We start from the raw sequence: 85,045 nt of genomic DNA, 5'->3' as shown, positions 1-85,045 counted from the left end.
AGCACGGCAGGACTCCCCGATCAGCCCCGATACGCCTGTGCCACACGTTCCAGCGACAACAAACGCGGCACTACGTCACATACCGCCCTCTCAGGGCAAGAGAGCGCGCTGTGCACGAGAATGCACGCACCCGTCGACCCGGGCCCGCTTATAGGTCATCACGTTGTGTGGTGGCTACACCCTATGGAGTCGGAGAGGGCGATCCAGGCGGGCATGGTGATCGCTGGCGGTCGCCGGACCGCTCGCCTCGCCTGCAGCGCACCTCCGTGGTGCGATGGAAAGGGGTGTCGGAGGGAAAGAGCGATGACCCCACCAGCAGCGGAGCGCAAGAGCGGCGCGGCCCCGGTATCAGTCCGCCCGCTGGGTGAGGCGGACCTGGATCGGGCTGATGAGATCTGCAGGGTCGCTTTCGGCACGTTCCTGGGTGCCCCTGATCCTTTCGGGACCGTCGACTATGTCCGTACGCGTTGGGCGGCCGATCCGCGGGCGGCATTCGCGGCGACGGTCGAGGGCGAAGTAGTCGGATCGAACTTCGCCTCCAACTGGGGCAGCGTCGGGTTTTTCGGACCGCTGACAGTGCGTCCGGATCTGTGGGACAAGGGCATCGGCAGGCGTCTGATGGAGCCGGTCATCGACTGCTTCGACGCCTGGGGGAACCGCCACCTCGGCCTGTTCACCTTCGCGCACAGTCCCAAGCATCTTGAGCTCTACCGCCGGTACGGTTTCTGGCCTCGATTCCTCACAGCCATCATGAAGAAGCAGGTCACAGACGGTGCCGCAGTCCCCGGCCGGGTGCTCTATGGCGAACTGGCCGCTGCCGAGCGGCCTGACGCGCTGAGTCTCTGTCGCGCGCTGACCGAAGCCGTGTATGAGGGTCTGAGCCTGGAACGCGAGATCGTGGCCGCGCATGCGCAGGGACTCGGTGACACCATCCTGCTCCATGGCGCTGCCTCCGAGCTCGATGGCCTGGCCGTCTGCCACCGCGGAGCCGGGTCGGAGGCTGGCGCGGACGTGTGCTTCGTCAAATTCGGCGCCGTACGTCCTGGTCCGGAGGCCGCCGACCGGTTCGAGCGACTGCTCGACGCGTGCGAGCTGCTGGCGGCCGAGCGCGGGCTGGGGCAACTGGACGCCGGCATGAACCTGGGCCGCCCGGATGCCTACCGGCGCATGATCGACCGCGGTTTCCGCACCTGGTTGCAGGGCGTGACCATGCACAGGCCCAACGAACCCGGGTACAGCCACCCCGACGCGTATGTGATCGACGACTGGCGCTGAGACCACCGCCGCGCTCGGCTGGGTAGCAAGGCCCGGTGCTGTCAGAAGCCGTGAACAGCAAGCCGCGAAGGAGCGGGCAAAGGACCTCTGGGCGGAACCAGACCTGGTCTTCACCACTTGCTACGGCACCTGCGCGTCGCTCCTGGCCGCCCTGGACGCAGAAGAAGGAAAAGAAGGGGAAGCGCAAGCAGCAAAGGGGGCGGAAGAGCCGTCGGACAAGGACCGCCGGCAAGGGTCATGGCGGTTGCTGTACTCCGCTGCCGTACGCACGACAGAGGCCCATTCACGATCACGTGAATGGGCCTCTGACCTGTGTCGGGGTGGCGGGATTTGAACCCACGACCTCTTCGTCCCGAACGAAGCGCGCTGCCAAGCTGCGCTACACCCCGATGTCGCTGCTGTCCTGCTTGTCGCGGCGACGTCGTTTACTTTAGCCCACTGGTGGCTGGAGACGAAATCCGGTTTTGGCGCGGTGGCGGATCGGGTTGGGGCGGACGTGGTCGAGGGCCACGAGGAGGACCGCGAGGGCGTAGAAGGCGAGGCCGAGGAGGAGGGCGTTGGCCAGGGTGTGCCTGAAGCCGTGGGCCTCGGCATCGAGGAAGGGGTAGAGGTAGCGGGCCGGGGTGCCGGGGGTGATCAGCTGGGCTCGGAGCAGGGAGAAGAGCAGGTAGGCCGTGGGGTAGAGCATCCATGTCACCGCCTGGCGCAGACGGAGGCGGGCCGGTGGGGTCAGGAGCAGCCAGTCGAGGACGGCGGCCGCCGGGGTGACCGTGTGGAGGAGGAGGTTGGCCGGCCATGCCCAGCCGGTCGGGGCGGTTGTCGTGTCCGTCACCGAGAACGGGGGTGCCGTGTCCGCCAGGAGCAGGTGGTACACCAGGCCGGTGATCGTGATGTAGAGCAGCGCTGCGCCGGTCAGGGCGGAGGGGAGAGGGGCGCGGGCCGACCAGGCGCGGCGGGCCGAGGCCAGGGCGACCAGGGCCAGCAGCGCGTTGCTCTGGAGGGAGAAGTGGCTCAGCGTCCGGAGGGGGTCGCCGTTCGCCAGCAGCGCGAGGATCACGCCGGCGGCTGCCGTGCCGGCCAGTAGCAGGCGGAAGGCGGCTGCCAGGCGGCGGCGTACGGGCGGTACCACCGCGGAGGCGGGGACGGAGGAGGACAGGAGCGCGTGGGTCCGCGGAATCGCGGGCAGGTCCGGGATGTCCCTGGGTATCGGCGCGGTCATGCCATCAAACTAGGCAAATGGTGACGAAGTGGGCGATACGGGTGGGCCGGATGGGGGATCTTTCTCCGGGATCTTTCCCCCATCTTTCACTCCCTTTTCTCTACTCCCTCCCCACCAACGTCAGCAACGTCACCTCCGGCGGGCAGGCGAACCTCACCGGGGTGTAGCGGTTCGTCCCGCAGCCCGCTGATACGTGCAGGTAGGACGTCCGTCCCTCCGCCGTGTGCGTGGACAGGCCCTTCACCCGGTCCGCGTCGAGGTCGCAGTTGGTGACGAGGGCGCCGTAGAAGGGGATGCAGAGCTGGCCGCCATGGGTGTGGCCGGCGAGGATCAGGGGGTAGTCGTCCGCCGTGTACGCGTCGAGGACGCGGAGATACGGCGCGTGCACCACGCCCATCGAGAAGTCGGCGGAGGCCGAGGGGCCGCCGGCCACCTGGGCGTACCGGTCCCGCTTGATGTGCGGGTCGTCCAGGCCGGTCAGCTCGATCGACATGCCGTCGATCTTGAGGATGCCGCGCGTGTTCGTCAGGTTCAGCCAGCCCGCTCCGTCGAAACCGTCCCGCAGGTCCTCCCACGGGTTGTGGATGACGTTGACGGCGGGCGCGTTGCCGTTCAGGCCGTGGCGGCCCTGGACCTTCTCCAGCAGGTAGCGGGCGGGGTTGCGCGGCATGGGGCCGTAGTAGTCGTTCGAGCCGAAGACGTACGCGCCCGGGAACTCCATCAGGGGGCCGAGGGCGTCCAGGGTCTCCGGGATGCCCTCCGTGTCGGAGAGGTTGTCGCCCGTGTTGATCACGAAGTCGGGGCGCAGGCCGGCCAGCGAGCGCAGCCAGCGCTGCTTCTTGCGCTGGCCGCCGACCATGTGGATGTCGGAGACCTGCAGCACGCGCAGGGGGCGCATTCCGGAGGGGAGGACGGGGACCGTCACCCTTCGGAGGCGGAAGGAGCGGGCTTCGAAACCCGCCGCGTACACCAGACCGGCGGCGCCAGCCGCCGCGATGGACAGAGGTACTCCGTATCGCGCGCGCATGCCTCCATCGTGTCAGACCCGTTGGGCCCGGCTGACATCCCGTCGGGCGTCGCCCCTGAAATGACGGGCGTCGGGCCTGCCGCACCTGCGACAATCACACACATGACCACGCTCAAGTCGAAGCTGCAGGAAGACCTCAACGCCGCGATCAAGGGGCGCGACGAGCTCCGCTCCTCGACGCTCCGGCTGACGCTCGCCGCGATCACCAAGGAGGAGGTCGCGGGCAAGGAGAAGCGCGAGCTCTCCGACGACGAGGTGCAGAAGGTGATCACCCGTGAGGCGAAGAAGCGCCGCGAGGCGGCCGAGGCCTTCGCGCAGGGTGGTCGCGCCGAGTCCGCCGAGCGGGAGAAGGCGGAGGGCGAGGTGCTCGCCGAGTACCTGCCGAAGCAGCTCAGCGACGAGGAGCTGAACGACATCGTCGCCCAGGCCGTCGAGGAGGCGAAGGCGGCGGGCGCCGAGGGGCCGCGGGCCATGGGCGCCGTCATGAAGATCGTGAACCCGAAGGTGGCGGGACTGGCGGAGGGCGGCCGCGTCGCCGCGCTCGTGAAGAAGCTGCTCGCCGGCTGAGCCCGGTCCCGCTGAGCCCAGCCCCCAAGGCCGCCCCAGGGCGTCGTACGAACGAAACGGCCCCTGCTTCTCGTACCCCGCACATTGCGGTACGAGAAGCAGGGGCCGTCCCTTGTGTGTGGAGCCCGCGCTCAGCCCCGGCCGCCCCCGTTCCCGTTTCCGTTGCTGTTCCCCTGGAACAGGTTGCCGAAGTTCGTCGAGGTGTCGCCGCCGGTCGAGGAGGAGCCGCCGTCGGACGTGCCGCCGTCGGTGAGGCCGCCGATGAAGCCGTCGTCGTTCCCGTTGTTGTTGTCGTCCCCGTCGTCGTTGTCGTCGTCCCGGTCCTTGTTGCTGCTCGGGATGTAGACGAGGTTGAAGTTCGGGGCGTCCTTGCCCTCCAGGGCGCCGTTCATCGCGTCGCGCCAGATCGGGCCGGGGGTGTCACCGCCGTAGACCTGGGAGTGGTAGACGCCGCCGATGTAGATGTTGGTCATCTGGACCTTCTGGGTGGCGCTGCCGACCCAGACCGCGCCCGAGAGGTTCGGGGTGTAGCCGACGAACCAGGCGTTCTTGCGGGAGTCCGTCGTACCGGTCTTACCGGCGTTGGCGCGGCCGGAGAGGCCGGCCTGCTGGCCCGTACCGGAGTCGATCACGCCGCTGAGCAGGGTGTTGATGGTGTCCGCGGTCTTCTCGCTCATCGCCCGCGAGCAGGTCGACTTCGGGACCTCCAGCGACTTCTTCTTGCCGTTGGCGGTCTGCGTGATCGACTCGATGGCGACCGGGGTGCAGTACATGCCCCGGCTGGCGAAGGCCGCGTACGCGCTCGCCATGGTGAGAGGGGAGAGACCGGTCGAACCGAGGGTCATCGAGGACGGCACCTCGGGGACCTTGTCGCCGTTGCCCTGGACCACGCCGAGCGAGTCGGTCATCTTCACCACGGGGCACATGCCGATGTCCTCGAGCATCTGCACGAAGTAGGTGTTGACCGACTTCGCCATGGCGGTCTGCAGGTCGTACGGGCCCTTCTCGGACTCGCTCTCGTTCTCCAGCTTGTAGTTGCCGTCGTTCTGCCAGGGCTTGCCGCTGCAGGTCTGGACCGTGGCCGGGTACTGCATCTCGTACGGCGCCGCGTACGTCTGGTTGGCCGGGCGGCCCTCCTCGATCGCGGCCGCGGCCACGAACGGCTTGAACGTCGAACCCGTCGGGAAGCCGAAGTTCGAGCCGCCCATGGAGGCGTTCACCGAGTAGTTGTACTCGGTCTCGTTCTTGCCGTAGCCGTACGGCTTGGACTGGCCCATTCCGAGGATCTTGCCGGTGCCGGGCTCGACGAGCGTGGCGGCGGCGGCGACCTTGTCCGACTTGTAGACGTGGTCCTTCAGGCTGTCCTGCACGGACTTCTGGGCCTGCGGGTCGAGCGTGGTCCGGATCGTCAGACCGCCCTGGTTCCAGAGCTTGGCCCGCGCCTCCTTCGTCTTGCCGAAGACCGGGTCGCTAAGGAAGACCCGCTCGACGTACTTGCAGAAGAAGCTGGCGCCCCGGACGGCGGTGATGCAGCCGTTCTTCGGTTGGGTGACCTTCAGGCCCAGCGGGGCCTTCTGCGCCTTGGCGGCCTCGGCCTCCGAGATGTCGCCGACCTCGGCCATGCGCTGCAGGACGGTGTTACGGCGCTTGGTGGCCTCGGTCTCGTCGTTGACCGGGTCGTAGCGGCTCGGGGACTGGACGATGCCGGCCAGCAGGGCCGCCTGGGGGAGGGTGAGGTCCTTGGCGTGCGTGGAGAAGTAGCGCTGGGAGGCCGCCTCGACGCCGTAGGCCTGCTCGCCGAAGAACGTGATGTTCAGGTAGTTCTCGAGGATCTTCTTCTTGCCGAGCTCCTCCTCCACCTGGATCGCGTACTTCAGCTCCTTGATCTTGCGGCCGATGGTCTGCTGGGTGGCCTGCGCGACCTTCGTCGGGTCGTCGCCGGCCTCCTCGATGAAGACGTTCTTCACGTACTGCTGGGTGAGCGTCGAGGCGCCCTCGGCGACCCCGCTGCTCTGCACGTTCTTGTTGAGCGCGCGCAGGACGCCCTTCAGGTCGATCGCGCCGTGCTGGTAGAAGCGTGAGTCCTCGATCGCGACGATCGCCTTCTGCATGTACGGCGAGATGTCCTTGAGGTCGACCACCGTGCGGTCACGGGAGTAGACCGTGGCGATCTGGGAGCCCTTGGCGTCCAGGATCGTGGTGCGCTGGCTCAGCGGCGGTGTCTTCAGGTTGGCCGGGAGTTCGTCGAACGACTCGACCGACCCCTTGGCTGCCAGGCCCAGCGCGCCGAACGCGGGCAGCGCGATGCCCGCCAGCACGGCTCCGGAGAGCACACTGACACCGAGGAACTTGGCGGCCTGCTGCGTGGCGGACAGACCACCGCCCGAGCGCTTGTTTGGCATGAGGGCAGCCTACGTTCTCATTCGCCGGACACGCGTATATGCCTTGGCCTAAGCTGCTCTCAACTGTCACAGCAGTAGGGCCACGTATCAATACGTCCGGCGACCCCGAATCGTTCCGGAGGTTCCCCAACTTTTTTGGTGGGGGCGTGCCCGAATCCGCCTTGTGTGTCATCCGGCGCCCGTTGTGACCCAGGAGAACTGTCCCGTTTGCCGGGAAACTCATGTATGTCGCAGGCTCACTCCCCCGGGTGATCTGCCGCTTACCCATAGTCCGTTCGGGCCATTCAAGATTGGGCCCGAAGGGGGTGTTGCGCTGTGCCCACCTTCCGTAACGTCCTCAACTGGCGGCGGTGAATATGCCGCTGCCGCCGTGGGGGAGCCTCGATTCGGGAGAGGACGGCGCCGGTATGGGCTGGGTTACCGACTGGAGTGCGCAGGCCGCCTGCCGCACTACCGATCCGGATGAACTGTTCGTTCAGGGAGCAGCGCAGAACAGGGCCAAGGCGGTGTGCACCGGATGCCCGGTACGCACCGAATGTCTGGCCGACGCGCTCGACAACCGCGTCGAGTTCGGCGTGTGGGGAGGCATGACGGAGCGCGAGCGCCGCGCCCTGCTGCGCAGGCGGCCGACCGTCACCTCGTGGCGCCGGCTGCTGGAGACCGCACGCTCTGAGTACGAGCGCGGCGCGGGCATCGTGTCGCTCGACGACGACGAGATGTACGAGAACTACGCGGCGGTGAGCTGAGGAGACCCTTCCGCTCGGACCCCTCACCGCTCAGAGGGCCCACGCGACTTCGGGGACCGTCTCCACACAGGGGACCGGCACCCGGGTGAACCGCCCGCGGTTCAGGGGGCGCTGCCGTTCAGAGGACCGTTCGGCTCGAGTCGCTCGCTCGGTCGGCGAGTGCTGGTCAGTTGTCGGCAGTCTCGGGCAACTCCGGTCGATTGGCCGCGAGCCGACTGCCGATGTCCCGCAGTCCCGCGAGGTCGTGTACGTCGCCGGGCAGCGCCGCCACTTCGGCCACCGCCACCTCCGGGTGGAGCGCGGTGAAGCGGTCACGCGTGCGCTGCTCCCGGGAGAGCAGATGCATCCGCTCGGCGTGCAGCCGTAGCAGGCCTGCGGTCAGCTGATCGGCGCTGGGGGAGCCGGACCCGGGTTCGGTTGCTGGAGGTTCTGAACTGCCGTACGTGTCGGGAGAGTTACGAAGACCAGCTTTCCCGCCGTCCTGATCCACAATGCGGGGCTCTTCAAGATTTTCCGCCGCGGGGGAATCGGCAGCGGTGCCAGAGGGGCCGTCGGCGCTCGCGTCGCCGCCGACGTCGGCCAGGTCGAGGTTCTCCGCGGCCGCCAGTGCCCGCTCGGCGGACAGCTGGGCCGCGCCGCTGCCATGGACCCGGTTGAGCACCAGACCGGCCAGCGGCATGCGCTCGGCGGCCAGCCGCTCCACGAAGTACGCGGCCTCCCGCAGCGCGTCCCGCTCGGGGGCCGCCACCACCAGGAACGCCGTCCCGGGCGCCTGGAGCAGCTTGTACGTGGCGTCCGCGCGCGTACGGAACCCGCCGAACATCGAGTCCATCGCCGCCACGAACGTCTGCACGTCCTTCAGCAACTGCCCGCCCAGCAGCTTGCCTAGCGCGCCGGTCATCATCGACATCCCGACGTTCAGAAACATCATCCCCGCCCGGCCGCCGACCTTCGCCGGCGCCAGCAGCACACGGATCAGCTTGCCGTCGAGGAACGAACCGAGCCGCTTCGGCGCGTCCAGGAAGTCCAGCGCGGAGCGGGACGGGGGCGTGTCGACGACGATCAGGTCCCACTCGTCCCGGGCGCGCAACTGCCCCAGCTTCTCCATCGCCATGTACTCCTGCGTGCCGGCGAAACCGGCGGAGAGCGACTGGTAGAAGGGGTTCGACAGGATCGCGGCCGCCCGCTCCGGATCCGCGTGCGCCTCGACGATCTCGTCGAACGTGCGCTTCATGTCGAGCATCATCGCGTGCAACTCGCCGTCGCCCTCCACGCCCTTGACCCGGCGTGGAGTGTTGTCGAGCGAGTCGATGCCCATGGACTGGGCGAGCCGGCGCGCCGGGTCGATGGTGAGCACCACCACCTTGCGGCCCCGCTCGGCCGCCCTGAGGCCCAGCGCCGCCGCCGTCGTCGTCTTGCCGACCCCGCCCGAACCGCAGCACACCACGATCCGGGTCGCCGGGTCGTCCAGCAGCGGGTCGAGATCGAGCACGGGCGCGGGGGAGAGCCGGTGCTGCGCCTGGCCCTGGTCCCGACTCATACGGTCCCTCTCATGCGATCTGCTGCTCGCGCAGCTCGGTGGCGAGTTCGTACAGGCCCGCCAGGTCCATTCCCTCGGCGAGCAGCGGCAGTTCGTGCAGCGGCAGGCCCAGCTCGCCCAGGACCGCGCGCTGCTCCTGCTCCAGCGCGTGCCGCTCGGCGTACTCCTCGGCCTGCTGCAGGAGCGGGTCCACCAGGCGCTCGGCGTGTCCGCCGCGCCGTGCCCCGCCCAGCCCGGCCGCGGACAGTGACCGCGCAATGGAGGAACGTGTCACGGTTCGTCCGAGTTCCAGCCCTTCCGCGTCCAACACCTCGGGCCGCACCATGTTGACGATGACCCGGCCCACCGGCAGCTTCGCCGCCCGCAGTTCCGCGATGCCGTCCGCGGTCTCCTGGACCGGCATCTCCTCGAGCAGCGTCACCAGGTGCACGGCCGTCTCCGGCGACTTCAGCACCCGCATCACGGCCTGCGCCTGATTGTGTATCGGGCCGATCTTGGCCAGTCCCGCGACCTCGTCGTTGACGTTCAGGAAGCGGGTGACCCGACCCGTGGGCGGGGCGTCCATGACGACGTAGTCGTAGACGAACCGTCCGCTCTTGTCCTTGCGCCGGACCGCCTCGCACGCTTTGCCGGTGAGGAGGACGTCCCTCAGACCGGGTGCGATGGTGGTGGCGAAGTCGATGGCGCCCAGCTTCTTCAGGGCCCGTCCGGCGCCCCCCAGTTTGTAGAACATCTGGAGGTAGTCCAGAAGGGCCAGTTCGGGATCGATGGCGAGGGCGTACACCTCACCACCGCCCGGCGCGACGGCGATCTTGCGTTCCTCATAGGGCAACGCCTCCGTCTCGAAGAGCTGCGCGATGCCCTGCCGGCCCTCCACCTCGACGAGAAGCGTCCGCTTCCCTGCCGTGGCGAGGGCCAGCGCGAGGGCGGCGGCGACCGTCGTCTTTCCGGTCCCGCCCTTGCCGCTGACGACCTGGAGCCTGCTCACGTCTTCGAGCGTAACCAGTCCGTGCCCGAGCCAATCGGGAGGCTGTGGACAACGGGGAGCGGTATCGGCCACATGGCCTGTGGACAACCGGACGGGAACCGGCCACCTGGCCTGTGCGGGAGCCCCCCGGACGACAGCGGATACAGTCGCCCCATGACCAAGTGGGAATACGCAACCGTGCCGCTGCTCGTCCATGCCACGAAGCAGATTCTGGACACCTGGGGCGAGGACGGCTGGGAGCTCGTCCAGGTCGTGCCCGGGCCGAACAACCCCGAGCAGCTGGTGGCCTACCTGAAGCGAGAGAAGGCGTGAGCGCGGTCGAGGCTCGCCTCGCCGAGCTGGGCCTGACCCTGCCGGCCGTGGTGCCGCCCCTCGCGGCCTACCAGCCCGCCGTGCAGTCGGGGCCGTACGTGTTCACCTCCGGCCAGCTGCCCATGGTGGACGGCAAGCTGCCGGTCACCGGCAAGGTCGGCGCCGAGGTCACCCCCGAGGAGGCCAAGGAGCTGGCCCGCACGTGCGCACTGAACGCCCTGGCCGCCGTGAAGTCGGTCGCGGGCGATCTGGACCGCATCGCGCGTGTGGTGAAGGTCGTCGGCTTCGTGGCCTCGGCTTCCGACTTCACCGGCCAGCCCGCTGTCCTCAACGGCGCGAGCGAGCTGCTCGGCGAGGTCCTCGGCGACAAGGGCGTGCACGCGCGCAGCGCGGTCGGTGTCGCGGTGCTGCCGCTGGACTCCCCGGTCGAGGTCGAGATCCAGGTCGAGCTCGTTCCGTAGGGCCGTCACAGCCGTCACAGCCGTCACGACCGGCACGGTCGTCAATGGGCCGCCGTCACCCCGTGCGGGAGCAGTCGGGGGTGCCCTGACCTCGGGCACCTCTCGAACATTCACCCACCAGGAGATAGCCTCGCGCCCATGGCGAATGGGCAGTGGTTTCCCTCGGACTGGCCGGAACGCATCCGCGCGCTGGCGGACGGGACGCTCACGCCCGTCACGCCCAGGCGCGCGGCCACCGTCATGCTCGTGAAGGACGGTCCGGCCGGCACCTTCGTCCACATGCTGCGCAGACGCGCCTCCATGGCCTTCGCCGGAGGCGCGTACGCCTACCCCGGCGGCGGGGTCGACCCGCGCGACGACGAGCGCCCGGTGCGCTGGGCGGGCCCCACGCGCGCGTGGTGGGCCGAGCGGCTCGGCGTCGACGAGGCGGTGGCGCAGGCGATCGTCTGCGCGGCCGTACGGGAGACGTACGAGGAGGCAGGCGTCCTGCTCGCGGGGCCGGACCCCGATGCGGTCGTCGGCGACACGACCGGCGCCGACTGGGAGGCGGACCGCGCGGCCGTGGCCGCCCGTGAGCTGTCCTTCGCGGAGTTCCTGGACCGCCGCGGGCTGGTCCTGCGCTCCGACCTGCTCGGCGCCTGGACCCGCTGGATCACCCCGGAGTTCGAGTCCCGCCGCTACGACACCTGGTTCTTCGTGGCCGCCCTTCCCGAGGGCCAGCGCACCCGCAACGCCTCCACGGAGGCGGACCGCACGGTGTGGATCCGCCCGCGGGAGGCCGCCTCCGGGTACGACAAGGGCGAGCTGATGATGATGCCGCCCACGATCGCGACCCTGCGTCAGCTGACCCCGTACGCCACCGCCGCCGAGGCGCTCGCCGCCGCCCCCGGCCGCGATCTGACCCCCGTCCTGGCCGAGGCCCGTCTCACGGACGACGAGATCGTCCTGACCTGGCCGGGCCACGGCGAGTTCACCAAGCACATCCCGATCGCCGCCGGTGGAGGCCCCGCATGACCGACGCAGCAGCCCTCCCCGGCCAGCCCCGCGGCGGCGTCCTGACCGGACCGGCCACCCCGCGCGCGGTCAACGTCCTCGCGCCCAACGCCTCCGCGATGACCCTGGACGGCACCAACACCTGGATCGTCTCCGAACCCGGCTCCGAGCTGGCGGTCGTGATCGACCCGGGCCCGCTGGACGACGGCCATCTGCGGGCCGTCGTCGACACCGCCGAGCAGGCCGGCAAGCGCGTCGCCCTGACCCTGCTGACCCACGGCCACCCGGACCACGCCGAGGGCGCCGTCCGCTTCGCCGAACTGACCGGCACGCGCGTGCGTGCCCTGGATCCGGCGCTGAGGCTGGGCGACGAGGGACTGGGCGCCGGTGACGTGATCACGCTGGACGGCCTGGAGCTGCGGGTGGTGCCGACGCCCGGCCACACCGCCGACTCGCTCTGCTTCCACCTCCCGGCCGACGGGGCCGTCCTGACCGGCGACACGATCCTGGGCCGCGGCACGACGGTCGTGGCGCACCCCGACGGTCGTCTGGGCGACTATCTGGACTCCCTGCGGCGCCTGAGGTCCCTCACGGTCGACGACGGCGTCCACACGGTCCTGCCGGGCCACGGCCCCGTCCTGGAGGACGCCCAGGGCGCCGTCGAGTTCTACCTCGCCCACCGCGCCCACCGCCTCGCCCAGGTCGAGACGGCCGTCGAGGACGGCTTCCGCACCGCCGCCGACGTCGTCACCCACGTGTACGCCGACGTCGACCGCTCCCTGTGGCCGGCGGCGGAACTCTCCGTACGGGCGCAGATGGAGTACCTGGAGGAGCACGGGCTCATCTAGGGCCTGGCGCTATGCACCGTCCTCGGGTCTGGGGGCTTTGACGCCGTGCACGCGCGCGTACTCGGCCGCGAGCCACGGGCCGAGGTCGTCGACGTACGACGTGAGGACGGCCGCGTCCCCCGTCGGCTCGTAGCCGTGGGTCGCCGCCGCGCGCACCTGGCCGGCCCGCTCGGGGTAGTGGATCGCGAACGCCTCGGCCATTTCGTGCAGATCGCTGGTCCAGCCGTTCCAGCGGGGCATGACCAGGGTGAACGCGGTGCGCACGAGGCGGCGTGACATGACTCGGACAAGGGGCCGAAGGGCCTCCTCCGTATCGGCCGTCTCCGCGATCCGCGCACGCCAGCGAGGCAGCACCAGGGCCAGGTCGCCGTTCGTCTCGCGCGCGAGGAGCGAGTCGGGGCGGTAGCGGGGCAGGTACTCGGCGAGGTCCTCGCCGAGGAGCGGGGTGCACAGACAGGCGACGAAGAACCCCAGGTCGTACCGCTCCAGGTCGCTCAGAACGCGTGTGCGATCGGAGAGCAGCACTCCACCGCCGTCGATCTGTGGGAACCCCTGGTCGAGGGCCTCGAGCAGCCCCTGCCCGCCGGACCGGTCGGCCTCGGTCGGCTCGTCGTACAGGACGACCAGCACGTCCAGATCGCTGCGCCCCACGCGCGCGGTGCCGCGCGGAATCGACCCATAGAGGTACGCGCTGTGCAGCCGCGTGCCGAAGAGATCGAGGATCCCGTCCCGGGCGGCCGCGACGACCGGCCGGAAGTCCTGTGGCACGCGCGCGAGGGAGCCCTCACGGGCGATGTAGCCCTGAGGGTCGAGCCCTCGCGGGGGAACCGTTTCAGCCATGGGGCCACTGTGCCCGGAGCGGGGTTGGGGGCGGCAGCCCCCGTTGCCCGCTCCCGCTGCCCTTACCGCGACCGCTTGGCGAGCCGCTCCACGTCCAGCAGGATGACCGCCCGCGCCTCCAGGCGCAGCCACCCGCGCTGGGCGAAGTCGGCGAGCGCCTTGTTGACCGTCTCGCGCGAGGCGCCGACGAGCTGGGCCAGCTCCTCCTGCGTGAGGTCGTGGACGACGTGGATGCCCTCCTCGGACTGCACGCCGAAGCGGCGGGAGAGGTCCAGCAGGGCGCGCGCCACGCGGCCGGGGACGTCCGAGAAGACCAGGTCGGACATGGCGTCGTTGGTCTTGCGCAGACGCCGGGCGACGGCGCGCAGCAGCGCGGCGGCCACCTCGGGGCGTGCGTTCAGCCAGGGCTGGAGGTCGCCGTGGCCGAGGCCGAGCAGCTTGACCTCGGTGAGGGCGGTCGCCGTCGCCGTACGCGGGCCCGGGTCGAAGAGCGACAGCTCGCCGATCAGCTCACCGGGGCCGACCACGGCCAGCATGTTCTCGCGGCCGTCGGGGGACGTGCGGTGGAGCTTGACCTTGCCCTCGGTGACGACATACAGCCGGTCGCCCGGGTCGCCCTCGTGGAACAGGGAGTCGCCACGGGCGAGCGTCACCTCACTCATGGAGGCGCGCAGCTCCGCGGCCTGCTCGTCGTCGAGAGCCGCGAAGAGCGGGTTGCGCCGCAGAACGTCGTCCACGAGTTCTCTCCTTGTCGACCTGCTCAGGGGATCTTGTCCCCCGCTTACCAGGGGACCTGGTTCCCCATTTTGCCGGACGGTCCAAACAGTGTGATCTGTCACAAGGATGCCGCACACATGTCCCGAGGTAAGCGGCAGGGGTCCAATTGGGGGCCGATCTTCGGGGTCCGGGGCGGATGTCGGTGCCGGGCTTTAGGCTGGCCGGGTGTCCAAAACGCCGGTGAGAGCACAGGCCAAGGGGGCTGGGCGGGTGGTTGTACGTCGCGATTCCGCTGTGGGCGAACAAGAGTCCGGCGAGGGTAGGAAAACGGAAGAAATGGCAAAAAAGGCCACTGCTCGCAAATCGGCCGCAAAGCCGGCTGTGAAACCCGTGACGGTAGGGAAAGCGGCTGCCGCAGCCGGGAAAGCGGCTGCCGCGGCCGGGAAGCCCGTTACCCCGGCCGGGAAGCCCGAGTCGCGGACCGCGCTCGTCCGCCGTGCCCGCCGTATCAACCGCGAGCTCGCCGAGGTCTACCCCTACGCCCACCCCGAGCTGGACTTCGTGAACCCCTTCCAGCTCCTGGTCGCCACGGTCCTGTCCGCCCAGACCACCGACCTCAGGGTCAACCAGACGACCCCCGGCCTCTTCGCCAAGTACCCCACCCCCGAGGACCTGGCCGCGGCCAACCCGGAGGAGGTCGAGGAGATCCTCCGCCCCTGCGGGTTCTTCCGCGCCAAGACCAGATCGGTCATAGGACTCTCCAAGGGCCTGGTGGAGCAGTTCGACGGCGAGGTCCCCGGCCGTCTGGAGGACCTGGTCAAGCTGCCCGGCGTGGGCCGCAAGACCGCCTTCGTCGTCCTGGGCAACGCCTTCGGGCGCCCGGGCATCACCGTGGACACCCACTTCCAGCGGCTCGTACGGCGCTGGCAGTGGACCGAGGAGACCGACCCCGACAGGATCGAGGCGGCGATCGGCGCGCTGTTCCCGAAGAGCGACTGGACGGACCTCTCCCATCACGTCATCTGGCACGGCCGCCGCATCTGCCACGCCCGCAAGCCCGCCTGCGGCGCCTGCCCCATCGCCCCGCTCTGCCCGGCGTACGGCGAGGGCGAGACGGACCCCGAGAAGGCGAAGAAGCTCCTGAAATACGAGAAGGGCGGCTTCCCCGGCCAGCGGCTGAACCCGCCGCAGGCCTACCTCGACGCGGGCGGCCGGCCGGCTCCGCCGCTGGGGACCGGGGCCGGATGAGCGGGCGGCGACGCAGGCACGGCCGACGGGCGACCGAGGCCCGTCCGGCGGAACGATCTACGGGTCCTCGCGCGTTGGACCCGGCAGAACGGGGGGTGGTGCGGTGATGGCACGGGCGAGTGGCACAGCTAGCGACAGCGACACGGCGAGTGACGCGGCTGGGGGTACGGCCCGGGATGCGGCCGGGGATGTGGCAGGTGCCAGGGCGGGCGGCACCCCCGGCACCGCGGTGCCGCTGCGCAAGCAGGGGCTGCCCGGCTGGCTGGACCCGGTCGTGCATGCCGTGGAGACGGTCCAGCCGCGCCAGCTCAGCCGCTTCCTGCCGCCGGAGGACGGCGCGGGACGACCGTCGGCGGTCCTCGTCCTGTTCGGCGAGGGCGAGCGGGGCCCCGAGCTGCTGCTGATGGAGCGGGCCGGCTCCCTGCGCTCGCACGCGGGACAGCCCTCCTTCCCCGGCGGCGCCCTCGATCCCGAGGACGGCGATCCGCAGGGCGACGGACCCCTGCGGGCCGCGCTGCGCGAGGCCGAGGAGGAGACCGGACTCGACCCCTCGGGCGTCCAGCTCTTCGGTGTCCTGCCCAGGCTGTACATCCCGGTCAGCGGTTTCGTCGTGTCGCCCGTCCTGGGCTGGTGGCGCGAGCCGAGCCCGGTGGGGGTCGTCGACCCGAACGAGACGGCCAGGGTCTTCACGGTCCCCGTGGCCGATCTCACGGACCCGGCCAACCGCGCGACCACCGTCCACCCGAGCGGCCACCGAGGTCCGGCATTCCTGGTCGAATCGGCCCTCGTCTGGGGCTTCACGGCCGGGATCATCGACCGACTGCTCCACTTCGCGGGCTGGGAGCGGCCCTGGGACAGGGAGAAGCAGGTCCCGCTCGACTGGCGGTCATGACAGGGTGAACCCCGTGAACGTGCTGGACATCTTGTTGCTGGTCGCGGCCGTCTGGTTCGCGGTGGTCGGCTTCCGCCAGGGCTTCGTCGTCGGCATCCTGTCGGTGATCGGCTTCCTGGGCGGCGGCCTGGTCGCCGTCTACCTGCTGCCGCTGATCTGGGACTGGCTCACCGACAACGCCGAGGTCAGCACCACGGCCGCCGTCGTCGCCGTGGTCGTCGTGATCGTCTGCGCCTCGGTCGGACAGGCCCTGACCACCCATCTCGGCAACAAACTGCGCCGGTACATCACCTGGTCCCCGGCCCGCGCCCTGGACGCCACGGGCGGCGCCCTGGTGAACGTCGTCGCGATGCTGCTGGTGGCCTGGCTGATCGGCTCGGCCCTGGCCGGCACCACACTGCCCACCCTCGGCAAGGAGGTCCGTAGCTCCACGGTTCTTCACGGGGTGTCCCGGGCACTGCCCGACCAGGCCGACACCTGGTTCGCCAACTTCTCCAACGTCCTCACGCAGAACGGCTTCCCGGAGGTCTTCAGCCCGTTCGCCAACGAGCCGATCACCGACGTCCAGCCGCCCGACCCGGCCCTGGCGGGCAGCCCCGTCGCCACGCGCGCGCAGCGCTCCATCGTCAAGGTGATGGGCACCGCCGAGAGCTGCGGCAAGGTCCTGGAGGGCACCGGCTTCGTCTTCGGCGAGCGCCGCGTCATGACCAACGCGCATGTCGTGGGCGGCGTCGACGAGCCGACCGTGGAGATCGGCGGTGAGGGCCGCAAGTACGACGCGACGGTCGTGCTGTACGACTGGAAGCGCGACATCGCCGTGCTCGACGTACCGGACCTTGACGCGCCCGTGCTGAAGTTCACCACCGACGACGCGACCACCGGCGCCGACGCGATCGTCGCCGGCTTCCCGGAGAACGGGGCGTACGACGTCCGTGCCGCGCGCGTGCGCGGCCGCATCAAGGCCAACGGCCCGGACATCTACCACCGCGGCACCGTGCGCCGTGATGTGTACTCGCTCTACACGACCGTCCGCCAGGGCAACTCCGGCGGCCCGCTGCTCACCCCCGACGGCCGGGTGTACGGCGTGGTCTTCGCGAAGTCGCTCGACGACGCCTCCACCGGGTACGCGCTCACCGCCGACGAGATCCAGCAGGACATCCTCGACGGACGCAGCGCCGGACAGCAGGTGGACAGCGACAGCTGCGCCCTCTAGGGCCTCAAACGGGGCGGGAGCCCTTCAGGAGGGGGCGGGCGCGGGAGTCCGGCCGGGCGACACGGTCGTGGGCGTCAGCCTCGCGGGTGACGCAGGCGTACCGAGACCCAGCGGGCCCGGCGGCGCAGGATGCGCGGAATGCCCACCCGGAGGTCGGAGCCCGTCAGCTGCGGGTCGCTGCCTCGTTGGTGGGGGCTCAGGCCAGCGGCCGAGCGGCGGTTGCGTGCTGCGTCACTGTAGTCGTGCGTCCAGCCCATACCCCGACGTCTGCCCCCGCCCCAAGGTCGATAACCGCCCCGAGGCCTGCCAATTGGCCTATGCGTCGGGCAATTGGCCGCTTGTCGTACAGGCGTTTCATGCGTCGTTCCGCACGGCACGCCGACGGCACACCGTACGCCGCTCCGTATCGCGCTCGTACGGCGCTTCGCGCAGCCCGCAGGCCCGGGCACCGGGTGCGATCGACCGGTCACCGATCGGGTTCGGGGTCCTTCAGCCAATTGACCAGTTCGGTGGAGAAAGCGACCGGATCCTCCTCGTGCGGGAAGTGGCCCAGCCCGTCGAACAGCCGCCAGCGGTACGGCGCCTCGACGTACTCGCCGGATCCCGCCGCGCTGCGGGTGCGCATCACCGGGTCGAGGGACCCGTGCAGGTGGAGCGTGGGGACGCGCACGGGCCGCTTCATGCGCCGGTAGAACTGGACACCGTCCGGCCGGGCCATCGAGCGCACCAGCCACCGGTACGGCTCGACCGAGCAGTGCGCGGTGGAGGGGATGCACATCGCGCGCCGGTACGTCTCCAGCGTCTCGTCCTCCGGCGGCCGCGGCCCGGACCACTCCCGGATCAGCCGGGCCACCAGTTCCCCGTCGTCGGCGGTGAGCTGCCGCTCGGGGATCCACGGGCGCTGGAACCCCCAGATGTGGGAGCTCGCGGTCGACTGCCGGACGTCGGCGAGCATCGCCGAACGCCAGCGCCTCGGGTGCGGCATCGAGGCCACCGCGAGCCGCCGGACCAGCTTGGGGCGCATCACGGCCGCCGTCCACGCCAGATAGCCGCCCAGATCATGGCCGACGAGCGCGGCGTCCGGCTCGCCGAGGGAGCGGATCACGCCGGTGATGTCGAGGGCGAGGTTGGCCGGGTCGTAGCCCCGGGGCGTACGGTCGCTGCCGCCCACGCCCCGCAGGTCCATGGCGACGGCCCGGAAGCCCGCGTCGGCGAGCGCGCCGAGCTGGTGCCGCCAGGTCCACCAGAACTGCGGGAAGCCGTGGACCAGCATGACCAGCGGCCCGTCGCCGGCCTCCGCGATGTGGAAGCGGGCGCCGTTCGCGGCCACCTCGCGATGGGTCACCTTGGTGCCGTCGGCGTAGTCCGGCCGTACGACCGAGGTGGGTTGCGCCGAAGGGGTGGCGGGGTCCGTCATGACGTCGAGCGTGCCACAGCCTCGATGGCCTCCGGGACCCGGTCCTGCGACAGCTCCGGCCGCGGGTGCGGCTTGGCGTTCTGCAGGACGCCCGCGCTCTCCTTCATCGAGGCGGCCACCTTCTGCGGGCCCTGGCTCTTCTTGGCCTTCTTCGCGAAGGCCACGCCGATCAGCACCAGGACGAGCGCGACGAGCACGTTCGCCGCGAAGGACAGCAGGAAGCAGATCGCGAGATTCCAGTCGCTCCAGGTCCGAATGCCGTACGCCAGCGCGAAGTTCAGCATCGGCAGGGAGAACACCAGGACCGCGCCGGCCACCGTGAACGCCCCGCCGCTCGCCGCGCCGCGCTTGACGTCCTGCTTGAGCTGCGCCTTCGCCAGCGCGATCTCGTCGTGCACCAGCGCCGACATCTCGGTCGTCGCCGAGGCGAACAGCTGGCCGATGCTGGCTTCGGCGCCGACCGGGCTGCCGTCGGGTGCGCTCATCGCGGTCTCCCTCTTCTGCTGCTCTGTGTTGCTGGTCCGTCTGACTGGTTCGTCCGACTGGTTCGTCCGACTGGTCTGTCGGATGGCGTGTCCGACCGGCGTGTCCGACTTCGTTTGTACCGTCCCGTCAGATCATGCCGGACCGTCGCCGTCCTCGCCCGCCCCGCCCGGTACTTCGGCGGCCATGCGGGGCGCGGGACCCGACTCCACGGCCGTCTGCTCGCCGCCTTCCTCGCTCCTCTCGCGGGCGATCTCCGCGGCGACACGGCGGTGCTCGGCCGCCTTGCGGTCGTGGATCTCGGCCATCCGCAGGTGGTACGCCGGGTCGTCCTGCTCGTAGACGTCCGGGATGCCGTCGCTGTCCTCGTCGCGCTCCTCGGCCTCGTAGATCCGGCGGTAGCGGGCGTTGCGCAGCTTCAGCAGGACGGTCGCGAGCGTCGCCGCGATCAGTGAGCCTGTCAGCACGGCCGCTTTGACCTCGTCGGTCAGGGTCCGGTCGCCCTCGAAGGCCAGTTCGCCGATGAGCAGGGAGACCGTGAAGCCGATGCCGGCGAGCGTGGCGACGGCGAAGACGTCCGCCCAGGTCAGGTCCTCGCTGAGGGAGGCCCGGGTGAAGCGGGCGGTCAGCCAGGTCCCGCCGAAGATGCCGACCGTCTTGCCGACGACGAGCCCGAGGACGACGCCGAGCGTCTCCGGCCTGGTGAACACCTCGCCCAGCGCTCCGCCCGAGATCGTCACCCCCGCGCTGAACAGCGCGAACAGCGGCACGGCGAGGCCCGCGGAGAGGGGACGTACGAGGTGCTCGATGTGCTCGCCGGGGGAGTGCTCCTCGCCCTCGCGGGTGGTGCAGCGCAGCATGAGGCCCATGGCGACGCCGGCGATGGTCGCGTGGACGCCGCTGTTGTACATCAGCGCCCAGACCACCAGCGCGAGCGGCACGTACACGTACCAGCCGCGTACGCCCGTGCGCAGCAGTACCCAGAAGACGGCGAGGCCGACGATCGCGCCGCCCAGCGCGGCGAAGTGGATCGTGTCGGTGAAGAAGACCGCGATGATCAGGATCGCGAACAGGTCGTCGACGACGGCGAGGGTGAGCAGGAAGGCGCGCAGCGCGCTCGGCAGCGACGTACCGATGACGGCGAGCACGGCGAGCGCGAAGGCGATGTCGGTGGCGGTGGGCACGGCCCAGCCGCCCTCGTCGCCGCCTCCGGTGAGGCTGGTGAGGGTGTAGACGAGCGCCGGTACGGCCATTCCGCACAGCGCGGCAGCGACGGGCAGCGCGGCGGCGCGGGGGTCGCGCAGTTCACCGGCGACCAGTTCGCGCTTGAGTTCGATGCCGGCGACGAAGAAGAAGACCGCGAGGAGGCCGTCGGCCGCCCAGTGCTCGACCGACAGGTTCAGTCCCAGGGCCTCGGGGCCCAGGTGGAAATGGCTGACGGTCTCGTAGCTGCCGTGCAGCGCGGGGACGTTCGCCCAGACCAGTGCGGCCACGGCCGCGACGAGCAGCAGCACACCGCCGACGGTCTCGGTCCGCAGCGCGTCCGTGACGTAGGTCCGCTCGGGGAGGGAGAGCCGTCCGAAGACCTTGCGGGCGGTGGTGCGGGGCGCGGACACGGTGGAGACCTCCGGGCGGTGGGCATGGCGGAACGCATGCCGACCAGACTTCCCGGCGCACCTGTTTTGTTTAGCTTACCTAAGGTGCATGGGGTGCGGTCGGGGCCTGTGGTCAGGTGATCCCCACGATAGGTGCGAAACGGGCACCCGGCGCGGTCCTTCGCGTCGCCGGATGCCCGTTCCCCGAGGGTGCTCGGCTCGGAGCCGTACCTCAGTCCTCGCTGGGCGCCGCCGGGAGCTTCGCCTGGATGAGGTCCATGACCGTGGAGTCGGTCAGGGTGGTCACGTCGCCCAGCTGGCGGTTCTCGGCGATGTCCCGCAGCAGACGGCGCATGATCTTGCCGGAACGGGTCTTCGGCAGCTCCTGCACCGGCAGGATCCGCTTCGGCTTGGCGATCGGGCCGAGGGTCGCGCCGACGTGGTTGCGCAACTCGGTGACCAGGTCCTCGGATTCGGCCGCGGTCCCGCGCAGGATGACGAACGCGACGATCGCCTGCCCTGTCGTCTCGTCGGTCGCGCCGACCACCGCCGCCTCCGCGACGGACGGGTGCGACACGAGCGCCGACTCGACCTCGGTGGTCGAGATGTTGTGCCCGGAGACGAGCATGACGTCGTCGACCCGGCCCAGCAGCCAGATGTCCCCGTCGTCGTCCCTCTTCGCGCCGTCGCCCGCGAAGTACTTGCCGTCGAACCGCGACCAGTACGTGTCGAGGAAGCGCTGGTCGTCGCCCCAGATGGTGCGCAGCATCGACGGCCACGGCTCGGTCAGGACCAGATAGCCACCGCCGCCGTTCGACACCTCGCCCGCCTCGTCGTCGACGACGGTCGCGGAGATGCCCGGCAGCGGTCGCTGGGCCGAGCCCGGCTTGGTCTCGGTGACACCTGGCAGCGGCGAGATCATCATCGCGCCGGTCTCGGTCTGCCACCAGGTGTCCACGATCGGCGTCCGGTCGGCACCGATGTGCTTGCGGTACCAGATCCAGGCCTCGGGGTTGATGGGCTCACCGACCGAGCCGAGGACGCGCAGGGAGGACAGGTCGAACTTCGCGGGGATGTCGTCGCCCCACTTCATGAACGTACGGATCGCGGTCGGCGCCGTGTACAGGATCGTCACCCCGTACTTCTGCACGATCTCCCAGAAGCGGCCCTGGTGCGGGGTGTCCGGCGTGCCCTCGTACATCACCTGCGTCGCGCCGTTCGCCAGCGGCCCGTAGACGATGTACGAGTGCCCGGTGACCCAGCCGACGTCGGCCGTGCACCAGAACACGTCGGTCTCCGGCTTGAGGTCGAAGACCGCGTGGTGCGTGTACGCCGCCTGCGTGAGGTAGCCGCCGGAGGTGTGCAGGATGCCCTTCGGCTTGCCCGTCGTACCGGACGTGTAGAGGATGAACAGCGGCTGCTCGGCGCCGAACGCCTCGGGCGTGTGCTCGGCGGACTGCCGCTCGACGATCTCGTCCCACCACACGTCCCGGCCGGCGGCCCAGGCGACCTCCTGGCCGGTACGGCGGACCACCAGCACATGCTCGACGTTGTCGACCTTGCCGATCGCCTCGTCGACGGCCGGCTTGAGTGCGGACGGCTTGCCGCGCCGGTACCCGCCGTCGGCCGTGATGACGACCTTGGCGTCGGCGTCCTGGATCCGGGTCGCCAGCGCGTCCGCGCTGAACCCGCCGAAGACGACGGAGTGCGCGGCGCCGATCCGGGCGCACGCCAGCATCGCGACCGCCGTCTCCGGGATCATCGGCATGTAGACCGCGACCCGGTCGCCCTTGCGGACGCCCAGCTCCAGCAGCGCGTTGGCGGCCTTCGACACCTCGTCCTTGAGTTCGGCGTAGGTGAGGGCGCGGCTGTCGCCCGGCTCACCCTCGAAGTGGATCGCGACCCGGTCGCCGTGTCCGGCCTCCACATGCCGGTCGACGCAGTTGTACGCGACGTTGAGTTCGCCGTCCTCGAACCACTTCGCGAACGGCGGGTTCGACCAGTCCAGCGTCTGTGTCGGCTCCTTGGCCCAGGTCAGCCGACGGGCCTGCTCGGCCCAGAAGCCGAGCCTGTCAGCCTTGGCCTGTTCGTACGCCTCCGCCGTGACGTTGGCGTTCGCGGCCAGGTCGGCGGGCGGCGCGAACCTGCGCTCTTCCTTGAGCAGGTTGGCCAGGCTCTCGTTGCTCACGACATCTCCCTCTCGAAGGGTGTCCGTTGTGTCCCAGGCCACAGCTCATCAGAACCGGGGGGCCGGTGACAAGGGCCGACGGAAAATTGGTTTAGACCTGTTGGGTCTTGGTGTGTCGCCGGGTCACCCGTACCCACGGACCGGGGCCGGACGGAGTTCAGCCGGTGTAACGCCTTTCACACTCTTTGACCCACATGATCGAACAAATCGCTCCCGTCGCTCCCGGTGAGCAGATACGTCTGTGCCTCGCCGACGTGGAAGTACAGCCCGTGCAGCTCCAGCGTCCCGGCCCGCAGGGCGCGCGCCACCGACCCGTGCGCCCGCAGATGATCCAACTGCTGGAGCACGTTCGTCAGACAGAGCTGCTCGACCGCGTCCGCCGGCGCCCGCCCGGCCAGCCGGGCCCAGGGGCGGCTGTTGTCGGCCATCCGCTCCAGACTCGGCAGCCCGTGCCGCAGCCACCGCTTCAACGGGGTCTCCTCACCGCCGGGTTCGGAGCCGAGCAGCGCCTGCATGGCCCCGCATCCGGAGTGCCCGCACACGGTGATGGACCGCACGCTCAGCACGTCCACCGCGTACTCGATCGCCGCCCCCACCGAGTCGTCCCCGCTCTCCTCACCCGGCGGCGGCACCAGGTTGCCCACGTTCCGCACCACGAACAGGTCGCCCGGACCACTGGAGGTGATCATCGAGGTGACCAGCCGTGAGTCGGCGCAGGTGAGGAACAGCTGCGTCGGCTGCTGGCCCTCCCGGGCCAGCCGCGCCAGCTCCCCGCGCACCAGCGGCGCGGTGTTCCGCTGGAACGCGCTGATGCCGCGGACCAGTGGGTGGCTGCCGGAGTCGAGGGCGTCGGTGTCGGGGGCGTCCGGACCAGCGCCGTCGGAACCCCGGCGGCCGGCCCTCGCTCCCGCCGACCCGGCCGTTTCGCTCGGCTCATTCGGGTTCGTCGGCTTGTTCGGCTTGTTCGGTGCCTCGGAACCCTTGGCGCCTGCGGAGCGCGGGAGTTCGCACTGGTGGTTGCGCCAGGGGGTCCAGGGCCGGCAGCGGCAGTCGGTGTTGGTACCGGCGTGGGCCGGAGCCGCGGCTCCCGCGCCGAGTCTGCGGCCGGCCAGTTCGACGGTGCCGCCCTGTGCGGTGTGTGTCTTCTGCCAGTCCTGCAGGGCCTCGTAGGCCGCGTGGTCCATGAAGGAGCCGTCCAACTCGACCACGACAGGCGTGCCCTGGGGCACGAGGTGCAGGGCCCGGCTGAGCCGTGGCACCGCGAGGAACGTCAACTGGCCTCGTACATGGACGTGATGGACTCCTTCCTGCTCGTCGTGGGTGATGCGGGTGTGGGTGAGACGGTTGAGGGCGACGGCGACGGCCACCGCGATCCCCAGCGTCACGCCCTCCAGGACGCCGAGGAACACCACGCCGAGGGCGGTGACGGCGTACACCAGCACCTCTCGGTGGCGGGTCACCGTGCGGATGTGGTGCAGGGACACCATCTGGATGCCGACGGCCATCACCAGGGCGGCGAGCGAGGCGAGCGGGATGAGCTCCAGGATCGGGACCATCAGCAGCGCGGCGATCACTACGAGAACGCCTTGGAGCACCGTGGAGTTCCGGCTCACGGCTCCTGATTGGACATTCGCCGAACTACGCACGGCCACCCCCGCGACCGGCAGCCCGCCGAGCGTGCCGGAAACGATGTTGGCGGCACCCTGACCGAGCAGTTCGCGGTCGAGGTCGGAGCGGCCGACGCGCGGCGCGCGGCCGGTGGGGGAGGAGATGAGGTCCTGGCGGGAGGCGATGAGCTTGTCGACGGCGACCGCGCCGAGCAATGACTGCACGCTGCACACCAGGGTGGTGGTGAGGACGGCGGCGGCGACGCCGAGCGCCGGACCCTCGGGCAGCCCGGCCAGGGCGTGGCTGCGCCAGGAGGGCAGGTCGACCTTGGGCAGGGTGAGGCCGGCGAGGGAAGCGGCGGCCGTGGCCCCGGCGACGGCGACGAGCGCGGCGGGCACCTTGCGCAGCAGTCGGCCCGGTCGGCCGGGGATGCGGGGCCAGAGCAGCAGCAGGCTCAGGGTCAGGGTGCTCACGGCGACCGCGGCGGGTTGCAGTCCGGCCAGTTGGGTGGGCAGGGCGCGGAGGTTGTCCAGGACGGAACTCTGCGGGGTGCCGCCGAGGACGATGTGCAGTTGGGCGACGGCGATGGTGACGCCGATGCCGGCGAGCATGCCGTGCACGATGGCGGGGCTGACGGCGAGCGCGGTGCGCGCCACGCGCAGGCAGCCGAGGCCGAGTTGGGCGAGTCCGGCGAGGACGGTGATGGCACAGGTCGTCCGCCAGCCGTAGCGCTGGATCAGGTCGGCGGTGACCACGGTGAGCCCGGCGGCGGGGCCGCTGACCTGGAGCGGGGAGCCGCCGACCCGGCCTGCGACGATCCCGCCGACGGCGGCGGCGACGAGGCCGGCCTGGAGGGGGGATCCGGTGGCCAGGGCGATGCCCAGCGACAGGGGGAGGGCGATCAGGAAGACCGCGATCGCGGCGGACACGTCGGCGCCCGCGATGCGGAATCGGCGGTGCGGGCCCGATGGGGGGCTGTGGGGCGGGTGGACGCGCTGGGTGCGCGACGAGTCGGACGTACGGGTGGGGACGCAGGCTGACATGTTTCCCGTCTCCTCCGGGGCAGCGCGGTCGCGGGACTGGTGGTCCCCCGTCGATGGCGGGGGCGGTCGCGGCCGTGGGTCACGGCGTACAGCGGCGGGATGAAGAATCAACGCTCGGTAAAACGATCGTAATGCAGAGTAAAGGCCAGGCATGAATTTATGCGGCAAATAGGGCAATGAATCACTCTCTTGGGTGAAGTGGGCATTTTATCGGCTTGTCGTATTAATTCCTTCTCGGTCCCGTGCGACCTTGACCGCGCTGCCGGCTCGCCCCGGCACGCCACCGACAGGACGCCCTCGTCGGCGTGGGCCGAGAGAAGGAAGAAGGTGGGCGGAACATGACCGCCACCCAGAGAATCGCCGCGGCCGTCGTGGCCGCCGCGACGGCCGCCGTGTCACTTGCCGGTTGTGCGACGGAAACCGACGCTTCGAAGACGGGAACGCAGGCTCCGCGCAAGGGCGCCCCGGCGCCCGAGAGCGGGCTCCGGCTGATCGGCGACGGCTCCACCGCGTACACCGGACCGCAGCCGCACCAGCCCAGACCGCAGCGTCTGAAGCCCGGTCAGAAGCCCCCGCAGTTCGTGGTGTTCTCCTGGGACGGCGCCGGCGAGGACAGCCAGAAGCTGTTCTCCCACTTCCGCAAGGTGTCCAAGGCCAACCACGCGACCATGACGTACTTCCTCAGCGGCGTGTACATGCTGCCGGAGGAGAAGGCCGACCTGTACAGGCCTCCGCAGCACTCGCCGGGCCGCTCCGACATCGGCTTCAACGACGAGCAGGGCATCGCCGACACCGTCGAGCAGCTGCGGCTGGCGTGGCTGGAGGGCAACGAGATCGGCACCCACTTCAACGGCCACTTCTGCGGCAGGAACGGCGGCGTCGGCGAGTGGTCGCCGGCGGAGTGGACGGACGAGATCGCCCAGGCCAAGCGGTTCGTGAAGACCTGGAAGACCAACACCGGCATGACGGAGGCGGCCCCGCTGCCCTTCGACTACGACAAGGAGCTGATCGGCGCCCGCACTCCCTGCCTCGAGGGGCAGAAGAACTTCATGCGAGCCGCGGGCCAGTTGGGCTTCCGCTACGACACCAGCGGTGTCAACAACCAGATCTGGCCGAGCAGGCGGATGGGTTTGTGGGACCTCTCCATGCAACTCGTGCCCTTTCCGGGGCACAACTACGAGCAGCTCACCATGGACTACAACTTCATGGTCAACCAGTCCGGCACCAGGACCCAGGGCGACCCCGCCAAGCACGCGTACTGGGGCGAGCAGATGCGCGACGGGCTGCTCCGGGGTTTCCACCGCGCCTACAACGGCAACCGCGCACCGCTGATCATCGGCAACCACTTCGAGTCCTGGAACGGCGGAACGTACATGCGCGCCGTCGAGGAGGTCGTCGAGACCGTCTGCAACCAGCCGGACGTGCGCTGTGTGTCCTTCCGGCAGTTGGCGGACTGGCTCGACGCCCAGGACCCGATGACGCTGGCCAAGCTGCGCTCGCTGGGCGTCGGCGAGCCCCCGAAGCAGGGCTGGGCGTCCTTCCTGTCGGGCCGGCCCGCCCCGGCCCCCAAGGGCGCGCCGGGCGCGCCGGCGGCCAGGCGGTAGGCCGCCGCCAAGGTCGTCTAGACGGCGGTGGCCACGCTTTCGCCCAGGACGAAGTCGGGGTCGACCTGCGCCGCCAGGTCGGCCCCGGTGCGCTCGTCGCCCCAGGACCGGGCGTTCTTCAGGTGGAAGTGCACCATCTGGCGCGTGTAGCGCTCCCAGTCGCGCCGCTCGTAGGCGGTGTCGACGGTCGTCCGCAACAGGCGCAGGGCGTCACGGTCGGCCGGGTCCAGGAGGTCGAACCGGGGCGGCCGGCCCTTCTCCATGGCGCGCACCCAGTCCGAGTGCCCGACCGTGACGAGCAGGTCGTCGCCGACTTCGGCGCGGAGGAAGTCGATGTCGTCCTGGCCTTGCACCTTGTTGCCGACGACCTTCAGTTCGACGCCGAAGTCGCGGGCGTACTCCTTGTACTGGCGGTAGACGGAGACCCCCTTCCGGGTCGGCTCGGCGACGAGGAACGTGATGTCGAAGCGGGTGAACATGCCGGAGGCGAAGGAGTCCGAGCCCGCCGTCATGTCGACCACGACGTATTCGTCACGGCCGTCCACCAGGTGGTTCAGGCACAGCTCCACCGCTCCCGTCTTGGAGTGGTAGCAGGCGACCCCCAGGTCGGCGTCGGTGAAGGGGCCGGTGACCATCAAACGGACGGCGCCGCCGTCGAGTTCCACCGGCCGGGCGCAGGCGTCGTAGACCGGATTGTCCTCGCGTACCCGCAGCAGCCGGGAGCCCCGGCCGGGCGGGGTCGTCTTGATCATCGTCTCGGAGGAGGCGATGCGCGGGTTGGAGCCGCGCAGATGGTCCTTGATCAACGGCAGGTGCTCGCCCAGCGCGGGCAGTGCGGCGGCCTCTGTCTCGTCGAGGCCGAGAGCGGGGCCCAGATGCTGGTTGATGTCCGCGTCCACGGCGATGACAGGGGTGCCGAGGGTGGCGAGATGGCGGATGAACAGGGAGGACAGCGTGGTCTTGCCGCTGCCGCCCTTCCCGACGAAAGCAATTTTCATGTTCACCAAGAGTAGTGTGACGATAGCGGTGCGTGGCGGCGATGCGTGAAGAAGACCACTCCTTCGAGGGGTGCGGGCCCTGGTTGCGTAATGTCGTACTCATGAGTACGACAGGCGCGTCCGCCGATCCGCTCGCGGCCCTGGGCTCGTTGCCCGGTGTGGCCGAGTCCGTGGAGTCCGTGCGCAAGGCCGTGGACCGGGTCTACGGACACCGGGTCATGCGGCGCCGCAGCAACGAGATCACCTCCGAGGCCGCCCTGCGCGGCGCCCGCGGTTCGGCGGCGCTGTCCGGCGCGGACTGGGCCCTGGAGGAGGTGCGCCGACGCAGCGACTTCGGTGTCGACGACGAGGCGCGGATCATGGGTGCCGCGCTGCGGCTGACCGCGGAGGCGGGGCAGCTGCTGTCCATCTGGCGGCAGTCGCCGCTGCGGGTGCTGGCCCGGCTGCATCTGGTGGCCGCGGCGGGCGGCGGTGACGAGATCGGGCGGCCGAGGCAGGCCGGGGAGCCGGTCGACGAACCGCTCGTCGAGCTGCCGCTGCCCGGCGCCGACGAACTGGCCGGCCGACTGGAGGGGCTCTCCCGGTTGATCATCGCGGGGAGCTCGGCGCCCGCCCTGGTGACGGCCGCCGTGGTGCACGGCGAGCTCCTCGCCCTGCGCCCCTTCACCTCGTGCAACGGCCTGGTCGCGCGCGCGGCCGAGCGCATCGTGCTGATCGGCAGCGGCCTCGACCCGAAGTCGGTCTGCCCGGCCGAGGTGGGCCATGCCGAGCTGGGCCGGGCGGCCTATCTGGCGGCCCTGGACGGCTATGCGTCGGGCACTCCGGAGGGTGTGGCGGCGTGGATCGCCCACTGCGGCAGGGCGGTCGAACTGGGTGCACGTGAGTCGACGGCGGTGTGCGAGGCGCTGCAGCGAGGGGCGGCATAGGGTGCAAGACGCCGCGGGGGGCGTGGAGGCGGCTGCGGCGCGGCGGCCGGTAAGGCGCGAAAGTCCCCTTGTACGGGTTGCGGCGGTACGAGAATTCGTACCGCCGCTGGCATGTTCACCGGGTTACCAAGCGTCCTCGATATGTTGCCCACCAGGCCGGGATCTTTGCCCGTGACCTGGTGCGGCTGGCCCGTAATCGACGGGTCGACGTCGCGTGGGTGCTCGATGTCCATGCATCGGTCCGTGGGCCAAATGCGTTGTTTAAGGTGATCCTTTCGGATGTCCTTGGTCTCGCGGGCCGTTGAGTCCTTTCTACTCCAGGACCCGGGCAAGCGGAACCCCCGCCGTCAGTTCTTTACTTTTGCAGCCAAATAGGTTTGAAACGGTCTTCGCAGCTCAGGCGGTCGCCGCCCGGCGCCGGCTCGCGTACCAGACCAGCCCCGCGGTCGCCGCCGCCGCGCCTATGGCCGCCGCCGCGACGAGTGCCGGACGGGGCGGTACGGAGAACGAGGGGATCCGCTGCTTGAGCCGTACGGGCCGGTGGAAGTCGAGAATCGGCCACCCGCGCGCGACAGCCTCGCGCCGCAGCGCCCGGTCCGGGTTCACGGCGTGCGGACGGCCCACCGCCTGCAGCATCGGCAGATCGGTCGCCGAGTCGCTGTAGGCGAAGCAGCGCTCCAGGTCGTACCCCTCCGAAGCGGCCAGCTCCTTGATCGCCTCCGCCTTCGTCGGGCCGTAGGCGTAGTACTCCACCTCGCCCGTGTAACAGCCGTCCTCGCCCACCACCATCCGGGTGGCCACCACGCGGTCCGCGCCCAGCAGCTCGCCGATCGGCTCGACCACCTCGGTGCCTGACGTGGACACGATCACGACATCGCGCCCGGCCGTGTGGTGCTCCTCGATGAGGGAGGCCGCCTCGTCGTAGATGAGCGGGTCGATCAGGTCGTGGAGGGTCTCGGCGACGATCTCCTTCACCTGCTGGACGTTCCAGCCGCGCACCATCCCGGACAGGTACTCGCGGGTCCGTTCCATCTGGTCGTGGTCCATACCGCCCACGAGGAAGACGAACTGGGCATATGCGGTCCGCAAGGCGGCCCTGCGGTTGATCAGCCCGCCTTGGTAGAAGGACTTGCTGAAGGTGAGCGTGCTCGACTTCGCAATGACCGTCTTGTCCAGGTCGAAGAAGGCGGCTGTGCGGGGCAAGGAGTGGTTTTCCACAACCAAGAGCATAGGGGCAGCCCATTCGGCGTAAGGTGGGCGCGTGGGTTTGCCTGAGAGGGCTCTCGGGTACACCATGGAAGTCACGGATCGTTCGCGACCGTGCTAACCCGGTCCGGCTCCTCCCCCCCCCCGAGTCGGCCGTGGAGACGACCCCCGCTCTCCCCCCCGGCGGGGGTCGTCGCATGTCCGGGTGGGTTTTCCCGTTCTGAGCGCGGCTGGGCCGTGTCTGCGAGGCGGCCGAGGCCGCCTCTTCGTCATGCCCGTGATCCGTCACGATGGGTAGTCGTCGGACTGCTCTGTGGGAGTCGCACAGGAGATGGTGCGGCCGTCACCGGTATGGGTGACGGCGATATTCACAACCGGCCGCCCGTCCACAGTTTTCCACCAAGATCCACAAGATTTCCGGGTTCGCTGCACCGTGATTCCGACGCGTCCGCTCGGGCCGGGAGTTCCTGGCCGGTTCCGTTTGCCGGGTGCGCGCGGCCGGTTTCTGTCGGCCGTTCATATGGAGGCCGGTTGTCCGGTTCTTCACACGTTTGGGAATCGCCGGGCCGCAGAGGCTGCGCGACCCACGACAAAGGGGGACGAAAACCATGGCCGGAGCTGTTATGCAAGACCCGCCGCCCGCCGCCTCCGACCGGCAGGGCAAACCGCTGATCGTCACGGAGGACGCAGACCTCCTCGACGACCTGCTGCGCCTGTGCGCCGCGGCGGGCGCCACACCCGAGGTGCACCACTCGGTGCCGGAGCGCCGCGGCAGCTGGGAGGCCGCACCGCTCGTCCTCGTCGGCGACGATGCCGTGCGCCGGGTGCGCGGGGCCGCCCGCAGACGCGGGGTGGTCCTCGTCGGACGTGACCAGGACGACCCGGGGGTCTGGCAGCGCGCCGTCGAGATCGGCGCCGACCACGTCCTGATGCTGCCCGACGGCGAACAGTGGCTGGTCGACCGCATCGCCGACGTCGCCGAGGGCGTCGGCCGGCCCGCCCTCACCGTCGGCGTCATCGGCGGCCGCGGCGGCGCCGGAGCGTCCACGCTCGCGTGCGCCCTCGCCGTCACCTCCGCGCGCGAAGGTCTGCGCACCCTCCTGGTGGACGCCGATCCGCTCGGCGGCGGACTCGACGTACTGCTCGGCGGGGAGACGACGGAAGGACTGCGCTGGCCCGCGTTCGCCGCCTCGCGCGGCCGGGTCGGCGGCGGTGCTCTGGAGGAGTCGCTGCCCGAACTGCACTCGCTGCGCGTGCTCAGCTGGGACCGCGGCGACTGCGTCACCGTCCCGCCGCAGGCCGTGCGGGCCGTCCTCGCTGCGGCCCGTCGCCGGGGTGGCACGGTCGTGGTGGACCTGCCACGCCGCATCGACGACGGTGTCGCCGAGGCCCTTGCCCAGGTCGACCTCGGGCTCCTCGTCGTCCCCGCCGAACTGCGCGCCGTCGCAGCAGCCGGCCGGGTGGCCGCCGCGGTCGGCATGGTCCTGCGCGACCTCAGGGTGGCGGTACGAGGCCCGTACACACCGGGCCTCGACGACCGCGAGGTGGCCGGGCTGCTCCGGCTGCCCCTGGCCGGCGAGTTGCCCGTCGAACACGCACTGCTGCGCCCGGACGGCGGCAAGGCACCCCCGGGCGCCGCCGCGCGCGGGCCCCTCGCCCGCTTCTGCAAGCAGTTCTGGGAGCGGGCGCTCACCGAGGCGGGTGGCTCATGAGCACGCCACCGGCGCCGCCGGAAGGCGCGCTGCTGGACGGCGTACGGCAGTGGCTCGCCGCGCGCGGGGCCGAGCCGACGCCCGCGCGCGTGGCGCAGGCCCTGCGGGAGCAGGGGCGGGTCCTCGGGGACGCCGAGATCCTCGGGGCGGCGCAGCAACTGCGGTCCGAGCTGATCGGCAGCGGGCCGCTGGAGCCGCTCCTCGCCGACCCCTCGGTGACCGACGTCCTGGTGTCCGCCCCGGACCGGGTCTGGGTCGACCGGGGCGGCGGCCTGGAGCTGACCGCCGTCTCCTTCCCGGACGCCGCGGCCGTACGGCGCCTCGCGCAGCGCCTGGCCTCGGTGGCCGGACGGCGCCTGGATGACGCCCGGCCCTGGGCCGACGCCCGGCTGCCCGACGGAACCCGGCTGCACGCGGTGCTGCCCCCGGTGGCCGTCGGCTGCACCAACCTGTCGCTGCGGGTCGTACGGCCGCGTGCGTTCACGCTCGGCGAACTGGTGGCCGCGGGAACCGTGCCGCCGGGCGGGGACCGGGTGCTGCGAGCGCTGCTGCGGGCACGGCTGTCCTTCCTGGTCAGCGGAGGCACCGGCAGCGGCAACCCCAATCTATGACTAAGACGCCACTCAAAGGATCATGTCTTCACCTTGCTCGCGAACGTGCAGATTAGCGCTCTGACCTGCAAGGATGTCGCCAGATTTCCGGGCGTCGGCCTGAGCCTTCGAATCCAAGGTGAGCGCAGAAAGCGGCCCCGGTCGGCGACGGGGGCGCCGGCCGGGGCCGCTCTGGCACTACTTCAGGCGCGGGCTACAAGGCGGGCTGCCCACTGCCCGGGCACGTCTCCGTGCCGGTGCCGTTCCGCTGGTGCATGGTCGTCGGGGTCCCGGGCGCCGAGCCGACGCCCGCACCGCAGACGGGGCAGTTCCCCGCCACCAGGCCGGGGTCGAATCGGTGGTTGCTCTGGTGCTCACACATGATCAGTTCTCCCTTGCTCACTGGGATGGTGCCGATGTGTGGTGCACTCCGCCGCGCACCCTGCGAGGGGTGGCGTGGAGGTCTCAGAACTTGCGGACGAAGGCGCGCTCGCCGTTGTGGAAGAACACGGTCAGTCCTTCGCTCGTCTTGCCTTCCCGGGTCGACCAGACGTCGATGCGCTTGGTGCCCGGCGAGTCCGCCGTGCCGATGACGCCGGCCAGCCACGCGTCCGGCGCACCGCCGACGGGCGCGGCCTGCCACGCGGCGGGCTGGCCGTGTACGGCCGGGGTGGGGATGTCGTGCTTGGCACCCTCGGCGAGCTGCCCGATGATCTGCCACCGCTGCTCGCTGCCGGCAGCGGTCACGGTCAGGGCGTAGGGGTGCGGGCCGCCTTCAATGGTGTCGACGCGCTGCACGTCGGGGGTGTTTTTCAGCAGGTCAACGAGGTAGTCACGGTATTCCAGGGGGCGCATTTATGATCATTTCCTCTCGTGGCAGCCCGGTCAGTCTATGAGCCATCCGAGCCGGAGGAGCCTGATGTTGCATGCTGGAAATCCCTACGGGTGGCATGCCGTGGGGCTACCTGCATTCCAGGGCAAGCGCGTGCAGGGCGTGGCTGTCGGGGCAGTAGTCGCGGTGCGTACAGCGGGCGCACGTGGTCGTGTGCCGCCGGTACACCTGGACTGCCTTGCGGCCGGTGCAGGGCTGGCAGGCGGACGGGAACCAGCGCTTCACCATCCCGGCGCGGGGGCTGATGCGTGGGCCGAGGACGATGCGGTCGTCGGGTGAGCAGCCGCACCAGACGCAGGCCTTCCCGGCGATCTGCTCCCGGCTCAGGCCGCCCAGCCGGGGAACGGGCAGCATCTCCGGCGCGCAGACGAATCCGGGGTTCACGGCTGGTCCGCGATCGGGACGAGCTCGTAGATGTCGCGGCACGACTGGCACGCGAAGAGCCGCGCCCCGCTGGAGTCCCGGACAGGGCGAGCCGTGTTGCTGTACGACTCGTGCCACGCACACCAGGCGATAGCGGTGCGGGGGATGGCGGGCGGATCCGTCGTCGGCTTGCGGCTGGGCATGGTCGGCTCCATGTACAGACGGTGTGGGTACCGTCACATCGTGCCGACCGGGCAAGGGGGTGGCGTTGACAGGTTGGCAACACCCAACCCCTTGACCCGCGCAGGTCCGGGCGCTACACGCCGCACCAGCTCGCGAACTCCAGCAGATCCCCCGGCGCCCGTGTCCGCGCCCGCAGCAGCGTCGCCACCGTCTCGTGCACGCCCGGGTGATACCGGGTCTGCTGCGGCGCCGCCTTCCGCGCCTGCCCCAGCGACTTGAACGCGTCCTCGTGCTTCGCGGTCCACGTCTCCGCCCGGGCCCGGTCCACCCAGTAGTGCCCCGCCCGAGCCTCCGGATAGTCGTCCGGCAGACGCACCTTGCGGGCCTTCTCCAACGCCCGCGCGTGCTTGTCACGGTCGCTGGACGCGGACATGGCATGGATCACCACGTTGACGGGGCCGAACACGAGCCCATAGTCGCGGGTCTCGCCCGTCTCCTCGGCGATCTCCCCGGCCGCCGTCAGCCACTCGTCCGCGCCGGCGCTGTCCCCGCGCCGGCTGGAGAGGATCGCGGCCTTAAGGTGCAGCGCGCCGCGGACTGCTTTCGTCGCCTGATGCCCGTCGTCATCGAGATCCCTCAGCGCCTGCTGGACAAGGAGGATCCCCCGGTCGTGGCGCGCAGCGTCCGCCATCAACTGCGCACGGTCCCACCGTTCGATGGCCACCTGCCGTGGGTCGCCGGACTGCGGGGCCGAGACCCCCATGCGGGAGAGCGCGAGGCGGGCCAGGTCCATGAACCCGATCTGACGGCCGACCACGTAGACGGTGCGGCACAGTTCGGCTTGCAGCCACGCCGCCTGTTCGAGTGCGTGGCCGGGGCGCTGGGTGAGGACGTGGGCGTTGACCTCGGCGAGGAGGGAGGGAAGCTCGCGGGCGATCTCGATGTACTCGGCCCTGGCGCGCATCCGTTCCAACTCGGCCACTGCGGCCCGCAGGTCGCCCAACAGCCGGGGCGGAGGGTCGCCCTCACCGAGGGGGATGTCCCAGTCGTCCAGGGCCATGCTGATGGGTGTTATCAGCCGGTCGAGCTGGTCGGCCTGGAGCTGGTGAATGTAGGGCTGGCCGTGCAGGACTGAGATGCTCACCGACAGGGCGCGGGCGACGGCGGAGACGATGGAGGGGCTGGCTTGGCGCTGGCCGTTGATGATGCGGGAGAGCATGGCTGGGGAGACGTTGGCGCGGCGGCCGAGTTCTCTGAGTGAGTAGCCGCGCAGGGCGGCGACTTCTTGGATTCGGATCCCGATTCCGCCGGTGCTGGCGCGCGTTGGGTGTGGCATGCTGGCTCCGTTCTGACCTCGACACTCAGAACGCTACTCCCGGTCGGCTCCGGGAACATACGGCCTCCGTGAAGCTACACACGGGGGCCGTAGACCGTTCGCCCCCGGACGCACGAATGCGGCCCCTCCCGCCCGTAGGCGAGAGGGGCCGCAGTCATCGTGCGAAGAGGGAGAGCGCGCCCGTCGCGGCGCCTGCCAGACCGGCGAGGACGCCGATCGTGGGCAGCGGCCACCGTGCACGTTCCAAGGTGCGGAGGCGGGTCTCGTGGTCGGCGACATCCTTACCGAGGTCTGTGAGCCCCTGGCCGATTCCGTCCAGTTTGGTCTCCACCCGGGTCAGGCCGTCGCTCAGGGATCTCAGCTCCTGGTACATCTGAGCCGGGCTGATGTAGACGCCCGGGTCGGGGACCGGGGCCGTCACTCGCGGCCGCCGTCGTCAGTGCGCAGCCACGACGGCAGCAGCGCCTGGACGCCGGGCACGGCCATCACGCGGGCGAAGCCGCCCGCCACAGCGAGCGCCCCGGCGACCCACGGCAGGGCGGCCGGGATGCCGGAGGCGTCGACGACCGCAGGCAGGACGACCGCGATACCAAGCGCGGTCTGCAGCACCGTGCGGACGGTGCGCTTCGTGGACTCCTTGGCCATGGTCAGGCCCCCTTCTTCTCCAGCGCGGTGACACGCTTCTCCAGAGCCGTCAGCCGCTCCTCGGTGGTCGGCGCCGGGGTCGGCGTCGTGGTGCCGGGCGACCAGGACGCGGCGTGCTTGAGCCGCTCGGCGACCCGCTTGCGGACGTCGGGCATGGTGATGCCCGGCCCCTTCGGGTCGACCTTGGTGTTCGTCCACTCCTTGTGGCCGATGACGGAGGTGTCGCCGTCCTTGCCCCAGCCGTGCGCGCGGAGCAGGGCGGCCGACGCGCGGACGATCGCCTCGACCTGGACGGCGGGCCACGGGTCCTTGCCGTCGCCGAGGTTGACGCACTCGAAGCCGTAGAAGTGGACGTTGCCGTCGGTGTCGTTCTCGTTCGGCGCGGGCAGCGCCTTCTCCGCGACGACCGCGGCCAGGACGTCGCCGTCGCCCTTCCCGGCGTGGTTGGTGCGGCCCCAGCCGACGAGGTGCACCACGCCCTTCTTGTCGATGACGCCGTGGCACAGCGGCCCGGGCAGCGCGGCGTAGCCGTCGCGGCAGATCGCCACGGAGGCGTCGGTGCCGGACGTGACGGTGTGGTGGATGACCACACCGTTGACCGGGCCCCAGGCGCCCTTGTGGTTGCGGTTGTGGGTGCGCCAGTTGCCGACCTCGACAACGGTGACGCCCTCGGCCTTCAGCGCGGCAAGCGCCGTGGCGGCGGTGAGAGGTGTGGCCATCTGGGCTCCAGACATGCGAAAGGCCCCGGCCTACAGCGCGGGGCGGCGGGGTGGGACGGTCAGGCGGCGGGCCGGTAGCGGCGGAGGGTCAGTTGCCCGTACTCCTTGTCCACCGTGATCGACTGGCCATCCGCCAGCGTCGACATCGCATCCCCCCGCAGCACCACCGTCATCCGGTGAGGGATGCCCGTGTCCGGGTTGACCGGCCAGTCCGCGGGCACGGTGTACACGGTGTCGACGAGGAGCGGCATGTGGTGGCGGTCGCGGGAGACGTTGTCGCCGCACAGGCTGCTGATCCGCGTCCAAGAGCCAGCCGATCCAAGCCCGTTGTCGGCGTCGTACATCCACAGGTGGTAGCCGACACCGACCGTGTAGCCGGGGCTCGTGTCGTTGGTGACCCGCGCCCGGCCGGACACGTCGAGGACGTCGCCTGCCGTGACGGGGACGACGATGCGCAGCAGAGTCCGAAACCCGAGCCCAGACGACAGGCCGATCGGCAGCGTGCTGGCCGGGACTTCGTCGGTCGCGTGGATGCCGAGCAGGGTCGGCTCGGCGACGACTGTGAGGATGGTCACGTGGCTCCTTACGCGGCAGCTTCGTAGGCGATGGACCCGCGCAGGACGTGGCCGGAGGCCAGCGTCACGGGGGTGGTGGGGCTCATGTTGGTGCCGGTCGCGGGGGTGGCGGCGGTCGGGAAGGTGGCGGCCATGGACGATCCGCCGCTGGCCAGTGAGCACTGGCCGATGTAGGTGGACCCGGCGGTGAGCCGGGTTGTGCCGAGCATGTCCTGGCTCGCGGAGGCGGCCGCCGTCGGCACCCCGAACGAGTAGTTCCCGGAGCCGTAGGTGGTGGTGCTGCCGGTGGTGAGGGTGAACCCGGCCAGCACCGTGCGGCCGACCTTCATGTACCGGCCGGTGATCGTCCCGTTGCCCAGGACCGGGTTGGTGGTGGCCGCGGTCCAGGTCGGGGTGTACGAGGTCCAGGCGGCGAAGATCGAGTTGAACTGATCCCTCACCTCTTGGTTGAGCAGGGCGGCGGTGACGACCTCACCGACCACCCACGTGCGCGGCGCGAACGTCACTGCGAGGCCTCCTCAACGACGGGGGCGAGCGAGGGACGCCGGGCCGTGGCGAGCAGCCCGGCGGCGGCCGCGGTCTCGGCGGCCATGCCGTCCAGGGCGGGATCGGAGGACTCGGCCGGGCGGGTCCATGACGGGTCGTCGGGGTGCCACCAGTTCCGCTCGTGCGGGAGCTCGTGGGCGACGGACGCCTCCGCCTCTGCAGGGTCCTCGGGGAAGACCAGCCGGATCCAGCCGAGGCCGCACTCGGTGCACGCCATGCGCGGGTCGGCCGGAGTGACGACCTGCGCGGAACCGCACGGGCAGTCGGCCACCCACCGGCCGTGGTTGATCCGGGCGTAGGCCAGCTGCCCGATGATGAACCCCGCTGGCGGGACGAGGCGGCGCTGCTGCCGGTGCTCCGCCCACCGGAACACGCGCTCGGCCGGGGCGACCTGGTCCCATGCGGTGGGGTGGCGGGGCGGCGGCTGGTAGAACGTCTCGGCGCGCTGGACGGCGATGGCCACGGCGCCCCCTTTCAGTACGCGAGGCGGGTCGTGGACCCAAGGACCGAGTAGGTGGTGTCGTCCAGCACCCACACGGAGTCCGTGAACGACGCCGACGTGTGGAACTGGATGCGGTGGCCGTTGTACTTCAGCGTTTCCTGGTAGCCCTCGACGGTGACGCGCAGCGTGGACGACGGTGCTTCCTCCGGCAGGCTGGTGACGGAGAAGTAGCTGGAGATGCCGGCGTCGAGGATGTCGAGGTAGTTGGACATCGTGAACGCCTCGATCGGCACCTCGCGCAGCTCGGGGCCCGGGTCGGCGTACCGGGACACCAGCCAGTTCGCCGCGTCCAGCACGGCGTTGTCCGTCGTCTTCAGGATGTTCAGCGGCTTCGGGTAGGTGCCGTTGGCGAGGATGCTGGAGGGTGACGTCACGCGCTGTGTCGCGCCGCCCGGGCGCGTCGCTTCAACGTCGTTGACCTGCTTCTGGTCGTCGTCGGCGAGGGAGACGCTGTCCGTCTCCGTGTCGGCGTAGGCGATGGTGAACGTCTCGCTGGCGGAGTCCGGGTTGTAGCGGACGTCGCGGGACTGGTAGGTGAGCCCGAACGTGTCGCGCGACGCGAAGAGCTTGCCGGACTCGGTGGCTTCGACCTCCCGCGTCCGGGCGACGACCTGGCTGCCGCCGGGTCCCTGCGAGGCGATCGGGTCGTGGGTGGTGCCCTCGATGTTCACCTCGATGATGGACGCGTACCCGGCGAGCCGGCCGATGCGGGCGTCAGCGTCCTCGCCCGCGAAGCCGGTCGCGCCGGCGTCGTAGTGCAGGGCCATGGCGGAGCCGACGGAGGCGGAGGATCCGAACACGGCGACGTGGGCGAGGGATCCGTCCCACAGGCGGGTGCCCCGGTAGCCGCCGATGTTGAGCAGGCGCTGGTCCTGGCCGACGGTGACGGCGGCGAGGCTGGCGTCGACCTGGACGCCGTCGACCCACACGCTGCCGGAGAGGTGCATGTCGTAGACGACGTGGTGCCATGCCCCGTCGTTGAGGCCGCTGGTGGAGGCGACGGTCTCCACCGTGAGGGTGGAGGCGCCGGTGGCGGTCCACTCCACCTGCATCGCGCCGCTCGCCGAGAGGGACAGCACGTGCACGTACTGCAGGTCGGCGGAATACAGGCCGACGATCGCCCTGCTGGCGACCGTGGTCTTGAACCAGGCCTCGAACGCCACCCGGTTGGTGGTCAGCTGATCCTGGGCGTAGGGGCCCATGTCGACCAGCAAGTATTTGCCGTTCGTCGAGCTGGACGGGGTGAACACCGGGGTGCTGTCGCCGGTCTCGGCCGGGCCGCTGTCGGCGGCCAGGGTGAGGGTGCCGCCGCTGCCGGCCTGGGTGATGGCCATGGACGGAAGGCCGTTGCCGGACAGGTCGCCGACGGTGGTGGAGGTGGCGGGCTCGGTCAGCGGGTAGAAGGCGACCGGGCCGAGCGGGATGATCTCCTCCGCGACCATGCTGCGCAGCACCGGCAGTTTGTTCAGCCGCTTGAACAGGTCGGTGCACGTGATCGTGACGCTGGACAGCAGGCCCTTCCAGTCGACCGGGAATTCGTTGACCAGCCCGTAGAACCTGGGCCTCACCTCAGCGCCGACCAGGTCCCACTCGATGTACCCGGACGTGCCGCCGGTGCGGGTGGTGGGGAAGTCGAGGGCGTGCTGCTGCGAGGTGACCCAGGCCGGGGTGGCCAGCGTCCGCTCCTCGACCCAGAGGTAGCCGTCACTGCTGGTCTCCCAGTACACGGTGCCGCTGGCCTCCCGGACCCGCAGCCACGCGTGATCGATGGCGCTGTAGGTCAAGTTGGTCGGTGTGCCGTCGGAGAACCCGACCTGCGACATGGCGGCGAGGACACCGGTGGACGCGTCGTACCTCCACCCGATCCTGGTCCCCGAGGTGGTCGACAGAACCCACAGCGATGCCGCGCAGTTCGACGATCCGTTGAGTGAGGGCACGGCGCACAGCTTCGCGGTGACCTTGCTGCTGGCCAGCGACCACTGACGGACCGACGTGAAGTTCGTGTCCACGCCGGGGGCCACGGTGATGCGCAGGCGGCCCTCACTCGTCTCGACGCCGGCGCCCCCGGTGTTCGTGGTCCACACCGCGGTGTTAACCCGGCCGTCGTCGAAATCATCGCCCAGCTGCGCGAGCGGGTAGGGCGCCGACCCGGACAGCGTGGGCATGACCGCCATCGAGATCCGGATCGGCGCGTTGCGCCGCACGTACGGGTAGTACGGCGACGCCGAGTTGCCCGGCGTGAACCTCCCGTCCTCGTTGTCGAGGCGGAGGGTGGCCGTCCCCGGCTGGGTCTCCGACAGCTCGTCGGACGCCCCCCGGGTGATCGTCACCCCCGTCACCTGGTCGTCGACGTAGGTGGTGATGTCCGTCCACGCGATGGTGGCCGGCTCCAGCACCTGGCCGCCCCAGCCCATCTCGACGAGCAGCGGCACGGCGTTCCTCCTTCGGTCAGAAGCCGTATGCGGCGCCGCCCCGGCCCCGCTTCACCTTGTTCAGGACCCGCTCCAGCTCCCGAGCGGTGGCCACCGGGTCGATGGCGCCGGTGATGGTGACGTTGATCTGCACCGGCGCCCGCCCGGCTCCGGCGACGGCCCCGCGCCCCAGGACGGGCGACGTGGCGGCCCGCCCGGTGATCCGTCCGGAGAGTGTGTCCATGGCCCGGTCGACGTGGGGCAGGCCGGCCAGGACACCGACGGCCACACCGCGCGCGGTGTCGATGCCGTCGGGGATGAGCTTGCGCGCGGGCGAGGCGATACCGAGGGCCTTGCGCAGCGCCTTCTGCATGCCCTTGGCGATGTCGACCATCAGGTTCTCGATGGCCTTCTTCTGCGACTCCAGCCCCGTCAGGAAGCCCTTGGACGCGTTCTTGCCGGAGTCGTACATCGCGTCCGCGCCCAGCGTGCCCAGCCGTGCGCTGCCCTTGTTGATCTGCGTCTCGAGGCTGTTGATCGACGCGAAGGTCGCCTTGTCCGCGCCGACCAGCGCCGAGGCGTAGGCGTAGCCGTCGACGGGCCCCATGTTGAGGATCTGCCGGAGCAGGCTCTTGTTGAGGCCCTTCTTGGCGAGGATCCCGATGTACCTCGTGAAGTGCTGGATCTGGGCCAGCTTCTGGGCCAGGCCGGCCTTGATGCCGCCCGCGGTCACCTCCTCCGGCGACATGCCGAGGTTGCCCAGGCTCGCGCTGTCGCGGGCGGAGGAGGTGAGGTCGGCCGCGAACTTCTTGGCGTCCGCGATCCGGGCAGCGATCTTGTCCCGCTTGGCGGCGGCGTCCAGCAGCCGCTTCGTCTGCCGGTCGACCATCGCCAGCAGCGACGACTCCTTCTTGCCGGAGAACGCCGACTTGATGTCGTTCGCGAGGTCCTTGGCCGTGGCCTTGATCTTGTCGCGGGTTCCGGTCAGGCCGATGACCATGCCCTTGCCGACATCGGCCATCAGGGCCTTCATCTTCTTCGACGGCGAGGAGATCTCCAGCTCGGCGCGCACGCCGGCGGTCACGGCGGCCGCCATCGTGCGGGCCGCGTTGAACACGCCGTCCGTCGACCCCATCCCGGCGGCCAGACCGGCGGCGGCCGCGCGTCCGGCGCCGAGCGTGCCGCCGAGCAGGTTCTTGGTGCGGCCCGCGTCGATGACCCGCGCGGCCTCACCGAACAGGACGAGTTCGGGGCCCTGCTCGCCAACCATGGCCATCTCGCCCGCCTTGGGCGTACCGCCCCCGGCGTACTTGGACACGCCGCCCTCGCCGGAGGTGGGGCGTCCGGCGGTGCTGTTGACGGCGCGGGTCTCACGGATGGTGAGGATCTTGGTGGTGGCCACCTTGCCGTCGAGGCTGTTCAGCTGCCGGGTGGCTGCGGCGACCTTCGCGGTGAGGTCGGCGATGTTCGCCTTCAGCGCGGACTGCTTCGACGGGGGCACCGTCTTCAGCTTGTCCTTGGCCACCTCGATCTGAGCTTTCCAGCTGTTGATGTCGAGGTTGAGGCGGCCTGCGTTCAGCTTGGGCTTGGACGACACCGCGAAGTCACTGGCGGCTTGCTCCGCGTCTTTCAGCCCGCCGAGGAAGCCTTCCTTGAAGTCGTGGAACTTCTTGCCGGCTTCCTGCAGCTTGTCGCCGATGCCGGGGATGAAGCTGAACATTCCGGTGAAGCTGTTGATGAGAACGTCCGCCAGGCCGAGCGCGGCCGTCGACATCAGCCGGAAGCCCTTCATGACGACGGGGACCATCTGCAGGGCAATCTCAGCGAAGTCGAGAAACGCGTGCCCCGCGATGCGGGAGAACTCCATGATGCCGATCTTGTTCTCGGCGATCGCCTGGTTCAGCCGCTGCAGCGGGCCCCTGGCCTGGTCGACGCTCGTCCCGAGCGGCGTGAACGTCGACGCCAGCGCGGTCCCGACGTCGCCGAGGGTCGGGGCGATGATGCTGCCGAAGTCCAGGATGTCCTTGAAGCCGTAGGTGAGGTCCTTGATGACGGGCCGCAGCAGCACGATCGCGCCGCGGATCGCATCGAACGCCCCGGAGACGTACTTACCGCCCAGCTGGAACGCCTGGCCGAACGCGGGGCCGAGGGTGCGGCCCATCTCGCCGGAGAGGCGGCCGATCGCGGGCAGGATGTCGTTGACGGCGGAGAAGATTCCGTCGAGCATCTTCGCCGCGCCGGGGATGCCGGTCTTGAGGCCCTCGAAGAAGCCGGGCAGGCCTTTGGTCAGCAGTCCGCTGATGCCGTCACTGAATGCCTTCAGGGACGGCCCCGACGCGGCACCGAAGTCCAGCAGCGACTTGGTGAACGGGCCGAGCGCGCTGGTCATGTCGCGGACGAAACCGGACCCGAGCTTGAGGTTGGTCTTGAGGTCGGCTTGGAACCCGGAGTCCTTCAGCAGCTTGCCGACGCCCTCGGCGGCGTCCCCGAACGCGCCGCCCATGTCGGTCATCGCGTCGCCCAGGATGTCCACCACGGGCTTGGCGTCCTTCAGCGCCTTGGTGAAGCCGGGCAGCATCGCCTTCTGGATGTCCTTGCCGATCCCGCCGAACTCCTTCTTCAGCGACACCAGCTCGCGCGTGAACTCGCGGGCGGGCTTCGGCAGCTTGGCCAGCGCCTCACCGAACTTCTTCTCGTCGCCCGCCACCGCCATGGCCTCGCTGACACCGGAGAACCCGAGCTTGAGCGTGCCCAGGGCGAGCCCGGCCCCGGCGGCCATCGGCACGACCGCGCCGAGCGCAGGCAGCAGCGAGGCCCCGGCAACGACCGCAACGCCCTTCATCGCCGCGCCAAGACCGAGGCCCCCGCCTCCGGCGCCGCCGAGCGCTGCCGCGGCACCGCCGCCGGCGTTGGAGACGTCGCCCAGGCGGCGGGTGAGGTCGGGCAGACCGCCGGCCATCGAGCGCTGGGCGTCCGCGACCGACACGAACCGGCCCTGCAGGTCGCGCAGCCGCCCGTTGGCGTCCGTCGTGAAACGGCGCACCGCAGCGGAGTTGCCGTCCATGTCGTCGTTGAGACGGCGGTGCAGCCGCGCAGAGGAGTCCCCGGCGCGGTTGAGGACCGGGGTGAGGTCGTCGTCTCCGTCGAGGACGAACCGCAGGCGCTGGGTCATCACTCACCCCCTTGCCTGAGCGTTGCTTCGTGGCGGTCGATCCAGGCGGCGAGGTACTCGAAGCGCTCCTCGGTGAGCGCGTCGACGTCGTCCGGGCCGTAGTGCAGGTACATCCCGAACAGGGGCAGGTAGCTCAGGACGCGGTCGGTGAAGGAGCCGTCTCCTGCGGGGCCGTCTCCGGCAGGGGCTCGGCGGGGGCCGGGGCTTTTGGGGCCGTCACGTCGGCAATGGCTGCGTCGGCGGCCGCGCGGTTGAAGGCGACGTCGCGCAGCTCGTCAAACGCCTCGTCCAGTTCGGCGGGGTCGTGCCGGTACTTCTCGAACAGGCCCCGGGCGTAGGCGCGCACTTCGCTGTCGTCGAGCCGGGAGTACAGCTCCCCCTCGAACGGATCGAACTCGGCGAACCGCAGGGCCGCGTGCTCGCGCCGCTTGAGAGCCCACACCACGGTGCGCATGGCGCCCAGGTCACCGTTGCCGACCTCTTCCTTGATGTCCTTCCAGCGGGCATCCGCCGTGCGCTCGATGAGCTGGATCTCCGAGGCGCGCAGCTTCCCGCGCGCGACCTCAAAGGCCTCCTCCGTGCCGCCCTCGGGCGCGTAAACGATGATCACGTGCTGCTCCTATTCGATGCGGCGCCGCACGTCGTCGAGGATGCGGGCCGTCTCCTGCTCCATGCGGGGGATGTGCCGGCGGACGGTGTTGTCCCACCAGAAAGGCGTCACGTACTGGTTGGACCAGCGGCGCTTGTTGCCGAACACGGGGTGGCGGATCCGCCCGGGCGGCGGCCCGGAGTTGATGACTTCCGGCATGCGCTTGAGGTCGGCAGGCAGGCGGCCCTTGTCGACCCACACCGTGGCGCCCGGGTTGCCGCCCATGCGGACGCTGATACGGATCGCGTCGGCGATCGTCGACCGCAAAGCGCGGGTCGTGGGTGACGGGCCGCCGCGCTTGCCGGTGCTGCGGCCCGGGGAGCGGATCTCCAGGCCCCGGATCGTGGACTGCAGGTCATCCCGCAGGGGCTCGGCAGCGCGGCGGATGCGGCGGTTCATGGACTGGCGGATGTTCTCGCCACCGGCAGCGCGCAGGCGCCGCGACAGCTCCAGCAGGCTGCCGGTGCCCAGGATCCGCACGGCACGGGTCATGGCCCGCTCACACCGTCGTGTCGGTGCTGATGATTTCGATCAGCGGCTGGTTAGTTCCGTCGAACAGGCCGGTGTAGTTGAACGTGGGCTTGACGACACCGAACCCGTCCACGGTCGGAGGGCCCTCGTCCAGCTTGATCGCGGGCAGGGTGATCCGGAACGTCTCGAAGAACGTCGAGGCGATGAGCGGGCCGACGAACTCCCACACCAGGCTGGTCGCGCCGTCCGAGGTGTGGAGGTCGTCCAGCGTCGTCGCGACGTAGTCCGTCTCGATGTTGCCGCTGATCTTGACCTGGTCGTTCTCGATCGGCTCCTTCTTCAGCCCGGCCTGCCCGGCGTAGAAACGCTCGACGTCCTGCGGGCGCTCGATCTTGCAGGACACCTTGCGGATCCCGTCGAGCGCCGTCTCCGCGCCGAACGTGCCCGTCTTAACCGCCATCTGCCCGAAGTGGAACGGGCTCATGTTGCTGTAGCTGGCGGCGGCCAGGGTCTGCGACTCGTCGCACGTCTTCGCGTCGATCTCGTAGCTGGCGGTGAGCATCTCGCCCACACCGCAGGCGAACTCCCCCGACGTGATCCGGCAGCCGAGGAACGTCTTGTCCGTGACGGTGCCGGTGGTCAGCGGGACACCCATCTGGATCGTCAGGGACTTGCCCGCCACCGAGGCGAGTGTGTGGGTCTGCAGGTACGCCGTGGTCGCGCCCTGCTGGACGGGGGTGACCGTGGTGCCCATCAGGCCCTGAACCCACAGCCCCATCCCCTTGTTCGCGACCTCCATGTCCACCGAGCCGGCCGCCTCCTGGCGGGTCACCACGCGGCGGGAGGACAGCGGCAGCAGACGGCCCGCAGCGATGCCAGCGGACTGCGCGGTCGTCTTCTTGAGGGCGAGGCTCTGCTTGGTGAACTCCGTGAACCGCGTGGAGGCGGTGAACGTGCCGTAGCTGCTCTCGGCTGCGACGCCGAGCTGGGCGCCGAGCCCGGATCCGATCGCCATGGATCAGCCCTCCTTCTGCAGCGTCTTGGCCGCGGTCTTCTTCAGCGGCGCCGGGGGCGCCGTCTCCTTGGGCTCCTCGATGACCTCCCAGTTCGAGGGCTGGCACGCGTAGCCCTCGAACCGTGCGTCGGGAACTTCGACGATCTCGTCGGGCTCGACGGTCCGGCCCAGCTCGGGCACGGTGACCTGCTCGGGCCCCAGGTAGCGCACACGCGCCATGACGGAACTCCTCGGGTGGGGAAGGGATCAGATACGGGCGCGGCAGGCGACCGTGAAGTTCAGGCCCGCGTTCGCGCCCTCGGACTGCCACTGCGACAGGTCGCCGGTGGTCAGCTCGCACCACAGCACGGTGCCGTTCAGCGTCGGGGCCTCGGGCGCCGCGGTCGTGGCGCGCAGCGCCTGTTCGACGGCCGCGACCATGGCGAATAGGCGCTGACGGCGCACGGCCATGTCCGTGTCGCCGCTGCGGGATTCGGCGTAGCAGGCGATGGCGAACATCTCGTCGCGGGTGCGGGCGCCGGCCGCGTTCCACTGCTGCTGCAGCGAGACGGCGGACTCGGCGCCCGGCTGCCAGCCGACGTGGATGCGGTCGGGGTCGGTCAGGTTGACGGTCGGCGGCCCGTCGACGATGCGTACACCGGCCAGGGCGGGCAGCGCCTGGACAATGGCGAGCAGTGCATCGACGGCGGCGGGTACGCGGGAGGTGGTGGCCATCAGAGCACCGCCGGGGGCAGCTTGTACGGCTCCAGCAGCTGCAGCACCCGGTTGGGGATCGCATAGCCCCACCCGGCGACGGGCTCGTTGACGGAGAAGTCATCCCCGCCGCCGATGCTGGACAGCCCCCGCGACGCCCCGTACTGGGTGCGCCACAGGTGCTGCACCATGATCCGTGCCGCCAGGTTCAGCGTGGCCGGCACCGTGCCCCGCCCGGCGACGTAGACGAACCGCAGCGGCCCGTACAGCCGCCACCCGTTCAGGCGCCGCACGGTTCCGGTCTCCCCATCCAGGTCGAGGTCGGCGACGGCGTAGCCGCTGCCGCCGGTAAGGACGGCCGCCACGCTCGTGAGGGAGACGGCCGGAGTCTGACGCAGCACCAGCGTCCGCGCCCCGCACGACGGAAGGTCGTGGACCTCGGTCACCGACCGGTTCTCCACCGGCCCCACATGCGCCTCGATGGCGGCCGTGACGCCGTCGACATACGCCTGCAGCTCGGTGTCGGACGAGGTGCCGGTGATGTCGAGCTGGGTCTTGGCCTCGGCCAGAGTCAGCAGCGCCACGCCCGCCCCCTCACGTCCGCGAGACGGGCAGGACCGTGGGGAACCCGAGCAGGATCGTCGCCCCGTACACGCCGCCCGTCGTGGTGCCCGTGGGGGTGGTGACGGCGCGCAGGTAGCGCTTGGTGCCCGTGTAGCCGACCTCGTACACCGTGTCGTCGTTGGACGACCCGATCGACGGCAGCGAACCCTGGACGTCGCCCGAGGCGGCCGCCTCCCAGCTGGAGTTGTCGTCGGACACTTCGAGGGTGATGGCGTGGGTTCCGTCGGTGATGGCGCCGGTGTGGACCACCAGCATCGCCGAGCCGTACCACTCGTTTGTGCCCGACGCCCCGGACAGCTGCCTGTCCACGGCCGTGCCGTTGGCGGCCGCGGTACGGGCGGCGATCGCCAGCGTGGCCTTGGCACGGACGTGGTTATAGACGGTGCGCCTCATGCCTGGTCACCTCCGTCGCCGTCGCCCTGGTCCTGCGTGCCCTCGTCGGCGCCGTCGCCCGGGGCGGGCGGCTTGGACGCGGTGGTCTTCTTCGCCGCGGTCTTCTTCGCGGCCGGCTTGGCGGCAGGCGCCACCGCCTGCGGGATGACGACCTCCTCGAACAGCTCCTCGCGGCCTTCGAGGACGGGGTCGTGCGGGGCGACCAGGTCGCCCTTCTCGATGCGCCGGTTGTCCGGCGCCCAGAACGTGTCCTTCGCGCGGTACATCGCAGCTCCTGGAACGAGACGGGCGCGGCCAGCAGGAAGCCGACCGCGCCCGTAGGGGTGGTTGGGGATCAGGTGATGTTCAGGAGCCGGAAGGCGTCGGCGTTGACGACGTCCGAGCCGACCCGCCAGTAGGCGAACCAGCCGGCCTCGCCGGTCGGGCGGCCGTTGGCGCCCTTGACGAGGGGCTCGTAGACCATGGTCATGCCGACCCGGTCGACGATGTAGAAGTTGCGGAAGTCACCGAGCAGCAGGCTGTAGTTCTCCGCGCCCGCGTTGATGACGCCGTCCATCGCGGAGGCCTCGTAGATGGGCGCGCCGAGCAGCTGCTCGGGCTGGCCCATGCCGAGGTTGGCCCAGAAGCTGGAGCCGCCGGCGGTGTCGAACTGACGGGTCTTGTTGATGATCGCCTTGTTCGCCATCCACGACGGGTTCGCGGTCTGCCGGTGCCGCGGGGGCAGGGCCTGCTCGACGGCGTACACGTCGGCGACGGCGTAGGTGTCGGTCGTCGCCGACGCCACGACCGAGCCGCCGACCGCCGAGACGGCGGTGATGACGCCCTTGGGCTGGGTGGTGCCGTTGCCCGTGGCGAACGCGGTGGCCTCCAGGCGGTCCTTGGCGTCCGCCAGGAGCGGCCCGACCTCGGCGCCGAACCCGGAGTCGGCCAGGACCTCGAAGGAGCCCTGAACCCAGGCCGCGGCCTTCTTCGGCGTGATGGACGGCTGCGCGAACGACGGGGACGCGTCGGCCGCCTGGCTGGCCTCGGCGAGCCACTCCGCGGTCACACCGGCGGAGCTGACACCGTTCCACGTGTCCGTGGTGATCGTCTTAATCGTCGACACCTGACGGAACGGGTTCGCGCTGCCCGCGTTCGTCAGGATGATCGTCGGGTCGAGGGTGAACGGCACCAGGAAGCCACCCGCCGAGTCGGTCAGGGTCATCGCCCGCCGGTGCGCCTCGGCCAGCTTGTACGCGGCCGCCTCGTCGTCCTCCAGCAGCGCCGGGTTCCCGCCGTTGGACAGCAGCGACTCGAACGCCCGCATGTACTCGTCCGAGCCGGTCAGCAGCAGGTGCTGCGCGATCCGGCCACGCCGGTCCGCCCGCACCAGCTTCTCGGCCCGCTCCTGCTGGTCCCCGGCCATCAGCTCGCCCGCCAGCTCCACCGCGTACAGGGCACGGTTGCGCAGGTCGGCGACGGCGGTCCGGTCGTGGACGTTCGCACCGCGCACGCGGTCGAGGTCCTCATACGGGTTGCCGCGGTGGCGCAGGAAGCCGGGGCCGTCGCCGGCGTCGCGCTCCTGGCCGCCCGGGGTGAGCGCCGCCGCGCGGACGGCGTCGACGCGCCGCTCATGCTCCAGCTGCTCGGTGTACGCCTGCTGGGTGGTGTCGAACTCGCCGAGCAGCTCGGTCGCGCGGGCGGCCTGCTCGTCGGTCGGCTCCTCGACCTCCTCCAGCTCCAGCAGCTCGGAACGGATCGCCTCGACCTGCTCCTTGAGCTTGTCGCTCTTCTTCTTCCGCGTGGCGGTCACTGGGCCCTCCTGGCCATGATCTCGGCACGGACCTTGGCCCATGCGATCTTCTGCCGAGCGGAGTGCCCTGCGGGCGAGTCCTCGGCGGCGGGGCCCGGGGTGGGGTCGCCGACGGCCGGCGGGCCCGCCGGAGGCTCGCCCGGGGGCGTCTCCAGCGGGGTGCCAGTCCGAAGCATCTCGACGAGGCGCTCGCGCTCGTCGGAGGGAAGTTCAGCGAGCAGGCGCGCGGCCTGCTCGGCGCGGACACCGACAACGGCGGCGTCCGGGTAGGCGGGGAACGGGGTAGGCCCGTACTCCTTCAGCGCGATCTCCTGACGGCGCACGGTGCGCAGCTTGCCGCCGCTGTCCGCCCGGTAGCCGCCGCGCGGCGTCCGGCCCGGGTCGGAGCGCAGGAAGCCGCCCGTGAAGGACTGGCCGGTGATGGCGCCCTCGCGGATGTTCTCAAGGACCTCGTCAGCGAGCTCGGTGCGGTTGTAGCGGGTCACCGTCAGCAGGCCCCGGGTATCGGCCTTCACCTCGACCGGCGTGCCGATCGGCATCGAGCCGCGCTCCGACGGGGTGCCCCACAGGGTGCGCCCGTGGTTGTAGAACACGCCCACCCTCCACGACGTCCGGGACCCGGCCGGGGCAAGCTGCTGCAGTGTGCGGTCGAACGCCCGGCGGTCGATGACCTCCATGTAGTGGCCGTCCTGGTCGTGGATCTCCGTCGGGGTGTCGAACACCGCGGCGTAGGCCTCGACCGTGCGGCCATCCCCGCCGGCGCGGACACGGATGTCCTCCAGCGGGAAGCTGCGAATGAATGCGTCCATCACGGCTCCTCCGTGGGCTGTGGGGCGGGTTGGGGCTGGCCGGCGCCGGGCTCCTGCAGCTGCACGGAGTACAGGCCGGTATGGCGCAGCAGGGCGAAGTCGTCGGCCTCAACGGCGGCGATCACGGTCTTCGGTTCGAACCCTGCGTCGGTCAGCTGACGGATCGTGCGGGACTTAATGCCGGCGATCTCGGCGGCGTCCTTGCTGTCCTCGCGCAGGAACGCCACGTCCCGCTCGTCGTACCAGAGCTCAGCGCCCTCAGGGACGTCGATCAGGGTCGACAGGGCGCCCGCGGCCTCCCGCCACAGCGGGCGCATCGTGGCGTCAGCGAACCGGCGCCGGGCGGCGATGTAGTTGCCCGCGTTCAGCGAGGAACCGGCCAGGCCCTCGGAGAAGCCGACGATGGACGGAGGCACCCCGGCCGCAGCCGCGAGACGGGACTCCCCGGCACCCTGCGTGACTTTGAAGTCCAGCTGGCGCAGATCCTTGCCCGCGATCGTCACATCCGCGCCACCGCCCAGGAACAGCGTCCGATAGGCGTTGTCGACGCCCACGTGGGAGGCGTCCATGACGGCCTTGAGCTTCGCGAACTTCTCGGGCGTCACCGACGCGTCATAGGACACGATGACCTGCGGCATCGCCCCGTTCTCGAAGAACTTCAGCTTGTGCGACGTCGCCGCCGAGTCGGCGATGACCTCCCGCACCACCGGCGTCAGCCACGACATGCCCCGGAAGTGGAACTCCGGATCCGGGATCGGAGCGAAGTGCGCGACCTGCTCGGGCAGCAGGAACACCGGGTTGTCCCAGTTGCCCTGCGGGGCGTAGCCGTAGCCGACCAGATCGGAATCGATGGCGTCCCCGGCCAGGTGCGGTTCCTCCTCGGAGCCGGTGACGATGATGACCCAGTCCGGGCGCAGCCTCTTCAGCCGGCCGGGGTTGTAGTTGGTGACGAACCCGTTTCCGTTCAGGTCGCCGTCCTGGATGAACCGCGACAGCAGCTTGCCCGTCGTCCCGCCCGCCCACGGCTTCTCCAGCGGCGTCAGGGCCTGCGTGCCGAACAGTTCGCCCGGCCGGCCGTTGCGGATCTGCCGGAACTGGAACCGGGCCTCGGAGAACACCAGCTGACGCACCAGCATGAGCGCGAACACGGGCCCGTTGCGCTTGTACGCGAAGCGGACCGCAGCCTCGAAGTCCCAGGCCGAGGAACGCTCCTCGCCGCCGGACGGCCGCCCCAGACCGAAGTAGGTGTTGCCTCCGGTCGACCAGGACGCGTCATCGAGCGCCGACGCCAGGTCGAACCGCTGGAACGCCCTCTGCAGCAGGTTCACAGGTCATCACCGCCCTTAGGGGGTCGCTTCTCTCCGACGTCGACCAGCAGCAGGCACGAGGCCGCCCCGATGACGCCCGCGACCATCAGCCCCCACCCCACCCCGGTCTCGATGCCCACACCCGCCGCAGCGGCCAGGCAGCCGGCCGTGTAGCCGATCCGGGACCACGCCAGCGCTGGCACCCGCTTCAGCCGGCTCATCCGTACTCCGCCCACGGCTCCGACTCCTCCTCCGGCTCCTCAAGCTCCGCCGAGAGCCCCCACCTCGCGAGCGTCGCCGCCACCAGCGGGCTGATGTCCACCGACACGATCCGCCGGGCCCACGCCCACGCATCACCCAGCGGCCGCTTCTGCGCGCCCGCCAGCGCCGACGCCATCTGCGCGTCGTCACGGTGCGTCAAAGTCCCCTCGATCACCGCGTCGTAGAACTGGGACGTGGCGTGGACGACGTCCCGCGTCTTGGTCTGCACAATCGGGGCCAGGAGCCGGGGCTCCTCCTCCTCGTCGTCGGGGTCGACCTTCAGCGCGTCCGTCAGATCGCCGATGAGCGAGCCGGCCGGACTGCCCGGGTCGACGACCCAGCACCGCGGCCCCCACTTCTCCGTGAGCTCCCGCGCCCGCTGCCTCACCCAGCCCGTACCGGGCCGATGCTCAACCACCTCGACATGCGTCCCGCCCTCCCAGCGGAACGCCGCCACGATCGCCGTGTGCGACCGCTCAGGCGTCGTGTCGAGGGCGAACGCCACCGCGTCCTCGGGATTCGCATTGAAGGCCGTCAGGGCCCGCCACACGTCCTCTGCGATGACCTGCCAGGTGTCCGCCTCGTCCGACGGGTATTCGCCCTCACCGAGCCGCTCACGGGCGTAGCCGTCCTTGCTCAGCGTCGACCGCTCGTTGGCCACCTTCTCCAGCGTCAGCCGGTACCCAATGGCCGGGTTGGACTTCAGCACCGCCTCGTCGGAGGCTGCGTCGTCGTGCTCGGTGCAGCCCGGCGCGCACTCGACGACGTGCAGGTTGGCGGACCACTCGAAGTAGGCCAGCGACGGATCCGGCACCCCGGCCTCGAGCGCGGCCATAGCCCGGCGCCGCAGACGCCCCAGCTGTACGGACGGCGCACCGATGCCGGCTGATCCGAGGTACCAGATCTGCGGGTTCTCCACCGCGGCCATCGTGGGCAGCAGGGCGTCCATCGCCTCGTCACCGAGGATCATGTCCTCGTCGAGGATGTTGCAGTCGCCGGTGAAACCGCGGCCGCTGCCCTTCGAGCGAGCAATGAACCGCAGCACCTGCCCGCTGTGCAGCTCGATCGATTCCTCACCGACTGTGTACCGGTACGCCTTGACGCGTTTGTGCAGGTCAGGGCACCCGCGGATCAGGCGCTCGATCCGCTTGAACGCGTTCTTCGCCGTCTTGAACTCGTGCGCGGACAGCAGGATCAGCCGCTCGCCACCGATGAACAGACCCCACAGGACCCGGGCCTCGATGACCGCGCCCTTGCCGTTCTGCCGGGGCACGTTGACGCAGCACTCGAACGCCGCCCACGACCCGTCCGGCTTCTCGCCCATTCCGACCCGCAGCACGTGCTGCTGCCACGGGTCCAGCTTCAGCCCGGCCTTGCGCGCGAGGTCGATCGCTTCCTGGCCCGCGGTCGACACCGAGGGCGGGGCGATCTGGATAGGGGGCTCCTGCCAGCCGCACAGCGGGGCGTCACTCACCGGCAGCGGGGAGCGCACGGAGTCTGGCCCGGCGCTCTTCTCGGTCACGAGTGATGTCATCGACCGCGTCCCCCTTCGACTGGACGGGCGCGAGCTTGCGCAGGTCGGCCATGATCGACCGGAGTTCGCGGGCGGCGACCGCCTTGGCCGTCGGGGCATCGGTGCCGTCGATCGCCTTGGCGAGGTCGAGGGCGACGGCGGCCATTCCCGGCGAAGTCTCCTCCGCGTGAAGATCTTCAAGCTCGGCGGCGATCTTGTCGGCGACCGTCATGATCACTCCCGGGCGTCACACAGGGTGATGGTCACCCAGAGTGAAAACGGACATTTCCGCGAAGCTTGGATTCGCGAAATAGATCTTGAAAATCGGCCGCGCAAAAAATCGGGCGACAAGGGCGTTTGGGTCGCCCGGCCTCCCGATTTACGTCGGGAACCCGCCCCCTCCCCTTGCGCTCGATCACCCTCGTGATCACGCCCTTGCCTGGGGTCACCAGTCCCGGGCTGGGGGCCGGATCACCTGGGGTGACGATGCCTTGCGCTGCCGGTACCAGCGGCTGGCTACTCTCCGCATGGCCGGGTCGCGCATGGCCTCGATGCGCTGCATGACCACGTCTTGGCCGGGGTCGACGGCGATGATGCGTGCGTCGAGGCGCCTGTACCGGGCGAGTGCCTTGGCGCTGGGCATCGTGTGGATGAGGTATACGTCGACCTGGTCCCGTACCTGGAACGCTTCGTCCATGGCGGCGTACCTGGCGCGGTGGGCTACCCGTAGCTGTACGGGGTCTTGGTTCCAGGTGGGTGCGCCGGGGCCGGAGAGGGCGCGGGTGATGAGGTCGAGGTCGATGACGATGTCACGTGGCTTGGCGTGGGACTGGATCCACGAGGATTTGCCGGAGGCCGGCGGGCCGGTGACGACGTACAGCACGCTGCGTCACCCCGCCTTGTGTGGCCTTCGTCGAGCCCGGCCGCGACCATCGCGCAGCACCCAGACCGCGAACCGCAGCCGCGACCGCAGGGACTGTCCGGCGAGGCCGAAGATGCTGAAGACGTCGAGGGCGATGTCAACGTGGTCGCGGTCGGGGCGGTGCTCGGCGACGGCGTCAACGTAGGAGAGGACATCGAGCCCGGCCTTGCTGCGCCCCTCACGCCGGGCCTCGGCCTCGGCGATGGCACCGGCTGTCCACCAGTCGTACTCGCGGGTGCCGCGCTTCGGGATGCTCATCGTCACCACTTCCGTGCGGGACGTCCGGACTGGGGGCGCCGCGGCGCGGTGCGGTTGCCACGGCTGCTGTTGCACCGTCGGTGTGCGGGCCGGGCGTTGGCGGGGTCGAGGAGGTCACCGCCGCGGGACAGCGGGACTTCGTGGTCAAGGGTGAAGGACAACGGGTGGCGTGCGTCGAGGTTGTACCCGATGTTGTGGCCGCACCACCAGCACGGGAGGTGCTGGGCTCGGAGCCAGGCGCAGAGCCGCCGGTAGGGGCGCCCGTTGCGGGGGTTGCCGGACACGGCGACCTCCTTGCACGGCGAAGCCCCGGGGGCTCGGTGGCCGCTCCGGGGCTTCGTCGTGGATTGTGTGGACGGCGGCCGTCACTGCCGAGTGTCACGGGTGCGTCCCGTGGATCATGCCGTCCGTGCCGGTTGAGGGCACAGCTGTACACCGAGATCGTGGCTCACCGATCGTCGCACGTCAAGCGGCTGTGGCTCCGCGCTGTCCGGGGCGGCAGGGCTTGGCCGCCAGCATGGCCTCCGTGACGTCGGCGACGCGGAAGTACGGGCGCTTGGGCGAGCCTCCGCAGCGGGTGAGGATGCCGCGGCGGACCCAGTCGCGGATGGTGGCCGGCTTCACGCCGCAGGCGCGGGCGGCCATCGAGGTGGTGAGCAGTCCTGGGGGCAGGGCGAGGTACTCCATGCCCTCCATGATGCGGCAGGGAGGGAGGCCGCGGAGGGGAGGACGAAGCGCTGTTTCCTGGCCGTGGGCGTGCTCCGGGAGGCCGCCTCCCTTGCCTCCCTGACTGGCCATTTGTGCAGGTCATGTACAGGGAGGCAGGCCGGGGAGGCGGGTAGGGAGAACTCCCCGGGATCCGGGTGCCTCCCTACTCGTCGAGGTCGTCTTCTTCGTCGGCGGCGCGGTCGGCGATGGCGTCGGCGATGCGCTGTCGGCTGACGTGCATGACGCCGCCGGTCTTGTACTCGCCGTGCCCGGCGTCGTCCAGGACGCGCTTGAGGTCGCGGAAGGACCAGTTGTCGTAGGCGGCCGGGTTGTGGTCGCTGAGCCGGTGGAGGACGTCCTGGGTGCGCAGCTTCGTCTCGTGTCCGAGGACGGTCAGGATGTCGGCGAGGTGGTCGGCCGGAGTGTAGGCGGGCGTCTCCGGGTCCGCAGTGCCCTCGTACAGCCCCATCGCGCGCTCGACGACCGGGGTGACCTCGTCGATGCCCTTGTCGGGGTCGCGGGCGACGTAGTGGGCGCGGACCACCTCGAACGGCTTGCTGCTGAACCCGACGGTGACGGCGGTGCCTACGTCCTCGCCGGGGATGAGCGTGGTGGCGGTGATTCCGGCCTTGTGCCGGCCGGAGCCGAGGAGGCCGTCGTTGGCGACGTGGTCGCCGACCGCGAAGGCGACGCGGTGGGAGGTGTTGCGGGTGACGTCGCGCGGCAGGCTGTCCGCGGTCGGGGAGACGGTGACCCACACCAGGGTGATGGCGGTCTTCCTCGCCTTCTTCATCACCTTGATGGCCAGCTCGGCGGCCTCTTTGCCGTACTCCTTGTGCATGAACAGTTCGTGGCACTCGTCGAAGACGACGACCTTCGGACGCATCCGCGGGTCCTTCAGGGCGAGTTCGCGCGTCACCTTGGTGGCGCCGTCGCCGAGTTCTTCCAGCAGCTTGCCCCGCATCGTCACCTCGTCGCGCAGGCTGCGCAGGGCCTTGAGGGCGGCCTCGATGTCCTCGTCGTCGTCTCCCTTGACGAGCGTCTTCAGGCGGGGCTTGAGCGGGTCGTAGTCGGTGTTGTAAGCCATCACGTAGGCCTCGACAATGACGAGCGGGTCGAGGATCGCGCCGAGCAGCAGGGCGATGACCAGGGATGACTTGCCGGAGCCCATGATTCCGCCGACCATGTAGTTCGCGGCCATGAGCTTCCCGATGATGGGCTCGCCCCGCTGCGAGACAGCGACGGGCACGCCCTTGAAGTAGTCGGTGGTGCCCTCGGTGAGCAGCGGCCACGGCGGCACGGCGCCGGACAGGGAGCCCTGGTCGGCGACCCACAGGTCGAGGACACCGGGCTGCTTCGGCGGTTCGGTCGGCCACACCTCGACGGGCTTGCGCAGCAGGTTGTGGGCCAGGACCGACTTCTTTCCGGCGATCATTTCGACGGTGACGCCCATCGGGAGCTGCAGCTGGGTGTGCCAGCCGTTCCCGGACCGGGTGGTGGGCTGTACCCAGCGGGGCTGCCAGCCGTCCTTGATGGCTTTGTTGAGCGGGGCGAGGCCGAGGTTGCCGAGGGCGCGGATGATGGCGCCTTCGTCGGGGACGACGTCCCGCTGCTCGGGGTCGCCGGGGAGGGCCCAGGTCGGGGCGGTCTGCCGGTGGCGGCCGACGGCCCACACTCCGGCGAGGGCCAGCCACGGCAGGGAGAACAGCAGGGGATCCCAGATGACGCCGGCGACGAACGCGACCCAGCTGACGAAGGTGATGACGGTGTTGAGGGGGGTGAGGACGTCGTGGACGTCGTGGTTGGCCCAGGCGAGCATGATGCCGAGCGCCAGCAGCATGCCAGTGGCGGCGCAGGAGCCCATGAACAGGGCTTTCGGCGCGTTGATGGCGAGTTGCAGCAGTTCCATGCGGCGGCGGTGGCGGGACTGCCGGAAGATGTAGGCGCGCTGTTCCCAGTCGCGGGCGACGTCTTCCTGTCCGGCGGCTTCGGCGGCCCGCATCATGCGTTCGTGGCGGGCGGTGGTGCGGGAGTCCCAGGCGCGGCGGGTGAGGATGCGGGTTCCGCCGGCCAGGTAGGAGCCGTGGCGGACGAGGACGCGGTAGGTGTTGTGCTCGCGGGCCTCGACGACCACCCGGCGCAGGGAGTCGATGCGGACTCGGCGGCGGGTGGCCTGCACGTTTTCGGTGGCGGGCGGGGCGGCGGGTGCGGGTGTCTGCTCCGGTTCGGGCGCGAACTTGAGCAGGGACACTGTCGGTTTGGCGTGCCCGTTGACCTGCTCGGGGATGGTGTCCGTCATGCTGGTGTCTCCGGTCGTTCTATGGGCGGTCCGGGGCCCGGGGACGGCCGCTGACTTGGCGGAAAGGGCCGTCCCCGGGGTGGAGCTACTGGCCGTTGGCGATGCGCTTGCGGGCCTTGTCGTAGATGGCCTCGACGCGGCGGTCGGCGCGCGGGGTGCCGCCGGCGCCGCGCAGAATCTGCCACGCGCCGCGGGCGTCGGCGCGGAGGACGGCCCGCTTCTCGGCGCCGTTCAGGTCGTCCCAGGTGATGTCCTTCTTGGCCACGGGTTCTTCCTCCAAGCGGGCCGGACGGTCCGGCCCCACCGCGCCCCCGCCACCGATGGTCAGGACGACCATCGGTCGACGGAGGACGGAAGGGCCGTCAGCGGCGGGGGTAGCCGTGGCCGGGCGGCGGGTAGGGGGTGCCGTCGACCTCGGCGCCGGTGGCCGAGATGATGACGTCCTCGAAGTCGTCGAGGTCGCCGGTCTTGCCGTCGTAGGCGGCGTCGAGGCTGTCGAGGATCCGTATGGTGCGGGCCTGGTCGTCCTTGGCGGTCTCGGTGCGGCGGAAGATGCCCATGGTCAGTGCCCCTTCCGCTGCAGGTCCTGCCAGACGGAGCGCAGGACGAGCAGGCAGACGGTGGCGCACACCGCGCCGACGGCGACGGCGACCGCGAGGAGCGCGGCGGCCATGGCCAGGAAGGTGAGGGCGACCGCTCCGCCGATACCGGCCGCGACGTACAGGCCCACGGGCCGCTGGACGCGGGGCGCGGGCGCCGGGGCCGGGGTCTGCTGCTGGGTGATCTGCTGGGCGGCGAGGACGGCGGCGACGATCCGTACGACGTCGGTGTTCTCGGCGGCCTCCAGCGCGGCGGCCTCAGCCTTGGCGAGCGGGTCTCTCTCGGTCACCGCGACCACCTCCGGGAGGGCAGGTGCGGGCGGGCGGCGAGGCCGACGACGAACGCGACGGTAACGGGCTGCACGACAGCGGCCAGCACGTCGGCGACCGGGGCGAGCGGAAGCCCGAACAGCAGCCAGAGGACGCCGAGGACGGCACCGAAGAGGAGCGGCTTCATGACCATCACCGGCCTTCCGGGGTGACCACCAGGCGGCGCAGATCCGTGGCGTCGCGGCGACTGATTCCGAACTCGTCGCGCAGCTGCTCGATGGTCACCGGCCGCTGCCCGGAGTTCAGCCGGTCCCGGTTCAGCTTGTGGGCCCGTTTCAGCAGCTCGCCCGGGGTGAGGGCGATGACCTGGGTCACCACTTCTCGGGGGTGCTGGGCGAGGGCGCTCGCGGTCACCTTGCGGGTCGTGTCGTCCGGCTGGCCGGGGTCGTTGGTCTCGGTCTTCCAGTGCCAGGGCACGGTTTCGGGGATGACCATCTGCGGGGGCTCGGGGAGGGCGGGCGGCTGGTCGTCGTCGATGCGCTCCAGGGTCACCGGGGCGGGCACCTCGGATGTGGGCAGAGAACGTGGCACGTTCTCTGCCGGTTCCGCGTCGGCGGCCTCTTGGTGACCGGCACCGAGGGAGTGCACCCGCCAGAGCACCAGCGGGGCGATCGCCGAGACGGCGACGACCAGGGGCACGGACACGGCCACCAGACCGGCCGTGACGAGGTGGCTGGCGGCGTTGACGCCGATCATCGCGGCGACTGCGGCGAGGACCTCCCGGCCGGTCCGCAGCGCGCGGACGGTGTACAGGTCGAGGGCGCCGGGGACGGCGGCGGCTACCCACATGTTGAAGCCGACCGCGCGCGCCAGCTCGTACTCGGCGGACGCGGTGGCCACCAGGGCGGCGGCGAGGGCGCCCCACTTCAAGTAGTCGTTGCTCACTGGTCCTCGCTCTCGCGGACGCGCTGCAGCTCGACGGCGAGCTGGTCGAGGACGTCGCAGTGGGCGCGGACGAGGTTGGTGAAGGAGCGCACTTCGTCCGGGTCGCAGTTGATGATGTCGCCGCCGACCTCGATCGCGAGGAGCGGCAGCGGCTCGGGGGCGAGCTCGGAGAACGGCGCGCGGGAGATCCAGGCGGTGAGGAACTCGGCGGGGCCGCGCCGGGTGTCCACGACGGCGGCCACCTCGGGCCCGTTGTGGGTGATGTCGGCCTTGTACTGGGCGCGGTCGTCGTCGTGTCCGTTACACCAGTCGGGTTCGTCGATCTCCAGGCTCTTGGTGACGAAGACGTTGACCTGGACGGTGCGGGGCGCGCTGGTCACGGGCGCTCACCCCGCTCGGACTCGATCGTGGCGAACAGGCAGCGCAGCCGGGCGTTGAGGGCGAACGCGGCCTTCTGCATGTCGACGTCGTCGTGGATGTTCAGGCCGGCGGTCTCGTCGAGGATGCGCCGGGTGACGGCGATCTCGACGTCCAGGTGGAACGGTCCGGAAGGTTCGCGGTTTGGAGTGTGCAGCGGGTCGTAGGCGGTCACCGGGTCACCGGTCCCGGGGTCCTCGATGAGGTGGGTGTCGTCGCGGTGGTCCTGGGCGCGGCGGTCTGCGCTGGACTCGTAGTCCTGGCGGCAGAGGCGGTGCAGCTCGGTCATGGCGGGGGACAGGGCGGGCGCTGGCGTCTCGGTGTCCGGTTCGGCGTCGAGGGCGCGCAGGAGGAGGCGGAGGGCCTCGCGCAGGGAGAGGATCTGGTCGCTGTCGAGGAGCTGCTGGGCGACGCTGACGGCGACTTCGAGGTCGCTCGGCTCGACGGCGGGAAGGGTGGTGTCGTCCGCGCACGTGGACGTGGAAAGATCGGTCATGCCGACTCCTGGTGTAGTCAGGATGTTCGGTGGAGGGTCGGGCGGCGCGCGCGCCTCCTCGGTGTTCCAGCACCGTGGAGAGCTGCTGTCCGGCCCTCGCTGTCTATTCGGTTGTGTACTTCTTGATCGCCTTCGCCACGGCGGTCCAGCTGATGCCCAGCTGTTTCGCCACGGCGTAGACGCTGCCGAGTTCGGCAGCCCCTTCCTTCAGGGCTTCCGCTCGTCTCTTTCGGGCCCGCTCCGCCTGGTCGTCGAGCTGTTCCAGCAGCACGTCTTCCGTGCGGATCCGGTCCCTCCATGAGGGTGTCTCCACCTCTCCGAGGTTATCAAACCCCCCGTTATATGCAACCCCCTGAGTGATACTCATGCTGCGTCCTTCGGCTGGTAGTGCCGCAACAGCAGCAGGTCCTGCTCGGTCTGGTACGCCGTCCCGCACCAGCGGCACCGCACCGGCCCGCCGGGCAGGCGTGTGAGAACGGCGCCGCACACGGTGCCCTCGTCGTCTGTGACCGCGATGCACAGCCCGATCCGCTGCGGCCGCGGCGGCGGGTCCCCGACGATCGACAGCGCGGCGCCCTCCATCTCCCGCACCTCGCGGGCGAGGTCGCCGGCCGCCGGGTAGTTGGCGGCAATCCACTCCAGCTCCATGCCGAGCCAACGGCACGCGACCGCCACCCGGCGGCCCATACGCCCCTCGACGGGCGGGGCGCCGTGGTGGGGCCAGCGCACCCGCTGTACGTCCGCCCGCCACGACTCCAGGACGAGGGCGATCCCGCCGGACCGGAGGTCGATCACGTCCTCGTTGAGCGGCGACCGCGAGCCGGCCGGGCCGGAGGAGACGTGCTCGCCGAGCCCGGACTGGCGCGGCACCAGGTGCACGGCGAGTTCCTCGAACAGGGCGGGCAGGCGCTCCAGGCGCCCGGCGAGGGCGTTGACGTCGCCCTCGCACAGGTAGCCGTGCTCGAGGTCGCGCTCGCACACGCCGCAGGACGCGGTCATACCCGGCTCCGGTTCTGCAGCTGGTACAGGCGCAGGCTGCGGTGGAAGCGATCAGCCTCCAGGATGCGCCGCTGACGGCGGACGGCGGCGGCGTCGCGGCGGGCGTCGCGCCAGCCCCAGAAGGCGTTGAGGACGTTCATCAGCTGAGCGCCGAGGGCGACGCCGGTGAACAGCATCAGGATCTCGTTGTCGGTCATCTCGACCTCCTAGAAGGGCGGTTCGTCGGAGTAGCCGGCGCCCTGCGCGGCGGGCTGTTGAGGGGCGTTGCCCCATCCGCCGTTCTGCTGCTGACCGTTGGCGGGCTGGGCGGTGGACCACGGGTCACGTGATTCACCTGAATTACGTCCCTGCTGGCCGCCGCTGTGTCCGGATCCGGACACGCCGCCCGCCGGGTTCTTCGTCACCTTCGCCGTGGCCCGGGCGAGGGACGGGCCGACCTCGTCGACGTCCAGCTCGAACACCGTGCGCTTCACGCCCTGGCCGTCCTCGTAGGACCGCTGCTTGAGTCGACCCTGGACGATGACGCGGACGCCCTTGGCGAGGGACTCGGCGACGTTCTCGGCGGCCTGCCGCCAGACGGAGCAGGTGAGGAAGAGCGTCTCGCCGTCCTTCCACTCGTTCGTCTGCTTGTCGTAGATGCGCGGGGTGGAGGCGATGCGGAACTTGGCGACGGCGGCGCCAGCCGGGGTGAATCGGAGTTCGGGGTCGTCGACCAGGTTGCCAACGACGGTGATCACGGTCTCGCCTGCCATGGCGGACTCCTTCGGGATGAGACGGTCAGGGTGACCGTCTGATGCGGGATGCTGGGTGGGAGGCCGGGCCCGATAACCGCGGGCCCGGCCGGTTGCATGCGGGTCAGGAGTCGGAGCGCGGTGCCAGGTGACGGTGCTCGTCGGGCAGGTGGCCGTCGCACCAGGTGCCGATGGTGAGGTGCATGCCGTGGTTCTCGACGACCTTCCACACGGCCGCGTCCGTGCAGTCCTGCCTGCCCTCGGGGATGCGGTTGATCGTGCAGGGCTGTGTGCCGGGCTCGAAGGAGAACACCCAGCCGTCGGCGCCGTGGAAGACGCGCACCTCCGGGCCTTCGTCGTCCTCGCCCGTGCCGTTCGCGCCGTTCAGGTCCTCGACCACGTTCAGGTCGAGCGCGGCAGCGGTGTCGCCCAGCGCCATGAACGTCTCCTCGTCGAGCACGTCGATGAGGACGGCCGCGGCCTGGTGGAGGGCAGATGCGGCATAGGCGCGGCCGACGGCGGCGAGCGCGGCGTACAGCGCCTCCTGGTGGGCCGTCCGCTCGTCCTGCTCTTCGTGGTGGCGGGCCGCGTGGTGGCGGATGTCGTAGGCATCCAGGGCGGCGCCCATCACGCGGTCGAGGGCGAGCCTGCTGTAGGGGTCGTCGTGGTTGAGGGTGAACTGGGCGATGGGTTCGATCGCGAGTTCAAGGTCGGACATGACGGTCTCCTTCGGGTTGGACAGCCGCCGGTTGACGGCTGGCAGTCAGATGCCGTCGATCTGGTTGAGCTCGCCGAGGATGCGGGCGGCCGTCGCCTGCGGGAGGGGTTCGACGCCGGCTCCGTATCCGGTGATCAGGACGGGCCCGTGAAAGCTGTCGGTGATTCCGTAGAGGTTGGCGAGGGCGTCGGCGAGGCGGTTGTAGGGCCAGTGGTTGCGGCCGTCTTCGTCGATCCAGATCGTGACGCCGCTGGCGAGGGGGATGTCGAAGGCCTCGATGGTGGTGCAGCGGAGGACCGCGGCGGCGTACTCGGCGAAGTGTTCGCGGTTGGCGGGGAGGTTGAGGGTGGTGATCGTTTCGTCCTCGGTGATGAGGATGGCGTCGTCGAACTTCACGGGGATCTCCTTCGTGTCGTTTGCGGGGGTCGGGCTGACTCCCGCGGTTCCGTCCGTCGTGCGGGCGGAAGCCTGGTTGCGGAGCTTGGCGGCGTGCCGGAGGGCGAGGCCGCGTTGCCGGGCGGCGGCGAACGCTGCGCGCCGGCGCTTGGCCGCCTCGGCCCGGGCGTGGGCGGCGGCGATCTTCTCGGCGACCACATCGTCGACGTTCACGCCTCGGCCCGACCCGGGTCGTGCAACGGCCGGTAGACGACGTGACGGTGGAGCGTTTCGAACGAGCTCTCGGTGTGGGCGAACGGCGGGAAGCCGGGGGAGTTGTCGACGAACGGCAGGAGGATGTCGTCGCCGTGCTTGTCGGTTGTGACCTTCCAAGCGATGACGGGGTCGAGGCTGACCTCGCCGTCCTCGTCGGTCTCCTCGAGGTACCAGCCCGGCTGTGCAGGGATGACGTGGCTTTCTGTCATTTCTGTCAGGCACTCCTAAGGCGTGTTTCTGATACTTCTTTCTTCTTCCAGGAGGAATCCCAGACGAGGGGATGGGGAGCGAACCGCGGGCTCGGAGCCCGGCCGCGCTGCCCCTCCGGCCGCTCGGGCGCGGGCAGCGGGACGACCCAGCCCTTGTCCACGAGCACATGGATCGCGTCGTACACGGTCTCGGAGGTCACGCCCTCCGGCCCCCACGAGTTGCCGTCCACACCGCGCTGTGCGTCCCGGACGGTGAACGGCTCGCGTCGCTTGTCCTCCTTGCGGCGGCGCAGCCACTCCAGGACGTCCCGGGCCGGCATGAGCTTGGCGTCCCGGTTGGCGCCCATCAGGTCGAGACACAGCCGGGCGTGCGTCACGAAGTACGGGGCCATCGCGAGTGCGGCTCGCAGTTGTTCGCCCTGTACCTGGGTGGCGTCTGGGTCCTCGTAGAGGGTGATGAGCGCGGCGATGCGCGCGAGTTTGCCGGGCAGCTTGCTCGCCCAGGAGGCCATCGGGTGGAGGTCGCCACCGCGGCGCAGACGCTCCTGCATCTGCTCCTGGAAGACGTACATCTCCTCGCTGGCCTCGTCGGTGAAGGTCACCGCGCGGACCATGGTGTTCTTCCACAGCCCATGGACCAGCTTCCCGAGCCGGTATCGCAGGTCGTCCATCAGCTCGGAGGGGATGGGCACGGAACCGCGCGGGTCCTGGTAGCCGAGCCGGGACGCCGGGAAGCCGTAGAGGAACCGCTGCACGAACCCGTTGTGCAGCATCTCGTCGTCCTTCTTCCGGCCAAGCTGCTCCAGGATGATCGGCTGGACGAGCAGGCCGATGGTCAGGTGCGCGCTCTCCATCTCGATGGAGTCCCGGCCGATGCGGTCGACGGGCATCGCCTTGCCGTCGTAGGCGTCGAGGGCGAACCCGGTGTCAGACGTGCCGCTGTTGTAGAGCCCGCCCATCTGCTTGATGAGGGTGCCCTCGGAGTGGATGACGCCCATCCGGCCGCCCTGCTGCGCGGCCTTCACCGGCATGGCGGCGGGCGTGATGTCACCGAACAGCAGCCGGGGCAGCGCGGGCACCGGGCCCATCTCCCGCAGCTCCTGCTTGGCGAGCTTGGCCTCGTCCATGCGGAGCGCGCGCAGGTCCGGCTTGGCCTTGATCGCTGCCTTCTCGGCGTCGTCGAGGCGGGCCTGCGCAATCTTCAGCATCTGCTCGGCGTCCTCGATCTCGGGGATCGCCTTGGCCTGCAGCTCCCGCTCGATGCCGCGCAGCGTGTCGCTGAACGGGGCCTCGGCCGCGCTCTTCCGCTCGCCGGCCCCGGCGACGGTCGCCGTCCACAGGGCGGGCGCCTCGGACCAGCCGGGACGTACCCGCACCTGGACGCGTCCGCCGGCCGCCACGGAGACGGTCGACAGCGCGATCATCGCGGGAATGTCCGGGGCGACCTGCACCTGCGCGGTCACCGCGTTGACGACGTCCGCCAGGTGCGGGCCCAGCAGGTCGACGGGGAACGGCGCGAGGGTGGGCCGATCGATGGATAGCGGCTCGTCCCAGTCGGCTTCCACCCCTACGGACTGCCTGACAGAAATGACAGAACTCTCGACGGGGGGCTGCCCGGGCAGCAGTCGAGGGCGGTCCTCCCGTCCGACCGGCGGCCACGGGTGGCGAGGCTGAGCCATGCCTGCGCGCAGGCCGGACTCGATCGTCGGCAGCGCCCGCCCCTCCGGGTGGTTCCCGGCCCGGGCTGCGGCGAGCAGGTGCTCGCGGGCCTCGCCCTCGGTCAGCGCGCCCGCGCCGACGAGCGTGCCGAAGTTGAACGCGGCCGTGTTGATCGTGTTGTTCTGGTCTCCGTCCGGAGCACGGGTGATCGCGTCGCATTCGTCCTGAACCACCTTGCGGGTGTAGGAGTCGAGGCGATCCATGGGGATGGTGCCCCTGCCGACTGGCGCGGGCGGGGCAGCCGGCCGCGAGGTGAGGGCGTCGAGCAGCCACTCGGGTGCTTGCTCGGGCGGCTGCTCCGGGTCCTCCAGCGTGTAGATGACGCCGGACTGGTGGAGCGAGCCGGGCCCGATGACGTAGGCGTTCCCGGCTCGGACGTCCCCGTCGAACTGCCCTTTGAGCGAGCCGAGACCGTTGCCGAGCTTCAGCTCGGCGGGGGCCCAGAGATAGTCGTGGTAGCCCTTGGCGGTGCGCACCCGCATGGTGGCCGGCCAGGTCTCGCCCCGGGCCTTGGCGACGTCCTCGATGGCGCCGGGCCGGTCGCTGTCCACGACGAGCAGCTGCTCACCGGCCGGGCCGCGGCAGGCTCCGACGTACACCCCGACGTTCTGAGGGCGCTCCGTGAGCAGGCGGCGGATCTTCTGGGCGTCCGTCGTGTGGTCGCGGGTGAACGGCACGGACGGGTGCTTGCCCCGCTGCTCACAGGTCGAGGGGTCGTGTCCTCGACCGATGCCGGAGCACTGGGGGAGCTCAGGGTGGTCGACGGCGAACGCCTCGAATCGGCGCTCGGCGAGCCAGACGCCTCCGCCCACCGGGGTGGACAGGTCGGCGTTCGGCTCCATCTCATCGGTCACGCTGCACCGCCGGGAAGTAGTACGTGCCCGTCGGGCGTCCGATGCAGCGCGAGCGTCGGGGGCAGACGCGCGGCGCCGAGGCGAGGCCGGCGGGGTGGATGTGCTGGTGGTCGCAGAACGGGCAGTCGACGACGAGCTGTGCGCGCGGCTTGCCGTCCTCGTACTGCGTGTCCCGGTACGGGACGAGGCGGGCCGCGGCGGCGGCCATGCCGAGCCGGACCGGGGGCGGCTGGGTCTCCGCCTGGTCCTGCTCGGTGTCCTCCCCGAAGAGCGGGAGGACGGTGGTCGTGCTGTTCACGAACGTTGCTCTCTTCTACGAGCGGGGCCAGTGAGGTTCGTGAGTGCGCCTGCGGCCCCGGGCCTGGGGGATGGCCCGGGGCCGCAGCGCTTCCCCGGTCAGCCGGGGTTTCGCCGCTTGGTCTTGGCGACCTCGTCGCCCACGGCGATGACGTCGTTGATCCACCGGCGGACGGCGGAGAGCACCGTGACCGGGCTGGGCTGCTCCATCAGGTGTGCGCGGATGTTGTCGAGGATCAGCTCATGCCGGGCGTACTCGGCCGCGTGCTGCACGTACACGTCCTCGGGGGCGGAGCTGGCGGGCTCGTCTGCCGGGCACTCGCCCGTGGAGTAATCGGTCACCGGGCACCTCCCATCCACCGAGCCATGAAGACGATGGCGTCGTCGCGATGGCCGTCGCAGACGGGGATGTCGCGGCGAACCGGGCTGCCGTCGTGAACGCGGAGGACGGATCCGGCCGGATGCGGGCAGCCGCCGCAGCGGTGGCCCTTGAAGTCGGCGAGGGTGCAGTCGCACCAGGAGCACTGCTCGCCGTCGGCGTAGTCGTGGACGATGGCGATCGTGCGACCGTCGGCCGCCTCGTCGCGCGCGGTCGCGAGCGCCTGGTCGGACCAGAACGTCTGCTGCGGGGTACGGGTCACGGCCGGCCTCCCTTCTTGGCGACGGCGGCCTGGGCCGCGCGGTAGACGTGGGGACTGGACCGGCGACGCCCGGAGGCGACGGCCCGCTCGTCGAACACGGCGGACGCGGCGAGCGGGGAGAGCGTCGTCCACGCGGCGGCGGGCCAGCCCGGACCGGGCGGGACCTCGGGCAGGCCCTTCAGCGCGTTCGGGGTGTGTGCAGGACAACGCATCCCGGGCAGGTAGCGTCGTACGCCGTCAACTTCCTTGCAGTGCCTTCGTTCGGCGCCAATCCAGTGGTCGCACTCGGGGCGCGTCTCGTCCTTCACTGGTCCCCTCCGAGGGCGCCGAGCGGCCCGCGGCGGATCTGCTCGCGGATGACCTCGTCGGAAGGAATCGGTCCGTCGCGGAGGAAGGCGTCGGCCATGGTCTCGCCGGTCTCGTGGGCGGTGCCGTCCTCGGCGATGCGCACCACGTTGATCTGGTCGGCGATCCCGGAGGCGATGGCGGCCTTGCGGAACGCGGGCTGCACGTTGGCCATCAGCTCCTTGCCCCACGGCCCGTCGAGGGCGAGCAGCAGCGCCATCTGCCAGTTGCAGACGGGGACCTGATGGGTGCCGCCGTCTGCGCGGTGGTTGGTGAACTCGTCCACCCTGGGGGTGGTGGCCGGCTCTTCGGCGGACTCGGTGATCTCCTCCTCGCGGAGGCGGTGCCACTGCTCCGGCGTGGCCCCAGTGATCTCCAGGACTTCATGGACGAAGAACCAGTCGCCGTCGCCGTCCTCGGGGTCGGCGAGCGCGGGGCGCAGGCTGCCGAGCCCCATGAATCCCACCGTCTTGCTGACGTCCGGGATGTTGCGGCCCTGCCGCTCGGCGAGGTCGCAGACGGAGAAGATCGTGCGGGCCTTGTAGCGGGCCAGTTTCCCGGCGTTGCGGCTGCGGCGGATGCTGGCGCGGAAGTGCTTCGGGTCGACGCTCACGCCGCCTCCTTGGATCCACCAGATGAGGTCGTACTCGGGCTGGATTCGGTGCGCATACTCGACGGCGACCTGGGACTTGCCGACGGCTCCGCCGGGGTGTGGAACGCGGTGCGGATGATGGCCCGCTGCTCGTCGGTCAGGGGCGGGGCGGCGTCGACGATGCGCTCGATCCGCGCCCAGTAGGCGTTGTTCCGGGCGTCATCCTCGAAGCGGCGTGGACGATCGGGGCGGGCCGGACGGCCGGGGGTACCCACGAGCTGCACACCCCCGGCCGACACGGCGGCGGCCTGGGCCGTCATCCGCGTGCTCCCGCACGCTCGAACTCCACCTGGTCGAGGACACGGGTGAGCGTGTCCCAGACGGCGGCGGGGTCCCCGGTCTCCAGGATCATCCCGGCCGCCGTGTCGAAGGCCCGGTCGAGGGCGCCGCCGTGGTCCCGCTTCTCCTCGGCGATCCTCGCCAGGGCGCCGACGACCTCAGGCCGTGCCGCTGCGTGCGCGGCGGGCAGCCTGTCGACGGCATCCGCCAAGTCCCAGCCAGCCGGGATCAGGTACGAGGCCGGGCTGTGGGGCCTGGCGACGACGGTGGGGACGGCGATGCGGGAGCCCAGCTCGACGTTCAGACGGAGTCGGGATGCCTCCCGGAACAGGACGGTGATGTCCGGCCCCATCCCGTCGAGGATCGTCTCGCGGACGGCGTAGCCGTGCTGGCTGAGCAGGACGCGGGCGAGCCAGACGGCCGTGCCGGGGTTGGCGCGGTGCCGGTCGTAGACGAGGGTGGCCGCGTCACCTTCGACGCGGAGGTCGGCGGCCTTGCTGGGGGAGACGACGGGGCCGCGGCGGACGGTCAGTGTGAGGTCGCGGGGGATCGTGGTCGTCATGCCGTCACCCCCTGGTGGGCGAGGAGGGTGCGGACGGCGGCGAGGCGGACGGCCGGGTCCTGGCCGGCGGGGACGACGAGGATGCGTTCCCCGGTGTTCGTCTGCAGGTAGTGGGCGAGGAGCCCGTCGCGCAGCTTGGGGTCGAGGGTGGAGGTGTCCCACTCCTCGAGGTGGATGTCGTGCTCGGTGGTGAGGGCTTCGATTGCGGCGGCGGGAGTCGTCTTGGCGTCGGCGACCATGTCGACGTAGCCGCGCAGTCCCTGCCGGGTGAGTTCGGGGTTGGGGGAGGCCGCGAAGACGGCGTCGATCGCGTCGAACGCGCGGTTGACGGCCTGCGGGTCGGCGCCCTGTTCGATGCGGGGCTGCATTTCGGCGTCGGCGGCTGGGCTCGACGCGGGTGGCGCGGAAATGGCAAGATTGCTCATGAGCGCGTTCCGTTTCTAACTTTGCGGTGGAGATGGATTGCTCTTTTGGAGGGCCCGGCTGGTACCCGGGCCCTTCGTTGTTTTCAGCCGCTGCTCCCGCCTGGTACGCGGGAGCAGAGCTGCTTGGGTAACCGTGGCCTTGCCACGGTTACGCCGTTTCCCTCTCGTCGACTGACGAGGATCGCTGGCGAAGTTCTTCGAGGAGTGCGCCATAGGCGAGCGCAGCCTCCCCGCGCGGCTTGCGTGTGCCGCGTTCCCAGCGCCAGACGGTGGACTGATCCACTCCGCAGGCTTGGGCAACCTCGCCGATCGACAGTTGTGCCGCTACTCGCAGGCGCTCGGCTTCCCCGCTGGTCAGGGCCGAGCGCACATCAGCGAGACGCAGCGCTTGCGCTTTTGCCATGACCCAACCCTAGCCATAGCTTTGCCATTAAGTCCACCAGTGGGTAGGGAGTGGTCAAGGTTAGGGTGCCCTAGCTCTTGCCAATGTCTTGCCGACGCAGGCACGATGGGGGCGTGGACGATTACCTGAACCCCCCACCGGGATGGCACTACTCGGTGCACCCGTGGTTCGCCCTCGATGACATTCCAGACCTGCCGGAACTCATGCAGGTCGGCACAGTCCTGCTGCCGGAGTTCTTTCACCTGGCCGTCGGCACCGAAGGCATGTGGAGGAACGAGGGGTGGCCCGACGACGACGACTTCGCGCTGTTTCTCCACTTCCACGTCTTCGAGGGCGAGCTCAGCCTGAGTGAAGTCCGCGTTGCCGGGGCGATGGATCTGCCAGTCGCCTACGAAAGGTTTCGGAAGATCGTCCCCACCGGGCGTTGGAAGCCTCTGGCTGTAGCCCTGATGCTTCGCTACCTCGCCGCCTTCATGGAGGAAGGCGTTCGACCAGACGCAGAAATGGATCCTGCTCACGGGGCTCGTTCGGTAACCGCGTATGAGAACCGGCCCAGTGCCGCGATGCGGTGGATCGACAAGCTCCAAACCCAGGCGGCCGAGGCCTACGCGATCGCCCGGGACCAGCCTGCGGCTACGCCCGGCAAGCGCAAGCGGAACAGGATCACGGACGAGTTCCTGGTCGAGGTTGCGAAGATCTATATGTCAGCCGACAAGATTGGATTGCCGCCGACGCGGGAAGTGGCTAACCACTTCAAGGCCCCACACTCGACGGCAGCGAAGTGGGTATCCAGTGCGCGGCGGAAGAGCTTTTTGCCGCCGCCTGGTGTGCGGCCGCCGACTGTCAGTGAAGCCGAGGGCATCCTCAACGACAGGCGTCTGCAGCTGGAGTGGCTGATCAATGACAGTCACATTCAGTGGGAGATCAACGAGACGAAGGACCCGAAGAGGAGGGCTGAGCTGGAAGCGCAGCTGAAGGCAGCTGTGGAAGAACTCGCCCAGTTGGGCGGCGAGTTGCCTGGACGCGGCAACTGAGTCAGGAGCCGCCCCGCTTCCACGAGAACACAACTGCCTCGTAGTCGAAGTACCCGCCGTCCGGCATCCGCCCCGGCCGCGGGGTCTTCAGCGTCACCTCGACCAGCGACCGCAGCACCGTCCGCTGCCGGTCCAGCGGCATCGCGCGCCAAGCCTTCCGCGGGTCCTTCGCCCCCACCAGCTCCACCAGCGGATCCACCTCCGCGGCCCGCGCCAGCTGTTGCGTGATCCCCTCCAGCTGCCCGCGCGCCGTGTCCGTGCCCTCGGTGAACTGCACCTCGTCGATCTGCCCCCCGCCGTACATGCCGGCCAGGTTCCGCATCCGGCCGCGGATCTCCTCCGCCTCCGCCTGGAGGGCAGCCACGTCGACGTCATCCGGGGCGGGCAGCAGCAGCTCGTGCGCGTCGTCGCGTGACAGCCGCTCGACGATCGTGTCCTCGACGTACTGGTCCACGACCTCGGCTCGCCGGCCGCCGCCGTGTGCGCTCTGGCACCGGTAGCTGGGGAACTGGCGGCCACCGGACTGCGTGACGTACACAAAGTGCGGGCAGTCCCCGCGCCCGCACCGGTACAGCAGCGAGCCCAGCCACTTCGGCTGATTGCCCCGCACCGTCCGGCGTGACGGGTCCTTCAGGATCGCCACGACGGCCCTGTACTTCGTCTCGTCGACGATCGGGTCCCATTTGCCCCGGCCGACCTCCTCGCCCCTGTAGACGGCGATTCCGGCGTTCCTGGGGCGCATCAGCATGTCCCGCATGTCGGTGTGCGTGACCGGGTTCCCCCGCGTCGTCGTCACGCCCTTGTCTGCGCACCACTGCACGAGCGACCGGATCGACCCGCCGGACAGCATCTGATCCGTCCAGTAGCGCAGCGCCTCGGCCTCCTCGGGCACGGCCTTCAGCATGTCCAGCTCGGGTTCCTCGACCTCCTCGCCTGTCTTCCGGTCCACCTTCGTGCGCATCTCCCCGGTGGGCAGGCCCCACCCGAACGGGCGGATGCCGCCCATCCAGTCGCCGTTGAGGGCCTTCTGCCGGCGGGCTCGGGCGACGCGCTCGCCCTTGTGCTCGGACTCCTGGCGGGCGACGGCGCCGAGGATCCGCGCGGTCATCCGGCCGGACGGCGTGGCGAGGTCGACGGTCCCGGCCTGCACCGTGTGCGTCGAGATGCCGCGCCGGTCGGACAGGTCGATGTACTCCTCCAGCTCGACGATCGAGCGGGTGAGCCGGTCGGTGTGCCAGACGATGACGACGGTGGCCTTGCCCGCGTCGAGGTCGGCGAGCATGCGCCGGTAGGCCGGGCGCTTCTTCCCGGAGAACGCCGAGATGTCGTTGTCGACGTAGGTCTCGAGGACCTCCCACCCGTTGCGGGTGGCGAGGGCTTCGCAGTCCTCGCGCTGGCGGTCGACGCCGAGGCCGGCGCCGGTGCGGTCCTGGCTGATGCGGCAGTAGATGACGGCTCGCGTTCGGGCGCCCGCCGTTGGAGTGGCCTTCATGTCCTGAGTGTGGCTCACCAGTGGTGTCTTTGTCCGGGGTTCGGGAACCCCAATCTATGACTAAGACGCCACTCAAAGGATCATGTCTTCACCTTGCTCGCGAACGTGCAGATTAGCGCTCTGACCTGCAAGGATGTCGCCAGATTTCCGGGCGTCGGCCTGAGCCTTCGAATCCAAGGTGAGCGCAGAAAGCGGCCCCGGTCGGCGACGGGGGCGCCGGCCGGGGCCGCTCTGGCACTACTTCANCGGTCGACGCCGAGGCCGGCGCCGGTGCGGTCCTGGCTGATGCGGCAGTAGATGACGGCTCGCGTTCGGGCGCCCGCCGTTGGAGTGGCCTTCATGTCCTGAGTGTGGCTCACCAGTGGTGTCTTTGTCCGGGGTTCGGGAAGACAACCTTGCTGAGCGCGCTGCTCGGCCTGGTCGGGCCCGGGGAGCGGATCGTTCTCGCCGAGGACTCCGCGGAGCTGCGGCCGGACCATCCGCACGTCGTCCGACTGGAGACCAGACCCGCCAATCAGGAGGGCGCCGGACTCGTCACGCTCGAGGACCTGGTGCGGCAGGCCCTGCGGATGCGGCCGGACCGGCTCGTCGTGGGCGAGGTGCGCGGGCGGGAGGTGGTCGACCTGCTGGCCGCGCTCAACACCGGCCACGAGGGCGGCTGCGGGACGGTCCACGCCAACGCCGCCGCCGACGTGCCCGCCCGGCTGGAGGCGCTCGGCACGGCGGCAGGGCTCGACCGGGCCGCGCTGCACAGCCAGTTGGCGGCCGCGCTCTCGGTGGTCCTGCACCTCGTCCGCGACCCGGCCGGACGGCGGCGGATCGCGGAGGTGCACGTGCTGGAGAGAGACCCGGCGGGGCTGGTGCGGACGGTACCGGCACTGCGCTGGCAGCGGGACGCCTTCGCGCAGGAGCGGGGGTGGGCGCGGCTGCGGGAGTTGCTGCGCGGCCGGGAGAGCGGGGTGGGTGGGGACAGCGGGGCTGGTGAGGGCAACAGGGCGGACGGGAGCGGCAGGGCGGACGTGAGCAGCAGCGTGGCTGAACGAGGCCGTGCGGGTGAAGGGAGCGGGGAAGGCGATGTACGCGATGAGTGAGGTGTCGACGGCGGCGGCCGTCACCTGTGCCGGGGCCGCGGCCTGGCTGCTGGGCGGCCCGTACTCCGGGGCGCGGCGGGCGCACCTGCTGCTCGCCGGAGGCGGGGTGGCCGGTAGCGGGCCGCCGGCCTGGCAGGCCCTGGCCCTCGAACTGCGCAGGCTCCGCGCGCGATGGCGGCCCGAATGGTGGGCGCCGGTCGCCGGAGCGGTCCTGGCGGTGCTGGGGGCGTCGGTGCTGCCGATCGTCGCGGGGGCGGCCGCGGTGCCCCTGCTGCGCCGGATGCGGCGCGCCGCCGAGGCCCGCCGGGCCGGGGAACGCCGGGGAGACGCCGTGATCGCGCTGTGTGCGGCGCTCGCCGGGGAGGTGCGGGCCGGACGGCAGCCCGGCGAGGCGTTGCAACGGGCCGTGCGGGACTCCGGCGGGCTGGGTGAGGCGCAGGCCCCGGTGCTGGCGGCGGCACGGTTCGGCGGGGACGTGCCCCAGGCGCTCGCGGTCGCCGCACGGCAACCGGGTGCCGGCGGGCTGTTGGGACTTGCCGCGTGCTGGCGGGTGGCCGTCGACCAGGGAGCGGGCCTCGCGGCCGGACTCGACCGTCTGGAAGGGGCGTTGCGCGCCGAGCGCGACCAACGAGCTGACCTGCACGCCCAGTTGGCGGGGCCGCGCGCCACCGCGGTGATGCTGGCCTGTCTGCCCGCCCTGGGGCTCCTGCTGGGCGCCGCACTCGGCGCCGACCCGCTGCACGTCCTGCTGCACACCGCGGCGGGGCTGGGCTGCCTGCTCGTCGGCGGGCTGCTGGAGGGCGCGGGGGTGTGGTGGGTGCTGCGGATCGTTCGGAGCGCGCAGGGGGCGTGAGGGTGCCGTGCGGCACGTGACGAGGAGCGGGCGTGCGGGTGGCATGCGATGGGTGACACGGAGGGAGACGTCATGAGCGCGGAAGTTGTCCACAGGCTGGGGGTGGCCATGGGGATCGTGCTGGTCCTCGGGTGGCCGATGTGGTGGCTGGAGAGGGTGCGGCGCGCCCGCAGGGCCCGGGGGCGGGTCGCAGAGCTGCTGGGGCGGGAACGGGCACCGGACGTTCCGCGTGCGGGGATGCGGAATGTCGTATGGACCTGGCTGCCGGCGGTGGCGGTCGTGGGCGCCGGATGGGTGGTGATCGGCGGGGTCGTGGGGGCCGTGACCGGGGTGGTCGGCGCGGTCGGGCTGTGGCGGTGGCGCTGTCGGCAACAGGCGGTGGGAGCCGTGAGCGACGCCGACGCACGGCTGGCTGCCGGGCAACTCCCGCTCGCCGCCGATCTGCTGGCCGCCTGCATCGCGGCGGGCGCCGCCCCCGTGACCGCCGCGCAGGCCGTCGGGGAGGCACTGGGCGGGCCGGTGGGGGAGGGACTGGCGCGCGGTGCCGCCGAGGTGCGGCTGGGCGGCGAACCGGCCACGGCGTGGCGGAGGCTGGCCTCGGCGCCGGGGGCGGCGGCCCTGGCGCGGCTGCTGGAACGGGCCGACGTGTCGGGGATTCCGGCGGCCGGACCCGTGGCCCGGCTGGCCGGGGACGCCCGCGCCGAGTGGACACGGGCCGCGACGGCCAGGGCGCGACGCGGGGCCGTCCTGGTCACCGCGCCGGTGGGGCTGTGCTTCCTGCCCGCCTTCATCGCGGTCGGGATCGTTCCGGTCGTGATCGGGCTCGCGGGCGGGGTGATGGGGGGAGGCGGGGGATGACGGGGCGCTGAGAGCGCCGTAGCGGCGCCTGCAGGGCGCTGAGCGGGGACGAACGAGGGATCGAACAGTCGGAGCCCGACAGGGCCGAACCTTACGGGGGTTGAGATGTACAAGGCAGTACGGGCGCGTCTGCGTGCCCTGGTGTACGGGATGCGGGGCGCGCGGCGGGACGCCGGGATGGTGACGTCCGAGTACGCGATGGGGATCGTGGCGGCCGTGGGGTTCGCCGTGCTCCTCTACCAGGTGGTGACGAGTGACGCCGTCAGCACGCAGTTGCAGGACATCGTGAAGCGGGCGCTCAGTGGGGCGATGTGAGCGGCGGCGGCTCGGCGGGGACCGGGGCTTCGTGACGGCGGAGTCGGCCGTGGTGCTGCCGGTGCTGGTGGTGTTCGCGATGGCGCTGGTGTGGGGGCTGCTCGCGGTGGCCGCTCGGATCCAGTGCGTGGACGCGGCCAGGACCGGTGCCCGCGCGGCGGCCCGGCAGGACCCCGACGGGGCGGTCGTCGAACTGGCCCGCGCTGCGGCACCGCGCGGGGCGCGGGTGACGGTCAGCAGGGAGGGCGGCCAGGTGCGGGTGGTGGTCGTGGCGAGTCCGCCGCTGCTGAGGGGGTTGCCCTTCGAGGTACGGGAGGAGGCGGTGGCTGCGGCCGAGGAGGCCGTGGGGGCCGCGGGGACGGGGAGAGACATCGAGGGAGGTGGGCCGTGAAGGTGGCCCGTGCCGTCGCGGCATGGCTGCGGGGGAGAGGTGACCGGGGCTCGGCCACCGTCTGGAGTCTCGGGGCGATCGCGGTGCTGTGCGTGGTCTTCGGTGTCGTGCTGGCCCTGGGACAGGCCGTGGTGGTCCGGCACCGGGCAGCCGGGGGTGCGGACCTCGCGGCGCTCGCGGCGGCGGACCACTGGACGGACGGCGAGGAGCGGGCCTGCGCCCGGGCGGGCCGGGTGGCCCGGGCGCAGGGCGTACGGCTGGTGCGGTGCGTGGTCGCGGGAGAGATCTCCGACGTGACCGCGGCGTCGGGCCAGGGACCCTTCACGGCCGAGGTCAGGGCACGTGCGGGCCCTCCGGGTCCGGTATCGCAGCCTCCCGCGCCGCAGCCTTCTGGGTCGCAGGGCCCGGCCCCTGCTTCTGGGTCGCAGGGCCCGGCCCCTGCCCCGCCTCACCCTCCGGGGCAGGCGTCGCAGCCTCCCGTACCGGCTCCTCCGGCACCCCCCGGAGCAGTTCCGTGAGGAGTCGCACCGCCCCCCTCTTGTGCAGCGGGTCGTTGCCGTTGCCGCACTTGGGGGACTGGATGCAGGACGGGCAGCCGGCGTCGCACTCGCAGGAGGCGATGGCTTCGCGGGTGGCGGTGAGCCAGGCGCGGGCGGTGTGGAAGGCGCGCTCCGCGAAGCCCGCGCCGCCGGGATGGCCGTCGTAGACGAAGACCGTCGGGAGGAGCGTGTCGGGGTGCAGGGGGATCGACACGCCGCCGATGTCCCAGCGGTCGCAGGTCGCGAAGAGCGGAAGGAGGCCGATGGAGGCGTGCTCGGCGGCGTGCAGGGCGCCGCCGAGGATCTCGGGATTGACGCGGGCGGCGTCGAGTTGGTCCTCGGTGACCGTCCACCACACGGCGCGGGTGCGCAGCGTACGAGGAGGGAGGTCGAGCTTCGACTCGCCCAGGACTTCACCGGTGATGACGCGTCGGCGCAGGAAGGAGACGACCTGGTTGGTGACTTCGACAGAGCCGTAGCACAACCGGCCCTGGCCCCAGGGAACTTCGGTGTCCGTCTCCAGGACGGCGATGGACGTCGTGTCGCGGGCGACGGTCAAGTAGGGCGGGCTGGCCTCCTCGACGAGGGCGACGGAGTCGTCCAGGTCCAGGGAGCGGACGAGGTAGGTACGACCCTGGTGGAGGTGGACGGCGCCCTCGTGGACGGTGGTGTGCGCGGCGCACGCGTCGACCGTGCCGAGCAGCCGGCCCGTGCCCTCCTCGACGATCTGGACCGGCCGGCCGCCCTCGCCGCGGATGTCGGTGAGGTCGGCGGCGCGTTCCCGGCGCGTCCAGTGCCAGGCCTTCGTGCGGCGGCGCAGCAGCTTGGCGTCCTCCAACTGGGGAAGCAGGGCCTCGGTCTCCGGGCCGAACAGCGGCAGGTCCTCCTCCGTCAGCGGGAGTTCCGCGGCGGCGGCGCACAGGTGCGGGGCGAGGACGTAGGGGTTGTCGGGGTCGAGGACCGTCGACTCCACCGGGCGGTCGAAGAGGGCCTCCGGGTGGTGGACGAGGAAGGTGTCCAGGGGGTCGTCGCGGGCGACCAGGACCGCCAGCGCGCCCTGTCCGGACCGCCCGGCCCGGCCGGCCTGCTGCCACAGGGAGGCGCGGGTGCCCGGGTAACCGGCGATCAGGACGGCGTCGAGGCCGGAGACGTCGATGCCGAGTTCGAGGGCGGTGGTGGCGGCGAGGCCGAGGAGTTCGCCGGAGTGGAGGGCCTGTTCGAGGGCGCGGCGTTCCTCGGGCAGATAGCCACCCCGGTACGCCGCGACACGCCGGGCGAGGGAGCGGTCGACCTCGGCGAGCCGTTCCTGGGCGATCACCGAGATGAGTTCGGCGCCGCGCCGGGAGCGGATGAAGGCGACCGTGCGCACACCCTGGACGGCGAGGTCGGTGAGGAGGTCGGCGGTCTCGGCGGTGGCGGTACGCCGGACGGGGGCGCCCTTCTCGCCCTGCAGCTCGGTGAGCGGCGGCTCCCAGAGGGCGAACACCAGTTCACCGCGGGGTGAGGCGTCGTCGGCGACCTCCACCACCGGAAGGCCGGTCAGCCGGCCGGCGGCGACCGCGGGCTCGGCGGCGGTCGCGGAGGCGAGCAGGAAGACCGGGGAGGCGCCGTAGCGGGCGCACAGGCGGCGCAGCCTGCGCAGGACCTGGGCGACGTGGGAGCCGAAGACACCGCGGTAGGTGTGGCACTCGTCGATGACGACGTACTTCAGCGATTTCAGGAAGGAGGACCAGCGGGGGTGGGAGGGGAGGATCCCGCGGTGCAGCATGTCCGGGTTGGTCAGGACGTAGTTGGCGTACTGGCGGACCCACTCGCGTTCCTCGAACGGCGTGTCGCCGTCGTACACGGCCGGGCGCACCGCGTTGCCGAGCGGATGTGAGAGTTCTTTCACAGAGCGGCGCTGGTCGGCGGCGAGGGCCTTGGTGGGGGCGAGGTACAGGGCGGTCGCGCCGCGGCCGTTCGGGGCCTCGGAGCCGTCCAGAAGAGTGGAAAGCACGGGCACGAGATACGCCAGGGACTTGCCGGAGGCCGTGCCTGTGGCGACGACCACCGAGTCGCCGTCCAGGGCGTGCTCGGCGGCGAGGGCCTGGTGGGCCCAGGGGTGTTCGATTCCGCAGGCCTGGACCGCCGCGATCACCTCCGGGCGAATCCGGTCAGGCCAGACGGCATGGCGGCCCTCCCGTGGGGGCAAGTGCTCCGTATGAGTGATGCGCGATGCCCGGCTCGGGCCCGGGGCGAGCCGGTCCAGGAGCGCGCCCGGCGACAGGCGGGGCGCGGGCTGTGCCGAGGATCGATCGGATCGGTGATTCTTGGCCATCGGCACCGAGTGTGTCACTGGCGTGACGGACAATGGAGCCAAGGCGTCGTGCACGCCTGCCGGTAAGTGATTGAATGCCATCGCGGCTGGCGAACCGTCCAGGGGGCTCTGCCGAGGTGTCCCGAGGGGCGACCGCTCGATAGCAAGGTGCTGGAGGATCCGTGGACCTGTCCCTGTCGACCGAGACCGTCGGCGATCGCACGATCGTCAAGGTCGGTGGCGAAATCGACGTATATACCGCGCCCAAGCTGCGCGAGCAGCTGGTCGAGCTGGTGAACGACGGGAATTTCCACCTCGTCGTGGACATGGAGGGCGTGGACTTCCTCGACTCCACCGGGCTCGGCGTGCTGGTCGGCGGCCTGAAGCGAGTGCGTGCCCACGAGGGCTCGCTGCGCCTGGTCTGCAACCAGGAGCGCATTCTGAAGATCTTCCGTATCACCGGTCTGACCAAGGTGTTCCCGATTCACACCTCGGTCGAGGACGCGGTCCAAGCCACCGACTGACCGTCCGTCCGGGTCCGGTGACCCGGACGGCCCAGTTGTACACCGGGGGACCGGGCTTTCGGCAGCCCGGCCCCCCAACAGCACGCCCGAGTTCCGAGGGGGACGCATGGCCACCGTTGAACTCCGCTTCAGTGCGCTGCCCGAGCACGTCAGGACCGCCCGACTGGTGGCGGCGGCGGTGGCGCGCAGGGCTGGAGTGGACGAGGCCGTCCTCGACGAGGTGCGGCTCGCCGTGGGCGAGGCCTGCACCCGTGCCGTCGGTCTTCACCAGAGTGGCGGAATCACCGCTCCGGTGAAGGTGGCGCTGATCGAGGAGGAGAAGCAGTTCTCCATCGAGGTCGGCGACGAGGCGCCCCGCTCCGCCCCGGGCGACCGGGTGCCCGGCTCCGGCGCGGACGACGCGGACGCCGAGGAGGACGAGATGGGCCTCGCGGTCATCAGCGGCCTCGTCGACGACGTGGAGGTCACCGCCGGCGTACACGGCGGCCTGATCCGTATGACCTGGCCGAGGACTCCGGCGGCGGCGACGCCGGCCTGAGCCGCTCCGGCCGTATCCGTACCCGAAGGGCCCCACTCCGGTGGGGCCCTTTGGCATGCGCCCACCCGGGTATCCGTGCTTACAGTTGTCCCAGCCGTTCCAGCGGCCGTTCCACGAAGTGAATCATGAGCGATGAATCACTTCACGCATATCGTGAATCAATTCACGATCAATGACCCGTTCAATGATCCAGTTCAATGATCGGAGAATGCCTCGAAGGCATTACTGGACGTGTAGGCGAATTCTGTTTACCGCACACTGTTTTGATCAGGTTCCGGTACCTACAATCCGTCCACAATCTTGAGCTCAGCCCAAGCGTCAAGGAGGACGAATGGCGGGGCTTTCTACCCCTCATCGGTTGGACCACCCGACAACCCTCGCGGCCGCAGTGCTGACCGACGGCAACCGACTCCTCGTGGTGGTCATCGGACTCGTCGCACTGGCTGCGCTCGTGGTCGCGGGCGTCCTGCTGCGCCAGGTGCTCGCGGCCGGCGAGGGTACCGACAGCATGAAGAAGATCGCGGCAGCGGTCCAGGAAGGCGCCAACGCGTATCTGGCCCGCCAGTTGCGCACCCTCGGCGTATTCGCCGTGGTGGTGTTCTTCCTGTTGATGTTGCTGCCCGCGGACGACTGGAATCAGCGCGCCGGACGATCATTGTTCTTCCTGATCGGCGCCGCCTTCTCGGCGGCCACCGGTTATATCGGCATGTGGCTCGCGGTGCGCAGCAATGTGCGCGTCGCCGCGGCGGCCCGCGAAGCCACCCCGGCGCCCGGCGAACCGGAAAAAGATCTCACCGCCGTCTCGCACAAGGCGATGAAGATCGCCTTTCGCACGGGCGGCGTCGTCGGCATGTTCACGGTGGGGCTCGGGCTGTTCGGCGCCTCCTGCGTGGTGCTGGTCTACGCGGCCGACGCGCCCAAGGTGCTGGAGGGCTTCGGCCTCGGCGCGGCCCTCATCGCGATGTTCATGAGGGTCGGCGGCGGCATCTTCACCAAGGCCGCCGACGTCGGCGCCGACCTGGTCGGCAAGGTCGAGCAGGGCATTCCGGAGGACGATCCGCGCAATGCCGCGACCATCGCCGACAACGTGGGCGACAACGTCGGCGACTGCGCGGGCATGGCCGCCGACCTCTTCGAGTCGTACGCCGTGACGCTGGTCGCCGCGCTGATCCTCGGCAAGGCGGCCTTCGGCGACTTCGGGCTGGCGTTCCCGCTGCTCGTGCCCGCGATCGGCGTGCTCACGGCCATGGTCGGCATCTTCGCCGTCGCCCCGCGCCGTACGGACCGCAGTGGCATGTCCGCGATCAACCGGGGCTTCTTCGTCTCCGCGGTGATCTCGCTGGTGCTGGTGGCGGTCGCCGTCTTCGTCTACCTGCCCGGCAAGTACTCCGACCTCGACGGCGTCACCGACACGGCGATCACCGGCAAGGACGGCGACCCGCGCCTCCTCGCCCTCGTCGCGGTGGCGATCGGCATCCTCCTGGCCGCCGTCATCCAGCAGCTGACCGGCTACTTCACCGAGACCACCCGCCGCCCGGTCCGGGACATCGGCAAGACGTCCCTGACGGGCCCCGCCACGGTCGTCCTGGCCGGAATCTCCGTCGGCCTGGAGTCGGCCGTCTACACCGCCCTGCTGATCGGCCTCGGCGTGTACGGGGCGTTCCTCCTCGGCGGTACGTCGATCATGCTTGCGCTGTTCGCGGTCGCGCTGGCCGGGACCGGCCTGCTCACCACGGTCGGCGTGATCGTCGCGATGGACACCTTCGGGCCGGTCTCCGACAACGCGCAGGGCATCGCCGAGATGTCCGGCGACGTCGAGGGCGCGGGCGCGCAGGTGCTCACCAACCTCGACGCGGTCGGCAACACCACCAAGGCCATCACCAAGGGCATCGCCATCGCCACCGCGGTCCTCGCGGCGTCGGCGCTCTTCGGGTCGTACCGTGACGCGATCACGACCGGCGCGGACGATGTCGGCGAGAAGCTCTCCGGAGCGGGTGCGCCGATGAGCCTGATGATGGACATCTCGCAGCCCAACAACCTGGTCGGCCTCATCGCGGGCGCGGCGGTCGTCTTCCTCTTCTCGGGGCTGGCGATCAACGCGGTCTCGCGGTCGGCGGGCTCGGTGGTGTTCGAGGTGCGGCGGCAGTTCCGCGAGCACCCCGGGATCATGGACCACACCGAGACACCGGAGTACGGCAAGGTCGTCGACATCTGCACCCGGGACGCCCTGCGTGAGCTCGCCACGCCCGGGCTGCTCGCCGTCCTGGCGCCGATCTTCGTCGGGTTCACGCTCGGCGTCGGCGCGCTGGGCGCGTATCTCGCGGGCGCGATCGGCGCGGGCACGCTGATGGCGGTCTTCCTCGCCAACTCCGGTGGCGCCTGGGACAACGCCAAGAAGCTCGTCGAGGACGGCCACCACGGCGGCAAGGGCAGCGAGGCCCACGCGGCCACGGTGATCGGCGACACCGTCGGCGACCCCTTCAAGGACACCGCCGGGCCCGCGATCAACCCGCTGCTCAAGGTCATGAACCTGGTCGCGCTGCTGATCGCCCCGGCCGTGATCAAGTTCAGCTACGGCGACGACAAGAACATCGGCGTACGGATCCTGATCGCGGTCCTCGCCCTCGCGGTGATCGTCGGCGCGGTGTACGTCTCCAAACGGCGCGGGATCGCCATGGGCGATGAGGACAGCGCCGACAGATCGTCCAAGTCGGCCGATCCCGCGGTGGTTTCGTAGACCGGCCGTCGGGGCCCAGCTCAAAGGGCGGGCGGGAGACGCGTGTTGACGCGTCGCCCGCCCGCTGTGCTGTGGGTGTGCCCGGGCCGTGAGCCTTCTCTCTCTTGGTGCAAATGGCCCTAAATGCCAATGGAATGGACATTCGGCCTGGGGTTGTCGACCGGTGGGCGTGTATGTTCCGGGGCCGAGAGCCATGGAAGGGACCAAACCGGTGAACAAGAAGCTCGCGGCCGCACTGTCCGGCGGTGCGGTACTGGTACTGGCGCTGTCCGGATGCAGCAGCGACGACGGCAACAAGGAACTCGACGCCTGGGCCAAGAAGGTCTGCGACGCACTGCCGGCGCAGGACGCCAAGGTCGACGCCGCCAACGCCGCGATCAAGGAGGCCGCCACGGACAACAACGCCCCGGCGAACGTCCAGAAGACCGACTCGCAGGCCTTCCAGGACATGTCCGACGCGTACGCGGCGCTCGCCCAGGCCGTCCAGAAGGCCGGCACGCCGCCCGGCGTCGAGGGGGGCGCGAAGAAGCAGTCGGCCGCCGTCGCGGCGCTCAACACGCTCTCCACCTCCTACGCGGACCTGAAGAAGCAGGTCGACGCGCTGGACACCAAGGACCAGGCCAAGTTCGCCGACGGCCTCGCGGACATCGCCACCCAGCTCGGCACCCTCAGCCAGACCGGCAACACCGCGCTGAAGAACCTGGAGCAGGGCGACGTCAAGGACGCCATGGCCAAGCAGGACAGCTGCAAGAAGGTCGCCGCGTCGGCCTCGGCCCGGGCGACGACGAGCTGAGCCTCGCGGCGCGGGCGGGGCTCACGGAACCCGCGTGCCGGTGGGCCGAGGCCGCGTGACGCCTGTTGGGATCCGCACGACGACCGGCTGAGGCGTGTGACGGTGGGCTGAGGGAGTACGTGGCGGCGGGCTCGGACCGGAGGTGACGGCTGGACCCACCTGACGCCGGCTGGGCCCGCCTTTACACCGGCTGAGGTCGCACGGCGGCTGCCCGGGGATGCGAACTGAGGTCGCAACGGCGGCTGCCGCAGGATGCCGGCGCCAAGCCTTTCCTGGGGCCGGGTGGCCGAGGGGGGCCGGGGACGAGTCGAGGGGGAGAGGGGACAATGGGGGGCGTGAGTGACGCCACCCTGTCCCCCCTGCCCTCCGCCGACCGCCCCGAGGTGGCCGCGCGGCTGCGTGAGGCCCTGCTCGCGGCCTCCTTCACCGCCGACGGCCTGCTCGACCTGCTCGGCGCCCCCGCGTACGCGGCCCTGGCGCGCAGCGAGACCGTGCCCGCCCTACGGGCCACCCGCGGGGACACACCGCTGGAGATGCTCGTCCGCCTCTTCCTGCTCCAGCAGCCCGTTCCGCACGCGCGCGTGGGCGAATTTCTGCCGGTACACGCGTGTGTGGAGAGCGGCTGGCTGACCCGGGTCGGCACCGACGAGGTCGCGGCGACCGTGGACGTCCGTCCGTACGGCGGACCGGGCGGCGAGGACTGGTTCATCGTCTCCGACCTGGGCTGCGCTGTCGGCGGCGCCGGTGGCATCGGCAGCCGGAACGAGGAAGTCGTCCTCGGTGTCGGCGGCGCCTCGACGACCCTCGCCGGGATCACCGTCCGTACGCCCGTGTCGTCCGCGCTCGACCTCGGCACCGGCTCCGGCATCCAGGCGCTGCACGCCGCCCAGCACGCCACACGCGTGACGGCGACCGACCTCAACCCGCGTGCCCTGCACATCACCGCGCTCACCCTGGCCCTGTCCGGCGCCCCGGCCGCCGAGCTGCGCGAGGGCTCCCTCTTCGAGCCGCTCCGGCACGACGAGCGGTACGACCTGATCGTGTCCAACCCCCCGTTCGTGATCTCGCCGGGCGCCCGGCTGACGTACCGGGACGGCGGGATGGGCGGGGACGATCTGTGCCGCTCGCTCGTTCAGGGAGCGGGGGAACGGCTGAACGAGGGCGGGTTCGCGCAGTTCCTCGCCAACTGGCAGCACGTGGAAGGGGAGGACTGGCAGGACAGGCTCAGGTCGTGGGTGCCGCGCGGCTGCGACGCCTGGATCGTCCAGCGCGAGGTCCAGGACGTCACGCAGTACGCCGAGCTGTGGCTCAGGGACGCGGGTGACCACCGGGGTGACCCGGCCGAGTACCAGGCGCGCTACGACGCATGGCTGGACGAGTTCGAGGCGCGCAAGGTGAAGGCCGTCGGCTTCGGCTGGATCACCCTGCGCAGGACGTCGGCCGCCGAGCCCGTCGTCACCGTGGAGGAGTGGCCGCATCCGGTCGAACAGCCGCTCGGTGACACCGTCCGCGCGCACTTCGAGCGGCTCGACTACCTGCGCGCGCACGACGACGCGGCCCTGCTCGCCGGGTACTTCAGGCTGGCCGGCGAGATCGTCCAGGAGCAGGTCGGCATGCCCGGCGCCGAGGACCCGGAGCACGTCGTGCTGCGCCAGC

At 70.6% G+C, this 85,045-nt stretch carries 95 protein-coding genes, 1 tRNA gene and 4 pseudogenes (1 of these 100 running past the window's edge); 26 read left to right on the top strand and 74 right to left on the bottom strand.

Features of this window, described 5'->3' with window-relative positions; translation table 11 throughout:
* Positions 1-303 precede the first annotated feature (303 nt).
* Entirely contained in the window at positions 304-1,275 is a 972-nt protein-coding gene (locus ACLZN2_RS35530; RefSeq protein ID WP_416983604.1) for a GNAT family N-acetyltransferase, read from the top strand.
* 315 nt (positions 1,276-1,590) lie between these two features.
* Here the strand turns inward: ACLZN2_RS35530 and ACLZN2_RS35525 are convergent.
* From ACLZN2_RS35525 to ACLZN2_RS35515, 3 genes are all read right to left on the bottom strand, one after another.
* Positions 1,591-1,664: transfer RNA gene (locus ACLZN2_RS35525), tRNA-Pro, on the bottom strand.
* Positions 1,665-1,705: 41 nt separating this feature from the next.
* On the bottom strand, positions 1,706-2,494 hold the full coding sequence (locus tag ACLZN2_RS35520; RefSeq protein ID WP_416983603.1) for a Pr6Pr family membrane protein: 789 nt from the start codon (positions 2,492-2,494) through the stop codon (positions 1,706-1,708).
* Positions 2,495-2,594: 100 nt separating this feature from the next.
* Positions 2,595-3,521: a metallophosphoesterase gene (locus tag ACLZN2_RS35515; RefSeq protein ID WP_416983602.1), complete on the bottom strand. Its 927-nt coding sequence runs from the start codon at positions 3,519-3,521 to the stop codon at positions 2,595-2,597.
* A gap of 102 nt (positions 3,522-3,623) precedes the next feature.
* Here ACLZN2_RS35515 and ACLZN2_RS35510 point away from each other — a divergent pair, with 102 nt between their 5' ends.
* On the top strand, positions 3,624-4,088 hold the full coding sequence (locus ACLZN2_RS35510) for a GatB/YqeY domain-containing protein (RefSeq protein ID WP_416983601.1): 465 nt from the start codon (positions 3,624-3,626) through the stop codon (positions 4,086-4,088).
* Between the two features lie 131 nt (positions 4,089-4,219).
* Here ACLZN2_RS35510 and ACLZN2_RS35505 read toward each other — a convergent pair whose 3' ends face one another.
* Positions 4,220-6,490 carry a transglycosylase domain-containing protein gene (locus tag ACLZN2_RS35505; RefSeq protein WP_416983600.1) on the bottom strand — a complete coding sequence of 757 codons (2,271 nt, stop codon included), beginning with the start codon at positions 6,488-6,490 and terminating at the stop codon, positions 4,220-4,222.
* Between the two features lie 407 nt (positions 6,491-6,897).
* On the opposite strand from ACLZN2_RS35505, the gene wblA reads away from it, so the two are divergent.
* Positions 6,898-7,236 (top strand): transcriptional regulator WblA, encoded by a 339-nt coding sequence (gene wblA / locus ACLZN2_RS35500; RefSeq protein ID WP_208117087.1) that lies wholly within the window; start codon positions 6,898-6,900, stop codon positions 7,234-7,236.
* A gap of 166 nt (positions 7,237-7,402) precedes the next feature.
* On the opposite strand, the gene ACLZN2_RS35495 is transcribed toward wblA, so the two are convergent.
* Both ACLZN2_RS35495 and ACLZN2_RS35490 read right to left on the bottom strand, forming a co-directional pair.
* Entirely contained in the window at positions 7,403-8,776 is a 1,374-nt protein-coding gene (locus ACLZN2_RS35495) for an ArsA family ATPase (RefSeq protein ID WP_416983599.1), read from the bottom strand.
* A gap of 10 nt (positions 8,777-8,786) precedes the next feature.
* Entirely contained in the window at positions 8,787-9,851 is a 1,065-nt protein-coding gene (locus ACLZN2_RS35490; protein WP_416983598.1) for an ArsA-related P-loop ATPase, read from the bottom strand.
* Positions 9,852-9,917: 66 nt separating this feature from the next.
* Here ACLZN2_RS35490 and ACLZN2_RS35485 point away from each other — a divergent pair, with 66 nt between their 5' ends.
* The 4 genes from ACLZN2_RS35485 (at position 9,918) to ACLZN2_RS35470 (ending at position 12,378) form a co-directional block, all read left to right on the top strand.
* Positions 9,918-10,076, top strand: coding sequence for a DUF4177 domain-containing protein (locus ACLZN2_RS35485; RefSeq protein ID WP_003967454.1), 159 nt, complete (start codon positions 9,918-9,920; stop codon positions 10,074-10,076).
* A complete protein-coding gene (locus tag ACLZN2_RS35480; RefSeq protein ID WP_416983597.1) occupies positions 10,073-10,537 on the top strand; it encodes a RidA family protein in 465 nt (154 codons plus the stop codon). Before ACLZN2_RS35485 ends, ACLZN2_RS35480 begins: the two co-directional genes overlap by 4 nt.
* Positions 10,538-10,675: 138 nt before the next feature.
* Entirely contained in the window at positions 10,676-11,551 is an 876-nt protein-coding gene (locus ACLZN2_RS35475; protein ID WP_416983596.1) for an NUDIX hydrolase, read from the top strand.
* Positions 11,548-12,378 (top strand): MBL fold metallo-hydrolase, encoded by an 831-nt coding sequence (locus tag ACLZN2_RS35470; protein ID WP_416983594.1) that lies wholly within the window; start codon positions 11,548-11,550, stop codon positions 12,376-12,378. The genes ACLZN2_RS35475 and ACLZN2_RS35470 overlap by 4 nt, the downstream gene beginning before the upstream one ends.
* Before the next feature lie 9 nt (positions 12,379-12,387).
* On the opposite strand, the gene ACLZN2_RS35465 is transcribed toward ACLZN2_RS35470, so the two are convergent.
* Both ACLZN2_RS35465 and ACLZN2_RS35460 read right to left on the bottom strand, forming a co-directional pair.
* Positions 12,388-13,218 carry a nucleotidyltransferase domain-containing protein gene (locus ACLZN2_RS35465; protein WP_416983592.1) on the bottom strand — a complete coding sequence of 277 codons (831 nt, stop codon included), beginning with the start codon at positions 13,216-13,218 and terminating at the stop codon, positions 12,388-12,390.
* 62 nt (positions 13,219-13,280) lie between these two features.
* Positions 13,281-13,955, bottom strand: a complete 675-nt coding sequence (locus ACLZN2_RS35460) for a Crp/Fnr family transcriptional regulator (protein ID WP_029382547.1) — start codon at positions 13,953-13,955, stop codon at positions 13,281-13,283.
* 316 nt (positions 13,956-14,271) lie between these two features.
* Between ACLZN2_RS35460 and nth the strand changes: the two genes are divergently transcribed.
* The 3 genes from nth (at position 14,272) to ACLZN2_RS35445 (ending at position 17,288) form a co-directional block, all read left to right on the top strand.
* The gene (nth, locus tag ACLZN2_RS35455; RefSeq protein WP_416983590.1) at positions 14,272-15,183 is read left to right on the top strand and encodes an endonuclease III; all 912 of its coding nucleotides are present in this window, start codon (positions 14,272-14,274) and stop codon (positions 15,181-15,183) included.
* 229 nt (positions 15,184-15,412) lie between these two features.
* Positions 15,413-16,075, top strand: a complete 663-nt coding sequence (locus tag ACLZN2_RS35450) for an NUDIX hydrolase (protein WP_416983607.1) — start codon at positions 15,413-15,415, stop codon at positions 16,073-16,075.
* 13 nt (positions 16,076-16,088) lie between these two features.
* Positions 16,089-17,288: a MarP family serine protease gene (locus tag ACLZN2_RS35445; protein ID WP_416983589.1), complete on the top strand. Its 1,200-nt coding sequence runs from the start codon at positions 16,089-16,091 to the stop codon at positions 17,286-17,288.
* Positions 17,289-17,362: 74 nt separating this feature from the next.
* On the opposite strand, the gene ACLZN2_RS35440 is transcribed toward ACLZN2_RS35445, so the two are convergent.
* From ACLZN2_RS35440 to ACLZN2_RS35415, 6 genes are all read right to left on the bottom strand, one after another.
* Positions 17,363-17,545: a hypothetical protein gene (locus ACLZN2_RS35440; protein WP_416983588.1), complete on the bottom strand. Its 183-nt coding sequence runs from the start codon at positions 17,543-17,545 to the stop codon at positions 17,363-17,365.
* 209 nt (positions 17,546-17,754) lie between these two features.
* A complete protein-coding gene (locus tag ACLZN2_RS35435; protein WP_416983587.1) occupies positions 17,755-18,705 on the bottom strand; it encodes an alpha/beta fold hydrolase in 951 nt (316 codons plus the stop codon).
* Positions 18,702-19,190, bottom strand: a complete 489-nt coding sequence (locus ACLZN2_RS35430; protein ID WP_416983586.1) for a phage holin family protein — start codon at positions 19,188-19,190, stop codon at positions 18,702-18,704. The genes ACLZN2_RS35435 and ACLZN2_RS35430 overlap by 4 nt, the downstream gene beginning before the upstream one ends.
* A gap of 132 nt (positions 19,191-19,322) precedes the next feature.
* Positions 19,323-20,804, bottom strand: coding sequence for a Na+/H+ antiporter NhaA (gene nhaA / locus ACLZN2_RS35425; protein ID WP_416983584.1), 1,482 nt, complete (start codon positions 20,802-20,804; stop codon positions 19,323-19,325).
* Positions 20,805-21,015: 211 nt separating this feature from the next.
* Positions 21,016-22,971, bottom strand: a complete 1,956-nt coding sequence (gene acs / locus ACLZN2_RS35420) for an acetate--CoA ligase (RefSeq protein ID WP_416983582.1) — start codon at positions 22,969-22,971, stop codon at positions 21,016-21,018.
* A 176-nt stretch (positions 22,972-23,147) separates the two neighbouring features.
* A complete protein-coding gene (locus ACLZN2_RS35415; protein ID WP_416983581.1) occupies positions 23,148-25,622 on the bottom strand; it encodes a bifunctional SulP family inorganic anion transporter/carbonic anhydrase in 2,475 nt (824 codons plus the stop codon).
* Between the two features lie 338 nt (positions 25,623-25,960).
* Between ACLZN2_RS35415 and ACLZN2_RS35410 the strand changes: the two genes are divergently transcribed.
* Positions 25,961-27,226 (top strand): hypothetical protein, encoded by a 1,266-nt coding sequence (locus ACLZN2_RS35410; RefSeq protein ID WP_416983579.1) that lies wholly within the window; start codon positions 25,961-25,963, stop codon positions 27,224-27,226.
* A gap of 17 nt (positions 27,227-27,243) precedes the next feature.
* On the opposite strand, the gene ACLZN2_RS35405 is transcribed toward ACLZN2_RS35410, so the two are convergent.
* On the bottom strand, positions 27,244-28,224 hold the full coding sequence (locus tag ACLZN2_RS35405; RefSeq protein WP_416983578.1) for an ATP-binding protein: 981 nt from the start codon (positions 28,222-28,224) through the stop codon (positions 27,244-27,246).
* A gap of 101 nt (positions 28,225-28,325) precedes the next feature.
* Here ACLZN2_RS35405 and ACLZN2_RS35400 point away from each other — a divergent pair, with 101 nt between their 5' ends.
* The gene (locus ACLZN2_RS35400) at positions 28,326-29,150 is read left to right on the top strand and encodes an oxidoreductase (protein WP_416983577.1); all 825 of its coding nucleotides are present in this window, start codon (positions 28,326-28,328) and stop codon (positions 29,148-29,150) included.
* A 396-nt stretch (positions 29,151-29,546) separates the two neighbouring features.
* Here the strand turns inward: ACLZN2_RS35400 and ACLZN2_RS35395 are convergent, their stop codons facing one another.
* A complete protein-coding gene (locus ACLZN2_RS35395; RefSeq protein WP_416983576.1) occupies positions 29,547-30,380 on the bottom strand; it encodes an HAD family hydrolase in 834 nt (277 codons plus the stop codon).
* A gap of 584 nt (positions 30,381-30,964) precedes the next feature.
* Between ACLZN2_RS35395 and ssd the strand changes: the two genes are divergently transcribed.
* Positions 30,965-32,068, top strand: a complete 1,104-nt coding sequence (ssd, locus tag ACLZN2_RS35390; RefSeq protein ID WP_416983575.1) for a septum site-determining protein Ssd — start codon at positions 30,965-30,967, stop codon at positions 32,066-32,068.
* Positions 32,065-32,676: pseudogene (locus ACLZN2_RS35385) on the top strand (ATPase, T2SS/T4P/T4SS family); the annotation flags it as partial. The gene ssd and the pseudogene ACLZN2_RS35385, both read left to right, overlap by 4 nt.
* A 196-nt stretch (positions 32,677-32,872) precedes the next feature.
* Here ACLZN2_RS35385 and ACLZN2_RS35380 read toward each other — a convergent pair.
* The 56 genes and pseudogenes from ACLZN2_RS35380 to ACLZN2_RS35105 form a co-directional block, all read right to left on the bottom strand.
* A complete protein-coding gene (locus ACLZN2_RS35380) occupies positions 32,873-33,040 on the bottom strand; it encodes a hypothetical protein (protein ID WP_416983573.1) in 168 nt (55 codons plus the stop codon).
* Positions 33,041-33,123: 83 nt separating this feature from the next.
* Positions 33,124-33,513, bottom strand: a complete 390-nt coding sequence (locus tag ACLZN2_RS35375; protein ID WP_416983571.1) for a hypothetical protein — start codon at positions 33,511-33,513, stop codon at positions 33,124-33,126.
* A 106-nt stretch (positions 33,514-33,619) separates the two neighbouring features.
* Positions 33,620-33,934: a hypothetical protein gene (locus ACLZN2_RS35370; RefSeq protein ID WP_416983570.1), complete on the bottom strand. Its 315-nt coding sequence runs from the start codon at positions 33,932-33,934 to the stop codon at positions 33,620-33,622.
* Entirely contained in the window at positions 33,931-34,116 is a 186-nt protein-coding gene (locus ACLZN2_RS35365) for a hypothetical protein (protein ID WP_416983569.1), read from the bottom strand. The genes ACLZN2_RS35370 and ACLZN2_RS35365 overlap by 4 nt, the downstream gene beginning before the upstream one ends.
* A gap of 113 nt (positions 34,117-34,229) precedes the next feature.
* Positions 34,230-35,432 (bottom strand): helix-turn-helix domain-containing protein, encoded by a 1,203-nt coding sequence (locus ACLZN2_RS35360; RefSeq protein ID WP_416983567.1) that lies wholly within the window; start codon positions 35,430-35,432, stop codon positions 34,230-34,232.
* Positions 35,433-35,586: 154 nt separating this feature from the next.
* A complete protein-coding gene (locus tag ACLZN2_RS35355; RefSeq protein ID WP_416983566.1) occupies positions 35,587-35,853 on the bottom strand; it encodes a hypothetical protein in 267 nt (88 codons plus the stop codon).
* Positions 35,850-36,077 (bottom strand): hypothetical protein, encoded by a 228-nt coding sequence (locus tag ACLZN2_RS35350; RefSeq protein WP_416983565.1) that lies wholly within the window; start codon positions 36,075-36,077, stop codon positions 35,850-35,852. Before ACLZN2_RS35350 ends, ACLZN2_RS35355 begins: the two co-directional genes overlap by 4 nt.
* 47 nt (positions 36,078-36,124) lie before the next feature.
* Positions 36,125-36,796 (bottom strand): annotated as a pseudogene (locus tag ACLZN2_RS35345) (N-acetylmuramoyl-L-alanine amidase); the annotation flags it as partial.
* Between the two features lie 59 nt (positions 36,797-36,855).
* The gene (locus ACLZN2_RS35340; protein ID WP_416983564.1) at positions 36,856-37,371 is read right to left on the bottom strand and encodes a hypothetical protein; all 516 of its coding nucleotides are present in this window, start codon (positions 37,369-37,371) and stop codon (positions 36,856-36,858) included.
* 8 nt (positions 37,372-37,379) lie between these two features.
* Entirely contained in the window at positions 37,380-37,877 is a 498-nt protein-coding gene (locus ACLZN2_RS35335; RefSeq protein WP_416983562.1) for a hypothetical protein, read from the bottom strand.
* Complete coding sequence (locus ACLZN2_RS35330) at positions 37,874-38,380, bottom strand: hypothetical protein (protein WP_416983561.1); 507 nt, start codon at positions 38,378-38,380, stop codon at positions 37,874-37,876. The genes ACLZN2_RS35335 and ACLZN2_RS35330 overlap by 4 nt, the downstream gene beginning before the upstream one ends.
* Before the next feature lie 11 nt (positions 38,381-38,391).
* Positions 38,392-40,851 (bottom strand): LamG-like jellyroll fold domain-containing protein, encoded by a 2,460-nt coding sequence (locus ACLZN2_RS35325; RefSeq protein WP_416983560.1) that lies wholly within the window; start codon positions 40,849-40,851, stop codon positions 38,392-38,394.
* Between the two features lie 16 nt (positions 40,852-40,867).
* Positions 40,868-44,002: a hypothetical protein gene (locus ACLZN2_RS35320; protein WP_416983558.1), complete on the bottom strand. Its 3,135-nt coding sequence runs from the start codon at positions 44,000-44,002 to the stop codon at positions 40,868-40,870.
* Between the two features lie 133 nt (positions 44,003-44,135).
* Positions 44,136-44,612, bottom strand: coding sequence for a hypothetical protein (locus ACLZN2_RS35315; RefSeq protein WP_416983557.1), 477 nt, complete (start codon positions 44,610-44,612; stop codon positions 44,136-44,138).
* A gap of 9 nt (positions 44,613-44,621) precedes the next feature.
* On the bottom strand, positions 44,622-45,143 hold the full coding sequence (locus ACLZN2_RS35310; protein ID WP_416983556.1) for a hypothetical protein: 522 nt from the start codon (positions 45,141-45,143) through the stop codon (positions 44,622-44,624).
* A gap of 7 nt (positions 45,144-45,150) precedes the next feature.
* A complete protein-coding gene (locus ACLZN2_RS35305; RefSeq protein ID WP_416983554.1) occupies positions 45,151-46,137 on the bottom strand; it encodes a phage tail tube protein in 987 nt (328 codons plus the stop codon).
* A gap of 3 nt (positions 46,138-46,140) precedes the next feature.
* On the bottom strand, positions 46,141-46,356 hold the full coding sequence (locus ACLZN2_RS35300) for a hypothetical protein (protein ID WP_416983553.1): 216 nt from the start codon (positions 46,354-46,356) through the stop codon (positions 46,141-46,143).
* 27 nt (positions 46,357-46,383) lie between these two features.
* Positions 46,384-46,851: a hypothetical protein gene (locus ACLZN2_RS35295; protein ID WP_416983552.1), complete on the bottom strand. Its 468-nt coding sequence runs from the start codon at positions 46,849-46,851 to the stop codon at positions 46,384-46,386.
* On the bottom strand, positions 46,851-47,414 hold the full coding sequence (locus tag ACLZN2_RS35290; protein WP_416983551.1) for a head-tail connector protein: 564 nt from the start codon (positions 47,412-47,414) through the stop codon (positions 46,851-46,853). Before ACLZN2_RS35290 ends, ACLZN2_RS35295 begins: the two co-directional genes overlap by 1 nt.
* A 10-nt stretch (positions 47,415-47,424) precedes the next feature.
* Complete coding sequence (locus tag ACLZN2_RS35285; protein ID WP_416983550.1) at positions 47,425-47,847, bottom strand: hypothetical protein; 423 nt, start codon at positions 47,845-47,847, stop codon at positions 47,425-47,427.
* Positions 47,844-48,113: a hypothetical protein gene (locus ACLZN2_RS35280; RefSeq protein WP_416983549.1), complete on the bottom strand. Its 270-nt coding sequence runs from the start codon at positions 48,111-48,113 to the stop codon at positions 47,844-47,846. Before ACLZN2_RS35280 ends, ACLZN2_RS35285 begins: the two co-directional genes overlap by 4 nt.
* Positions 48,114-48,181: 68 nt before the next feature.
* The gene (locus tag ACLZN2_RS35275; protein ID WP_416983548.1) at positions 48,182-49,639 is read right to left on the bottom strand and encodes a phage major capsid protein; all 1,458 of its coding nucleotides are present in this window, start codon (positions 49,637-49,639) and stop codon (positions 48,182-48,184) included.
* Positions 49,636-50,448, bottom strand: coding sequence for an HK97 family phage prohead protease (locus ACLZN2_RS35270; RefSeq protein ID WP_416983547.1), 813 nt, complete (start codon positions 50,446-50,448; stop codon positions 49,636-49,638). The genes ACLZN2_RS35275 and ACLZN2_RS35270 overlap by 4 nt, the downstream gene beginning before the upstream one ends.
* Positions 50,448-51,776: a phage portal protein gene (locus ACLZN2_RS35265; RefSeq protein ID WP_416983545.1), complete on the bottom strand. Its 1,329-nt coding sequence runs from the start codon at positions 51,774-51,776 to the stop codon at positions 50,448-50,450. Before ACLZN2_RS35265 ends, ACLZN2_RS35270 begins: the two co-directional genes overlap by 1 nt.
* Positions 51,773-51,976: a hypothetical protein gene (locus ACLZN2_RS35260; RefSeq protein ID WP_416983544.1), complete on the bottom strand. Its 204-nt coding sequence runs from the start codon at positions 51,974-51,976 to the stop codon at positions 51,773-51,775. Before ACLZN2_RS35260 ends, ACLZN2_RS35265 begins: the two co-directional genes overlap by 4 nt.
* The gene (locus ACLZN2_RS35255) at positions 51,973-53,550 is read right to left on the bottom strand and encodes a terminase (protein ID WP_416983543.1); all 1,578 of its coding nucleotides are present in this window, start codon (positions 53,548-53,550) and stop codon (positions 51,973-51,975) included. Before ACLZN2_RS35255 ends, ACLZN2_RS35260 begins: the two co-directional genes overlap by 4 nt.
* Complete coding sequence (locus ACLZN2_RS35250; RefSeq protein ID WP_416983542.1) at positions 53,483-53,761, bottom strand: hypothetical protein; 279 nt, start codon at positions 53,759-53,761, stop codon at positions 53,483-53,485. Before ACLZN2_RS35250 ends, ACLZN2_RS35255 begins: the two co-directional genes overlap by 68 nt.
* Positions 53,762-53,974: 213 nt before the next feature.
* Complete coding sequence (locus tag ACLZN2_RS35245; RefSeq protein WP_416983541.1) at positions 53,975-54,412, bottom strand: AAA family ATPase; 438 nt, start codon at positions 54,410-54,412, stop codon at positions 53,975-53,977.
* A gap of 6 nt (positions 54,413-54,418) precedes the next feature.
* Positions 54,419-54,709, bottom strand: a complete 291-nt coding sequence (locus tag ACLZN2_RS35240) for a hypothetical protein (protein ID WP_416983539.1) — start codon at positions 54,707-54,709, stop codon at positions 54,419-54,421.
* A 2-nt stretch (positions 54,710-54,711) separates the two neighbouring features.
* Positions 54,712-54,993 (bottom strand): HNH endonuclease, encoded by a 282-nt coding sequence (locus ACLZN2_RS35235; RefSeq protein WP_416983537.1) that lies wholly within the window; start codon positions 54,991-54,993, stop codon positions 54,712-54,714.
* Between the two features lie 181 nt (positions 54,994-55,174).
* Positions 55,175-55,396, bottom strand: a complete 222-nt coding sequence (locus tag ACLZN2_RS35230; protein WP_416983535.1) for a MerR family transcriptional regulator — start codon at positions 55,394-55,396, stop codon at positions 55,175-55,177.
* Positions 55,397-55,580: 184 nt separating this feature from the next.
* Entirely contained in the window at positions 55,581-57,716 is a 2,136-nt protein-coding gene (locus ACLZN2_RS35225; RefSeq protein ID WP_416983533.1) for a cell division protein FtsK, read from the bottom strand.
* Positions 57,717-57,801: 85 nt separating this feature from the next.
* Positions 57,802-58,053, bottom strand: a complete 252-nt coding sequence (locus ACLZN2_RS35220) for a hypothetical protein (RefSeq protein WP_416983532.1) — start codon at positions 58,051-58,053, stop codon at positions 57,802-57,804.
* A 25-nt stretch (positions 58,054-58,078) separates the two neighbouring features.
* Positions 58,079-58,276, bottom strand: a complete 198-nt coding sequence (locus tag ACLZN2_RS35215) for a hypothetical protein (RefSeq protein WP_416983531.1) — start codon at positions 58,274-58,276, stop codon at positions 58,079-58,081.
* A 2-nt stretch (positions 58,277-58,278) separates the two neighbouring features.
* Positions 58,279-58,605, bottom strand: a complete 327-nt coding sequence (locus ACLZN2_RS35210; RefSeq protein WP_416983530.1) for a hypothetical protein — start codon at positions 58,603-58,605, stop codon at positions 58,279-58,281.
* The gene (locus tag ACLZN2_RS35205; protein WP_416983529.1) at positions 58,602-58,772 is read right to left on the bottom strand and encodes a hypothetical protein; all 171 of its coding nucleotides are present in this window, start codon (positions 58,770-58,772) and stop codon (positions 58,602-58,604) included. Before ACLZN2_RS35205 ends, ACLZN2_RS35210 begins: the two co-directional genes overlap by 4 nt.
* 5 nt (positions 58,773-58,777) lie before the next feature.
* Positions 58,778-59,530 (bottom strand): hypothetical protein, encoded by a 753-nt coding sequence (locus ACLZN2_RS35200; protein WP_416983528.1) that lies wholly within the window; start codon positions 59,528-59,530, stop codon positions 58,778-58,780.
* Positions 59,527-59,910, bottom strand: a complete 384-nt coding sequence (locus ACLZN2_RS35195; protein ID WP_416983527.1) for a DUF6907 domain-containing protein — start codon at positions 59,908-59,910, stop codon at positions 59,527-59,529. The genes ACLZN2_RS35200 and ACLZN2_RS35195 overlap by 4 nt, the downstream gene beginning before the upstream one ends.
* Positions 59,907-60,443: a hypothetical protein gene (locus ACLZN2_RS35190; RefSeq protein WP_416983525.1), complete on the bottom strand. Its 537-nt coding sequence runs from the start codon at positions 60,441-60,443 to the stop codon at positions 59,907-59,909. Before ACLZN2_RS35190 ends, ACLZN2_RS35195 begins: the two co-directional genes overlap by 4 nt.
* Before the next feature lie 103 nt (positions 60,444-60,546).
* Positions 60,547-60,756 (bottom strand): hypothetical protein, encoded by a 210-nt coding sequence (locus tag ACLZN2_RS35185; RefSeq protein WP_416983524.1) that lies wholly within the window; start codon positions 60,754-60,756, stop codon positions 60,547-60,549.
* 50 nt (positions 60,757-60,806) lie between these two features.
* Positions 60,807-61,442 carry a hypothetical protein gene (locus tag ACLZN2_RS35180; protein WP_416983523.1) on the bottom strand — a complete coding sequence of 212 codons (636 nt, stop codon included), beginning with the start codon at positions 61,440-61,442 and terminating at the stop codon, positions 60,807-60,809.
* Positions 61,439-61,639 (bottom strand): hypothetical protein, encoded by a 201-nt coding sequence (locus tag ACLZN2_RS35175; protein ID WP_416983522.1) that lies wholly within the window; start codon positions 61,637-61,639, stop codon positions 61,439-61,441. Before ACLZN2_RS35175 ends, ACLZN2_RS35180 begins: the two co-directional genes overlap by 4 nt.
* Before the next feature lie 9 nt (positions 61,640-61,648).
* Complete coding sequence (locus ACLZN2_RS35170) at positions 61,649-62,194, bottom strand: single-stranded DNA-binding protein (RefSeq protein WP_416983521.1); 546 nt, start codon at positions 62,192-62,194, stop codon at positions 61,649-61,651.
* A gap of 103 nt (positions 62,195-62,297) precedes the next feature.
* The gene (locus ACLZN2_RS35165) at positions 62,298-62,891 is read right to left on the bottom strand and encodes a hypothetical protein (RefSeq protein WP_416983520.1); all 594 of its coding nucleotides are present in this window, start codon (positions 62,889-62,891) and stop codon (positions 62,298-62,300) included.
* Between the two features lie 45 nt (positions 62,892-62,936).
* The gene (locus ACLZN2_RS35160; protein ID WP_416983519.1) at positions 62,937-63,500 is read right to left on the bottom strand and encodes a hypothetical protein; all 564 of its coding nucleotides are present in this window, start codon (positions 63,498-63,500) and stop codon (positions 62,937-62,939) included.
* Positions 63,497-63,751 (bottom strand): hypothetical protein, encoded by a 255-nt coding sequence (locus ACLZN2_RS35155; protein ID WP_416983518.1) that lies wholly within the window; start codon positions 63,749-63,751, stop codon positions 63,497-63,499. Before ACLZN2_RS35155 ends, ACLZN2_RS35160 begins: the two co-directional genes overlap by 4 nt.
* Before the next feature lie 5 nt (positions 63,752-63,756).
* Positions 63,757-66,324: a DUF3987 domain-containing protein gene (locus ACLZN2_RS35150; protein WP_416983517.1), complete on the bottom strand. Its 2,568-nt coding sequence runs from the start codon at positions 66,322-66,324 to the stop codon at positions 63,757-63,759.
* The gene (locus tag ACLZN2_RS35145; protein ID WP_416983515.1) at positions 66,314-66,622 is read right to left on the bottom strand and encodes a hypothetical protein; all 309 of its coding nucleotides are present in this window, start codon (positions 66,620-66,622) and stop codon (positions 66,314-66,316) included. Before ACLZN2_RS35145 ends, ACLZN2_RS35150 begins: the two co-directional genes overlap by 11 nt.
* Positions 66,623-66,720: 98 nt before the next feature.
* On the bottom strand, positions 66,721-66,963 hold the full coding sequence (locus tag ACLZN2_RS35140; protein WP_416983513.1) for a hypothetical protein: 243 nt from the start codon (positions 66,961-66,963) through the stop codon (positions 66,721-66,723).
* The gene (locus ACLZN2_RS35135) at positions 66,960-67,262 is read right to left on the bottom strand and encodes a hypothetical protein (protein ID WP_416983511.1); all 303 of its coding nucleotides are present in this window, start codon (positions 67,260-67,262) and stop codon (positions 66,960-66,962) included. Before ACLZN2_RS35135 ends, ACLZN2_RS35140 begins: the two co-directional genes overlap by 4 nt.
* Positions 67,259-67,474, bottom strand: a complete 216-nt coding sequence (locus tag ACLZN2_RS35130) for a hypothetical protein (protein WP_416983509.1) — start codon at positions 67,472-67,474, stop codon at positions 67,259-67,261. The genes ACLZN2_RS35135 and ACLZN2_RS35130 overlap by 4 nt, the downstream gene beginning before the upstream one ends.
* A gap of 92 nt (positions 67,475-67,566) precedes the next feature.
* Positions 67,567-68,220, bottom strand: coding sequence for a hypothetical protein (locus ACLZN2_RS35125; protein ID WP_416983508.1), 654 nt, complete (start codon positions 68,218-68,220; stop codon positions 67,567-67,569).
* Positions 68,217-68,519: a hypothetical protein gene (locus tag ACLZN2_RS35120; protein ID WP_416983507.1), complete on the bottom strand. Its 303-nt coding sequence runs from the start codon at positions 68,517-68,519 to the stop codon at positions 68,217-68,219. The genes ACLZN2_RS35125 and ACLZN2_RS35120 overlap by 4 nt, the downstream gene beginning before the upstream one ends.
* Positions 68,516-69,100 (bottom strand): hypothetical protein, encoded by a 585-nt coding sequence (locus ACLZN2_RS35115; protein WP_416983506.1) that lies wholly within the window; start codon positions 69,098-69,100, stop codon positions 68,516-68,518. Before ACLZN2_RS35115 ends, ACLZN2_RS35120 begins: the two co-directional genes overlap by 4 nt.
* Positions 69,097-69,525 carry a hypothetical protein gene (locus ACLZN2_RS35110; RefSeq protein ID WP_416983505.1) on the bottom strand — a complete coding sequence of 143 codons (429 nt, stop codon included), beginning with the start codon at positions 69,523-69,525 and terminating at the stop codon, positions 69,097-69,099. The genes ACLZN2_RS35115 and ACLZN2_RS35110 overlap by 4 nt, the downstream gene beginning before the upstream one ends.
* Before the next feature lie 148 nt (positions 69,526-69,673).
* Positions 69,674-69,928 (bottom strand): helix-turn-helix domain-containing protein, encoded by a 255-nt coding sequence (locus ACLZN2_RS35105; RefSeq protein WP_416983504.1) that lies wholly within the window; start codon positions 69,926-69,928, stop codon positions 69,674-69,676.
* Between the two features lie 113 nt (positions 69,929-70,041).
* Between ACLZN2_RS35105 and ACLZN2_RS35100 the strand changes: the two genes are divergently transcribed.
* Positions 70,042-70,962 carry a hypothetical protein gene (locus ACLZN2_RS35100; RefSeq protein ID WP_416983503.1) on the top strand — a complete coding sequence of 307 codons (921 nt, stop codon included), beginning with the start codon at positions 70,042-70,044 and terminating at the stop codon, positions 70,960-70,962.
* Between the two features lies 1 nt (position 70,963).
* On the opposite strand, the gene ACLZN2_RS35095 is transcribed toward ACLZN2_RS35100, so the two are convergent.
* Positions 70,964-72,454, bottom strand: a complete 1,491-nt coding sequence (locus ACLZN2_RS35095; protein WP_416983502.1) for a recombinase family protein — start codon at positions 72,452-72,454, stop codon at positions 70,964-70,966.
* A 377-nt stretch (positions 72,455-72,831) separates the two neighbouring features.
* On the opposite strand from ACLZN2_RS35095, the pseudogene ACLZN2_RS35090 reads away from it, so the two are divergent.
* The 6 genes and pseudogenes from ACLZN2_RS35090 to ACLZN2_RS35065 all read left to right on the top strand — a co-directional run.
* Positions 72,832-73,545, top strand: a pseudogene (locus ACLZN2_RS35090) (CpaF family protein); the annotation flags it as partial.
* Positions 73,529-74,398: a type II secretion system F family protein gene (locus ACLZN2_RS35085; RefSeq protein WP_416983501.1), complete on the top strand. Its 870-nt coding sequence runs from the start codon at positions 73,529-73,531 to the stop codon at positions 74,396-74,398. The pseudogene ACLZN2_RS35090 and the gene ACLZN2_RS35085, both read left to right, overlap by 17 nt.
* Before the next feature lie 72 nt (positions 74,399-74,470).
* A complete protein-coding gene (locus ACLZN2_RS35080) occupies positions 74,471-75,256 on the top strand; it encodes a type II secretion system F family protein (RefSeq protein ID WP_416983500.1) in 786 nt (261 codons plus the stop codon).
* Positions 75,257-75,361: 105 nt separating this feature from the next.
* Positions 75,362-75,571: a DUF4244 domain-containing protein gene (locus ACLZN2_RS35075; protein WP_416983499.1), complete on the top strand. Its 210-nt coding sequence runs from the start codon at positions 75,362-75,364 to the stop codon at positions 75,569-75,571.
* Between the two features lie 31 nt (positions 75,572-75,602).
* A complete protein-coding gene (locus ACLZN2_RS35070) occupies positions 75,603-75,962 on the top strand; it encodes a TadE family type IV pilus minor pilin (protein ID WP_416983498.1) in 360 nt (119 codons plus the stop codon).
* Positions 75,959-76,255: pseudogene (locus ACLZN2_RS35065) on the top strand (Rv3654c family TadE-like protein); the annotation flags it as partial. The gene ACLZN2_RS35070 and the pseudogene ACLZN2_RS35065, both read left to right, overlap by 4 nt.
* 40 nt (positions 76,256-76,295) lie before the next feature.
* Here ACLZN2_RS35065 and ACLZN2_RS35060 read toward each other — a convergent pair.
* A complete protein-coding gene (locus ACLZN2_RS35060) occupies positions 76,296-78,899 on the bottom strand; it encodes a DEAD/DEAH box helicase (RefSeq protein WP_416983497.1) in 2,604 nt (867 codons plus the stop codon).
* A gap of 80 nt (positions 78,900-78,979) precedes the next feature.
* On the opposite strand from ACLZN2_RS35060, the gene bldG reads away from it, so the two are divergent.
* The 5 genes from bldG to ACLZN2_RS35035 all read left to right on the top strand — a co-directional run.
* The gene (bldG, locus tag ACLZN2_RS35055) at positions 78,980-79,321 is read left to right on the top strand and encodes an anti-sigma factor antagonist BldG (RefSeq protein WP_055636390.1); all 342 of its coding nucleotides are present in this window, start codon (positions 78,980-78,982) and stop codon (positions 79,319-79,321) included.
* 106 nt (positions 79,322-79,427) lie between these two features.
* The gene (locus tag ACLZN2_RS35050) at positions 79,428-79,859 is read left to right on the top strand and encodes an ATP-binding protein (RefSeq protein ID WP_416983496.1); all 432 of its coding nucleotides are present in this window, start codon (positions 79,428-79,430) and stop codon (positions 79,857-79,859) included.
* A gap of 331 nt (positions 79,860-80,190) precedes the next feature.
* Positions 80,191-82,596 (top strand): sodium-translocating pyrophosphatase, encoded by a 2,406-nt coding sequence (locus ACLZN2_RS35045; protein ID WP_416983495.1) that lies wholly within the window; start codon positions 80,191-80,193, stop codon positions 82,594-82,596.
* Between the two features lie 193 nt (positions 82,597-82,789).
* Entirely contained in the window at positions 82,790-83,389 is a 600-nt protein-coding gene (locus ACLZN2_RS35040) for a small secreted protein (RefSeq protein WP_416983494.1), read from the top strand.
* A gap of 326 nt (positions 83,390-83,715) precedes the next feature.
* On the top strand, positions 83,716-85,045 hold the 5' portion of the coding sequence (locus tag ACLZN2_RS35035) for a methyltransferase (protein ID WP_416983493.1). Its footprint extends 200 nt past the window's final position; 1,330 of the gene's 1,530 nt are visible here — the first part of the coding sequence; the start codon lies at positions 83,716-83,718; the stop codon falls past the right edge of the window.

The sequence above is a fragment of the Streptomyces sp. T028 genome (assembly GCF_048159505.1).
GTDB lineage: Bacteria > Actinomycetota > Actinomycetes > Streptomycetales > Streptomycetaceae > Streptomyces.
Note: the sequence above shows the minus strand (reverse complement) of the source record. Positions and strands in the feature narration are given on the sequence as shown.

Excerpts from the sequence above, each read along its gene's own strand:
- ACLZN2_RS35080 (WP_416983500.1), top strand. The coding sequence starts at position 74,471 with ATGAGCGCGGAAGTTGTCCACAGGCTGGGGGTGGCCATGGGGATCGTG.
- ACLZN2_RS35485 (WP_003967454.1), top strand. The coding sequence starts at position 9,918 with ATGACCAAGTGGGAATACGCAACCGTGCCGCTGCTCGTCCATGCCACG.
- ACLZN2_RS35165 (WP_416983520.1), bottom strand. The coding sequence starts at position 62,891 with ATGTCCGACCTTGAACTCGCGATCGAACCCATCGCCCAGTTCACCCTC.
- ACLZN2_RS35045 (WP_416983495.1), top strand. The coding sequence starts at position 80,191 with ATGGCGGGGCTTTCTACCCCTCATCGGTTGGACCACCCGACAACCCTC.
- ACLZN2_RS35060 (WP_416983497.1), bottom strand. The coding sequence starts at position 78,899 with ATGGCATTCAATCACTTACCGGCAGGCGTGCACGACGCCTTGGCTCCA.
- ACLZN2_RS35310 (WP_416983556.1), bottom strand. The coding sequence starts at position 45,143 with ATGACCCGTGCCGTGCGGATCCTGGGCACCGGCAGCCTGCTGGAGCTG.
- ACLZN2_RS35320 (WP_416983558.1), bottom strand. The coding sequence starts at position 44,002 with ATGACCCAGCGCCTGCGGTTCGTCCTCGACGGAGACGACGACCTCACC.
- ACLZN2_RS35255 (WP_416983543.1), bottom strand. The coding sequence starts at position 53,550 with ATGACATCACTCGTGACCGAGAAGAGCGCCGGGCCAGACTCCGTGCGC.
- ACLZN2_RS35410 (WP_416983579.1), top strand. The coding sequence starts at position 25,961 with ATGACCGCCACCCAGAGAATCGCCGCGGCCGTCGTGGCCGCCGCGACG.
- ACLZN2_RS35215 (WP_416983531.1), bottom strand. The coding sequence starts at position 58,276 with ATGGGCATCTTCCGCCGCACCGAGACCGCCAAGGACGACCAGGCCCGC.
- ACLZN2_RS35405 (WP_416983578.1), bottom strand. The coding sequence starts at position 28,224 with ATGAAAATTGCTTTCGTCGGGAAGGGCGGCAGCGGCAAGACCACGCTG.
- ACLZN2_RS35440 (WP_416983588.1), bottom strand. The coding sequence starts at position 17,545 with ATGGGCTGGACGCACGACTACAGTGACGCAGCACGCAACCGCCGCTCG.
- ACLZN2_RS35415 (WP_416983581.1), bottom strand. The coding sequence starts at position 25,622 with ATGTCAGCCTGCGTCCCCACCCGTACGTCCGACTCGTCGCGCACCCAG.
- ACLZN2_RS35130 (WP_416983509.1), bottom strand. The coding sequence starts at position 67,474 with ATGCGTTGTCCTGCACACACCCCGAACGCGCTGAAGGGCCTGCCCGAG.
- ACLZN2_RS35400 (WP_416983577.1), top strand. The coding sequence starts at position 28,326 with ATGAGTACGACAGGCGCGTCCGCCGATCCGCTCGCGGCCCTGGGCTCG.
- ACLZN2_RS35175 (WP_416983522.1), bottom strand. The coding sequence starts at position 61,639 with ATGACCGACAACGAGATCCTGATGCTGTTCACCGGCGTCGCCCTCGGC.
- ACLZN2_RS35050 (WP_416983496.1), top strand. The coding sequence starts at position 79,428 with ATGGCCACCGTTGAACTCCGCTTCAGTGCGCTGCCCGAGCACGTCAGG.
- ACLZN2_RS35240 (WP_416983539.1), bottom strand. The coding sequence starts at position 54,709 with ATGAGCATCCCGAAGCGCGGCACCCGCGAGTACGACTGGTGGACAGCC.
- ACLZN2_RS35470 (WP_416983594.1), top strand. The coding sequence starts at position 11,548 with ATGACCGACGCAGCAGCCCTCCCCGGCCAGCCCCGCGGCGGCGTCCTG.
- ACLZN2_RS35505 (WP_416983600.1), bottom strand. The coding sequence starts at position 6,490 with ATGCCAAACAAGCGCTCGGGCGGTGGTCTGTCCGCCACGCAGCAGGCC.
- ACLZN2_RS35300 (WP_416983553.1), bottom strand. The coding sequence starts at position 46,356 with ATGGCGCGTGTGCGCTACCTGGGGCCCGAGCAGGTCACCGTGCCCGAG.
- ACLZN2_RS35520 (WP_416983603.1), bottom strand. The coding sequence starts at position 2,494 with ATGACCGCGCCGATACCCAGGGACATCCCGGACCTGCCCGCGATTCCG.
- ACLZN2_RS35110 (WP_416983505.1), bottom strand. The coding sequence starts at position 69,525 with ATGAGCAATCTTGCCATTTCCGCGCCACCCGCGTCGAGCCCAGCCGCC.
- ACLZN2_RS35305 (WP_416983554.1), bottom strand. The coding sequence starts at position 46,137 with ATGGCGATCGGATCCGGGCTCGGCGCCCAGCTCGGCGTCGCAGCCGAG.
- ACLZN2_RS35095 (WP_416983502.1), bottom strand. The coding sequence starts at position 72,454 with ATGAAGGCCACTCCAACGGCGGGCGCCCGAACGCGAGCCGTCATCTAC.
- ACLZN2_RS35295 (WP_416983552.1), bottom strand. The coding sequence starts at position 46,851 with ATGGCCACCACCTCCCGCGTACCCGCCGCCGTCGATGCACTGCTCGCC.
- ssd (WP_416983575.1), top strand. The coding sequence starts at position 30,965 with ATGGCCGGAGCTGTTATGCAAGACCCGCCGCCCGCCGCCTCCGACCGG.
- ACLZN2_RS35220 (WP_416983532.1), bottom strand. The coding sequence starts at position 58,053 with ATGGTCGTCCTGACCATCGGTGGCGGGGGCGCGGTGGGGCCGGACCGT.
- ACLZN2_RS35395 (WP_416983576.1), bottom strand. The coding sequence starts at position 30,380 with ATGCTCTTGGTTGTGGAAAACCACTCCTTGCCCCGCACAGCCGCCTTC.
- ACLZN2_RS35225 (WP_416983533.1), bottom strand. The coding sequence starts at position 57,716 with ATGACGGACACCATCCCCGAGCAGGTCAACGGGCACGCCAAACCGACA.
- wblA (WP_208117087.1), top strand. The coding sequence starts at position 6,898 with ATGGGCTGGGTTACCGACTGGAGTGCGCAGGCCGCCTGCCGCACTACC.
- ACLZN2_RS35435 (WP_416983587.1), bottom strand. The coding sequence starts at position 18,705 with ATGACGGACCCCGCCACCCCTTCGGCGCAACCCACCTCGGTCGTACGG.
- ACLZN2_RS35155 (WP_416983518.1), bottom strand. The coding sequence starts at position 63,751 with ATGACAGAAAGCCACGTCATCCCTGCACAGCCGGGCTGGTACCTCGAG.
- ACLZN2_RS35510 (WP_416983601.1), top strand. The coding sequence starts at position 3,624 with ATGACCACGCTCAAGTCGAAGCTGCAGGAAGACCTCAACGCCGCGATC.
- ACLZN2_RS35105 (WP_416983504.1), bottom strand. The coding sequence starts at position 69,928 with ATGGCAAAAGCGCAAGCGCTGCGTCTCGCTGATGTGCGCTCGGCCCTG.
- ACLZN2_RS35170 (WP_416983521.1), bottom strand. The coding sequence starts at position 62,194 with ATGGCAGGCGAGACCGTGATCACCGTCGTTGGCAACCTGGTCGACGAC.
- ACLZN2_RS35190 (WP_416983525.1), bottom strand. The coding sequence starts at position 60,443 with ATGACCGATCTTTCCACGTCCACGTGCGCGGACGACACCACCCTTCCC.
- ACLZN2_RS35360 (WP_416983567.1), bottom strand. The coding sequence starts at position 35,432 with ATGCCACACCCAACGCGCGCCAGCACCGGCGGAATCGGGATCCGAATC.
- ACLZN2_RS35085 (WP_416983501.1), top strand. The coding sequence starts at position 73,529 with ATGTACGCGATGAGTGAGGTGTCGACGGCGGCGGCCGTCACCTGTGCC.
- ACLZN2_RS35375 (WP_416983571.1), bottom strand. The coding sequence starts at position 33,513 with ATGCGCCCCCTGGAATACCGTGACTACCTCGTTGACCTGCTGAAAAAC.
- ACLZN2_RS35430 (WP_416983586.1), bottom strand. The coding sequence starts at position 19,190 with ATGAGCGCACCCGACGGCAGCCCGGTCGGCGCCGAAGCCAGCATCGGC.
- ACLZN2_RS35120 (WP_416983507.1), bottom strand. The coding sequence starts at position 68,519 with ATGACGGCCCAGGCCGCCGCCGTGTCGGCCGGGGGTGTGCAGCTCGTG.
- ACLZN2_RS35475 (WP_416983596.1), top strand. The coding sequence starts at position 10,676 with ATGGCGAATGGGCAGTGGTTTCCCTCGGACTGGCCGGAACGCATCCGC.
- ACLZN2_RS35075 (WP_416983499.1), top strand. The coding sequence starts at position 75,362 with ATGTACAAGGCAGTACGGGCGCGTCTGCGTGCCCTGGTGTACGGGATG.
- ACLZN2_RS35205 (WP_416983529.1), bottom strand. The coding sequence starts at position 58,772 with ATGAAGCCGCTCCTCTTCGGTGCCGTCCTCGGCGTCCTCTGGCTGCTG.
- ACLZN2_RS35260 (WP_416983544.1), bottom strand. The coding sequence starts at position 51,976 with ATGAGCCGGCTGAAGCGGGTGCCAGCGCTGGCGTGGTCCCGGATCGGC.
- ACLZN2_RS35515 (WP_416983602.1), bottom strand. The coding sequence starts at position 3,521 with ATGCGCGCGCGATACGGAGTACCTCTGTCCATCGCGGCGGCTGGCGCC.
- ACLZN2_RS35285 (WP_416983550.1), bottom strand. The coding sequence starts at position 47,847 with ATGAGGCGCACCGTCTATAACCACGTCCGTGCCAAGGCCACGCTGGCG.
- ACLZN2_RS35465 (WP_416983592.1), bottom strand. The coding sequence starts at position 13,218 with ATGGCTGAAACGGTTCCCCCGCGAGGGCTCGACCCTCAGGGCTACATC.
- ACLZN2_RS35230 (WP_416983535.1), bottom strand. The coding sequence starts at position 55,396 with ATGGAGTACCTCGCCCTGCCCCCAGGACTGCTCACCACCTCGATGGCC.
- ACLZN2_RS35280 (WP_416983549.1), bottom strand. The coding sequence starts at position 48,113 with ATGTACCGCGCGAAGGACACGTTCTGGGCGCCGGACAACCGGCGCATC.
- ACLZN2_RS35180 (WP_416983523.1), bottom strand. The coding sequence starts at position 61,442 with ATGACCGCGTCCTGCGGCGTGTGCGAGCGCGACCTCGAGCACGGCTAC.
- ACLZN2_RS35495 (WP_416983599.1), bottom strand. The coding sequence starts at position 8,776 with ATGAGTCGGGACCAGGGCCAGGCGCAGCACCGGCTCTCCCCCGCGCCC.
- ACLZN2_RS35380 (WP_416983573.1), bottom strand. The coding sequence starts at position 33,040 with ATGTGTGAGCACCAGAGCAACCACCGATTCGACCCCGGCCTGGTGGCG.
- ACLZN2_RS35365 (WP_416983569.1), bottom strand. The coding sequence starts at position 34,116 with ATGCCCAGCCGCAAGCCGACGACGGATCCGCCCGCCATCCCCCGCACC.
- ACLZN2_RS35115 (WP_416983506.1), bottom strand. The coding sequence starts at position 69,100 with ATGACGACCACGATCCCCCGCGACCTCACACTGACCGTCCGCCGCGGC.
- ACLZN2_RS35270 (WP_416983547.1), bottom strand. The coding sequence starts at position 50,448 with ATGGACGCATTCATTCGCAGCTTCCCGCTGGAGGACATCCGTGTCCGC.
- ACLZN2_RS35250 (WP_416983542.1), bottom strand. The coding sequence starts at position 53,761 with ATGACGGTCGCCGACAAGATCGCCGCCGAGCTTGAAGATCTTCACGCG.
- ACLZN2_RS35530 (WP_416983604.1), top strand. The coding sequence starts at position 304 with ATGACCCCACCAGCAGCGGAGCGCAAGAGCGGCGCGGCCCCGGTATCA.
- ACLZN2_RS35350 (WP_416983565.1), bottom strand. The coding sequence starts at position 36,077 with ATGGCCAAGGAGTCCACGAAGCGCACCGTCCGCACGGTGCTGCAGACC.
- ACLZN2_RS35040 (WP_416983494.1), top strand. The coding sequence starts at position 82,790 with ATGGAAGGGACCAAACCGGTGAACAAGAAGCTCGCGGCCGCACTGTCC.
- nth (WP_416983590.1), top strand. The coding sequence starts at position 14,272 with ATGGCAAAAAAGGCCACTGCTCGCAAATCGGCCGCAAAGCCGGCTGTG.